Origin of the sequence: Staphylococcus sp. FSL H8-0121 (genome assembly GCF_038008425.1) — a bacterium.
GTDB lineage: Bacteria > Bacillota > Bacilli > Staphylococcales > Staphylococcaceae > Staphylococcus > Staphylococcus pasteuri.
Genome location: NZ_JBBOZB010000002.1, coordinates 748,749 through 864,091 on the forward strand (window position 1 = coordinate 748,749; position 115,343 = coordinate 864,091).

Below are 115,343 nucleotides of genomic sequence, written 5' to 3' on the forward strand. Positions count from 1 at the left end.
GGAGAGTTTGCTTCTTCTCTAAGTCAAAATGATCTCATCAAGTACATCATTAAATACATTAAAATATTTTTCTAATATTAAGCTATTGTTAACACAACATTTTTTGTCCATTGATTTATTGCTAAGTTTTTCCTTTTTGACAGTAAACTAAAACTGTCTAAAGCGTTTTTTCACCCATAAACTCTTTTTACCAACTAAAACTTCTTAAGCATAAAATTTTTAACTCTATTATTAATAATAGAGTTATTTTTGTTTAATAATAATTATACCAATTATAACTTTTTTATATATTAAAAAAGTGTTGCAACTCCTAGAAAACTGCATTATCATCAGTTCATGTTAAAAATTCCTAGGGGGAGAAACATGAACTTATTAAATTTCTTAATACTTTATCCGTTATTTATGTCTGTATTTTGGATAGTAGGAACGATTATTTATATGTTCTTTTCTGAGCTATGGCTTACTCAAAAACCGACTAAAGCCATAGGAGAAGAAGGTATATCATTTTTAGTTCCTTGCTTTAACGAAGAAGAAACAATTAAAGATACAATTGAAAATCTATTGTCATTAGAATTTCCAAACAAACAAATCATTGTCATCAATGATGGAAGTTCAGATAATTCTGCACAGATTATTTATAAGCTTCAAGAAACAATGGATTTCACATTTGTCGATCTTAAAGTCAATCAAGGGAAAGCCAATGCTCTAAACAAAGGTGTTGATTATGCCGAGTATGATTACGTTATGGGCATAGACGCAGACACGCTTATCGATAATTGCGCACCTTACTTTATGATTCAACACTTCCAAGACAATCCTAAATTAGCAGCAGTTACTGGTAATCCAAGAATAAGAAATAAAAAATCTATACTTGGTAAAATCCAAACTATTGAATATGCAAGTATGGTAGGAAGTATCAAACGTGCACAATCTTTAACAGGAAAAATTAATACAATCTCTGGTGTATTTACACTATTTAGAAAATCTGCAGTTATACAGGTTGGAAAATGGGATATCGATATGATTACTGAAGATATTGCCATCTCATGGAAATTCCATCTAGCAGGATTTCAAATTAAATATGAACCTAGAGCACTTTGTAGAATGCTTGTACCCGAAACTGTGGGAGGCCTATGGAAACAACGATTAAGATGGGCACAAGGCGGACAAGAAGTTTTAATTCGTGACTTTAAAGCCGGGTTAAAATCAATGAATCCAGCCATTTATTTACTCGTATTCGAACAAATCTTTTCGCTTATATGGGTTTACTGCGTTGTCTCTATTTTAATCATTCAAATTATAAATGCTAACTTCTTAGACTACTACTTCTTAAATTATAAATTTTCACTCATCATTTTATCGGCCTTATTACTAACATTTATCAATACAGTTCAATTCACAGTTTCACTTATTGCAGATAGTAAATACGAAAAAATTAATATTTTCACTATTTTCTATTTAAGCTGGTATTCAGCTATATATTGGTTGCTTAACGCTTCCGTCGCTATTATTGCCTTTCCAAAAGCACTTACTAGAAAGAAAGGAGAGTTTGCCACATGGACAAGCCCAGACAGAGGAAAAAGCTAAGTACATATTTTTGTTTACATTGTATAAGAGAAGTCATTACTTTTGCATTAAGTATTATATTTTGGGTCTATTTCGCTATAGCCTGCATTCTAATTATTGGCTCACTTTTCAATTTAAGTCATGAATTAGTTTTAATTATAAGAACGTTACTGAACATTGAACAAGACACTATGTTCGAAACTTTCGATTTATTATTAAAATTCATCATTTTTGATGCTATTGTATTCTCATTATTCTTATTAATTAGAAAAAGAATATATAAAAAAGAAGGTATTAATCATGGGAAAGTGTTCTAAACTTATTGCCACCCTATTATTCACGTCATTATTTTTCTTGATGATTTTTTATGACAATACTTCATTCGCTAAAGAAAAGAAAAACCCGTTAAATAGTAAACATCATGAAAACAGCGCTTTAGCATTAAATTACCATCGTGTCCGTGATGGTAATTGGTTTGAAGATACATTATTCACCATTTCAAGTAGTAAAGAAATTAATGATTATAGTGTGACTAAAAAAGAATTTAATAAACAAATTAAGTGGTTGAAAGATCATGATGCACACTTTTTAACAGAAAAGGAATTTCAACATTATAAGAGTAAAGGTAAGTTCCCTGCGCGTAGTGTATGGATCAACTTCGATGATATCGACATGTCCGTTTATGACAGTGCTTATCCGATATTAAAGAAATATAATGTACCAGCAACAGGATTTGTGATTACCGGCCATGTCGGAGAAGATGATTTCCACAATCTTAACCTCATTAACCTAAGTAAATTAAAAGAAATGCAGAAATCAAAGATTTGGACATTCAGTTCTCATACACATAACCTTCACTCATTAACCAAAGACAACAAGTCAATTATTACAAAAAAAAGTGGAAAACAAATTAAAAATGATATAAGTAAAAGTAACCATTATATTAACAAAAACTTTGATAAGACTAATAATTCTTTAGCCTTTCCATATGGAGAACCAAGTAAGAAAAATATAAAAATATTGAAATCTGAAAATATTAAATATGCTTATACATTAGCAGACCGCTCAGTCTATCCAGATGATGATAATTATGCTATTCCACGTGTTTTAGTAAACGAGGATTCCTTTAATAAATTAATTAAAAAATGGGATGGTTTTAAAGATGGCAAGTCAAAATAAAAAGAAAAAAGAACTCATCTACCTTAGAGCATTTCTCTGCGTTATTATTATCGTCACACATATATTAACGCAATATATGCGCGGTATAGATGGTGATGATACAGCGCAACTTAAAGTCATTTATTATGCTCAAAATATATTTATCTTTGGCACACCGTGTTTCATCGTGTTGTCTCAATTACTGACAACGTTAAATTATTCTTCATTAAAATTGAATTATTTAACATCACGTTTTAAATACATCATTATGCCCTATTTATTAGTAGGTTGTTTCTATTGTTATAGTGAATCCAGAAAATTAGGAGATCCTTTCTGGCATCAATTCTACCAAAATGTCGTATTAGGATATTGGTATGGTTATTTTATTATCGTTATAGTTCAGTACTTCATATTAAGCTATATCATCTATAAAATATCACCTAAAATATTCAATAGTAAAATTCTATTAATAGGATCATTCATTGTTCAATTTGTATTTTTGCGTTTACTACATACAAATCATGCATTCGAAACACAATTACATCACATATATCCATTAAGTGATAATACATTTATTTTAGGATGGATCTTTTTCTTCTTCCTAGGTGGTTATATCGGCTATAACTACAATAGAATTATGAAGTTTGTTTATGAATTTCCGTTTATTATACTAACTTTATCTGTAGTGTCTTATTTAATTTTTGTGTTTGCATTTGGTAAACATGATTATTGGAATGTAACAAGTTATACTGAAACATTAATGCTATATCATACATTTATGTTTTTACTATTACTTAGTATATTTATTCATTTCAATACGCTTATGTATGGCGTCACGAATTTAGTTAATTCATTTTCATTTTTCATATATCTATTACACCCGATCATTTTAGAATATCTATATGAATATACGTCTATTTTCATCAATACAAGTATTATCTTTATAGTAATATCATTAGTGTGTACTTTAGGTATGTGTGTGGGTGTCGGTATTATTCTCCGAGAGTTTGCTCTATGTCGTTTCGTAATTGGTAAACAACCATATAAACTGAATGTGAATTTAAAAGACTAAAACTTTATACGAATTTATTGCCATTTGTGGTCTGTAAACAACTTACAGATTACAAATGGTTTTTTTAGTTAGTTTATAGTTGGCTTGGAATTGATGTGTTCAATGACTTTAAGAAATTGTAAATAGAAATTTATATTAGCTTCATAATTCTTATTTATGATTAAGACATCTCGTGATTGAATTTGATTAACTTTAAATTTGATCACGTTACAGTTTAAAAATTTAGTTAATAGAGGTGCTAAAATCATGACAAATAGAACGCATGCTTATAGTATTCGCAAACTAAGTATTGGTGCATCTTCAATTATGGTCGCAACGATGCTCTTAATAGGTGGCGGTAGTGTTGCACATGCAGATGAAACTAAAAACGAAAATAATAACGCACAAACGACTGCTACAACTCAATCAGATCAGCATTCAGCTCAAACTGAACAAACACAAAATGAGAACTCAAATAATCAAAATAGCAAAGCTTCATCTATAGCGAATGAAAATGCGCAAACAACTGAAACTAAAGAAGAACATTTAAATTCACAACAAGAAAATAATAATAGTGATGTTTCACGTGAAAATACAAATACTAAAACACCTAATAATAATGAAGAAAAGACTGCAAAAGAATCAGATGATCAGCAGCAAAAATCAACAAAACAAAATCAAGAATCGACTACTCAAGAAGACTCCCTTCAACCTAAAGACAACCAACAAACTAATGATTCATATGTAGATAATAAACAATCTGACAAACCAAACTCAGAAAAACAACAACCTCATGAGCAATCTAGAACAGACCAACAATCTAACACTAAAGTGGAGAAATCGGATCAAACACCATCATTAGAAAAAGACCAAACTTCTAACGAGCATCAACTATCAGCAACTCAAACTAATGACAGCAAAGATAAACAAGAGGTCCCTAAGACATCCCTGCAAGAAGACTCTGATAAAGATGTGTCGTCAGAGGCTCAGTCACAACAATCATCAAAACAACATATTACAGCTAAAGATGCTTCTGCAGCAGAAGAAAAAACTAATGAAGTGAATAATCAGTCACAAACTAAAAACACTCAATCTCAAAATGATATTAAATTGAGTCAGTTAGATAATAGTAATCAAACGCACAGCAGCCCAACAAATGATAAAGATGATGAATCAAAAGACGGTATTAATACACTTACAAAAAACGCCGTAGCAATACATAACAATAAATCTAAGGATAAAGCTGTACAACCAGCTAAAGACCAAACCAATAAAGTTGCGCCTCAAATTCAATATAAAAATCATGACCCTATTATTCTTGTACATGGCTTTAATGGTTACACTGCCGATAATGGTCCCGGCCTTGATAACAGCAATTATTGGGGTGGCGATCGTCTTAAAATCACTCAAGAAGCGCGTGCTAAAGGTTATAACGTCAGTGAAGCTAGTGTCAGTGCATTAGGCAGCAATTATGATAGAGCTGTTGAACTATACTATTACATTAAAGGTGGCACTGTAGATTACGGCGCTGCACATGCTGCAAAATACGGTCACGAACGTTATGGTAAAACTTATGCAGGTGCTTATAAAGATTGGAAACCTGGACAGAAAATTCACTTAGTTGGTCATAGTATGGGCGGACAAACCGTTAGACTATTAGAAGATATGCTTCGTAATGGAGATCCTGAGGAGGTTGAATACCAGAAGCAACATGGTGGCGATATTTCACCGTTATATAAAGGTGGACAAGATAATATGATTTCTTCAATTACAACGCTTGCAACACCTCATAACGGGACACATGCTTCAGATAAATTAGGCAACGAAGCCATCATTAGACAGGTACTATATGACTATGCCAAAACTCAAGGTGGTAAACATTCCCGCTCTGACCTTGGTTTAAGACAATGGGGATTAAAACAACAGCCTAACGAATCTTATACTGAATACGTGAAACGCGTTAAAAACAGCAAACTTTGGACAACTCAAGACAATGGCTTATATGATTTAACCACTCAAGGTGCACAAGAACTTAATAATAAGACATCTTTAAACCCTAATATTGTATACAAAACATATTCAGGTGAATCTACCGAACCAGATAAAAATGGTATTTATAAACGCGATCGTCATATGAACATTAAGTATCTAACAACAGCAAATGTTATTGGTAAACTAGATGATAAAGCTTGGCGAGAGAATGATGGACTGGTATCAACCATTTCTGCCAAACATCCATTCAACCAAAAATATGTGGATGCTTCAGATCAACCTCAAAAAGGCGTATGGCAAGTGACACCTGTTAAACATAATTGGGATCACGGTGACTTTGTCGGTACACAAAAAAATGAAAAAGATATCTCAGTAGAAGAACTTCAAGGATTTTGGGATAACATTTTAGCGGATACCGTCAAAAGCGAGAAAGTTACAGATAAGTAGGATATGTAAACAGGTCTTCCAATTTTCTTTTTAGGAAGACCTGTTTCTTTAACGTTTACAAGTTTAGTAGATTACTTCAATATCATGTTCATAATTTTATTTAATACTACCTATACCTTTTAATTCTTCAGAATAAGGCATTGTTAATTCATTACAACTTATTACTTTTCCATCTTCATTAAATTTAAATTCTGCATACACTTCTATTTTCCCACGATTCCCATTCTTTTTTGTAACGTAAACATTATAACGTAAGAATACAGTATTCTGATTTTCGTCAATTAACATTGTTTCAAATTGTTTAATTGTTAGCTTTGAAACTACTTCTTTTAGTTTCCTAAGATGTTCAGTAAACTCATTAATATCAGAAGTTACGTGGTCAGTAGTTTGAACATACAAAGGTGAAAAATAAGTATTTATCTTATCAATATTCAAATCAATCAAAATATCATTATATAGTGCTTGTATCATTGTTGATAAATAATCTCTATCCATCACTAAACACAACCTTTATTAATGTTTATTATTTATGTTCTATCTATAAATTTAGACTATCATTAAAAACGAAACTATACAAATGTTAAATTATATTTAAAACAATCTATTAACTTAGTATAATATAATCATAAAACTTAGTGAGCCTATTTGTCATATGTTATCACATACACCTATGAATATTTGTAAGTAAAGTGGGGTGATAAGTATGACAATATTCCTTCAAATTGATTTTTCAATCATTGTAAGCATAATAGGAACGTTCTATGTCATTATAGTAATAAAGACAAAAAAATAGCCCCCGTATTGGAAGTACGGGAGCACCTATTACATAGGCTGTAAGTAAATAACATATACCGAGTTATCCAGCTCAACGAATATGTTTACTAAGTTTTACACCTAGTTGTTGATTCGCCATCAGTGACTAGGTGTTTTTTATACTTTTATAATACTATATTATAGGATTATAGACAATATTTTTAAAATTAATATATCTTAATGTAGCTAATATCTATAGCACGTTTCAATTACTTTCTTTGATGTCATTATATAATTCTACAAATTTCTTCCCATCTGCACGTGACACGTAATCAAAGATCCAATTTTCGCCTTCTTTTTCAGTAATAACAATTCTAAATGGATTCAAAGATAAACCAAATTTCACACTTTTAATCTCATCAAAATGAAAGACATTTTTAATTTCAGAACCTTTTAAAAACCCATCCGCTTCAAAGTAAATGGCATCTTCTAATAAACAAAGTGTTCCTGGGATACCTTGAGGTTGAATATTTTTCATTAAACCATGAACCGTATAAACTGGATGATCTATATTAATTTCCATATTATATCTCCCCTAATGTTTGTCATTAATATGGTGAGTCTTTACTTTAAACAGATATGAAGATAAACCCATTTGCATTTTTATTATTCTTAATATGAGTATACCTAAAGCATGTGACTCACTCAAATTTTAATATGATATTTTAGGAATAAAAAAAGCTCCCGTATGATCTATACGAGAGCGTTGATTGAATATTAATATCATTATTATTGTCTTATTATTTTGATCTGAAAACAAACACTTCTGAATCGTATAATTTCAAGACTTTTGTAAATAAATAGTTGAAGAATATCGCAGCTACCAATGGGACAATAATATATGTAATAGCAACTATTACCAGTCCACTAGCCATACCTCCGTCTAATAATCCTAATGATTTAATAGGTCCTACTAAACCAATTAAACCAAAACCTGCAGAATTTGGTGCACCTTTAATATTAAACAAACCGCCTATAAGTCCTGATACTGCGGCTGAACACACAATTGGTAAGAATATAATCGGATGTCGTATTGTATTAGGCATCATTAATTTAACTGCACCAAGAAGTACTGTAATAGGAACACCTACTTTGTTTACACGCCATGCTCCAACAGCTAACACAATCGCACAAGTACCAGCGCCAATTGCAGCAGAGCCAGCAGCTAATCCTGATATACCAATTGCGACACCTATTCCTATGGACGATATTGGTGATACTATAAGAATTGAAAAGATCATTGCAATCAATATCGTCATAATAATAGGTTGTGTATTCGTTAAACTATTAACAAAATTACCTATGCCAACCGTAATTAGTTTAGTATAAGGTAACAGTAACAAACCAATTAAACCAGCGACACCTGCCCCAACAATAGGTAACACAATCATATTAAAATTTTCTACTCGATCTTTAATCAATAATATAATACCTACTGCAATAGCAGCTGTAATCATTGTGTTGATTAAATCACCTATACCAGTAATAACCCATTTATTATCTGTAATCGTAGTTGCTCCTGAACCCACAAAGGCTGCTGCACCCACTACAGCGGTTTGTAATTGTCCTAATCCAAATTGTATCGCAATAATGACGCCTGTAAGTATTGGAGTCGTATATTGAATACCTTGAACCACAATAGCTATCTTAGCGAAAATTTCATTATACTGACTTAAATATTTACATAATTCTCCTAAAATTGCATTGGGAATCATTCCTACTATAATTGCTATCGCTAATCCATTTAATACATTAAATAAAAATGTTTTGGGTGTAATTATCTGTTTCTCGCCCATATTTCAAATACCTCATGTAACTTTCATAATTTTTCTTAAATTTAAAATATTCTAAATAATATTCTTTAAAAAAACACTCTCGAGGAGAGAACCGGACAAAAGCGCTTAGGATATCGTTAATTCGTTTCCCAGAGCATAAATACTTTATGTCTCAGCCTCTTATACGAAAGTGTTTTCAAGTTATGATTATGATACCATTATTTTCCATAATAGCATAGTTATTTTATAAGTTTTTAAGCAGTTTTGTGATAGCGGTTTCAATTATAGCGAACATGATAGGTACGTTCTATGTCTCTATAATAATAAAGACAAAAAATAGCTCTCGTACTGGAATACGAGAGCACTTGCTACCATGTTAGTGACTAAAACAATACTAAGAGTAAAATTGGAAATATAATCACTATATTAACGAGATTAATAAAAACACTGATTAAAAAAGATTCCAATTTGTATATAAAATAAACCAAGATTGAAATAGTAAGCAATACGTTACTCGCAATTAGAAAATATAAACAAATATCTAAACCAAATTGACTTAATCGATTAAAATTAATAACAATCAATATAACTAGAACTAAATAGTTAATGATATTCAGCAAGTTTAATGTTAGTTTCATGTATTTGCTCCTAAATTAATAATCATAATTAATACAACCCCACTTTAACATAAATAAAATCGCTGACATGTTAAAATGCCAACGATTCTGATAATGCTATTTCTATATTTAAAAATAACTTTCAATATAATTATCGTAATAAGTATGACGCAATTTCGCGCTCATCTTTTCCATTATTATTATTATTTTGCAGTTCAAAGTTTGTGATTTTTTCTTGTGAATTAGTAATCACAATCATAACGGTAGTTGCTTTGCCAAGTTCTTTAATTTTTTCAATATCCATATTAGCAAGCATATTACCTGCTTTTACTTGGTCATTCTCTTTCACTTTAATATCAAACACAGGTTCTTTAATTTCTACTGTATCAATTCCCATGTGTATTAATACTTCTACACCATTTTTATCTTCAATTCCAATGGCATGTTTAGAATCAGAAATAAAGACAACTTTACCATCTAATGGACTATAAATTTCTCCATTTTGTGGTTCAATAGCATATCCTTCACCCATTAGTTTTTGTGAAAATACTGGATCATCTACATCTCTGAGTGGTACGATTTCACCTTTAGCAGCTTGACCTAAAAATTGTTGTTTACCAGCAACATTATTTTCCATAGTTGCTTCTTCTTTAACAGATTCAGTACTAACATTTGCTGTTGCTACATCTTCACCTTTTGGAATTCCAAACATTTTAGTCAAAACAAATCCTAAAATAAAGATTAATATACCAACAATGACATAAGTTAATAACTGACTAAAATCATAAATATACATTAATGGTGATAAAATAACTGCTAAACCATAAGAATTAGCTTTAATATGAAGTAGTGCTAAAATGCCACCACCGAGTGAAGAACAAATAAGCATAATACCTAAAGCTTTAATTCCTGAACGTAAAACAACACCAAATAATGCCGGTTCACTAACACCTAGTAATTGAGTTATAGTCGCACTTACACCTGCAGTTTTAAATGCTGGTTTTTTACTGCTCAATGCTAAAGCTAACGTTACCCCTGCATTGGAGAAACCATACATTGCAGCTAATGTAATAAGAGGATTGTAGCCTGTTGAAGCCAATAATGACGTTTCTACAATGATAAACATATGATGTAAACCAGTCATAACAGCTAGCGGATAGATAAATCCAATTAAAAATCCTCCAATACCAAACGGTAATCCTATAAATGATTTTACTACTGTGATACCAAAGCTTTCGAAACCATGTACAATTGGTCCCATAATAAAGAATGAGAATATCATTACTATTAATATGACAAAGAAAGGTGTAAATATAAGGTCTAATGCATTAGGCATAACCTTTCGTAATCTTTTTTCTAATTTTGCCCCAACAATACCAGCAAATAATGCTGTTAAAATACTACCTTGATAACCAATAATCGGTATAATACCTGCTACCATAATGGGTTTAGCATCGCCACCCGCAACTTCATAAGCATTCGGTAAAGCTGGAGATACTAACATTAATCCAATTAGAAAACCAATAATCGGTGTTCCACCAAATGTTCTAAACGCACTCCACGCAATAAATGCTGGTAAGAATCCGAATGCTGTGTCAGTCAACACAGATATGAGTGTTTGAATATACTCTGGAATCATATCTGGTTTCAATCCAAATAATCCCAACACACTTTCATTAAACAGAACACCTTTTAATCCAAGGAATAAACCTGTCGCTCCTAATATTGGAATAATAGGTATAAAGACATCAGCTATTAAACGAATTGCCTTTTGAATAACCCCTTGCTTTTTCTTTTCCATCTCTTTTTTGGATTCTTCTTTAAAATCATACTGCTCTTCGATAGCTTCAAAAACATTATTAACAATACCAGTACCTAAAATAATTTGATATTGTCCACCTGTATAAAATACCCCTTTAACTAAATCAATTGCTTCAATTTTATCATCATCTATAGCAGTTCGATCACTAACTGATAAACGCAATCTAGTTACACAGTGTGTCATGCTTTCTATATTGTCTTCCCCAACAATTTGAACAATCTCTTTTGCAACTTTTTGGTAATCATTTTTAGCCATAACTAACACCCCTTATTTAACTTTGATTAATAAACATTCGTAAGGTCTTAAATTCACTGAATCTTGATTAATCTGTGGATTTTCATAATTGTTTAGCGTCACGTCTTGTACTTCATTATCTATTTCCTGGGTTATCAACTCATCAGAAAGATTCACTATAATTTGGAATGTATTGTTATTGTCACGTCTCAAATAACTAATGACGTTTTCATTTGTATTCCAAAGCGGTTTAATATCTCCATAAATCAGTGTTTCAGAGTACTCAGAATGATTACGTAATTGAATCATTTGTTGATAAAAGTTAAATAGTGAATCATTTTTATCCTTTTGTTTTTCAACATTAATCTCTTGGTGATTTTCATTAAGTTCAATCCAAGGTGACACATCTGAAAAGCCAGCATTACTCTCTGAACTCCAATGCATTGGCGTTCTAGTATTATCTCTACTACGCAAATTGACAAATTCAAGCGCTTGATCTGCTGAAAATCCTTCTTGAATTGCCCGATGATAATTATCGATACTTGAGATATCATTAAATTGATCAATAGATGTTCTATTAAAGTTTGTCATACCTATTTCTTGTCCTTGATAAATAAAAGGTGTCCCTCTTAAGAAGAAATACATTAGCGCCAAAGCACTTCCACCAATATAGTTTTGGTATGATTTATTTTTAATTAATTTAGATATGGCTCTAGGTTGATCATGATTTTCTATAAAATTAGCTCCCCAGCCTACCTTTTGAATAGCTTCTTGGCTTTCAAATAATAATTCTTTAAACTCAGAGACTTTCCAATTAGTTCGTTTGAACCAATCACTACCAGATTCAACATCAATATCCGCATATTTAAAGTCAAATATCATGGAAAAATATCCTTCTTCTCCAATAAAGTCATCTAATTCATCATATTTAACTCCAGGTGCTTCACCTACAGTCACACATTGATATTTATCAAATGTCTTTTCTCTCAGTTCTCTTAAAAATATTTCAATACCTGGACGATTGCGTGTTTTATACTTACATGTCACTAAACCGTCCTGACCATCTGAAGGTAAACTTGCAAAATCTTGATCTTTTTTCAAGAAAGTAATTGAATCAATTCTAAATCCTGCTAAACCTTTTTCGAGCCAAGTATTAATCATTTGATAAATTTCATTTCGTAATTCTGGATTTTCAAAGTTTAAATCTGGTTGCTTCTTATCAAATATATGCATATAGTATTGATCTTCATTAGGTACTTTTTCCCAAACACTTCCACCAAAAATAGAACGCCAATTATTAGGAGGTTGTCCATTTACGCCTTCTTTGAAAATATAATAATCTCTATATTTACTTTCAGGATTTTTGTATGCTTCTTGAAACCATGGATGTTCATCTGAAGTGTGATTAATGACAAGATCTAGCATGATTTTGATATTATATTGATTTGCTTCTGAGAAAAGTTGATCTAAATCTGCCATATCTCCAAATTCAGAGTTGATATCTAAGTAGTCTGAAATATCATATCCATTATCTATCATTGGTGATTTATAGATAGGACAAATCCAAATCATTGTGATACCTAAATCAGCTAAATAAGGTAGTTTACTAATAATCCCTTGTATGTCCCCAATTCCATCGTCATTTGTATCTTTAAAACTTCTAGGATATATCTGATAAATAACTTCTTTCTTCCACCATTGTTGTTCCATAATTAGCCTCCAATTTATTATATGGTATCGATACCATATTTTTGATAATTAAAAGAGCTTATTGATTAAAGCTCTTTTTATGTACTTTCACGTTCAACAATACTAAGTTGAATACTGTCATTTTCCTGAATACTAGTTTTATCTTCTAACATAGAAATTAAATTCCTTACCAACCGTTCACCTATGATATCGATTGGTTGATTAACAGTTGTTAATGCTACTTTCAGCATATTTGAAAAAGGTTGGTTATCGTAACCTATAATTGCAATATTCTTTGGAACATTAACATTATGTGCCGTAAAATATTGAATTAATCCAGCTGCAACTTCATCACTACCTGTAAATATAGCCTGAGGTAGCTGTTTTTGATTCAATAACTCTTCTGCAATATTTATACCATCTTGTATAGTATGAATATTTTCAAAAACATAGCGTTCTTGAATAGGCAGTTGATAAGTTTCCATCGCTGCTTTGAAGCCTTTATTACGAGCTGAACCATGTCGAGATTTTGTGAATTTGCCACCTGTGCAGTAAGCAATCTCTTTGTATCCTTTATTAATTAAAAATTCAATAGCGTCGTATGTAGCTTGTTGATGTTTAATACGAATCATACCTATTTTTGAAGAATTCAATGACTCATCGCCTACTAACACGATGGGACCATAATCAGTATACGTTTCAATCGTTTTAATATCGTTTTCGATAGAACACATGATAACGCCATCAATTTGCTTTTGTTTCAACATATTCATTAATCGTAATTCTTCTTCCTTATCGTCATGCGATTGTAAGATTAATGTATGATATGACGTATCACGCAGTTGTTTCTCTATTGCTTCAATTAAATACGCAAAATAAGGATTAGTAATGCGCGAAACAATTACACCAATAGTAAATGATTTATTCGATCTTAATTGTGTAGCAGCCGAATTAGGAATATAGTCTAACTCTCGCATAGCTTGTTGAATTTTCTCTTTTTTATCTGCCGAAATATAAGGATGATCATTTAAATACCTAGATACTGTTGTAACTGAAACATTGGCCTTCTTGGCAACTTCTTTAATATTGGTCATACAAAGCTCCTAATATGAAATCGATTTCACATATAGAGTAAAACTTTTTAAACAAGTAGTCAATATGTTTTATTGTTTATTTGAATTATTGACAATTATTCGTTACAGTTTAATTGAGAATTATTTTCAATTAAAAGGAGTGGATATGATGGAAACAGTTTATTTAGCTGGCGGTTGTTTATATGGTGTGGAAGCTTATATTAGAACACTTCCTGGTGTTATCGATACAACAAGTGGTAGAGCGAATGGAATTACCGATACTTTAGACGGCGAGTATGATGGTTATGTTGAAGCTGTTAAGACAGAATTCGATCCTAAACAAGTATCTGTAACTGACTTAATGGGATATCTTTTTGAAATTATTGATCCATATAGTCTTCATCAACAAGGCCAAGACATTGGTTTGAAATATAGAACAGGCTTATATAGCGAAGATCCAAAACATTTAAAAGAAGCACAAGCGTTTATTGATGCCATTGAAGACCATCATCTTATAGCGACCGAAGTCTTACCGCTAACGAATTACGTTAAAAGTGCTGATATGCATCAAAACAGACTAGAACGCTACCCAGACGACTACTGTCACCTACCAAAATCATTGGTATATAAATATAAAAAATAGTGGTTGATTAGATTGGGTGAGTTCAAAAATCGTGGTTGAGGAGTTTAGAAAATCTTAATTAGATATTAAAAATGGTTGGCTATGCAGAGTCGCAAAACCAACCATTTTGTTTGAGTTTATTGTATTTTCCATCATTTTTGAAAAGAAAGAAGAGAAAACATATTTATCTCACACTTATGTTTGTAGATTTAATAACTGTTCTTATTGTTAGTGCTTTAACTGATATGCCTTACAGTATTGAAAAATATTTCGGCATATTATTTACAATATTACTTACGCTTTATTGCTTAGTACCTAGTGACAAAAAAGATAATAATAATCATTGAAATCTAGGGGTTCATCAAATTTCAGTATCTTATAATTTCTAAATAAAAAAGAGGGAGCTGTGCTTTCACACAAACTTCCCTCTAAAGTAAACTCTGTATTTTAATCTAATCGATGGTAAATTTTCTTAAACAATACAATGAAATGGTCAAAATAAATATACTTGCGACTAATAAAATAGTCTCAGTAGCATCACTATGTTCTACAATAATGATTCTCACAATTGCAGTGATACCAATATAAATAAAGTATTGTAATGAAAAATGATAATTATGTTTGAAATATTGAATAATCAATAAGATAAACTCAATATACATAAATGACACTAATAAATCTTCGATAACTTGACTATATTTCAAATCTTTATCTTGTAAAAATAGATTGTTAAAGAAACCAAAACATTCGGTAAATAAAAATATAACTAAAGTTATAGCTATGATAGCGATACAAATATTAACTGCTAATAACAATAAATTTGAAAATCGCTCACTTATCTTATCTGGTGTGAATTTTTTCATCTGTTCTCCTTAATGTTGTTAATTCTGTTTATAAATAAATACAAATTTTATAATTCATTATATACAATATTCATTGTTTTTAACAATCGAAATGATCTTCTATAATTTGATTTAATTGCTGTTTAATCTTAGAGAACTCACAATTTAGGTCTAACGATTTAACGCTAATTTGATTTCCACTCATTTGAAATTCATTACTAGGTGATTTTTTCTCATCAGTTTTAGCATACAGAAGCATGCCTGACACATTTACGCTTACTTTCTTCTCTTGTAAATTAATATCCTGGTTTTTTACATAAGTGAATATCTGATAAAGATTTGCTGAATGGATTTTATAGGTATCATAATAATTTTGTAATGATTTAGTATAATACTTAGCATCAATGATTAAGCAATTTTTATGATCAGATATCATAATGTCACTTTTCATTGTAGGTAACATTGCTGTTTTATTGTCATCCAAATTCCACGGAATATGTGCAGCAGTTATAGTTAATTGAGGGAAGCTCTTTTTAAAATATTCGAATAAAAATTTCTCATATAGACGTGACATGCGCTGTTCATCTATAAAGTCCATCATCTGTTTGTTTCCATCATTATTCGATTGTAAATATCCATCAACAATCAAGCTACATATAGAAATTAACATTTTATATGTCTTATTATTACGTGTAAAACGCATATTCCAATTTATACTACCCAATTCTAATCGATCGACATCATCAAAATGTACTAATAAATCTTTTAATTTCTTTTTTCTGTCTTTAGATATATCTTCTTTTAGTAAAAGTAACATAGTTGATTTAATTATTTGATTTAAATAATTATTTATTGAATATTCATCGTAAGAACAACTGAGTTTTTTATTCATGACATCAAGATTTCTAATAGATTTTGAAATATCAATTTTCCCTTTAACCATTGTTAATGATACTTGTTTATCAACGTATTCATAATGTAAACCACGTTTAATTCGGTCCGATACACCCTTAATTAAAATAGCTGTATATAATTCGGTAGCGTTATCAAAATCCTCCAACATAACTTTTCTATAGCCATTTTCATTTAAAACAGTAAAAGCATAAGATAGCATATAATAAATATTTCTAATTTCTATCATTTTATTGAATCCCTTAATTTTTCTGACCATAAATCTACTTTAGATGGTTCATCAAACCAATATTCATTAATTAGTGGTATGATTTCAAATTCTACAATATTCGATAATATAAGTTCAGTGACATAACTTAAATTACTAAAGTAACTATGGCCAATAATAAATCCTGCACCAAGAGAATCATCGTTCACAATATCAATATTTAGATTTTGAACACATTGTATTAAAGAATCAAATTGGTCACTGGATAGACTATCTTGATATAATTTAAATCCTGCGTTATCAAATGCTTCAGTCATATCAAAGAATGCAAAACGTCTGCGTAGTGCATAATCAAGTATAGCTAAACTTCGATCCGCAGTATTCATCATTCCAATAATATAAAGATTCGGTGGAACTGAAAAATTCTCGTCTGCATATAATAATTCTAGCTCAGAACCTCGTTTATCATTTTCAATTAGCATAAATAATTCGCCGAATATTTTACTTAAATTGCCTCTATTAATTTCATCAATAATGAAGAAATAGTCATTCTCACTATCTTCCTCAGCTTGTTTACAAAAATTGTAGAATGTTCCATTACGCAATTCAAATCCATTTTCAGTCGGTCTGAATCCCATAATAAAATCTTCATATGAATAACTTTGATGGAATTGTATCATTTTAACTCTATTTTTATCTTTTACTCCCATCATAGAGTATGCTAAACGTTTAGCTGCAAATGTTTTACCCACACCTGGAGGTCCTTGAAGTATAACGTTTTTCTTCATTTCCATTAATTGAACTAATTTATAATACTCTTCTTTATCCATATAAACTTCACTCAAGAAATCAGTAGCTTCATAAATGGGATAACTTTCTTTCATTGGTTCAATTTCATCGATGATATCTTGTTTAACTAACATATTTAATTTTTTTATCAAGTCGTTATAGGATGTGATATTTTCTAATATTTTATTAGTTGTTTCAATATCGACCTTCCACTCACCTTTAGTTTGCCAATCAATATAACGTATATTTAAAAATTGTGCTTTGGTTGAATATTTAACATCCGACTTGACAGTTCCTCGTCCAAGTATTATATTCTGTTCGTTTTTAACATATATAATATCATTTTCTTTCATTTCATTACTGAATTGATAAATTGTATTTATAGCATTGGTATAATTCCTATCATCGCCATAAATATTTTGAAGTTTTTTATTTATATCTTCTCTACTCGGATACTTACTTAAATCTTCCAATTCATCAAATCCTATTGATACATAACCATTGTCATAAAACGATTGCCAATCCATTTGTTTTGAATCTATAGATAACATCCAGTAACTAGTTGATACAACATCTTTATCCGCATCAGATGTTTCTACCACTCCACTACTAGTTCTTCTCTTTAATTCGTTTATTTCTTCTGAATATCTCCAAACTTCAAAACTTAAATCAACTATTTGATTTAACTCTGTTTTAGGACTAGATAAATATTGTTTTATAGTATCAACGAATTTTAAATAATCATTACCGGTTAGATAATGAGATACGTTTGGCAACTCATTGATTAGTTCTTCGGGCATTTTCCCCGACTTAAAAATATACCAAACAGTTCGTTTATCAAGGTTCAAATAATTTTCTGGAGAAATCCAAAATAATGCACTTGTTAACTTACTATTTCCAATTCCTCTTTTAATAATGATAAGGTCGAAGTAATGAATAAATTGATTTTTATTATATTCACTTTTCTCATTTGAATACGCTAATGCAGCTTCGAATAAATCCCATAATTCATCTATATCTTTATCATTACGTATACCTATAAAATCATAAAAAGTTGCATTCATATTATTAACAGTTGGCACACTCTCAAATTCAAAAGGTATCTCAGCTTTAATTCCTACAACCTCTGCAAGTCCCTTAGCAATTTTTATTTTATTAGAAGTCTTTAAAGAGCTTTTATTTAATAATGCAAGGACAGTAAATGGATCAATGTCTATTAACTGATTATCTTTTTCTAATGTAGGTAATTTAATATTAGCTAATTCATAAACATCTTTAACATTTTGTATTAATTGCTCTCTATTATTACGATAACTTAATAACTTGTTAGCAAGTTCTTTATAAAAGTCAATCCACGTTTTATCAATAGATTGAACAGATGCCTCATTATTTTCGTCTATTTTATTTTCATACGTCACAAGACACACCCCTATATATAATCATTTTGTTCAATATATATTTTACATGCATTAATTATATATTATAAAACTTAATTGTAGTAAGTCTGTTTCTTATGAATTGAATAGAACTTTTTATTGAATTAGGTATTTTTTATCCATTTTTAACATTCAATTCTTTATATATAATTTCATAAAATGGTTTGAGGTGGATTCTATTTAAGTCTCCTATAACATAAAACTCTTTTTTAGCTCTTGTGACAGCCACATTAAGTAAATTAGGTTTTTCACATGACCAATTAACAGCTCCATCTTGAGTATTGTCTGTACCGACAATAAAATACACTTTCTGTGCTTCTTTACCTTGGAATGTATGAACAGTTCCTATTGATTTATCTACCCAATCATTAATTTTACTTTTTTCTATATTTAAATTTTTAGGTAGTTCTTTTTTAGCTAACGCTTTTACTCGTTGTTGAACAGCTGAAAATGGTGATATCACAAATGAACTTGGTTCATTCTTATTGTTGCTTTGCGCCTCTTTCCAGTCATTAACTAGTAATTCAACAACCTTATTACCATGCTCTTTTACATATTGTTTATTAATAGATTTCCCAGTAACATGATGCCATCCTGCTTTACCTGGCTTTTTCATATATTCAGGTAGTACCATTTTGTTATTATAGGCAATCTGGTTTGCAATTGTGAACATTGGATTTAAACAACGTCTATGTACCCATAGCGGAATACCAATCCACGTTTTTTGTTGCTCTTCAGAAGGATCATCTTTCCAAAATCCATATTGATTAGCATAATCAGCTACGGACTGAACTGAAGCTTCTTTAGATAATAAACGTTCTGGAATGTTATAACTTTTTCTAATGTTATCAATCAGGTGGCTTTCTAATGTTACAACTGGTTCTATTTGGATGGGGTCTCCAACAGCAACAACATTTTTAGAACGATATAATGCCCCTACAGCTGATTGCGGAACCGCTTGACCTGCCTCATCTATGAACAAATAATCAATGAAATCTTTTGGAATTCCTTGATACATAGACTTAAAACTTGCGAATGTTGTGCTAACAATTGGAAATATTAAATGCATTACATTCCAAGCGTTATATACTACTTCAGGCTTTGCATCTATTAATTTACGTCGATTTTTAAAGTTGTTTAAAGATGCAAATATAGTTTTAGAATTAGCAATTAACAATAATTTATGTAGTATCATTGCTCTAAGGAAAAGCATAGCGCGTCTATACTGTAATTCATCACTAGTCCATAAGTTAGACATCTGTCGTTTAGCATAATTTTCTTCTCCATCATTCCAAAAATCTCTTGATGGCATCGTAATACTATTCTGGGAGCAGAACTCATTATATCTTTGAACTGATTCATTATAATCTTTTTGTTGTTTATAAACTTTTAATAATTGATTATTTAATAATTCTTTTTCTTTAGACTTGTTAACAACATCATTTTCTTTGGTTTGTTTATCTTTTTCTAATTTATATTTTTGATCTAAAATTTCTTTCTTTTCTTCAATATATTTTTGAGATTGTTCATCCGTTTCAGAACTAAATATTGATTTTAATTTACTCATGAAACCATTTTGTCTAGTTACTTTCAAATATTCATCAATAATATCTTTCTGTTTATTTTTATCATTTATTTGTTTATTTAACTGATTAATATCATCTTTATACTTATCTAATTTTGTTTCTATCTCATCTAATTTATCACTTAATCTTTGTTTTTCCTCTTTTAAATGTTTTTCATTAGCTAAAGATTTTTCATATTTCTTGTATACCTCATATGCTTCAATAGATCTCTCTTTTAAATTTTGAACATTCTCTAATTCATCTAAAAATGCTTTCTTTTGAGCTTTCCATTCATTCTTGATATCTTCATTACTCAATTTTTTATTTTCATTTTGAAGTAATTTAGCTAGTCCTACATTATCTTGATCATTTTTTAACAAGTGGTTCAATACTTCATTGATGTTTTTACTTTTTCCAAATACACCTGAAAATAATCCCCACGCACTTTCACTAATCAAATCATGAGCTATACTAGCAAAATCACGTAGTTCTTCTGTTAATTTTGCATAATCTGTTTCATACTCCGGAAATGCACATTCATTTGGGTTTCTAATTATTTCATCAATTTTAGGTAAGTCTTTAGAAATATTTTCAACAGCTCCGTTATTACTTGAAGCAACAACCATTTTAAATCGAGCAATCGAATCTTTAAGTAAATATAATGGTTTCTCATCGGTTTCATGTATTTTAGTTGGTTTAAATGCTTGTTTAGGGTGGCTTAATTGAGCTAATTCTTTACCACGTTCAACCACAAAATGCGCAAAAATATCTTTTAGTAATGTTGTCTTTCCAGTTCCAGGCGGACCATTAACTGAATTAATTTGTTCATTGCAACTTGTTATTTGATTAACTGCAACTTGTTGCATGAGTGAAAGCCTATGTTCAGTTTGAGAAGGCCAACGTCCATCAGGTAGATTTGATGGATGTAGTAATTTCTCAATTTCTTCTTTATTTTCATCAATTTCTATCCTTTGTTGATTATCTATGCCTTCTATATATTTAGTTAATGTTTGATTAGGGGACTTTCTAGCCATTTCTATGTCTGTAATAAAGAAACTGTTAAATTCTGGCTTAGGTAATTCATTCTTTCCTACAAATTCAATTGCTACATAATGAGGAAATAAACCTTTGCTATCACTAGGTAAAACTGAAAAATACTTATCGTATACCTTATCTATTTGATTAAGTTTTTGTTCATTAATAGGTTCATCGGCTAAAATTTCATTTAACTTCTGTTTAAATTTTTCTGCTGAATCCTCAAATTTTTCTTCAATATCAGCATTTTTATCTTTTTCAATTTCCTTTAAAGCGCTCATAATCATTGGAATATGTATACTATCCAACATAACATAGCCTTTCTCATCAGTATTAAATGTATAGCCATAACAATGTGTTGAGTTAGGATTAAAAATTTCAGAATGACTATTAAAAATATCTTGAATCTTTAAATTAATTTCGTTATAACGAAAACAATTTCTATAGAACTTAAAGATTCGATTCCCTTCTTTTCTCTTTTCATCTGATATTACAAAACGCTCTTCATTCCAAATATCAAAGTACTCATTAAAAGCTTGTAATTGAGTTTGTTTATTTCCATTTTTAAAATGTTCTTCAGATAATGTATCTTCTGTCTTATAATCTACCTCTCCAGGACTTAAAGATTCGATTAATAGCCATGCAGATAATGTATCATTAACTAATTGTCCCATCATATCCCACCTTAAATAATCATTATATACTTAGCATTATTTTAACAAATAAATAAAATATATTAATGTTTTTTCAAAAAATAGTTGTGTGTTCTACTCTAAAAATGTATAACCAACTCAAAAATTCACATTTATAATCGTTTTAATTTAAAAAAATCTCTTTGTATATAAAAGTTCAAGACCAATATATTACAAAGAGAGTATTTCCAATTCTACAATTCATTATATTTAGAATTATTATCTTTACTTTTTTCTAATGGGTACTTTTCAGCATTTTTCACTAGTTTCTTGCGAATAATATCATTAATATCAAAATCTAAGTTATCCGCTAACATATAACTATAAATTAAAACATCAGCTAGTTCTTCTGCTAATCTTTCTAGCTTATTTTCTACTACTTCTTCAGATGACTTCCACTGGAATAATTCGAGTAATTCAGCAGCCTCTAAGCTAATAGATAATGATAAATCTTTTTCATTATGGAATTGTCTCCAATTACGAGCATCTCTAAATTGGTTGATTTCTTTTAATATTTCTTTAGTTTCATCCATTATTTTCACCCTTTGCGGCTTTTTTAAGTGCTTCCCTTAATTGATCATCTACTGCATAAATATATAATCCATTAACACCACGAGTTAATAAGACATTTAATTCATTTTTTAAAAGCATATCTGAGAAGTACTGTTTTGACCCATCTTCTAAAGTTCTTCTTCGAGTTGCCTTTTTATTAGCACTACTGCTTTCATCAAAGATGATTTTACCATCTCGATATTTAACAGAAGGTCCTATCACAACCCCGGCATAGTTTAAATCTAATCCTTGAATAGTATATGTAGATCCTATTTCATCAATTGTTTGTTCTCGTTCAACCCATGGTAATTTAGATTGGTTTCTTTTAGTTTTTAATTGATAATTCCATGGCATAGACCAGTTTCCAATTTTAACGCGCCAAAAATCCTCATCTTCAGGAGGCTTGTCCTTATACTTCCAGTCGAATGTAGCAAGCATTCTTGAAATACCACTATTTGTGTGTTGTGCTTTATTTCTAATAGCATTTTCCAAATCAACTGGCGTATCAAAAATTTTAATTTCATACCCTTTTTTATCTTTAGGTATAGTGTTAATTGTTTGATTATCTACTAAATTTCTAATCCATTTAACTGTGGAATCATCACTATTAATACGCATTTGATTTTTTAAAGTTACAAGATTATTTTTACTTTTTGTAACATCAAAATATTCGTTTAGTTTGTCTGCTTCCCAAATTTGTTCAGTCGTTAATACTTGTTTCAAGTCAAAAACGATTACTACAACTTTAGCTCTTGCTAATAAATCATCTAGATGATTTTTACCTTGATAACTTTGTTTACCTTGAGTTAAAAGTAAATGTGCCTCGTCTACAATAACAACATCTACCTTTTCATCTGGTGAATGCGTATTAATAAAACTCGTTGGCTTACCAACTATTTTATTGTTTTTGTTAGATATACCTAATTTAGATGCTATTTGCTTATATATTGAAACATGCTCATTTTGATTTACTAGAAGATGGATATCTAGATTTTTATCTAAATCCAAATGATATTTTCCTAATTCATATAGTAGTGTACTCATTAAAACAGTTTTTCCAGATCCCGCTTCACCTTCAACAATGATCAATTGTCCATCTTCGTCTAAAAGTATTGATTCTTTAATTTTAGTTAAGATTTCTTCTTTCGCATTAATTTGTTCTTGAGTTAATTTATGGAAAGGAGACGCTTTGAATATAGCTGAATCCTTAATAATACTTTCGATAGGAAATAGAGATTTATTTTCTTTATTTAAAGATTTCCAAATCTCGGAGAAAATTTCGTCTAGCATGTCAGACGTATAATACTCATTCTGTTGATTTGTTCTACTATTATGAACCCTAGTAATATTATCAACGCTTAATAAATACTGCATTAATCTATTTTCAATATCGAGTGTTAACGATTTATTAAATAACTCATGACCAATCACATACATTGATGATTGATTTGATTCAGAAAATTCTTCCCAAAAAGTTTTTACCTTTGTATCAGCATTAAGATGTTGTCTGGTTCTATTTCTAATATCTGCCGTTTCTCCCACATAGACTTCAAAATTGTTTTCACGCTTTTTATCATTAATTATGTATACAGTTGGATACCTTAATAAATATCTTCCATCTGCTGAAGAATTCCATTTTTGTACTGAACTATCCAAATTCTCCAATGAATATTTAATATTTTCTATTTTTAACAAGTTTCCCATCATATCACCTATTGAATTATCATCTATTAATCTCTATTTTATCAATTTTGTGATACTTTTATATAGTTTTTTGATATTTATTACCTTTAATGTTTTAAACTATTATTTACTAAACTTTGACCTTATTTCAAACTCCATTATTTTCCTCCCAAAAATTCATCCATTTAACCACAAAAAGCAGGTGACTTATATCATTAGCCACCTGCTTTGTTATTACTATTCTTTTTTTAGCTCATTCTTACTCAGATTCGTTTAACACAATAACTTTGCCGAAGCTATTTGTGCTTTCTAAATAGTCGTGTGCTTTATTGACTTCATCGAGTTTGAATATTTTTTCTGGTTTAACAATAATATTATTGGTTTCTATATAATCAAAGAGTTCTTTTATCTTTACTTCATCAACATTTTCTGAAACAAAGCTTGTTAGGTAACTATTTTTCTTAATATCAAAGATAGGATCAAATTCTTCTAAGTACCACTTACCTCCAAGTATTCCTGTATCACAAAGGATTCCGCCCTCTTTAAGATGTTTAAAACTATCTTTAATGGTAACTGTACCAACCAATTCTAACACTTTATCATATTCAGAACTTGTATCTAGTTCATTTTCTTTATCTTCGATTACTTCATCAAATCCTACTTCTATAAGCAATGACTTCTTACTCATATCCCGTGTGCTACCACTTACTGTAACATCTTTATATTTAGCTTTAATTAGATTAAGAAAAGCTACGCCTACACCACTAGTTGCACCTCTTACTAGCACTTTATCATTATGTTCAATTTTTAAATTTTTCATTGAACCGAATGCCGTATAGTATGTTTCAGGAATAGTAGCTAGCTTCTCCCAAGATAAATTAGTATCTATAGGATAAATTTGTTCATTAGGTAATAGTGCATATTGCGCATAACTACCATCAAAGTCACGTCCCATTTCCCCCATTATAGAAACGACTGTTTGATTTTTAGGTAGTCTCTTAGGATCTGTTGATTCTTCAATCACCCCTACACATTCAATTCCTAATATTCTCGGGAATTGTACAGAAGGTGAAAAGCCTTGTCTCGTGAAAATTTCTGAACGATTAATACCAAATCCCTTTATTTTCACTAGAGACCAGCCTTCTTTGACGACAGGTGTTTCAACATCTTGATATTTTAATTGTTCTGAATCACCAGGATTATATATGACAACTGCTTTCATGTGCTTTCTCCTCCTTTATTTTTGTTGGAAGAACTTCATTTCTTTTTTCCCATTCTATACTAAATTGATACCTTTGTTTAAAGATTAGTCTCTTATGTACTGAATTTCATAAGTTGCAGTTTGATTTAACTTTCACTTTAAATAACTAAAACATTTTAAACCACTACCTTTTTCAAAAACAAAAACATAGCGTTGCTACTTAATATAAATTATACAAATAATAAAAAGCATAAATTAATTCAATAATATAGTAGATATAATTATTAAAGTTTGGTAATCTTAAGTTCACTAACCACTGTTTTAAATATTAATATGCCAATTTATATAATTGAAACAATACACAGGTATTTTCAAATAAGAAAAAGAGGAAAATTAAATATGAAAAAAATCATTCAAATATTAACGATTATTGCACTCATTTTGATGATAGGAATAGCAGCAATATTCGGCTATAGTAGCGTTAAAAATTTAACTGCAAGCAACAATCAAAAAGCTACAGAAACAGCTAAAAAAGAGAGTGAAGATAAAGATTCAAAATCAAATGGTACTAATACAGATAATAATAGCCAACAAAATTATTCCAACAATACGAATCAAAGTAATACACAAAATAGCTCACAAAATAATTCAACCGAACAAGCACAGAAGACAAATGAAGAAGATCCTAATAATCTTCTTCGATTTGATAAAGATGGGGACGGACTCATCGAAGAAAGTGAATTAACACCTGAAGCTCGTAAATTAGCAGAGGAAGGGAAATTCCAGCCTGTTTCCGATAGAATGGCCCAAGAATGGACTAAAGATAAAAATAATGAAGATAATTCAAACAGCTCTAATCCTAAAACGATTAATGGTAGACCTGCTGGAGATGCTGGTAATGAAGTGAATATGTCAGCTAAAAACGCAAATGTTGATAGTGAAAATACTGAAGATGAAGATGACAGTGAAAATTAATTAAAACGGAGAATATAAAGAATGAAAAATGTAATTATTGCTTTATCAATATTGTTTGTATTAGTCGCATTAGGTTCAGGAATATTGTTTGGTTACAGTCAACTTAAGAACAGCGTGTTAGCTTCAAGTGAGAATAAACAAACACAAGATAGTAAAAACAATGATAGCAAAGATAGCAACAATAATACTATCAATTCGCAAAATAACCAAGAATCAAAACAACAAAATAGCAGTAATTCTGAAACTAATAATCAAAATACTGAAACTGTTCAAAATACAAGTCAACAACCAGTAACAAAAGAAACATTTCCTTCTACAAATAAATCAACATCTCCTAAAACATCATCGCAGTCTTCTCAAGATACTTTTGATAACGATGCTGAATATGCAAAGCAAAAAATAATGTATGAAAAAGCAGCTAGAGGAGAGATTCCAGAACCAGGTGCTACTGTTTCTGAAGATAACCCTTAATTAATGTGAGATAATCCTGATAGTAAATTAACCTATTGAATCCTCTTGGATATCATACAAAAATAAGCCCCGCACCACTTTCATTCAGTGAGTACGAGGCTTGTTTTTATATCATTTATTTTCAATATACCTATTTATATCTGAAACAAGTCTAATAGTTTCGTTAAGAATTGATCTTTGGTTAGTTGTTGATTATGTTTTACAAAGTAATAGAAGTCTGATGAAAATGAATTAAGCATTAAATTAAGTCTGAAATCTAAGTCGTCTGTGTACATGTCTTCTTCGAATTGTTCACTTAATAAATTTTTAAGTCGCTCAAAAAATGGAATATTAATAATCGAATTAAAGTGCTCGCTGGATTTTTCTATGAAATTTAATGTTGTGAAGTTAGCTTCTTTTAAATCTAAATACTTTGATAAGATTGTATAGATTTTATCTCGCACGGACCAATGTTCATTTTTCGATAAAATGTCTTCAATTTCTATAAACATTTGATCGACCTTTTTATCCATAATGGCCTGACATAACAATGATTTACTTTCAAAATGACGATATAATGTACCAACGCCAACACCTGATAGTTTAGCGAGATCTGACATTTTTTTAGTGCTTATATCTTCTCCCTGTTCAAGTAAGTCTTCCATTGTTGTTAGGATCATCTGTTGGTTATATTCGGCATCGCTTCGTTTTTTTCGCTGATTTCTTTCCATAATAACCCTTCTTTTAAAGTTATTTTTAACTTTCTAATCTATCAATTTTAACATCCAAATTAAATTCTTCTTTTAAAAATTGTCTATAATTCTCAGATGTTACGTCATATTTTTCTTTCTTTTGTTGTTTAGTTAAAGTTAAATTATCTTGTGACATTGTAGCACGTCCGTATGACTTAGGCATTGTGACTAATAAACGTTTCACAAAGGTAGAATTAGGATTCGTTTGGTTATATTCAATATTGTAATCAAAGTCATGAATATGGCGAGGTGTTAATTCCGCTTCATATTGTGTATCCCAGTCATCATCTTTCCATTTTTGTATATAAAATAAGTTATCGTTGACGTAAATCGCACGAAAATCTCCGTTAATATCATGAATAATTGTACTATTTTCTTCTTGAGTAATTGGCATTACACTTAATGGCAAATCACCAAATCCCACATCTGAAACATAATCAACGCCATCAATAGGTACTATTAAAGACATATGAGAACCTTTTAAACTTCTGCCACCACCAGGGGTATGAATCGTTGCAGAAACCATATTTACAGTAAATCCTTTATGTTCTAAATACGCTTTAAAGAAATTATTCATCTCATAACAAAAGCCACCACGTTGATGATTAACTACTTTGTTATAAATATCTTCTACTTCTACAGAAATCTTTACTCCATTTTGAACGTCTATATTTTCAAACGGAACAGTTAACATATATTGTTTTAAATAATAATTGAGTGCATCTAAACTAGGCGTATTATATTTTGTATTATCAATATTTAAATATTGTTCTAAACCTTCAAAATTCATTTAAATTACCTCTTTCATTTCTATATGTTCATTTTATTAGATACATAATATCATACCCTCGAATCATTAAATTGACAAACGGAACGCATTCCGTATAAAATAAGTGATAGTAGGTTCCACTTAAAAGCGGGGTGTCAAAATTTGGGAAATGAATATGGTTTTAATATAGATTTGAAGCAACGGAACCGTGTGATAGCTGTCGTAATGATAGGTGCTTTTGTTGGTGTGCTAAATCAAACGTTGATGACGACAATACTTCCAGAAATAATGAAAGATTTTGCGATATCAAGTAGTACAGCACAATGGCTCACAACAATTTTTATGCTTGTCAATGGGATTATGATTCCTATCACAGCTTTTTTAATTGAACGTTTTACATTACGTTCTTTATTTTTTAGTGCAACGTGTTTTTTAATTATTGGTTCATTTATATGTATGTTGGGAATTAATTTTCCAATGTTATTAGTAGGACGTAGTATCCAAGCTTTAGGTGCTGGTATGCTGATGCCACTTACACAGACATTACTTTTCATCATGTTCCCACCTGAAAAACGTGGAATGGCCATGGGAATGTTTGGTCTTGTGATAGGTTTTGCACCCGCAATTGGGCCTACTGCAGCTGGTTGGTTCGTCAATATATTCGATTGGCGTTACCTGTTCCTAGTTGTCTTGTTGATAGGTATTGTTGATTTTATATTCGGATATCTATCATTAGAGAATATAACAGAACTAAGTAAGCCAACTTTAGATAAACTATCAGTTATTATGTCGACGATCGGCTTTGGTGGCTTATTATATGGCTTTAGTACAGCCGGAAACTTAGGTTGGTCACATCCTATGGTTTATATCACTATTATTGTTGCGATAATAGTACTAACCGCATTTATTTTCCGACAATTAAAACTAGAATCACCATTATTAGAGTTTAGAGTGTTTAAATATAATGACTTTTCAATCGCGATGGTCTTAATTGTACTCATGTTCATGTTATTTATAGGGAATCTAACCATTTTACCGATTTATATGCAAACGATGATGAAATGGTCACCATTAGAATCAGGACTTATTTTATTGCCTGGCGGGTTGATTATGGGATTGTTATCACCTGTAACTGGTAATTTATATGATAAAATTGGCGGCCGTATATTGAGTATCATTGGGATGTTAACCATTATGATTGGCGCATTATTCATGGCTCAATTTAGTGAAAATACAACACCATTATATGTGATTATTTCATTTTCAATTGTCATGTTAGGTAATGCTATGATTATGACGCCTATGACAACTCAAGCTTTGAATGCTTTACCACGTCAATATATTGCTCATGGTACTGCAATGAATAATACGATTAGACAAGTTTCATCTGCAATAGGTACTGGCATTTTAGTCACATTGATGACTGGACTAGGTAAAACATCATCATTGATTGGTATTCAAGGCCTTATTCATGGTCTAGATATTACATTCTATGTAGTCGCATTGATTGCCTTAATAGGTACTATCATTGCATTTTTTGTTAAAAAACAAGGAAATTAATATTATATTGGGGGATTTTTAAATGTTATTAAGACATGTTATTAACGCATATGTAGGTAGTGAAATTTTTAAAAGCAGTCTACCAAAAGTAAAAAACAGTGATGAAATGGCTCAACAATTCGAACAAGGATTTGGTCTATCACGTAGATCAATGAGATTAGCTGGCGCTTTCGAAATGATTGGATCACTTCTTTTATTTACTTCTATTTTCGGTAAATTAGGTAAGAAATTAGTAGCTGTTGGTACGATTATGATTAACATTGTTATGGGTACAGCAATTTATAACCACTACAAAGCTGGTCATGGCCATAAAGGCGCTCAAGCTGCTTCTAAGTTTTTCTTCTTAAATGTATTAAGTTTACTAGAAGTGTTAAGCTTAACTCGTAATAAATAAGTTATTGGCAAAAATTGGATTATGAACAACAATTTTTAATGGAGGGGAAAGTATGACTGAAACAAAAGCGATTGATACACACGCACATTTATGGAATGAAGATTATTTAGACAAACTTGGTAAATTAGGCAGTCAAGGTACTGAGGTTGCTAAAGGTATTAATCAATCTGCCTCTAAAGAAGATTTAGACAAACGTTTCAAAATGATGGACGATGCAGGCGTAGACTTACAAATTATTTCTGCAACGCCACAATCTCCACAATGGGGTACTAAAGAAGAAGCTCATCAAAGTGCTCAAGAAATCAACGACTTATATGAAGGGTTAGTTCAACAATATCCAGATCGTTTCTTAGCATATGGTGCCGTCTCTCTTCCTTATGTCGATCAAGCTATTGAAGAGGCACAAGCACTACTTAAAAAGGACGAATTTGTGGGCATTGCTATTCCAACTATCGTGAAAGATAAGGTTTCTGTAGCTGACAAACAATTTGAACCTTTCTTTGCAGCAATGAATGAGTTAAATGCTACGATTTATATTCATCCAACAGGTTGCGGTGCTCAAAGTCCGTTAGTCAATGACTATCAATTAGAATGGGTTATTGGCGCACCATTAGAGTCTACATTCATTACCTTACAATTGATTAAAAATGAAATTCCACAGAAATATCCAAATATTAAATTCCATATTTCACATTTAGGTGGCGCATTACCATTCTTCATGACTCGTATTAAAGATAATTATGAAGACTGGAATGCCTTTAATATTGATCCTTATGAAGTGTTAAATCGTCAATTTTGGTACGATACAGCTAACTTCCATGAACCTTCATTGATTAGCTCTATTGAAACATTTGGTAAAGATAAATTTATGATGGGGTCAGACTTCCCTTACTTCCAAGATGAGAAATATACTCGCGGCGTAGACTATATTAAAAATAGTGATATCGACCCTGATACTATTGATGGTATTTTAAGAGGTAATGCCATTGAATTTTATCAAATAGATAATCATTCTTAAGGCATTGCTTGAAGATTTAATCGTAACTATAAGCGTCAATTTTTAATCAATAAAATGATAAAGAAAATCCCTTTTGATTGGTCGTCCATAATTTTATGAGACTACTTTCAAAAGGGATTTTTATTTTACTTTAGTGCTTGATTGGGGGATGATGAATGTAACTTTTTATGGAGAATTTTGTTTGCTTTGAAAATGGAATTTTTTTATTTACTGCTGAAAAAATTTGTTACCTCGTCAATTATCAGGTGATTAATATCTTTGTTCCATGGATATGATTTAGTGAGTATATATGAACCTAACTTTTCTACAGAAAATGGTGTCTCAATTACTTTAAGTAGTCCCGATTCAATCTCTTTTTTTACAGTACGATAAGGTAAAAATGAAAAACCTATATTATCTAATAACAACGATTTGATAACACCTATACTCCATAATTCAGTTATTTTTATAATATCTAGTTGCTGACTTTGTATGATTTGTTCAAACATATTTCGATATACAGACCCTTTTTCATTAATTACAAAATGATTGTATTGTCGGTGCTGTAACAATTCATCAAAGTGATCTGGTGCTTCTTGATGTGCCACGACAACAATGTCTTCCTCACAAATTAAAGTAGAATTCAATTTATGATGATTTACACCATCATTCAATACAAAGGCAATATCTACTTCGTCCTCAAGTAACTTCTCTTGATTCATACTGCAACTATTATTTTGAAGATTAATATCTATATTGGGATAATCGTGAATCATGTTTTTAATGACTTCACTCAATCCTGTAATCATTAATGATTCTGGTGCAGCTATTCTGACTTTTCGAACGGTGTTATTATGTGATGATATTTGTTTGATTTGTTGTTCTGCATCATAAATTTGATTAATCATCGGTAAGATTTCTTTAAGAAACGGTGTAGGACGTAGTTGTTTATGCCGATAATCAAATAGCTTTTGATTCAAGGTTTTCTCTAGAAGTTGTACTTGCTGAGTCACATTTGATTGTGTGTAATTAAGCCTGCGGGCAGTCTTGGTATAACTACCTGTTTCGATTAATGTTTTAATTATTTTTACTTGTCGCAATTCCATCGTCAATTCACCCTTATATATTAGTAGAATTAATTTCAATATTATTATCATTAATTTCACTTATATTAATATCCTTACTATAATAACATAGAAAGGTAGGCGAACAGCGTGTTATCGTTTTTAATCTATGTCTTTGTTACTTCTATTACACCAGGTCCAAGTAATTTATTTATGATGAATGCTACAAGAATATATGGTTTACGTGGTGGTAAGTCTTTCATAACAGGTATTCTTACAGGATTTGCCTTTTTAGGGTTAGCTTCTTATATTGTCATCCTTTTATTTAGTAAATGGATTGTTTATATTGAAACACCTCTTAAATATTTAGGATTTGCTTACTTGATTTATCTATCCTTTAAAATATTAACTTCAACTAAAAGTAAAGCACCTTCTAAAGCCTATCAAAGCTTTAAAAGCGGTTTTGTACTTCAAGTCCTTAATATGAAATCACTATTATTTTTTATCACTTTAATGGGCGCATTTATTATCCCTTCAGTTACTGGTTCAATGTGGATTCTAATTTATTTGATTATTAGCGTCTTGATTGGTTGGGCTTGTCTTTTAGTTTGGGCATTTGCGGGTAGTATGCTTAATGAATGGCTAAATCAACATCAAACTGCCTTTAATATTGTTATGTCTTTATTACTTTTATATTCAGCTATTTCTATATTTATTTAGAAAAAAATGATAGCTTTGGTTAATTAAATACATCTCTTCAACAATTTGAACAATCTATTCATAAATATATAAATTTTGATAATAACATAAGATGTAAAGCAAAATTAAAAGGCTTATATCCTTAAAATTACAGGAAATAAACCTTTGAAATCGAATATTAAGTTATTAAGTACAACTTTGGGGATACAGTAAATCATATCGCTAACTAGAGGATCTTATTTATCATTACACAATCTCAAATCGCTTTATTTACTTGACTAAGTCCCTTCTTCTTTATGTCTTAGCGTAACCACTTTTACTATTAGTATTACCGTAGCTGTCATTGCTAATAGTATATAAGATATTCCCCCTAAATCTTTTAATAGTCTGCTTCCATTTACATAATTCACGCCGCCTTCATCCATGAATATCTTGGTACTACGATCAATGACAAGTAGTAATCCATACATAAACGTTATGGACGTCACTATGCACTACATGACGATTTGAAGGACAAACACTGGCTCATCAATAGTTTTCTTTCTCTTGTAAAAAGGTAAAAATACCAAAGCATAAGGAAGTAAAAGTAGTATAAAAACTAAGCCAAATGACAATAATATATACCAAAAAAATGGACCAGAAAATAAATAATATATTGCTATTTGTGATACTCCAATGGTTATAAGTACCACAAATACAAACACTAATACTTTTTGTAGCTTACCATTTAACTTATTATCCATTTTATAGTATCTATCTAATTGCTTTGACTTTTTTAAAATTAAGTGACTTGTGCCAAAAACAATTAAACAAAACAAACCTATTATTAAGAAAAATAATATAAAGAAGATAACGAAGACACCCACCTTATTTTTTAGCCAACATCAGTCTTACTGTGACTAACTATATTTTAAGGTCCTTGTTTAACAGTATTGCGCTTATCTAAAGTGGTATATGTAATGCAAGCTTGTATATATAAAGCTAACCATAATTCATCAGGGTATTTACCATCATTGTTATTCACATTAATTTGGTTTTGTTCCCCACGCTTTTTCGTCTTTTTACTCTTTTTATAATCTAGCCCTGTTCGTTCAGCGGATAAAATAACATTGTTATGTTCATCTTTAATGACAGTAGAATGGAATCGATCAGGATTTTCAAAATGATATCTTTCCTTGTCTTTATTGACAAAACTATACGGAAATAGACGTTTGAAGCCGCCTTCTTTAAACATTTTATCTTTTTTAAATGTGCCTATTTCATTACCATCTAACAGTACTCTATACAAAGCATAATTAGTTATCCCCTCAATACGTTCAATAATCACTGAATGATCATCAGATCTGACTTGTGTCCCATGCAATGGTTTTATACCAAACATACTTCTCATCTTTTGACTATTATCTTTGTAATATGGAATATGACATAAATTCTTTTTACCATAAATAGGGATATATTGATTATCTAAAATCATACCTGGTGATTGATAAAAATATTTTCCGTCACCATATCCACTATGATCAATCGTTTTCAATTTATCTTCGCTATAAGTCTTTTGAGATTTCTTTCTAATTAAATTAATAATTAAAAAAACTAAACCTAAAACAATGATTAATCCAATTAATGATGATCCGTTCATACTATGCTCCTTAAATTTTGACTTTAAAAATAATCACTTAAATTATACGTCTATTTAAATAATATTATAAACACAAAAATATAGAAACTTTAATATTTATTTAATTTTAATCAATATTAAAAGATTGTGAGGATCACTAATATAATTATTGTAAGCATGAAGTTTTAGAATTTGCGTAAAAAAATAGATTAAACAACTAAGTGTTGATTAATCTTTTTATTTTGAGGCATTGGTTATCGTTTTGTTTCACCTCGAAGTTTATTAAATTTTAGTTCACAAAAAAAGTAGATACTGTGCGCAAAACACATAGTACCTACTTTTATTTTTTAAATTATGCGTTATATTTTCCAATCATGACTTTTTCGATATATTTGCCATTATAATTAAAGCTAATTTGTTGTCCATTCACATTATAGATAAGACCGTTGTGTGTTTTATCTTCTTTTAATTTATATCCAGCATATGCTTTTTTAACATCAGATACTTTTAATGATTTATTAGTAACGGAGAATGAAGCAGAAACTGGTTTTTTATTAATGTATTCGAACTGTTGATCATATTTCTTTTTATATGTTAGTGAACTACCACTTTTAAATGTTTGTGCTTTTGCGTCTACTTTAATATTGTTCATTGTTACATTATTATGTTTCAATGCATTAATAAACGTCTTTTCAGTCACAAATTTTGCGTTGTAACCTGCATTCCCATTGTAAGTGTAATGAGGTGTAGTTGCTGCATGTGTTACTGGAGTTGCTACACCAGCAACACTAACCGTTGCACCTGTTAAAACAATACCTGCTGAAAGAATCAATTTACCCATTTTATTCATAATTTTTCCACATCCCTATTGAAATTAGTTATTGCTCTTTTATATTACGAAATTATTACAAATATTACAATAAGTTTTCACAATATTTTTTATATTTATTTTTTGTTGTTTCATCACTTTACATATTTTTGTTAAGAACAAAAAATTAAGCTTTTTTAGTTGGTGGAAAGGCGTGAATAATGAGCCTTAGAATATGATTAAATATTCAGAGAGTAACATTGAAGGTTTTATTTATAAGATGAAAAAATCAAGCTAAGATACATCTACACTAATATACCTTAACTTGATTTGTATAACAGAATTTAATCTTCATAATTCTCAAGCAATGTATTTAATGTTTCTATGACGCCGTCTCTATCGTTATTAATAGAAATTAAATTAGCCTTATCTTTTAGTTCTGGGTAGGCATTATCCATTGCGACTTTGTATCGTGCATTTTCAAATAAAGGAATATCGTTTAGACCATCCCCAAATACAATTGTTTCATCACTGCTAATATTTAATAGATGTTGTAAAAAGCGAATGGTTTTCCCTTTATCAACATCTTGATGTGTGATGTCTATCCAATGCTTTTCTGAAGCAACTATATATAAATCATCTTGATATTTTTCTAAACCTTTAACATGTTCAAAACACTGTCCTTGAGTATCGAAAATAGTAATTTTCAAAATATCTTTATCAATTGTATTTAAATCCTTTAAAAATGTTACTTTCTCATATGAACCTAAAACCGCTTCTCGTTCTTTCTGAGAAATGCTTTCTTCTACATAAGCCATACCTTCTGTACAAACAATAATAACTAGTTGATCATCAATATGTTTAATCGTTTTAATTAACTCTAGGCCAAGTTGATTACTAAAGGTCTGAGCATATATATTCATGTCATTGATTTTAATTCGAGAAGCACTATCCCCGATAATAAATAAATCCTTAGTTAAGTCTCCAACTATCGCATCCACACGCTCATTTTGTTTGCCGGTACAAAAAGCGAAACGAATCCCTTTATCTTTCAGTTGAAGTGATAAGTTTTGAAACTTTTTACGATTGAAACTACCTTCCGAATTCAAAAACGTCCCATCCATATCTGTAACTACTAGTTTAAACATGGCTATCCCTCTTTTTTTTATTAAAAATAATATACTAGGTTCAGTTTTATAAATGATATAATTTCTAAACTAAAGGCTGAATTGAAAAATCACTATAAGTATAAGTAACTGATTTGTGTTCACTTTGCTAAAAAAGTAACATTAAGAATTGTGGATAAAATAGAGCATCTGTCATTTTGCTGTGATGGATGCTTTAATTTGTGACTAACAATGTGACTACTAACTTGAAACATATGTATTATTTGAAACGAAACTATTACATGCCTATCTATATATCTATAAAGATTATTTTAATGTAAACAGTGTGTTTTCAAATATTTTAATTAAAGCTTTTTCATTCCAAATTGATTTTTTCATTGCATCTATATAATTTTCTCGATCTAATAAATCAGTACGCCATTCATATCCTTTTAGCTTAGCTATTTCTCTAACTATTAACCTTATTGTTCTTCCGTTACCTTCACGAAAAGGATGTATCATATTCAACTCTATTTTATAATAAGCAAGTTTCTCTGCTGCAACCTTTATATCGGACCACTCATCTTCTAATTTAAATTCTTCGATGAGTTTATTTAAATTTGTATTAATATACTGTGGTTCACAAAACCGCGTATTTTCTTTCATAAGGCTTACATCTCTAATCTCACCAGCAAAACTGTATATTCTTTCGAATAGTTTTTTATGTAATAACTTGATTGAACTTACAGATAATGGAAACAAAAAGTCGTATCCCTCTTCTTGCATTAAACCTTCAACAATATAAAAAGCAACTTTCTCAAGTTGCTCTAATTCATCTATTGTTTGGGCACCTAGCAAGTTCGAATTTATAAGATATTCGTCCTGAAAAGTTGCTTTATATTTCATTTATTTAAAAGCGATTTTACGAATCACTTCATTCGTAATTTCCTTTTTATTATTAATAACATCAAGAATTTGTTTTTGTTGTTCCTTAGTTACATCCATGCCTTCAAGTGAAAGATTTTTAGCGATTTGTTTGTTAACTTTTGAATCAATTGTAATCATATTATCGCCTCCTGATGGTAATATTATACCATAGTCTCTTTTAACTTATCGATACTCAATATTTGTAATAAGTCTAATGTTTTCTTATAAGATTAGTAACTTTTAGCTTCACTTATGATACGCCTCTGTGTCTCTCTTAGCGATACGGTGGAGGTAATTTTTTATTGAGTTTCTGTTGAACGATATCCAATACTCTTTAGATACACACATGCCTAGTCATAAACAATCAAATGAGCATTGAAGGTACTGATTTCGTTTGGGTATTACCAATTACAAATCGAGAAGTAAGATTCCCAACTGACATTGAAGTCAAAACTAAAAAAGGGATAGTTACAGGTGTCATAGATACTATTCAAATACGCTCACTAAATCTCAATGTTCATTATCATAACTATAGAGATGAATTACAAGACAACTTAAAACATAATGTACTACAAGCGGTACAGACGTATTTAAAACCTACTTTATAAATAAAAGTAATTTAGATTTGGCTATAATATAATGCACCCCAAAAGTTAGATTTTTGTCCGACTTTTGGGGTGCTTATTATTATAATTTTTTGTTTGATTTAATTATTTCATTTAGTTTTATAGTCTATTTCCACTTCTTTAGCCACTACAATTCAGCATTAGATATGTTGTTTTTTCTAGCTAGATACTTCTTCACTCCATATAAATTTAAGGCAACAGCACCAACGATAACAACAGGTAAAATAACTTTTTTCATATTCACAGCTCCATTTTTCTTGTTTTTCTCAGTTTCTAACTTCAATTTAAAAATGTTCATTACACTTTTATGCACTTTCGCTTGGGTATACTTGTAGACCCACCAAGGTAATGTTGGTCTATATTCTTGTAAGGCAATAATACATTCATCACTATTAGGCAACCTTCTAAACTCTAATCTCGCATTACCACCATCTACATCTAAAGCAAAATCCCCACCAACAATTCGATATAAAATTCTCTCATTATCAGAAGCTTTAAAGTCTTTTCTTAATAATAATAATTTCTTATTTAAGCATGGGACAGTAATCGTAAAGTTATCTTCGTCAAAATCACTATTAACGACATTTAATGTAATTTTATTTAAGAAATTAGCGTACACTTCTGCTAATTGAATCATATTCATATCTTGAGGTAAGTCTACCCTCGATATTGCTCTAACGTCTTTAATATCAGTCTTACGTGATGACTTCGATTTCTTTGGTGTATGCGTTTCTTCTTCTAAAGCAATACGCACACTTTCTTTATAGTCCGTCTTACCTATAGAAATTCCTTCCACAATATGGTCATTTTCTCGAACCATATCATGAATTAAGCTATCCATTAACGGATAGACCATCTCTTTTGGTACGCCAGAAATAAGTTTAACCCAATACTTACTTAACCAAATAGGAATAATAGGTAAATCCATAGTAGGTAAACGTTTATCTAGTACCTCTGCTGTTTGGTTGAAAAGATCTTTATAAGTCATGTGACTAGGACCACCAATATCTATTGATTCATTCTCATTTGGCGTACGCTCTACAATTTTATATAAGCCATCAATGACATCATCTATTGCAACTGGCAATGTTGTATTGTAAGCCCACTTTGGCAACAACAAACCCGGTAATCTTTCTACTAATTTTTTTAAAATAGGATAAGAACTTCCTTTAGAACCTATAATTAATCCAGCTCTTAACGTACTTACTGGTACACCATATGATCCTAAAATTTGTTCACATTCTAAACGACTTCTCAAATGTGGGGATAATTCATTTGTATCTGGTATCAAACCGCTCATAAATACAATATGTTGAACTTTGTTATAACTTGCAGCTTTAGCGAAATTATCAGCTAACAATGCATCCATGTCTTCAAAGCTTGCCTGTGTCAATTTGGCTGAAGGCATCATAGAATGAACAAGATAGATAGCGATATCAATGTCTTTCATTACCTCAGTTATTTCATTTAAATCGAATAAATCAGCTGCCTTCCATGTAACATTACGTTCATCCGATTTATTCTCTATATTTCTAGAAATAGCTATAATTTCATAGTTTTCTTTTAATTTATTCATTAAATGACTACCGATATATCCCGAAGCGCCCGTTAATAGAATTTTTTTCATATATTTAGCCTCCAAATAGAAAAAGATGAGCAGGCAAACATTACCTCAGCTCATCTTTAGATTAACAAGCTCACTTGCTTATTATCATAATGGACAAGAACTTCATGTCTCTTACTTAACGTTGTACCCTTCTTAAAACTTTTTAAGCTTTTATGAAGTGATTATGAGTTTGGCATAAACAATTTTTGCTTTATTTCTTTCTCGCATCCTAATTAAGTACAGCTTAATAATTTGTTTTAATATTGTGTATAGTCAAAAAAATTATTGTTAAATATGTAATAAATTAAATAAAGTTATTGCTATTTTGAAAGAATAGGTTAATATGAGTTAATGGCAAACTATTTAAGGGGCTACAAATGAATAAAAATAGAAGTAAGCGAACAAAACCAATTGTGAAAATAACATTAGGAGTTATAACAGCATCACTAAGTTTAGGATCAATAAACATCATAACTCAGCAAACAACTGCCCATGCATCCACAGTACAAGATGAGAGTAATACAAATTCAAAAATATCAAATCCAAAAATTATTAAAAACTCTAGAACAAGTGATTCTAATATCACAACACCGATTAAACATGTGACGACAACAGTAAAGTCACCTACAACAGTAAAAACAACAGCTAAAATTGCAAATGTAAAACAGTCTTCAACGACAGTGAAACCAGAAAAGGTTAAAGCACCGACTTCTTTGAAACCAAAAGCTATTCAAACATCTACAAGTCAAACTCAAAAGCCGATGTCTACTAAAGCACCTATAAATTCATCTACTAATATCAAAAATAGCACAATAGGAACTAAACGCGACCAACAAGCTATTTCTAAAGTAGAAGTATCAAATAAAACATCGAATACGTCAAAAATACAAATAAATCAAGCTAAAAAAGCAGTATCGAAACCCCGTGTATCATCGATAAAAACCAAAACACCAATTAAAAAAATAGCAAAAACAACAACTAAGAAAAAAGCAACAGCTATAGCAACAATACCTAAAGTAAATATAATCAAATCAACTAAAAGCAATCATAAAGATTACTATAAATCTATGACCCAGTTAGAAAAATCGACTAAAGAAGGTGTTGAATGGAAGAAAGAGACATCTAATAAAGGTAGTAAAGTACTTATTGTAGCCCCGCATGGTGGAAACATAGAACAAGGTACTTCGGAGTTAACAAAGTTATTAGCACAACAAGGTGGATATGATTATTTCTCGTTTGAAGGAATAAGAAACTCAAATAATACGCAATTACATGTAACGTCTACACATTATGATGATCCAACGTTGCATCAAATGGTCAAAGGACGAACAGCAAACATTTCTATCCATGGCGCAAAAGGCGACGACCAAATTGTATTCTTAGGAGGAGTTAAATCTAAACTAAGAGATGCTATTCAATCACAATTGAGAAGTAGAGGTTTTACCGTTAAAGTGCCTCCAGAATATCTAGGTGGTTTAAATAATCAAAATTTTATTAATAAAAATCAAAATAGTACAGGTGTTCAATTGGAATTAACTACTGCACTGAGAAAAGCTTTATTTAAAAATCAAAATATGAGTACAACTTCACGTAAAAATAAAAATAATTGGTCACCAAAGATGTATCAATTTGTTGATGCATTGCACACAGCTATTAAACAAACATCAATTAAGTAACATATTTACAAGCAAGTTGTTTCATATAGAACATATGCATACTATATATTGAATTTAATTTACGTTTTTTAATTAAAGTAATCCCTAGAGTAAGGGCGTCGCTAGACCTTTGTTTATTTAATTCATAGATATTGTTGAAATAAACTCACACCTAATATCTAATAGCTTAATTAATAACTAAATCTATATTATATAAGGTTCTATCTTACATTAACTTGTTTAATGTAAGATAGAACCTTATAATTTTTATTACAAAATACTAAAAAACCATCATTTATGATATGCTTCGCCACGCATAATTTTAAATGCTCTATACACCTGTTCAATCAACACAACGCGCATCATTTGGTGTGGGAAGGTCATTTTGCTGAATGAGAGTGCATAGTTACTGCGTTGTAATACGTCCTGATGTAGTCCGTTTGATCCACCTATCACAAAGACAAAGTCGCTTTGGCCCTGTGTCATGCGTTGATTAAGTTCTTTAGCTAGACCTTCTGATGACAACATCTTACCTTCAATTTCTAATGTAATAACCGTTGCTTGTGGTTTGATCTTAGCTAATAAACGTTGTCCTTCTTTTTCTTTTACTTGTTCAATTTCTTTGTCACTCATATTTTCAGGTGCTTTTTCATCTGGCACTTCTATTATTTCAATTTTAGTGTATGCACCTAATCGTTTTTCATATTCTGCAATTGCTTGTTTCCAGTATTTCTCTTTTAGTTTTCCAACTGAAAGAATTGTGATTTTCATATTATCCTCCACTTATACTTATTAGAGTTATCCACAAGTTATCAACTTGTTCACAGTATTCCCTCTTATTGTACCAGTTTATATCCCCAATTTTTATAAAATATTAGTATTTACTCACAATTTCTGTGGAATAACTTGTTATTTTGTGGATAAGTATGTGTACAATGTGGGTATTTCTGTGTGTATTGTACACAACTCTGGATAACTATGAACAATTCAGTGGATAACTTCACGATAGTCTTAATCTATTTTATCCACTTATCCCTTATAAACATCGCTTTTAAGACCTTCTTCAATGACTTTTCCACAGAAAAAGACATAAAAAAAGAGCAAGACATTCCCGTCTCGCTCTGTCTAAAATAACTATAATGTATATATTGGTGTCGCTTGTGCTTTATCTGTATCACACAATAAGACTTCTTTTTCAGTATCAATATCATGTTGATTTAACACTTGTCCAACACTCATACGTGCTAAGTCCTTCATATTATTATCTTGAGATAAATGAGATAGGTAAATACGTTTCGTATTACCTGTAATCACATCTGTCATCGCTAAACCAGCATCTTCATTAGATACGTGTCCCATATCTCCTAAAATACGTTGTTTTGTCTTCCATGGATAACGACACATGCGTAACATATCCACATCATGGTTACTTTCAAAGATGAAGGCATCACTACCTTGAATCATGCCTTTCATTCTGTCTGAAACATAACCTGTATCTGTTAAAATCGTAAACTTCTTATGATCATTATGGAAAATGTAAAATTGAGGATCAATCGCATCGTGTGACACGTTAAATGACTCTATATCAAATCCTGCAATTGATTGTGTTTCATAAGGGTTGAATATGAACTTTTGATCCATTGGAATGCGACTATCTTTCTTTTCTATTGCTTTCCATGTATTTTCATTCGCATAAATAGGTAAGTTATATTTACGTGCTAACACGCCTAGACCTTTAATATGGTCAATGTGTTCATGTGTAACTAAAATACCATTTAAATCTTTGATGTTGCGGTCGATTTGGCCAAAAAGTTCTTCCATCTTCTTACCTGTTAGACCAACATCAACAAGAATACTTCCTTTTTCATTTTCTACATATGTGGCATTGCCCGTACTACCACTTGCTAATACACTCATGCGTATCAAGCGGCTCATCCTTTCTAATATAGCACTCATCCCTCTTAGTGACGTAAGAGTGCCTTCCGTATCATTTTTGTATTTTTCTTTATTAATTGATTAACTTTTTGATTTCAGTTATGTACTGAAACCACCCGTTCTTAAAATAGCTTATATTATACTATACCAATTATGACATTAATCTGCCAATACTCCGTTTATTAAACTACCGGTATATTGATAAATTAAGTTTTTCCCTTGAATGATTTAATTAACGAGATAATTGTTCAACATACAAATGAGAACATAAAAACTGCCTACAAAGTACAAACCTTTGTAGACAGTTAAACTTATATATTAATACGAAGTATTTATGGCGAAACTCCCGAGGGAACAGTACTAGTTGAAGACCTTAGAAATACTCACAGATTTATCTGTGCAGTATTTCTGGCTGAAACTGTACCCTGGGAAAGGGAGCCCCTACAATACGAAGTATTACTTTTAAAGGTTCGCCTGAGCTAAAGCTCTAAACGCTTTTCTACAGACCTGGCAGTAGCTGACTGATCATTAACTTCGTCTTTGACTAGTTACTAATCTAGTCATCCTTGCCGGGGCAAGACTAACAATAGCAAATCTGTGATTGACGGCTTTCGAAAAGCAGAGTTCTCGGCAGAAGTTCTCACGGCTCGACAAAATTTGAGAAACAATTTTGCTCTCCGTTTCGATTCTGCTCAAACTCTAAGCGCTTTTCTACAGACCTTTTACTACTTATCTATAACTTTAGGGTTGGTACTTGTGGCTTCGACGTAGTATGTCTTAGTTTTGTCTTTGCCGTTATGTTTAACTTTGATTTCCCAGTTAGGTTGTAATAACTGAACGTTAGTTTCTTTAACAACTGAATAGTAGCCTAATCGTGCGTCAACTACTTCATCATGGCGTTTAAGATAGCGATTGAAGTATAGGGCTTCTATTGCTTTTCTCGGGCCTATTACTTGGCTTTTACTACTATTTGAACCTTTAGCTGCTTGAATATCATTCATCATTGTTTGTTTATAACTAGATGCTTTATGATCATTAATATTGAACTTCAATAGTGCTTTACTATTGTTCATTATAGGGTAGCCATTGTAAGTTTGTTCAAAAGTCATTGAATCAGAATTCATCTTACTCAACTGATAATTTTTACCACCAAATATATTGTCTTTCATATAATTCTTAATCTCTTTTAAATTACTATCACTTACATTGACTGTACTATTTATCTCGCCATTAAGCACCTTACCTGAATCGGATGTACTCAAGCTTGAATGTTTTTTAGCATAACTTGAAAAGTTTTTAGACTGAGCAGTAATTTGTTGCATTTCAGTATTTTTAACATCTTTATTTAAGACGTCAGTGGGGACTTTAATCTCTTCTTGTTGGAAGTTAACATGATTATCACTTACCGCTTCATTAATCTGTGATTTATTAACTTTATCTATATATATAGCAACTAAGAAGATGTTGACAAGAATAAATACGAAAATGAATAGTGTCTTTGTCAGTTTCCAGTTCATTTATTCTAGCCCCCCATCTTTAAATGCATACCATTTGCCGTCATATTCGACATACCATTGAGGCGTAAATTCGCTATTACGTTGTACTTCAATATCATCATTTTTAGGTCGGTCATCCATATTGTAACCAACCGCTATATTGGATACGCGTTCAAAATCAATACTATTATTGTTAGCAAGTGCTGAGCGTACTGATTCTGCACTTTGTAATGACTTTTTATCGCCACTATTCAATATGACATCAGTTCGTAATAATGAGCGTTTGTAATCAAATACGCCTTTATCGCCCCATGTCACTTGAATTTCATTTAATTTTTGAGTGTTGAACGTAGGGTAACCATTTAAGAATCGTTGATAAGTTAATTCACCACTCATATTATCAGTGCTAAACAATCTATAATCTTCGTCTAAGAAACCACCGTGTCCATTGATAAATTCGAATGTACCACCAATTGTTTCTTCCATATTGGTAGAGCTTTTCTCATCTTCGGACAAGTTTCTATAATGGTATTTCTCACTCTTATCGTTATAGTTAGCAACACCTGTATTATTATTGTACGTCGTCAAGCCACTTTGAGAACTACGGACGATAGTTGAATCGTTAAATAATACAGAATTCATTTTTTCTACATTAATCGTATTAAATACCATACGATAACATTTGAGGTCTTTAGGTTTATCTGGTGCAAAAATATGTGTTGCTTTATCAATTGTGTCTTTATTGGTGATGATTTCTATATACTTTTGCATTTCTGAGCTAAGATTTTTTAATGATTGATTCACATCTTTACCTTTAACAGATGTTTTCATCTTCACAACTTGATGTCTATCTTTACTAATCGCATATAATATCACATGACCTTCTTGATCTTGGTCAATAAGTAGTCGATTAAAGTTAAAATGATTTGGTGTCTTAGCATCTATGTTTAATACTTGGCTTAAATAAGTTGATAACGGTAAATCATATGTGAAATCAAGAACGATAAAGTTATCGCTTAATTCAGGAATAATTAAGTTATGATTTCGTTTTAAATGCTGTACTGAATCAACATTTTTATCTTTTAATGGGCTTAAGATTTGAGATACTGCATGACCTGTTGCTGGCATACCTTTTGTTTTATCGCCATTAGATTGAACGATTTGAAATGGTGTGATGGTTTTATCCATTTTCGCACTCATTGGTTTTCCAATAGGTTTAGAATTATCTTTCTTATTATCTGATGACGTACTATCTGCATTTGATAGATCAGGTGAGAAGTTCCATACCATATAAGTTAAAACGATACTCATTAATACAAGTAGTATCAGGATAATCGTTTTGATGTATTCTTTACTATTCATCCCAATCACCATCTTCAATAATTTCACATGGTAGGGTAATGAAGATAGATGTACCTTGTCCTTCGACACTATTTGCCCAAATACGGCCATTGTGTGCCTCAACAATCTCTTTAGAAATTGCTAAACCAAGACCTGTACCACCCATTTTACGTGTACGTGCTTTGTCGACACGGTAGAATCTATCAAAGATTTTATCTACTTTATTAATAGGAATACCGATACCATTATCTTTGATACGAATCGTCATTCTATTGTAAAGTGCATTTTGTTTCACGTGGAACTCAACGCGTTTATCACCACGAGAATATTTCATTGCATTCGTAATAACGTTATCAAATACTTGTGTCATCTTATCTGGATCTATTTCAGCAAAAATAGTTTGCTGTGGAATTTCGCGTACGAATGTTGTATCTTTAGCAGACATTTCATGTCGATTAATAATCTTATTAATAAACATGTTAAAGTCGACAATTTCTTTCGTAATTTGATCGGATTCATTATCCATTTTAGATAATTGAAGTAAGTCATTAACGAGTCGAATCATACGTTCAGTTTCTTCACGTGTAACGGATAAGAATTGTGGTGCTAAATCATCGTCTTTCCAAGCACCTTCTTCTAGTGCTTCGATATAACTATTCATAGATGTTAATGGTGTACGTAGTTCGTGTGACACGTTAGCAACGAACTCACGACGTTCACGTTCTACTTGTTGTTGTTCTGTTACATCATGAAGTACAGCAATATAACCTGTTACAAAGCCTGTTTCTTGCACAATTGTACTGAAGTTAACACGTGCAATGATGCCTTCTTCTTCATTAATGTCTAATAAGAAGCTGTCGTTATTTTCATTAATTTCTTCTAGTGAGAATTCTTCTTCTAAGTTTAAAACACTTAACATATAGTAGCCGATAAGGTCTTCTTTAGCCATACCTAGCATTTTAAGTGCCATATCATTGGCGATACGTACACGACCACGTCTATCTGTTGCTAAGATACCGTCACTCATATGTGTGATAACAGAGTCTAGACGGCGTTTCTCACTTTCCGTATTCGCTTGTGCTTCTTGAACTCGTTTGGATAAATTATTGAATGCGAGCGCAAGTTCACCGATTTCGTCATTACCATAAATTTTAACACGTTGGGTATAGTTACCTTTAGACATCTCAACTGTCTGGTTACGCATATCGGTAATCGGTTTGGTTATCGTTCGCGCAATAAAGAAACCGAGTATGACGGTAATAAATAACGAAATAGCGGTACCTACAATAAAGATTTGATTAATATTATTCAGTTGATTGTATACGTCATTAATTTTCGATTCTATGTAAATATTGCCTATCGTTTGTTTATCAGCTTTAACAGGTATGTTATATACCCAAACCCTTTCTTTACCATTACCATAGTCTTTCAATACCATATGGTTATTACTTTGACCTAGTGATAATGCTTTTTGAACAGAGCTATCGTTTGCCTTTTGATTGATAAGATCGCGGTTAGACTGCTTCGTTGTCGCCATAATAATTTGATCTTTATCTATAAAACGAATTTCACCAATTTCTTGACGGTTGGCATACTCGCTCAAAAGATTTTGAATATCTTTCTGAGCGTTAACCGAACCTTTTTCGTTATAAACTTTCTCAATGCTTACATCTAATTGTTTCGCATATTGCGTAATATTCTTTTTAAAGTTATCTAATAATTCCTTTTCCAAACTATTAGTAAAATACAAACCAATAATTTGCATACCAATAATAATCAGTAAGACATATACAATGACTAGTTTCGTGTGAAGGGATTGGAGTTGTTTAAGCCACTTCATTCGACTGAACCTCTAATCATGTTGTTGGAGGAAGTATCCAACGCCTCTACGTGTCACAATATATTCAGGGTGTGATGGATCATCTTCAATTTTTTCACGTAAACGACGAATCGTTACGTCCACTGTACGTACATCTCCAAAATAATCATAGCCCCACACAGTTTGTAATAAATGTTCACGTGTCATTACTTGACCCATATGTTTAGAAAGGTAATGGAACAACTCAAATTCACGGTGTGTTAACTCGATGTCATCACCACGTTTTTTAATAGAATATGCGGCAGGATAAATGACGATATCTTTAATTGAAATTTCGTTTGTTGTATCATTCACTTCTTGTGCTGGTTGAGAATAATGACGACGTAAGTTTGCTTTTACACGAGCGATTAATTCACGTGTACTAAATGGTTTCGTCACATAGTCATCCGCACCTAATTCTAATCCTAAAACTTTATCAATTTCAGAATCTTTTGCAGTTAACATAATGATTGGCATTTCGTATTTCTTACGTACTTCACGACAAACTTCCATGCCATCTCTACCAGGTAACATGATGTCTAATAGAACGATGTCTGGTTCTTCATCATAAATTAAATCTACTGCGTCGTTACCATCGTACGCGCAAAATACATCGTATCCTTCTTTTTTAAGATTAAATTCTAAAATATCAGCAATTGGTTTTTCATCGTCGACTACCACAACTTTTCTAGCCATATATATAAACCTCATTTCTCAAAGTATAATTCTACCGTTCAACTTAGCTTCATTCGTAACGTTTGAGACCTTTCTCACGACTCAAACTATTGTGCATTGATAGCACAGTAACTACTATATAATTTACCATTTATGAACGGTTAATTCTATTTTTGTATAAAAAATTATAGAATAATATTATATATAAGTTTACCACCAAAATTGTATATCACAAAATAAGTTGAACACTTTCAGTAACCTTTAAAAACTAAATGATATCTATTTCATTATTTTGTAATATAAAAATTAAGTATAAAAGTGATTAATTCAATGTTTTACATTTCTTTAGTTGCAGTGAAAGGATAAATGTTAAGTTTCGATTGCCTATTGTCATAGAGTTGTAAAATGAGTGGATTGTAGCATGATGTGGTGGGAGATTGATTCATTTATCTATAATGAAGAATGATGTGCGGTGTTATAGAGTAGAGCGACGAATAAGTTGATGAACGACTTTGCTAATCAGTAAAAATAAACATAAAAAAATGCCTACCCTCTTGGGTAGGCAATACGGTCTCGACGGGAATCGAACCCGCGATCTCCTGCGTGACAGGCAGGCGTGTTAACCGCTACACTACGAGACCTAAAAAATGGTGACTCCTACGGGACTCGAACCCGTGTTACCGCCGTGAAAGGGCGGTGTCTTAACCGCTTGACCAAGGAGCCGTTCTTAAGCACAAGATAGATTATAGCATAGCCGTTATTTACATGACAAGCTATTTTTTTACATAAATATAACATTATTTTTGAAATGTTAATAAAGGAGAAATATTGCTATAAAAGTGACGATAGACTTATGATTATTTGAAAATGACTTACTTGAATTGAATATGTGTATATACAATGGCATTGAATTGAAATGATTTAATCATGCTCCCTCATTACCACAAATTTTAATTGTTTATTTAAACAGGAAAAAACCGATTCGCTTTTATGGACGAATCGGTTTTTTTCAAAATATTAGAGTATAAAATTTATTGTTGTCTAACTTTTACCATAATTTTTCTAATAGGTTTGTTTGTTCACGGTCTGGACCAACTGAGAAGATTGAAATGTGCACGCCACATAATTCAGAAATACGTTCTAAATATTTACGTGCATTTTCAGGTAATTCTTCTAAACTGCGACAACCCGTAATATCTTCTGTCCAACCTGGTAACTCTTCGAAGATTGGTTTACAACGTTGTAATTGATCTAGGTTTGCAGGATATTCAGTAATTTTTTCACCGTCTAATTCATAAGCAGTACAAATTTTAACTGTATCTAAACCTGTTAAAACATCAATTGAGTTAATAGATAAGTCTGTGATACCACTCACACGACGTGAATGACGTAATACTACTGAGTCGAACCAACCTACACGACGAGGACGTCCTGTTGTTGTACCATATTCACGACCAACTTCTCTAATATGATGTCCATCTTCATCAAATAATTCAGTAGGGAATGGGCCATCACCAACACGTGATGTATATGCTTTACAAACACCAATTACTTTAGACACGTAAGTTGGGCCTACACCTGTACCTACAGTTACGTTACCTGCTACTGGGTTACTTGAAGTTACGAATGGGTATGTACCATGGTCGATATCTAACATAACACCTTGTGCACCTTCGAATAATACTTTCTCATCCGCAACAAATGCATCATCTAATATTTTAGGTGTATCTGTAACGAATTCTTTTAAACGTTGACCTGCAGCATAATATTCTTCAAACATATCTTCAAAGCTAGGGCATGTTTCGTTAAACATACCTTTGAAATATGCTGATTTATATGCAATATTTTCTTTTAGACGTCTTTCGAAAGTTTCTTTTTCCATTAGGTCTCCCATACGGATACCAATTCGTTGTGCTTTATCTACGTATGCTGGGCCGATACCTTTTTTCGTTGTACCGATTTTATTATCACCACGAAGACGCTCTTCAAATTCGTCTTGTGCGATATGATAAGGTAAAATCACTTGCGCGCGGTTTGAAATACGTAAGTTATCTGTTGAGATACCACGTTCATTTAAACCATCTAATTCTTTAAGTAATGCAACTGGATCTACAACCACACCATTACCGATTACTGCTAATTTATCTTTATAAAAGATACCTGATGGTACTAAATGTAATTTATATGTTTCTCCACCAAATTGAATGGTATGTCCTGCGTTATTACCACCTGAAAAACGTGCAATAACATCTGCTTGCTCTGCTAAGAAATCAGTAATTTTACCTTTACCTTCGTCTCCCCATTGTGTCCCAACTACTACGATTGATGACATATGAGCACCTCCAAATTTTTCTCATTTAACCATGAAGTATTTTACCAATATAAATACCATATTGCAAATAAAAATCGAACATTAATTTTGGGCAATATGATTTACCTTTTAAGAAAATATATAATCTTCAAAAGTCTGATAAACCCTTTAAATAAAGTATTTTAGCCTAATTAACTAAAAATCAATATACAAACTTATTCATAATATCAAGCTAAAAGACAAAATAAAAACCGTACAATAAAACTAAAATTAATTTTATCGTACGGAAATTTATTTGTAATATTTTTTACCCCATTTCTGCATGAGCATAATCAATATCAGTAAATTTATTATATTGTTTCATGAAGTGTAGTTTAACGGTACCGGTTGGGCCGTTACGTTGTTTAGCGATGATGATTTCAATTTCACCATTATCATCATTAGTTTGTGGTTCAAAGCTTGAATCATCGTCATCATCCTCATCTTCACCACGATTATAATAATCATCACGGTATAAGAAAGCGACGATATCAGCATCTTGCTCGATAGAACCTGATTCACGAATATCACTCATCATTGGTCGTTTATCTTGTCGTTGTTCCACACCACGTGATAACTGACTCAATGCGATAACTGGACATTCTAATTCACGGGCAATAGCTTTAAGCGTACGTGAGATTTCAGATACTTCTTGTTGACGATTGTCTGAGAATCTTGAACCACTACCTTGTATTAATTGAAGATAGTCAATCACAATCATATCTAAACCGTGTTCTTGTTTAAGTCGACGGCATTTAGAACGTATATCATTGATTCGAATACCTGGCGTGTCATCGATAAATATTTTAGTACGGGATAACTTACCGACTGCAATAGTAAATCTGTTCCAGTCTTCTTCCGTCATAGTACCAGTTCTCAAACGGTTAGAGTCGACATTACCTGAACTACAAATCATACGTGTGGCTAATTGGTCTGCACCCATCTCTAGTGAGAAGATTCCAACAGTATATAAATCTTCATGTGTCGCTACCTTTTGTGCAATATTAAGCGCAAAGGCAGTCTTACCTACAGATGGACGTGCCGCTAATATAATCAAATCATTTCGGTTAAATCCTGCTGTCATTTGGTCTAAATCACGGTATCCTGTTGGTATACCTGGTGTTTGACCACTATTTTGATCGAGTTCTTCCGCAGTTTCATACACTTTACCTAATACGTCTCTAATATCTTGAAAGCCATCACTCTCACGTGTGGATGACAATTCTAAAATACGTCGTTCCGCATCACTTAAAATAGTATCTAATTCTAATTCATCATTATATCCATCATTAGCAATACTATCTGCAGTTTGAATTAACTTACGTTTAAGCGCGTGTTTGAATACGATATCCGTATAATACTGAACGTTTCTTGTAGTAGGTACGTTTGTAGATAATTCTGCAAGATATTGCGGACCACCCGCTTCACTTAAACTTCCTTCAGTTGTAAGTTGATCCATCAACGTCACAACATCAATTTCTTTGTTATCTTCATTTAAGTGCATCATCGCACGGAAAATGTGTTGATGGGCGCCTCTATAAAATGACTCAGGAAGTAACACTTCCTGAGTTGTATTAATCAATTCTGGATCAATAATAATGGCACCTAAGACAGATTGTTCGGCTTCGTTGCTATGTGGCATTTGATTTTGCTCGTACATATTATCCATTATTGATCACACCTCTATTTCAATCCATCTTATTGTTCTACTGTATGCACACGAATTGTACCTTCAACTTCTTTATCTAATTTAACAGGTACATTTGTATAACCTAATGTGTGGATACCTTGTGGTAAATCCATTTTACGTTTATCAAGTTTAATATCATGTTGATCTTTAAGTGCTTGCGCAATTTGTTTCGTACTTACTGAACCAAATAATTTGCCGCCTTCACCAGTTTTAGCAGATACTTCAACTTCGATATTTGCTAATTTTTCTTTTAATGCTTTAGCATCTTCAATCTCTTGTTGTCTATCTGCTTCAGCACGTTTATTTTGTTGTTCTAATTGTTTTAAGTTACCAGGAGTCGCTTCTACAGCGTAATTATTTTTTAATAAGAAATTATTTGCATAACCTACTGGTACATCTTTAACTTCGCCTTTTTTACCTTTACCTTTAACATCTTGTGTAAAAATTACTTTCATGCGTTTTCACTCCTACTCATTTGTTCTGTTATAGCTTGTTGTAATTGTGCGATAGCCTCTTCAACTGAGACACCTTTTAATTGAGTCGCTGCGTTAGTTAAGTGTCCACCGCCACCTAAGGCTTCCATAGTTAACTGAACGTTAACAGCACCTAATGAACGGGCAGATATACCAACTAAATTATCTTCACGTTTCGCGACTACATAAGAAGCTTCTATACCTTCTAAACTTAACAACTCATCGGCTGCTTGTGCAACTGTAACAGGATGATAAATCTTATCGTCAGATCCATGGGCAATTGCAACGCCATTATCTTGTACTTCTACTGTTCTAATTAATTCAGAACGATTAATGTACGTATCAACATCATCTTTTAAGAAGTGTTGCGTTAAGATTGTATCTGCACCATGAGCACGTAAATAGCTTGCCGCATCAAACGTTCTTGAACCTGTACGTAATGTAAAGTTACGTGTATCTACAATAATACCAGCATACATTACTGTTGATTCAAGTCTTGTTAAGCGTTGTTCTGTTGGTTGATATTCTAATAACTCTGTTACAAGTTCTGCTGTTGAACTTGCGTAAGGTTCCATATATACCAATAAAGGATTAGAAATAAAGCTTTCGCCTCGTCTATGGTGATCAATGACTACTTTACGGTTAGCTTTGTTTAATACATTTTCATCTAAGACCATTTCAGGTTTATGTGTATCAACGACAACGACTGTTGTTTTCGAAGTCATCATGTCCCATGCATCATCTGACGTAATGAAACGTTCTTTAAGTTCTGGTTTCTTATCAATTTCATCCATAACACGACGCAATGTTGGGTCGATATCTGATTCATTTAACACAACATAAGCTTCTAAATTATTCATTAATGCAAATCTAGATACACCGATTGCTGCGCCTATAGCGTCTAAGTCTGGTCGTTTATGTCCCATAACGATAACTTTATCGCCTTCAGTTAAGATATCTTTTAATGCATGTGAAATAACTCGTGCTCTTACACGTGTACGTTTTTCCATTGGGTCAGTCTTACCACCATAGAAACGCACGTTACCATTCATATTTTTAATAGCAACTTGGTCACCACCACGGCCTAATGCTAAGTCTAAGCCTGATTGTGATAATTCACCAAGGTCAATAAGATTTTCAGTACCTTCACCAACACCTATACTTAATGTAAGTTGCGCGCGGTAGCCGACACTTTTTTCACGTAATTGACTTAGAATATTGAAATTTGAGTTTTCAATTTCCGCTAAAATCTTTTGGTTTAAATATGCTACGAATTGATCTGAATTATAACGTTTAAAGAAGATACCATATTCTGAAGTCCATCTGCTGATTACTCGTGTAACCATAGAGTTAATTTCAGAACGTTGTGTATCGTTCATATTTTGTGTGATTTCATCGTAGTTATCTAAGAATAATGTCATGATAATTGGTTTAGAATCTTCATATAACTGATTAGTTTGTACCTCTTCTGTAATATTAAAGAAGTATAAACAATGTTCATTATCAGAATAACGTACTCTGAAATGATAATTTTCGTGTTCAATTTCAATTTCTTGAACTTTCTCTAATTGCTTTAAAATATTGGGAAATACTTCATTAACCGATTCTGAAATCACGTTTGTTGTTAGATGTTCAGACATAAATTGGTTAACCCATTCAATATGGTCATTTTCATCTAATACAATCATCCCGATTGGCAAGTGTTTAATTGCCTTATTACTACTCGTTGTAATATGGCCACTTAAATCATCCACGTAATTGTCCATTTTCATAAAAGCTTGTCTCAACAAGAATCCACTAGCAATCAACATCACTAGTAGTACTCCTGCTGCTATACCTGCGATAATTTGGTTAAATATAAACCAAACGACGACTAAAGCAATGGCTGTTAATGCCATTACAATAAAAGGTATGAGCAAAGCTTTTTTAGTGGATTGACGGTTCATTTTTCCACCTCTCATCACTTTTTATTATTATTGTTATTCATTAGTTGTTTTAAATTAATACATAAATCAATGACACCAATTAATCCTACAATGTGTGTCATAGGTGTTAATAATGTTCCTAAAATCATTAATATAACTGTTACTACATTCGGTAATCGTTTCGCTTTCCCGAAGAAATGAATGACGCTCATCCCTTGAATGTACATCACTAATGATAACACAACTTCAAAGTTCAAAACGATACTCTGGAAAGTATTTGGTTGAGTCGCAAACATCACGCAAATTAAATCAATAATATAGATTGTTAATAGCGTACGATTCATTTGCCAAGCAAACAATGGCTTGAATATAGGCGTCGCTACTTTGAATTTACGTAGGATTGGAAATGTTATAATCAGATTAATTAAAACGATAAGGAAAACGATAATAATGAGATAACTTGGGAGTTGGACCGTCATTTTGCGGATGCTTTCTTCAAGCATCTGTCTATAATCAGCATTTGCTCCACTTGTTAATAAAACGTTATGTACGGTTTCTTTAACAGGGTTAACTAATGCGGTTGCTCTTGGTATTTTTTCAAATACTTGTAATAACATGAATCCTATCAATGTCATTAAGCTTAGAGATACCGTTGTTACATATAAAATTCTTTCTTTTGTTGCTCTTTCCTTAAGTAATTGTCCAATGATTAAACTTGTTAAAATCACTAGAACCATGATACTTAAGACGAATGTATTACCTAATAAGGTTGTAATTATAACTGTTACTAAAGCACTAATTCCAAATGATTGAATAGATTTATTCCATAACACGACACCTGGGATTGTTGCAAATAAACATAAAATTAAGCCGAGAATAGGTAATACATGTGTTACTAAAGCTACTATCGCTAATACTAAAGTCCCTATAATAGTTGCTTTAGGTTGTATTTTTGAAAACACACACGCCACTCCCATACTTTTTTTGACTATAACTACTATTTTAACCTCTTTGAAAAAAATAAACAATAAAGTACTATAGTCATTTATGAAGGGTGATTTCTCGCATGCTTCCTATTAAAAATATTTATTCTAATTACTACTTCAAGTTAGTTAACTAACGTCTTATTTGTTTTAAATTTAAAAAGTAATATAGATTAGGTGCCCAAGTTTCAAAGTTTAGTAAAAAGCCATCATGTCCAACATTATCTGGTACGAAAATGTGACGATGATATTTAAATCGTTGCCCCGCAGCTAACACTTGATCGTCAGGGTATAATAAATCATCAATAAATCCCATTGTTAAGACTTTAGTATCTAGTGATTTGAACACTTCATCAACATCATCTCTACCTCTATCAATATTATGACTATCTAAGACATCTAGCAGTGTTAAATAGCATGATAAATCAAATGATTCTTTGAATTTATCTCCTTGATGTTGTTGGTAATTGACAACTTCTTCTGGAGTGAATCGCTGATCATAACTTTTCGAAGAACGATAAGTTAAGAATCCTAATTGACGAGCAATACTTAAACCTTCCTTGCCTCCGATATGAATGGCTTGTCTTGCAATTTCATTAAATGCTCGACTATATGATGACGTTTTTTCAGTAGCGGCTAGTATGACCGCTTTATTCACAGGAAAACGTTGATTATAAAGAAATTCTAACGCTTGCATACCACCTAAGCTTCCACCAATCAATATATCAATTTTATTAAATCCTAATGCTGCTATCCCTTTTTCAAGGGCACGAACTATATCTCTTAATGTTAAATGATTAGGAAAGTGCTTATCGTTAAATTTTGAACTTGAACCAAACGGACTGCCAATGACGTTAAATGTTAAAAATTGATAATCATTAATTGGCATATATCCACCATCAATAATTTCACGCCACCAACCTGGATTGTCATTAGTACCATATGTTAAATGATTACCAGTTAGCGCATGACAGATTAGTGCTAATGGTTGTCCAGGATAACCTACATGTTCATATCTTAGTTTCAAATCTTGTATTGTTTCTCCTGACTCAGTCGTGAATTCGCCTAAATGTAATGTATCAACAATATAATTCGACATATATCAATCCATCCTCCTTTAAATAAAAAAGCTTCTTACTCTTTGAAAAGTAAGAAGCGGTTCAGTACTTATCATTCGAGTAATCGTTGGTTTTAGCACCGTACTCTTAATATTTGTAGCCGGTTGCTGAAGCGTCTACGGGCCAAGTCCCTCAACTTCTCTGAATAAGGTTTTATGATTAAGTTTTTAAGAAAAACGATAATTATCAAAATATTCTAATTACTTAAAGTTTAACTAACTCGAATTTGAAATTCAATATGATACGAAGAAAATGTTAAATAAAATATCTTAAAATCGCTATAAAGACAATACCACCTAAAATAGTCCAAGTTAGACTTCTCGTTAAAATTGCTAAAAGTACTGTAGGTATAAGAGCAATAATGAATGGAATATTTAAAGTGTATCCTACACTACCCTCATGTTGTTGAATGATGCCGTCTAAAACGAGTGCTGTAAAAAGTGTAATAGGAATAAATGAAAGCCATCGTATCACAACATCTGGCAAACTAACTCGTGAAATCATCATAAATGGAATAATTCTAACCAATAGTGTAACTACACCACATAATATGATTACAACTAACATATGCGTATCTGTCATCATCTATCCATCACCACCCCAAGTGCAGAAGCGACCACTGCTGAAATAATAATCGCTACATATGATGGCATAACAAAGCTTAACGCTAGCATCATCACAATAACGAATAAAATTAAAACAAGATAAATATTAATTTTAGATTTCTTAACCGATTCAAATTGAGCGATACCTAAGAAGACGAACATAGCAGTAATAGCAAAGTCTAATCCTAACATTTCTGGGTTTGAAATATATTTTCCAAAGAGCGCCCCAACCACACATGAAAATGTCCAAAATAAATATGCAGTAATATTTAATCCATGTAACCATCGATCATTAATTGATTCTCCCTTTAAATACGGCGTGATGGCAACACCAAATGTTTCATCGGTTACGAGTGACCCTAAACCAACTCTATTCCATAAACTATAAGATTTATAATTGGGCGCTAAAGTCATACTCAATAGAAACATGCGTGAATTCACAATAAATGTTGTTAATACTATCGCAGTTATAGGTGTACCTGCAATTACTAAAGCACAAATAATAAATTGAGCAGCACCTGCATAAATAATTAAACAAAGTAAAATAATTTCTAACAAACTAAACTTTTGAGATGCGGCAACAATTCCAAACGAAATACCTACGCCTGCATATCCAAATAAAGTTGGAATACATTCTTTCACGCCTTGTCTAAATGTGAGATGTGTCATATATGTATGTGTCGCCCCCTTTTTCATTCTATTTATAAGATCGTAAATAATAAATTCAAGTCTAATATACAATTCACAAAACGGCAATATTTTTAGACTACTGTATGTGTGACGTTAGACAAACTTCCGTTTAAAACCGTTGTCATTACAACGTTTAATATATGACAGAATTTTCAATAAATATTTAGACTTACCCGCATATAATTACAGATATTTTTTTAAATTTAATGCTCCCCTACCCTGCTTCATATATAAAATGGCATAAAAAAATACGTGGCAATGATGGCTCTTCATTACCACGCATGTTTACTATTTATTCGCAAACAATCTTATTATTTAGTTGGCTTTTGAATGTGAGTTTTACCACCCATGAATGGTACTAAGGCTTCAGGGATTGTTACAGTACCATCTTCATTTTGGTAGTTCTCAACGATTGCTGCGAATGTACGACCTACAGCTAAACCACTACCATTTAACGTATGCGCTAATTCAGGTTTAGCTGCATTATCACGTTTGAAACGGATATTTGCACGACGTGCTTGGAAATCAGTACAGTTTGAGCAAGAACTAATTTCTTTGTAATCATTGTAGCTTGGTAACCATACTTCTAAGTCATATGTTTTACTAGCACTGAATCCGATATCTCCAGTACAAAGAATCACACGACGGTATGGTAAACCTAATTCTTCTAAGATAGCTTCAGCGTTTGATGTCATTTCTTCTAAAGCATCCCAAGAATCTTCAGGTTTTTCGAAACGTACCATTTCAACTTTATCGAATTGGTGTAAACGAATTAAACCTCTTGTATCTCTACCAGCTGAACCCGCTTCACTACGGAAACATGCAGATTGTCCAGTGAATTTTTCAGGTAATACACCTGGTTGAATAATTTCATCACGGTAGAAGTTAGTTAAAGGTACTTCAGCAGTTGGGATTGTGTATAATCCTTCTTTTTCTACTTTAAATAAGTCTTCTTCGAATTTAGGTAATTGTCCTGTACCAAACATAGTATCAGAGTTAACTAATTGAGGAACCATCATTTCAGTGTAACCATGTTGAGTTGTATGTTTAGTAATCATATAGTTCATTAAAGCACGTTCTAATTGTGCGCCATCTCTTGTTAAGTATACGAAACGTGCACCAGAGATTTTAGCAGCACGATCAAAATCAGCCATTTTAAGATCTTCTACGATATCCCAGTGAGCTTTAGCTTCAAAATCAAATTCACGTGGTGTACCCCATTTTTTAACTTCAATATTTTCTTCATCTGAATCACCTTGAGGTACATCATCATTGATAAGGTTAGGAATACGGACAAGAATGTCAGTCATTTTATTATCAATTTCATTTAATTGTGTATCATATTCTTTAATATCATCACCTAATTGACGCATTTCAGCAATAACGTCATCAGCGTTTTCTTTATTACGTTTCTTCTGAGCAATTTCTTCACTTACTTTATTACGTTGTGCTTTCATTTCTTCTGTCTTGCTAATTAAAGTACGACGTTTTTCGTCTAATTCTAATACTTCATCGACTACTTTAGGGTCGTCTCCTCTTAATTCAATTTTGCTCTTAACTCTATCTGGCTCAGTTCTAAAAAGTTTAATATCTAACATGAAACCTTCATCCTTTCCCATTTCCTATAATTTATATTTAGCGTGACAACAATGTATAAAAGCATACAAAAAGACCACGCCCCAACAAGGGACGTGGTCTACGCGTTGCCACCCTATTTAACAAACAAAGAAAATATCTAACAAAGATATTACTTTATCTGCACTTAACTAAAATAACGGTTATTCACCGGTTGTTCACTATATGTAGGTAGATTCACATTAAAGTGGATTACTTGTTCTCACTAACCACAAGCTCTCTGAAATCCATCATTAATACTACTTGGCCTACGAACAATATTTTATTAACTTACTCACAATATAGCAAAGTTTTTTGTAATTTTCAAGTTATTTTAAAATTCAATAATTTTATTTAACTGATCTTAATGATATGCACTATCTTTTAGATACTGGGATACAGCTTCTATATCTTTATGGAATTGTCTGTCTTGTTTAATAGATGGCACAATATTTCTAAATTCGTCATATTTAGCACGTGTTTTTGGTGATAATCCTTCTATACCTTTAAGTTCGACAGCTTGTAAGGCAATAATACATTCAATTGCAATAACTCTTCTCGCATTTTCAATCATTTGATAACCGTGTCTTGAGGCGATAGTTCCCATTGAAACATGGTCTTCTTGGTTAGCTGAAGAAGGGATAGAATCTACACTCGCTGGATGAGCTAATGTTTTATTTTCAGAAACTAAACTTGCTGCTGCATATTGCATAATCATCGCACCACTTTGTAATCCAGGCTCTGGACTTAAAAATGCTGGTAAATCTCCATTAAGTTGTGGATTAACTAAACGTTCAACACGTCGCTCAGAAACGTTTGCTAGTTCGCTCACACCTAGTTTTAAATGATCTAAAGCAAATGCAATCGGTTGGCCATGGAAATTACCTCCAGAAATAACTGTAGTTTCACCATCTTCTTTAAATATAAGAGGATTATCATTAGCGGCATTCATTTCAAACTCTAACTTTTCTTTTACATAATTAAACACTTGATAGCTAGCGCCATGAATTTGTGGAATGCAACGTAAAGAGTATGCATCTTGAACGCGAATTTCAGCTTGTCTTGTCGTTAATTGAGAATCTGATAACCAGTCACGCATACGTGCAGCTACATCAACCTGTTCTTGACTATTTCTAACGGTATGCACTCTATGGTCATATGCATCAATGATACCGTTTAATGCTTGGTGAGTTAATGAAGCAACCCATTCTGCTTGGTATCCTAAATCTTCCGCTTCTATATAGTTGATAACGCCTTGAGCTGTCATAGCTTGTGTACCATTGATTAAGGCTAATCCTTCTTTTGCTTGTAAATGTAATGGTGTTCTTCCTAATTCATTTAAGACATATCGACTGTCTACTTCTTCATTTTTATAATATACAAGACCTTCACCGATAAGCGCTAATGCTAAATGGGATAAAGGCGCTAAGTCACCAGAAGCACCTAATGAACCTTGTTGTGGAATCACAGGTATAATACGTTCATTGATAAAATATTGTAATTGATCAACTAATTCTAATGTTACACCGGAATGTCCTTTTAATAATGTATTTAAACGTAAAATCATCATAACGAGCGATACTTCTTCAGAGAAGGGTTCACCCATACCACATGCATGTGAACGTATTAAATTGACTTGTAAATCATTATATTGCGTAGAATCAATACGCACATCACTAAATAGACCGAAACCAGTTGTAATACCATAAATCGTTTCATTATTATTAATAATTCCTTCTACTACACTTCTACTTTTTTTAACTCTTTCTAATGCTTCTTCTGTAATTTCAATTTTTAAATCTTGGTGTAATAATTGTTTGATATCTTCAATCGTTAAAGCATCTCCATTTAAAAATAAAGTCATAGAAACAGCTCCCTTTTTGTAGAATTAAAACTTCTATTAGTAAAAAGTATACGTTTTCATTTTTACATAAACAATACCTTTTATAATTTTTGTATTACATTACCAATTTAATTATTTAATACGCTAAAATATTTTAATTTTGATGTATGAAGTAGACTGTTATATTTCTTAAATACCTATTGACGAAAGTCTATTACAGGTATAGTATTTTCTATTGTATTTGAAATGAGTAAGCCTTTTTCATAAGTAAATGTATTAGGCTACAACTATATATTAATTAAAAATTTGAACCCGGTAAGTACTGTTAAATCAAATAGATAATACCGGTAAAAGGAGGTTTAGGTAGATGGAAACTTTAGATACGGTTAATATCCCCAAAAGAAAAGAAGATACTCATAAAGGCGATTACGGTAAAATTCTATTAATTGGTGGCTCTGCCAATTTAGGCGGTGCAATTATGTTAGCGGCACGTGCATGTGTATTTAGTGGTAGTGGATTAATCACTGTTGCGACGCATCCAACAAACCATGCAGCATTACATTCTAGATGTCCAGAAGCCATGGTAATTGATATTAATGACACTAAGATGCTTACTAAAATGATAGAAATGACTGATAGTATCTTAATTGGTCCAGGACTTGGCGTAGACTTTAAAGGGAATAATGCGATTACTTTCCTACTACAAAATATTCAACCTCATCAGAATTTAATCGTCGATGGTGATGCAATTACTATCTTTAGTAAACTTAAACCTCAATTACCATCATGTCGTGTTATCTTCACGCCTCATCAAAAGGAATGGGAACGATTAAGTGGTATTCCAATTGATGAACAAACATATGAACGTAACCGTGAAGCGGTAAATCAATTAGGAGCTACAGTGGTACTTAAAAAACATGGTACTGAGATATTCTTTAGAAATGAAGATTATAAATTAGCTATCGGTAGTCCAGCAATGGCTACTGGTGGTATGGGTGATACACTAGCTGGTATGATTACTAGTTTTGTAGGACAATTTGATAGTATTAAAGAAGCGGTAATGAGTGCCACATATACACATAGTTATATTGGCGAAAAGTTATCAGAAAAGATGTATGTGGTACCACCATCTCGTTTAATTAATGAAATCCCATTTGCTATGAAGCAATTAGAAGAATAGGATATAAGATATTTCTTAAAGTCCTATTTCAATCATATATAACACAAAATAAGACTTCCCTTATTATAGGGAAGTCTTATTTTTAGTCTATATTTTAATTTTATTCTTCTTCATTATCTTCGTCTGAATCATTTTCAATGTCTTCATTGACACGATCCATAAAGTCTTGTCTTACATCGATACGTTCATCGTTATCTGAATTATCTTGTTCTTCGTCAGTAACTTCTGTTTGAATAGCTTGACCAGGTGCGCCACCTTCAATGACTTCTTCATTGCTAGGTCCAGTTTGATCATTTTGAGTACTTTCTTCGTTCTCATCTTCTACATCTGCTTCGTCTTCTTGTTTTACTTTAGCAACTGTAGAAACGAATTGTTCGTTACCTAAACGCATAAGTCTAACACCCTGTGCAGAACGTCCATTTTGAGAAATATCATGTACATCAAGACGAATGATCACACCTGCGTTTGTTACAACCATTAAGTCTTCTTCACCTGTTACTGTAGTAATACATACGATATTACCATTACGTTCTGTAATCGTTGCAGTTTTAATACCTTTACCACCACGATTAGATAATCGGTATTCACTAACTGGTGTACGTTTACCGTAACCATTTTCAGTAACAACTAACACTTCGTCTTCGCTATTAGCATGAGCAACATCTAAGCCAACAACTTCATCACCTTCACGTAAGGTAATACCTTTCACACCTGCTGCTGTACGACCAAGTGGACGTAACGCTTTTTCAGAGAAGCGAATTAATGATGCATGTGCTGTACCGATAAGGATATCTTCTTCACCATCTGTCAGTCTAACCGCTATTAACTCATCATCTTCTTTAAAGTTAATCGCGATTTTACCGTTTTTGTTAATACGAGAGAAATTACTTAATGATGAACGTTTAACGATACCTTTACGTGTAGCAAACACTAAGTAGTTATCTTCTCTTTCTAAGTCTTTAACAGCTATCATTGTACTAATACTTTCATCATTTTCAAGTTCAATGGCATTCACAATTGGAATACCTTTAGATTGACGAGAAAGTTCTGGTACTTCATAGCCTTTAAGTTTGTATACGCGTCCTTTATTTGTAAAGAATAAGACGTTATCGTGTGTACTTAACGTAACCAATTGACTCACGAAGTCTTCTTCTAAAGTATTCATACCTTGTACACCACGACCGCCACGGTTTTGTGCACGATATGTAGATACAGGGAGACGTTTAATATAGTTATTATGACTTAGAGTAATAACAATTTGTTCTTCTGGGATTAAGTCTTCATCTTCAATGTCATCTAAGCCACCAAGTTGAATTTCTGTACGACGTTCGTCACCGTAACGTTCTTTAACCTCTGTTAGTTCGTCACGAACTAATTGTAATAACACTTCTTCGTCCGCTAGAATAGCTTCTAATTCATCGATGTATGCTAATAAATCGTTATATTCTGATTCAATTTTGTCTCTTTCTAAACCAGTCAGACGTCTTAAACGCATGTCTAAAATGGCTTGTGCTTGTCGCTCAGACAATTTAAATCGTTCTTGTAAGCTTTCCATTGCGACTTTATCTGTTTCAGACTCACGAATTGTCGTAATAATTTCATCGATATGATCTAGCGCTATACGTAAACCTTCTAAAATATGCGCACGATCTTTTGCTTTTCTTAAGTTATATTCAGTACGTCTACGTACGACTGTTTTTTGATGTTCTAAGTAGTGTACTAATGCTTCTTTAAGATTGATTAGTTTAGGTCTGCCATTAACTAGGGCAATCATATTCACACCAAATGATGTTTGTAATGGTGTTTGTTTATATAAGTTATTTAATATAACGCTAGCATTTGCATCCTTACGAATATCAATAACAACTCTTACACCTGTACGTAAACTTGTTTCATCACGTAAATCAGTAATACCATCGATTTTCTTATCACGAACAAGTTCAGCAATTTTCTCTATCATACGTGCCTTGTTTACTTGGAAAGGTATTTCTGTAACTACGATACGTTGACGACCGCCACCGCGTTCTTCGATTTCAGCACGTGAACGCATTTGTATAGAACCTCTACCTGTTTCATAAGCACGTCTAATACCACTTTTACCTAAGATAAGACCTGCAGTAGGAAAATCAGGACCTTGGATATCTTCCATTAATTCGCTAATAGAGATGTCTGGATTCTTACTTAAACTTAAGACACCATCAATGACTTCAGTTAAATTATGTGGTGGTATATTTGTTGCCATACCAACCGCGATACCTGCAGCACCGTTTACTAATAAGTTAGGGAAACGAGCAGGTAAGACTGACGGCTCTCTTTCATTACCATCATAGTTATCAATAAAATCAATTGTATCTTTATTGATGTCACGTAAAAGTTCTAAAGTGATTTTAGTCATACGTGCTTCGGTATAACGCATGGCAGCAGCTCCATCACCATCCATAGAACCAAAGTTACCTTGTCCATCAACTAATGGATAACGATAACTGAATTCTTGTGCCATTCTTACCATTGCTTCATAAATTGATGAGTCACCATGGGGGTGATATTTACCCATTACGTCCCCAACAATACGTGCTGATTTTTTATAAGATTTGTCTGGTGTCATACCTTGTTCATTTAATCCGTATAAAATACGACGATGAACTGGTTTCAATCCGTCTCTGACGTCTGGCAATGCACGAGAAACGATAACACTCATTGCATAGTCTAAAAATGATTCGCGCATTTCATTGGTTATATTTCGTTCATTAATTCTTGATTGAGGTAATTCAGCCATCAAGAGATCCTCCTTCAAAAGTTCAGTTCATTTCTACTTAGAAATCTAGGTTGGCATAGACTGCGTTATCTTCGATAAATTGTCTACGATTTTCAACAACATCTCCCATTAACATTTCAAATGTTTGGTCGGCATCAATCGCATCTTCTAAAGATACTTGAAGCATTGCTCGATGTTCTGGATTCATTGTTGTTTCCCATAATTGATCAGCGTTCATTTCACCAAGACCTTTGTAACGTGCAATTGACCATTTAGGTGTTGGATTCAATTCTTCTTTTAATTTATCTAATTCTCTCTCGTTAAAGACGTAATATTTTTGTTTACCTTGTGTTAATTTAAACAATGGCGGTTGTGCAATGTATACATAGCCCGCTTCTATAAGTGGTCTCATAAAACGATAGAAGAATGTTAATAATAATGTTCTAATATGCGCACCGTCTACATCGGCATCTGTCATAATAATGATTTTATGATAACGTGCTTTTGAAATATCAAATTCTCCGCCAATACCTGTACCAAATGCAGTAATCATAGAACGGATTTCATTGTTATTTAAAATACGATCTAAACGTGCTTTTTCAACGTTAAGAATTTTACCTCTTAATGGCAAGATTGCTTGTGTACTTGAGTCACGTCCTGATTTTGTAGACCCACCGGCAGAGTCACCTTCGACAATAAATATTTCACTTTCTTCTGGGTTTTTACTTGAACAATCAGCAAGTTTACCAGGTAAACTTGAAATTTCTAAAGCTGATTTACGACGTGTGACTTCACGTGCTTTTTTAGCTGCTACACGTGCACGAGATGCCATAATACCTTTTTCAACTATAATTCTAGCCACATTAGGATTTTCATATAAGAAACGTTCAAAGTATTCAGCAAATAATTTATCTACTACTTGACGTACTTCTGAGTTACCTAATTTCGTTTTAGTTTGACCTTCGAATTGAGGATCACCATGTTTGATAGAAACAATAGCTGTTAAACCTTCACGTGTATCCTCACCTGAAAGTCTATCTTTATCTTCTTTGATAATTTTACTACTCATACCATAACTGTTTAGTACACGTGTTAATGCTCGTTTGAAACCATCTTCATGTGTACCACCTTCATACGTATGAATGTTATTAGCATATGTTAATAGGTTAGTTGCGTAGCCTTTATTATATTGCATCGCAATTTCTACTTCGATATCGTCTTTAGATTGATGAATATAAATTGGCTCGCCGTGAATCGGTTCTTTATTTTCATTTAACATTTCTACGTAAGACTTAATACCACCTTCATAGTGATATGAGTCTTGTCTTATTTCATCTTCATCACGTTCGTCAGTTAAAGTGATTTGAATTCCTTTGTTTAAGAAAGCTAATTCACGAATACGTTGTTGTAATGTTTCATAGTTGTAAACAGTTGTCTCAGTAAAGATACTACTATCTGCTTTAAAGCGAATGACTGTACCTGTCTTATCAGTGCTACCAACTTCTTTTAAATCAAATTGTGGTACACCTTTTTTATAAGCTTGGTGGTAAACTGTTTCGTTACGATGTACATATACTTCTAAGTCTTCTGATAAGGCGTTTACTACAGATGACCCAACACCATGTAAACCACCTGAGACTTTATATCCACCGCCACCGAATTTACCTCCGGCGTGAAGTACAGTTAAGATAACTTCAACTGCTGGGCGTCCCATTTTCTCTTGAATATCAACTGGAATCCCACGTCCATTGTCAGTAACTTTAATCCAATTATCTTTTTCAATTGTTACGTTAATTTCATCAGCATAACCTGCTAATGCTTCGTCAATACTATTATCAACAATTTCCCATACTAAGTGGTGCAATCCTCTTTCTGAAGTTGAACCGATATACATACCAGGTCGTTTACGAACCGCTTCCAGTCCTTCTAGTACTTGGATCTGGCCAGCACCATAATTATCATTGTTGTTTACATCTGACAATGTATTCACCATCACTTTCTGTTACTTTATAATTTCACCTTGATTAATACGGTATAACTTAGCGTTATTCATGATTTCATGATCAATACCGTCTACGGATGTCGTAGTTACAAATGTCTGTACTTTATGTTGAATTGTGCTTAATAAATGTGTTTGTCGAGAATCATCTAGCTCACTTAACACATCATCTAATAATAAAATTGGATATTCTCCAACTTCTATATTCATTAATTCAATTTCTGCTAGCTTAATAGACAATGCAGTTGTTCTCTGCTGTCCTTGTGACCCATATGTTTGTGCATCCATGCCATTAACATTAAAACCTAAGTCATCACGATGAGGTCCAAACAGACTTACACCGCGGTCTTTTTCTCTTTGAAAATTGTCATTAAGTAATGCCAACACTTCTTCAAGCATTTCTGATTCCGATCGGTCGTGGTTGCTTATTTTCAAACTTGGTAAATATTTGAGCGCTAATTGCTCACGCTCGTTTGTAATACCTGCATGTATGGGTTGAGCTAATTGTTCTAATTCTTTAATAAAATGTTCTCGACGTAATGTTACCTTCAACGCATACTCTGCAAATTGCTCATTTAAGACTTCTAGCATAGTTGTGTCAGTCTTATTTCCAATTTGTAATTGTTTAAGGTAATTATTCTTTTGTTTTAAAATACGTTGATATTGAGAAAGATCGTTTAGATAGACAGCTGAAATTTGTCCCAACTCCATGTCTATAAAACGACGACGTACTAGAGGTGCTCCTTTAACGATGTTTAAATCTTCTGGCGCAAAAAGCACCACATTTAGATGTCCGATATATTGTGTTAGTCGGCTTTGCTCTAAGTGGTTAACTTTAACTTGCTTACCTCTTTTAGTAATAAACATCGTTAGTGGCATTGTGCCATGTCTATAATTTAGCTCACCTTCTATTTTAGCATACTCAGAATCAAAACGTATGAGTTCCTTATCATTTGAAGTTCTATGGCTTTTTGCCAAAGCTAAAGTGTAAATTGATTCAAGGAGATTCGTCTTTCCTTGTGCATTCTCGCCAATGAGAATATTCACTTCAGGATGACAATCGATTGTAACTTCTTCATAGTTACGATAGTTTTCCAATTGGAGTGTATTTAGTTTCATTGTTCACCTTGGTGAATGATTAAAAAGGCACCTGTATCTTCAGGTAATTCAAGTATATCGATACGGTCATGATGTTCTAATTTTTTGCCACGTCTTACTTCACGTTGCCCATTGATTAAAACTTCGAAATCTTGTAAGAACCATTTCGCTTGTCCACCTGATTCAATAATACCTTCTGTTTTCAGAAATTGACCTAAAGTAATGTCACCTTCTACAACAACTTCTTGAATCAAATTCATCACTCCATTTCTTTTTATGTCATTAATATATTATACCTGTTTTGCGCTTAAATTTCATGTAAAACAAAGAAAGTAAACGTTTACTTAATGTGATAATTTTCTATTTTTATTTTTAAAGCACATTTTAATACGATTTTCGAGAGTTACATTATCTTTTTTTAATTTTAAAGGCAATATTTGCTTCGTTTTTTCTGAAACGATAAATTCCTCCTAAAAATTTTTTCTTAAGCTTATACAGAGGCTCACACACTTTAAAACTCAAATAAAATAAAAAAGCTGAGACAAATATTTGTGTCTCAGCTTTTTTACTTTTGATCTATAACATATTTTAGTAAGTACGAATCGGTAATATAAGTTGTGTTACTGAATCGTCATCTTTCGGTTTTAAGATAAATGGTTTCATCGTACCGAAGAATTCAACTTCAACTTCGTCATTATCAATGGCTTTTAAGGCATCCATCATATATTTTGAGTTGAAAGAAATTTTAAGATTTCCACCTTCAACATCAGTTGCTGTCACTTCTTCTTTAACAGTACCGATTTCTGGAGATGTTGAAGACAATTCAACTAATTCGTTTCCAGTACTTAACTTGATAACATTATTGCCGCCTTCTCTGGCTAATAATGAGGCACGATCAATTGCGTGATAGAACTCACCGTTGTTAATACCTAACTTAATTTCATAGTTTTCAGGGAACAAACGAGTTGTATCAGGATAATGACCTTCAAGTAAACGAGAAATAAAATTGACATGTCCTACTCTGAATAACACTTGGTTAGACGCAAAGAAAATATCAATATCTTCGTCAGTGTCACTCATAATTTTATTTAATTCAGATAATGCTTTACCTGGAATGATGACATTTTTGTTTTCAGATGTATCTTCTAATTTTAACTTTCTTACTGCCAAGCGGTGTGAGTCAGTTGCTGTGCATATTAATTCATTATCTTGTATAAGCCAGTTTACACCAGTTAATACTGGGCGTGTTTCTGAGGTGGACACTGCAAAATTCGTTTGTGCAATGATATTTTTTAATACTTTTACAGATAATTGAATTGCATCGTCTCTAGATACTTCAGGTAATAATGGATATTGATCTGGATCTAAACCACTTAAGTTAAATTCAGAATGACCTGATGTAATTAGCGTTTGGAATTGTTCATTAGTAGATAATTTAACGTCTTTTCCTGGTAACTTTTTGATAATATCAACGAAGAAACGACCAGGAAGTACGACTGAACCAGTTTCTGATATATCTACAATATCTTCACCATCTACTTGTTTAGGGATTGAGATTTCAATTGAGATTTCAGAATCTGAACCAGTTAAGATGACTTCATTATCTTTAGCATCGATTTTAATACCTGTAAGTATAGGTAATGTAGTTCTTGGTGAAATAGCTTTTAGTGTATCGTTTAATTGATTAATAAAATAATCTCTTTTAATAGTGAATTCCATCATTAAAATTTAAACTCCTTCCAGTCGTTTATATATAATTATATAGGTTTTAAATTCATAGTAATAGTAGTAGGGCTTGTGAATTAGTGGATAAGTGACATTAAGTCTGACGTGCCAAAGTTATACACATGTGGATAAAGTGTGTATACTGTGTACACCTTTTCAACATTGTCCACAATCCACAAGTTGATTATCTCTATTAGCTTTATAAAAGAAAAAGTAAGCGAAATAAAATATCCGATGTAATTATTCCCTTTTAGAGTTAAATTCAATCTTAAATTATAGCTGTATTATAACAGTTTAATATTTAAAATTATTTCCCAACTATTGATTTCTAATTTCTTTCTCTAAATTCTCTACTTCTTGTTTGAATGTTGGATCTGCTTTAATATCATTTACAATTTTTTCGTGAGCGTGAATCACAGTAGTATGATCACGACCGCCAAACTCTTCCCCAATCTTAGGTAGTGAGAAATCTGTTAGTTCTCTTGAAAGATACATCGCGATTTGTCTTGGATAGGCAATGGATTTAGTACGTTTTTTAGCACTAAAGTCTTCAATACGTACATTGTAGTATTGACCTACCACTTTCTGAATATCTTGAATTGTAATCTTTTTAGATTTAGGTGCTTGAATAATATCTTTTAAAGCTTCAGCAGCTAATTCAGTTGTTATTGGTTTACCTTGAAGTTGTGAATAAGCCAACAAACGTGTTAGCGCACCCTCGAGTTCACGAATATTGGATTGAATTTGATTAGCAATATAATTTAGAGATTCCATTGGTATATCTAAATTTTCTTCTTCTATCTTTTTCTGTAAAATAGCCATTCGTGTTTCGTAGTCTGGTGGTGTGATATCCACAATTAAACCCCACTCGAAACGTGAACGAAGTCTATCTGATAGTTTAGAGATTTCTTTAGGTGGACGATCGCTTGAAATAACTATTTGTTTACTATTATTATGTAGCTCATTAAATGTATGGAAAAATTCCTCTTGGGTTTGTTCCTTATTTTGGATGAACTGAATATCGTCGATTAATAAAACGTCGATATTACGGTATTTCTCTCTAAATGCATCACCTTGATTATCACGAATAGATTTAATAAATTCATTCGTAAATTTCTCACTAGATGTATAAATCACATTAGCATTAGGATTATTACTTAAAACATGATGCCCAATCGCATGCATAAGATGGGTCTTTCCTAATCCAACTCCACCATAAATAAATAAAGGATTGTATGCTTCTGCTGGTGCTTCAGCTACGGCTAAACTTGCTGCGTGTGGGAAGCGGTTGCCTGGACCAATAACAAATGTATCAAACGTATTATGTGTATTAAATTGTTCGATACCACCTGGGTTTTCAACATTATGTGAAGTTGTTTGTTCTTTAGTAGAAGTTGGTTCAGGTTGTTTTTGATCTGGGTTCATATATTTAGACAATTCTTCTTCAGTTATAAAATGTGGTTTAACCTCATAACCAATGACGTCATATATGATGCTTTGCATAATCTCACTATATTTTTGATTTAGCCAACTCGCATTAAATGATTCACTTACTAATACGATGGCTTCGTCATTTTGGAGTGAATAGAGTTGCGTATCTTTTACGAAGGTATCAAAGCTTATTTTTGAAATTCGTTCTTTGGCAAGATCTAATACTTTTTCCCAAATTTCTTTTTCAGACATAAATAACTCCATCTTTCTCAAAAATTTTTAGTTATACACAAAAATAACACCCGTGGATAAAAATAATCACAGCATGTTAATAATTATCCACAAGTTAATCACAGATAGTGGATAACTTAATTCATACTATGATTTGTTCACAGACTTTTTGTATATAAATCTAATAAATAAATCCTTATAAAATCAATGATTAAACGACTTATCCACACAATTATACTTTTTCAGTAAGATAGATGTCAAATGACTGTGAATATGTTCGTAAAAGATGTGTAAACTTGTGCATAGTATGGTAATTATCCACACAGAAAACACGAACCACTATTGATAAGTGGATAACTCAATGTCATACTCATTATTAATGAAAATAAGGGACTATAACAGTTTGGGAAATAATTTATAAAGCTGTATGAAAAATGAATATGAATAAGAGGCTATGTTTTTAAGGAAATAAAAAATCACTAATTACGGTTAAGATTAAATCGTAATAGCGTATTAAAATGAGCTTGCTTTATAAGTAGTAATTTGTTATATTGTAGTAGTTGCTTGAAATATGACTAGATAATAAGTATATTAAACCAAGAATTTCTTATAGCAGTCAGTCAATAAGAGGTATCTCTTATATATAAGTTTTGTTGCTATTACATTAATAGTTACACACTTTAACAATTTATCTATCTATGAAATTTATCAGGAAGTTTAATCCTGGAGATGTTAGATAACTTAATAAAGATGGAGGTGTTTTGCATGGTAAAACGTACTTATCAACCAAATAAACGTAAACATAGTAAAGTTCATGGTTTCAGAAAACGCATGAGCACTAAAAATGGCCGTAAAGTCTTAGCGCGTCGTCGTCGTAAAGGCCGTAAAGTATTATCTGCATAAGATCACTGACTCATCAGTGGTCTTTTTTTTCGTTTAGAATAAGAAAAGCTAACTAACTTTAGACAAATGATACAACTAGACTTCAATTGAAATCAGCGTTTTCCCGATAAATGCTGGTTTATTTTTAGTTAAAAAATGAAATGAGTTATAATAATGCAGTAAGAGAATTTAATAAGCGAGTGATGTTTGGTGGAAAAAGCGTACCGTATAAAAAAGAACTCAGATTTTCAAAAGATATATAAAAAAGGAAAGTCTGTTGCAAATAGACAATTTGTTGTATATACCTATGACAATAGTGAACAAGAACATTTTCGCTTAGGCATTAGTGTTTCAAAAAAGGTAGGAAATGCTGTCACAAGAAATAGAATTAAGAGAGCGATAAGAGAAAATTTTAAAGTTCATAAACAAGATATGATCTCGAAAGATATTATAGTTATTGCAAGACATCCTGCAAAAAATATGTCGACATTAGAAATACAAGGAAGCTTAGAACATGTTCTCAAAATAGCTAAAGTATTTAATAAGAAGATTAAGTAGGGTAGGGGAAAGAAAAAAGGGACGGACTTTTAGACATACATCAGTCTAACCTCAGACAACCCTAAGTCTAACCTGTCTATTTAAAAACAAGATAATAGCTTTTTAAAAAGAAACAATTTACAATATAATATTGAAAATTTACTTGAATAAGGAGGCCAGCCTAACAATGGATTTTGATACAATAACTAGTATTTCAACGCCAATGGGTGAAGGTGCAATTGGTATTGTGAGACTCTCAGGTCCACAAGCAATTGAAATTGGCGATAAGTTATATAAAGGTAAGAAAAAATTAGCAGAAGTAGATTCACATACAATTAATTACGGTCATATTATTGATCCGGATACTAATGAAACAGTTGAAGAAGTTATGATTTCAGTTTTAAGGGCACCTAAAACTTTTACTAGAGAAGATATCATCGAAATCAATTGTCATGGCGGTATATTAACAATTAATCGTATTTTAGAATTAACAATGACACATGGTGCACGTATTGCTGAACCAGGTGAATATACAAAACGAGCTTTCTTAAATGGAAGAATTGACTTATCTCAAGCAGAAGCAGTAATGGATTTTATTCGTTCTAAAACAGATCGTGCTTCTAAAGTGGCGATGAATCAAATTGAAGGTCGTTTAAGTGATTTAATTAAACGTCAACGTCAATCAATATTAGAGATACTCGCCCAAGTAGAAGTGAATATTGATTATCCTGAGTATGACGATGTAGAAGATGCAACCACAGAGTTTTTATTACAACAATCTAAACGTATAAAACAAGAAATTAATCAATTACTAGAAACAGGCGCTCAAGGTAAAATTATGAGAGAAGGACTCTCAACTGTTATTGTAGGTCGACCAAACGTAGGTAAGTCTTCCATGTTAAATAACCTTATTCAAGACAATAAAGCGATTGTGACTGAAGTAGCTGGTACCACACGTGACGTACTTGAAGAATATGTTAACGTCAGAGGAGTACCATTAAGATTAGTAGATACAGCAGGTATTCGAGATACTGAAGATATCGTTGAAAAAATAGGTGTTGAACGATCCCGTAAAGCACTTAGTCAGGCAGATTTAATCTTATTTGTATTAAATAATAATGAAGCATTAACAGAAGATGACCAAACATTATATGATGTTGTTAAAAATGAAGACGTCATTGTTATTATCAATAAAACAGATTTAGAAACGAATTTAGATATAAATGAAGTAAAAGAAATGATTGGTGACACACCATTAATTCAAACGTCTATGTTAAAACAAGAAGGTATTGACGAATTAGAGATACAAATCAGAGATCTATTCTTTGGTGGAGATGTTCAAAACCAAGATATGACGTACGTATCAAATTCACGACATATTTCATTACTTAAACAAGCAAGACAGTCTATTCAAGATGCGATTGATGCGGCAGAATCTGGTATTCCAATGGATATGGTACAAATCGATTTAACCCGCACTTGGGAAATACTAGGTGAAATCATTGGTGAGTCAGCAAGTGACGAACTTATCGATCAATTATTTAGTCAATTTTGCTTAGGAAAATAAAGATTCACAGGACTAAAGGTAGTCAAAAATAAAATCAAAATGTGAGATGTATATAGATTTACGATCAATAAGGAGGTTAAACAATTGGTTCAAGAATATGATGTAATTGTAATTGGTGCAGGCCATGCAGGTATTGAAGCAGGTTTAGCATCAGCAAGACGTGGCGCTAAAACATTAATGTTAACAATCAATTTAGATAATATCGCTTTTATGCCATGTAACCCATCTGTTGGCGGCCCAGCTAAAGGAATAGTTGTACGTGAAATAGATGCATTAGGTGGACAAATGGCAAAAGCAATAGATAAAACGCATATCCAAATGCGTATGCTGAATACTGGTAAAGGACCTGCTGTAAGAGCATTACGTGCCCAAGCAGATAAAGTACTATACCAACAAGAAATGAAAAATGTCCTTGAAGACGAAGAAAATTTAGATATCATGCAAGGTATGGTAGATGAATTAATTATTGAAGATGAAGAAGTTAAGGGTGTACGTACAAATATTGGTACTGAATACCGTTCTAAAGCTGTTGTTGTAACAACAGGTACATTCTTACGCGGTGAAATCATTCTTGGTAATATGAAATATTCAAGTGGTCCTAATCACCAATTACCATCTGTGACATTAGCAGATAACCTAAGAGGATTAGGTTTCGAAGTTGTACGATTTAAAACAGGTACACCACCACGTGTAAATTCTAAAACAATTGATTATTCAAAAACTGAAATCCAACCAGGTGATGAAGTTGGACGTGCATTCAGTTATGAAACAACTGAATACATTTTAGATCAATTACCATGTTGGTTAACTTATACAAATGATAAAACGCATCAAGTTATTGATGATAACTTACATTTATCAGCAATGTACTCAGGTATGATTAAAGGGACTGGACCAAGATATTGTCCTTCAATTGAAGATAAATTTGTGCGTTTCAATGACAAACCACGTCATCAACTATTCTTAGAGCCAGAAGGACGTAATACTAATGAAGTTTATGTACAAGGACTTTCAACAAGTCTACCTGAACATGTTCAAAGACAAATGTTAGAAACAATCCCAGGCCTAGAAAAAGCAGACATGATGCGTGCAGGTTATGCTATTGAGTATGATGCAATTGTTCCAACTCAATTATGGCCAACACTTGAAACTAAAAAAATTAAAAACCTTTATACTGCAGGTCAAATCAACGGTACTTCTGGTTATGAAGAAGCGGCTGGACAAGGTATTATGGCAGGAATTAATGCTGCTGCGAAAGTATTAGGTAAAGAGGAAGTTATCTTAAGTCGTTCTGACGCTTATATCGGCGTTTTAATTGATGACTTAGTAACTAAAGGAACTAACGAACCATATCGTTTATTAACATCACGTGCAGAATATCGTTTATTGCTACGTCATGATAATGCTGATTTACGCTTAACTGATTTAGGTTATGAATTAGGTATGATTTCTGACGAACGTTATGAAAAATTCAACCATAAACGTCAACAAATTAAAGATGAAATTCAAAGATTAACTGAAATTCGTATTAAACCAAATGAACATACTCAATCTATAATTGAAGCAAATAATGGTTCTAAACTTAAAGATGGTATTTTAGCAATTGATTTATTACGCAGACCAGAAATGACTTACAATACTATTCTAGAAATTTTAGAAGAAGACCATCAATTACCTTCAGATGTTGAAGAACAAGTTGAAATTCAAACTAAATATGAAGGTTACATCAATAAATCATTACAACAAGTTGAAAAAGTAAAACGCATGGAGAAAAAGAAAATACCTGAAGACTTAGATTATAGTAAAGTGGATAGCTTAGCTTCTGAAGCAAGAGAAAAATTAGCTGAAGTTAAACCATTAAACATTGCACAAGCATCAAGAATTTCAGGTGTAAATCCAGCAGATATTTCAATTTTACTTGTGTATTTAGAACAAGGTAAACTTCAAAGGGTGAATCAATAATGAGTATAGAATGGCTATCTGAGAAATTAAAAGAACACGACATCGAATTATCTAACACTCAAAAAGAACAATTTCAGACATATTATCAGTTACTTGTTGAATGGAACGAAAAAATGAATTTAACAAGTATTACCGATGAACATGGTGTTTATTTAAAACATTTTTATGATTCCATTACACCTAGTTTTTATTACGACTTTAATGGACCATTAACTTTATGTGATGTGGGTGCAGGTGCAGGTTTCCCTAGTATTCCATTGAAAATTATTTTTCCTGAATTAAAAGTTACTATTGTTGATTCATTAAATAAACGTATTCAATTTTTAAACCACTTAGCAGATGCTTTAGGACTACAGGATGTAAGTTTTGTTCACGATCGCGCAGAAACATTTGGTAAAGGAGACTACAGGGAGTCTTACGATATCGTTACTGCTCGTGCTGTAGCCCGTTTAACAGTACTAAGTGAATTATGCTTACCATTAGTTAAAAAAGGCGGACAATTTATAGCTTTAAAATCATCTAAAGGCGAAGAAGAGTTAGATGAAGCCAAGTTTGCGATTAATGTGTTAGGTGGTAACGTGAAAGAGACGTTTAACTTTGAATTACCAGAAGATGCAGGAGAAAGACAAATGATTGTCATTGATAAACGACGACAAACATCTAAGAAATACCCGAGAAAACCCGGTACACCCAATAAATCCCCTTTACTTGAAAAGTAAGATGTGATGATATAGAAATAAATGAGAGGGAGCGAATGGATTATGAAGAAACCTTTTTCAAAATTATTTGGTTTAAAAAACAAAGATGACATCATGGGTTCTATTGAAGAAGACCGAAATAATAATGTTGAGTCCATTCATATTGAACGTATCGTACCTAATCGTTATCAACCACGACAAGTATTTGAACCAAGTAAAATCAATGAACTTGCTGAATCTATTAAAGAACATGGATTATTACAGCCAATTGTAGTAAGACCAATCGAAGAAGATATGTTTGAAATCATTGCTGGTGAACGTAGATTTAGAGCAATGCAGTCGTTAAATATGTCTCAAGCAGATGTGATTATTCGCGATATGGATGATGAGGAAACTGCAGTTGTTGCACTTATTGAAAATATTCAACGCGAAAATTTATCCGTCGTTGAAGAAGCGGAAGCCTATAAAAAACTACTTGAACTTGGTGATGTGACACAAAGTGAATTGGCTAAAAGTCTAGGTAAGAGTCAAAGTTTTATTGCCAATAAGTTACGTTTACTTAAATTAGCACCTAATGTTATTACACGATTAAGAGAAGGTAAAATAACAGAACGCCATGCTCGAGCTGTCCTTGTACTATCACATGAAGATCAAGAAGAATTGATTGAACAAGTCATAGCACAGAAATTAAATGTGAAACAAACAGAAGATAAAGTTCGCCAAAAAACTGGTCCTGAAAAGGTTAAAGCACAATCATTCCAATTTTCACAAGATGTGACACAAGCGCGAGATGAAGTAGGTAAAAGTATCGAAGCTATACAACAATCAGGTTTATATGTTGAACAAAAAGATAGAGATCATGATGATTATTATGAAATTAAAATAAGAATATATAAGAAATAGCGATAACTCCTTTTGTCTGTAACTGACGGAAGGAGTTTTTTATGTTGATACTAATTAGAAAAGACCTAATGGACGGCTGTATCAAACGTTAATAATTAGAAAATTAGGTATATTTATTTTAATCTTTACAAGATAGTAGGACAGTTTTAAACTAAAAGTAAACGAAACGTTTCGTTTAATAATTAGCAAAGAAGGATTATTGTGTTCGGAATATCTATTTCAAGTGCGATACTTCATTTTGTCATTGGTGGGTTTGCAGTAGCATTAGCTTCTATTATTGCTGACAAAGTTGGTGGTAAATTAGGAGGTATAATAGCAACAATGCCTGCAGTCTACTTAGCAGCAGTAATAGCATTAGCTATAGATCATCGTGGAGATTCGCTCGTTAAAATGTCTATGCATTTAAGCACAGGTGCAATTGTCGGTATTATCTCTTGCATTTTAACTGTATTTTTCACCTCAATTTTTATAAAAAAGAAAAACTATAAGAGTGGTACAGTATTTGCCGTATTATGTTGGTTTATTATTTCTGTAGCTATTTTTGTAGTCAGACATTTATAAAAAGGGAGGTACATTTTTGATGAAATTAACAATAATTAAGTTTTTAGTTGGAGGCTTAGCAGTATTAGTCAGCTACATCGTATCAGTAGTACTTCCTTGGAAAGAATTTGGAGGTATTTTTGCTACGTTTCCTGCAGTCTTTTTAGTGTCTATGTTTATATCTGGTATGCAATATGGAAATAAAGTAGCTATGCATGTCAGTAGAGGTGCGATCTTCGGAATGACTGGTGTTTTATTCAGTATATTAGCTACATGGGGCATGCTAAAGGTAACAAATATTTGGTTGCTTAGCATTATTGTTGGATTTATAGTATGGTTTGTTAGTGCATTTATAATATTTGAAATCGTGGAAGTCATTGCACGAAAAAGAAGGGAAAAATATGGCTGGAAGACCGAAAGACCCAACAGTAAATAAAAAAATTTATCAAGAAATTAATCGTTTATTAGAAACAACACATTTTAAAGATATGACCATTGATCAGATTGCTGAAAATACAAGTGTATCAAAGGCAACAATTTATCGTCGATGGAGAGACAAAGAATCAATGATTGTTGATATGTTTGTCGACCAATCACGTATTATTGAGCCAGAATTCGATACTGTATTTGATAATTTATATGACTTTTTAATAAAAATAATGAACATCTATAAGACACCTTTAGGTAGTGCAGTGATAGAAATTCTAATTAGTAATCAGCAAACTGAAGCAAAAGATAAGTTTATGAAAGAATACTTTGAACGTAATAGAAGTATTTTAAAGTCAATTATTAGTAAGGATATTGATGAAGCGGACCAAGATTTATTTATAGATATTATTTTTTCACCTATTTATTTTAATATTTTAATTAAACCGCAATCATTAACTAAAGAGTATATAGAAAATATGTTGAACATTGCTTTAAAAGCTTATGATATATAATTTTACGACGTCCTTGATAGAGGGCGTTTTTAATTTGTCTAGAATAAGGGGATAGTCTAAAGGAAGTCTTATGAAAGCTATTTTAAAGAGATAGATTATCGCAATTCGATTAACTATACTCATACATAAATATATCCTGAGACACTTTCCTATGTCCCAGGATAATTAATTTTATTGCATGTTAGCTAAGCCTTTCATAGATTCTGTAAACGCAGCTCCTCCTAGCGTAAAGCCAACCATCACGATTAAGGCAATGACTGCCCAAATAATAGATGCTTTTTTAGAAAGTTTACTTGTACCGTAATAAACTGTAAAAATAACATAGGCAGCTAATAAATTCGATAAACTAAAGGCGGCTAAATAATTATTACCCTTGTCGAATATATTCAGGCTATCTAATTGAGTTTCTGGAATTGTAAGACCAAATAATGCTTGTATCGCATAAACAATAATTGAAAATGAAGTTGTAATGATTAAGTAAGAGATAGATGCAGAAATAATATGTATTGCTTGTGCATCAGATTTCATAATTTTAGAGATAACTAAGAAAATAACAAATGTGATTAATAATCCTAGGATAAGACCACCAATTGATTGTCCAATAGTAACTGCTAAATTGAATTGGTTTTGTTTATCAATTTCAGATTGGCTCATTCCCATATCTTTGAGCATTTTGGTGTTGTCAGTTATATGTGCAGTTAAAAGTCCTAAAATAATAGATAACACAATAAGTACAATTAATTTCACTATCCATTTAGGATTTTGACGGATTTTTCTAAAGTGATCAACAAAAGGTAAGTTAGAACTTGTCGCTTCTTCAGTCTGTGCTGCATTAGATTGTTCCATTTATGTATCTCTCCTTTTTTAATATTTATTAACAGAATAACATTGTTAACTAATATTTAAAATATCAATTTTTATTTTGAATAAGTATAATAAATAGACTAAGTAAAAATAATATTAAAAACATTTCATTAATCTCAAACTTAAAAATAACTTAAATATCCTTAAATTCAATATATATAATAATTAAAGTGTGTTATCATGCAAAATATAATACATTTTAAGGAGCATAGGATATGAATAAGAAACTATTATGGAGTATTATTGGCGTGGCAATTATCTTACTTCTTATCATTGCCGCATTTATCGCAAAGCAATCAACAAGCTCTGACGATAAAGATAGTAAGGGATACGATACATATACAGTTAAAAAAGAAACACCGATTAGTTTGGAAGGTAAAGCATCTCCCAAATCAGTCAAAACATATAACAACAATAGCCAAATAGGCACATTCCAAAGTCCTGCCGTAGACGATGGTCAAAAGGTTAAACAAGGCGACCGTCTCTTAAGCTACGACACGAATAATAGTAAACGCCAACAACTCGCAAATAAAGTTGATCAAGCACAACAACAAGTGAACGATGATTATCAAAAGGTCAATCAAAGTCCAAACAATAATCAACTACAGTCTAAATTGACGCAAGATCAAAGTTCACTCAATGAAGCACAACAACAATTATCACAACATGATAAACAAATGAATGACAGTATTTATGCATCATTTGACGGTAAGGTAAATATTAAAAATGGTGAAGATGCTGGTGATGGTCAACCCGTTCTACAATTGATTTCAGACAATCCACAAATTAAATCAACGGTTACTGAATTTGATGTCGATAAAATCAAAGAGGGTGACGAGGTTGACGTAACCGTGAATAGTAACGGTAAAAAAGGCAAAGGTAAAATCCTTAAAGTAGATGAACTACCAACTAGCTATGATGATAGCGCGAGTGGTGAATCAAGTGGAGCTCAGGCAAGTGCTGGAGGTCAAGGCGAAGATAGTGAAGAAGGCGCAAGTGCAGCCCAAGCTTCTAATCCAACAGTTAACAATCCTTCGGGCGGTAAAGAAGGAGACACGTCTAAATATAATGTTATTATTGGTGATTTAGACATCCCTGTACGTGCTGGATTCTCTATAGATGCTAAAATTCCTTTAAAAACTAAGAAATTACCTAATAATGTGTTAACAAAAGATAATGATGTGTTTGTAGTAGATAAACATAATAAAGTTCATAAACGTGATATTAAAATTGATCGTAGTAATGGCCAAATTATTGTGAAAAAAGGACTTAAAGCAGGTGACAAAGTCATCAAAAATCCTAAAGGTAATCTAAATGATGGAGAAAAAGTTGAGGTGTCATCATGATTGAATTGAAAAAAATGAATCGACACTTCAAAAATGGTGACGAAACGAATCATATCTTAAAAGATATTGATATCCATATTGATGAAGGCGAATTTATTGCTATTATGGGACCATCCGGTTCAGGTAAGAGTACCCTCATCAATATCCTTGGATTTATTGATCGTGGTTATGAAGGTGAATATCTTTTTAATGGTGAAAATTATAAAAAAAGTTCAGATAATAAACTCGCAACCATTCGTAATCACACAGTAGGATTTGTCTTCCAAAACTTTAAGCTTATTCAAAATAATACAATTCTTGAAAATGTCAGCATCCCACTCATATACAACGGTATGGGTAGTAAAGAACGTAAAGACAAAGTATTGAAGGGATTAGAAGATGTTGGCCTTCACAACAAGGAAGACTTACTTCCCAATAAATTGTCTGGTGGTCAACAACAACGTGTAGCTATCGCAAGAGCGATTATTAATGAACCTAAGTTTGTCATTGCTGATGAACCTACAGGAGCTCTTGATTCAAAAACATCAAAAGATATCATGGATTTATTCGTAACGTTAAATAAAGAAAAAGGTACAACCATGATTATGGTAACCCATGATCGTGAGGTCGCTAACAAAGCGGATCGTATCATTCACATTTTGGATGGTCGTGTGAAAGAGGAAGAGGTGTTGGCGCATGAGTAACTTTTCTAATATTTTGTCTGTCGCCTTTCGCTCTATTTTAAAAAATAAGCGCCGTAATATCTTCACAATGATAGGGATTATTATCGGGATTGCTGCTGTTATTACGATCATGGCACTAGGTAATGGTTTTAAAAAGACAACCAATGAACAATTTGATGATGCAGGTGCAGGTAAAAACCAAGCCATGATTACTTATATGACAGAAGATATGAGTGCACCTAAAGACAACCCGTTTAAACAAGAAGATCTCAGTGTTGTAGAACAAGTTAAAGGTGTTAAAAGCGCGAAAGTAAAGGAAAGTAAAGATAGTACTTATGCCGCTAAAATTACAAATACTCATGGAAGCGGCGATGTTGATTTGAAAAAGGCGAGCCATGTATCAGATATCGATCATGGGCATGGTTTTACTAATGATGATAATGACACACAAGAAAAGGTTGTTGTTATAGATAATAAAGTCGCTAAAAAGGTCTTTCATAATGCAGATAGTGCGGTAGGAAAATCAATTTATATTAATGGGGAAGGCTTTAAAGTAGTTGGTGTTGGTGATGCAAGCGGTCAAGATGCAAGTGGCATGCCTCTCGAGACAGTTGTTCAAATGCCAACAAAGACGGCTGACCATTACATGAGTAACCTATCTCAAGGAACGCCACAAATACAAGTGAAGGTTAATGATGGTGAAGATAAAAAAGAAATTGGTAAAAAAGTTGAAAAAGAACTGAATAAAAAAGGAACTGGCGTTTCAAATGGCCAGTATAGTTTTAATGATAACGAAGAAATGATGAAAAGCATTGGTAAAGTCTTAGATACCATCACATACTTTGTGGCAGCAGTCGCAGGTATTTCACTATTTATTGCAGGTATTGGTGTCATGAATGTGATGTATATTTCTGTTACGGAACGTACCGAAGAAATTGCGATACGTCGTGCCTTTGGTGCTAAAGGTCGAGACATTGAAATACAATTCTTAGTTGAAAGTGTTGTACTTTGTCTACTCGGTGGTATTATCGGCTTAATTCTAGGTATTATCATTGCCACAGTGGTCGATATAGCAACACCAGATATGGTTAAAAGTTCAGTTAGTATAAGTTCAGTCATCTTGGCTGTAGGCGTATCAACGCTTATTGGTGTTGTCTTCGGTTGGATACCAGCCCGCGCAGCCTCTAAAAAAGAATTAATAGATATTATTAAATAATAATATTTCAATATTAACTAAATATATATGAAAAGTTCGTCACAATTATTATTTGTGGCGAACTTTTTCTACTCCAATTATTACAATATAAATAATATTTTCTGAGATACAGTATTTATTTTTATAACTAAAAATTAGCAAGTTGGTATGTGATGTATTATATTAAATCAACATTTTATCTATATTAACTAAATCGCTGTAATGCCACCATCTATAACAAATTCAGAACCTGTAGAGTAAGAAGCTTCATCGGATGCTAAAAAGCAAACCATGTTTGACACTTCTTCAACTTCAGCTATACGTCGCATTGGTATTTGTTTAGCAAATTCATCGACGGCTTCTTTAACATCTTTTTGTTGAATCATAGGTGTATTAATAACACTTGGGTGAACAGAATTTACGCGAATATTATACGGCGACAATTCATGTGCTGCAGCTTTAGTCATACCTCTTACTGCAAATTTTGTATCAGTATAACCAATGGCACCTCCAACTAATCCATCAATAGAAGAGATATTGATAATGGCACCACTTTGTTGTTCTTTCATTACCTTAGCTACTGATTTGATACCTAAAAAGACAGAGACTTGGTTAATATTAACAATCTTCATATAATCGTCTAGTGTTAAAGACTCTAAAGGCTTGTTATAAGTCATACCTGCATTATTAACTAGAACATCAATTTTCTTCCACTTTGCTAAAACAGTTTCAATTACATTTTGCCAATCATCCTCACTAGTTACGTCATGCTTGATAAAAAGAGCATTAGAGCCTAAAGTTTTGGCTAATTCATTTCCTTTTTCCTCATTGATATCAGTGATAACGACTTTAGCACCATGTTCTATAGCTTTTTTAGCGTGCATTTCTCCCATACCTTGAGCGCCACCAGTAATAATCATTACCTTATTATTTAGCTTTTGCATATTGTTATTCCTCCTTAAAAATCTGACATCCCTTTATATGAAATAATTATAAAACTTATTATAAATAAAGTGTAATACTTACTAAAAATTATGATGATTTTTGTTGTGTGAATCTTTATTGTTTAAAATTTCACCTGCTATAAGTACAATGCTTTTAACTGTTTATATAATGGGAAATAATATATTGTATATAATTATAGTAACAACATGTAATTTAGACGGAATAACGAGGGGGTAGACTAAAATGAGTAAGGATAAAGCACTTGTATTAGGCGGCGGTGGTATTACAGGAATTGCTTGGGAAGCTGGCGTACTAGCAGGGTTAATAGATTCAGGTATAAAAATGAATCAAGTAGATAAGATATTAGGTAGTTCTGCAGGTTCATTTGTTGGAGCGATTTTAGCAAATAATCAAAACATGCAAGCATATTATCAAGATTTAGCAACACATCATAGTGAATCCGATAATGCTCAACTTGATCCAGCGATATATGGCTTGTGGACTAAAGCATTTATTAAAGGTAGGGATAATGAACAATTAATCGGTCAGTATCTAGGAGATATTATTAATAGTCACCCATCAAATGTTTCACCAGAGACTCGAAGTGATTCAATACAACAAAGATTAGGTAATGCTAAATGGACGGATCAACTTGAAATTACTGCGATAAATGCAAGGACAGGCAAGTTGTCGACTTTTAATGAGAATAGCGGCGTGAGCTTAAAAGAAGCAGTGACTGCTAGCGGTGCTGTGCCAGGTCTTTGGCCACACATTAATTTATTGGGAGAATCTTGGATTGATGGTGGTATGGTTTCATCAACAAATGCGATGTTAGTGTCAGACTATCAAGATATTATTATTCTGGCTCCTCTTAGTCAAAAACTAGGTCAAGTGCCTTCAGTGTATGAAGAAGCGGAGAAATTAAAAGAACAAAGTAACGTTACCTTAATTGTACCTGACGAAAACAGTAAAGGTAGTATAGGTCAAAATATTTATTCATCAAAAAATATTAAAGAAATTGGTGATGCTGGATATGAACAAGGGAAGACACTAGCGACATCTTTAACTGAAAATATTGAGAATTAGAAATAAAATATGAAATTGTAACAAAAAAACCTCATTAATGATTGTATTGAGGGAATTTTTTCTTTAACAATGAAAGTATCATTGTCAGCTATTATATTAAGAGGTGTGTCTAGTTAATAAAGCAATATTGTAGTAATGTAAATTTAAAGAGATAAGTCATGAAAAAGGAGACTTAATATGACACAAAAAGTATTAATTACAGGTGCGAATAAAGGATTAGGATTTGAAACGGGGAGACAATTAGGAAACAAAGGTTGGACTATTTTATTAGGTGCTAGAGATGAAATAAGAGGTACTGAAGCGGTAAAGACGTTACAACAAAAAGGTATTAATGCGGAATGGATCAAAATTGATTTCAATGATTTAACAACCATTCACGAAGCGGCAAAATATGTTGAAAATAACCATGCTGATTTAAATGTACTCATTAATAATGCAGGCATTTCAGGAAATATGGAAGCATCTCCATTAGATGTTGATATTGAAGAATTAAAAACAGTGACAGAGGTCAATGTTTATGGAAACTTTGAAATGGTTAAATCGTTCACGCCAATCCTAGCACGCAATAAAGGGAGAATACTCAATTTAACCATTCCTACTAAACCAAGTAATTTTTTCCATCCATTTAGTTATATGACAACGAAAACGGCACTCAATTCAATGATTAAATTATTTGCGAAGTATTTTAAGAAACATAAGATTTCTGTTGAAATATTTGGAGTCATGCCTGGTGGTATTACAACAGATTTAAATAATAACCAAAAAGGCTTTTTAATGCGTACAGTAAATGAAGGTGCACAATCAATTGTTAATGTAATAATGGATAAGCGTAATCATAACGGGAAAATTTTGATTCGATTGAGACCATTTAAAGTATTTAAAAAATAGAAATGAAGAGTTATAAGTACCGTTATTAAGAGCGTAAAATATAGAATAAAATTATAAGATTTATTTTATCTATTATTGTATAATATTTAAAGTAAGCAAGTTGAATGGTGGCGGCTAATCTCAAAAAAATGGGGTGATGCCTATGATTTTGGTTTTTACTCCTAGAGAGGAGTAGCATGACTGATTATGAAATGCTGATGGTCGTTTTAACGATTATTGGCTTAATATTAATTAGTAGTAAGCAAAATTAATAGACCATCTCAACTTTAGCAATTAGATGGTCTAAATAGACAATTTCAAAAGCTACCGTCTTTTTAACGGGCTTACATAGGCGCAAGTGTTGGTAGCACTTGTGCTTTTTATTTGTTGCTCTCTATTAAATAGAGAAACAATTTACACCCTTATTATATAATCCATTCCTATATATGTAAATATTTATATTATTTTTGAGAGTGATGTATCTAGAATACAGAACCAAGGAATGTGTAATTTGAAACGTTGTAACTTTTGTGTAATAATGTAATCGAAATGTAATCGCTTGCATTTGTATTGCATTTCAAAAAACAAAGAGGAGAGATTGAATATGAAAAAGACTACAAAAGCAGTTGTTGGATCAATGTTAGCAGTAGGAACAGTATTCGGAATCGGCGCCTCAGTAGAAACACCACAAAGTAACGAAGCACATGCAGCAACACAACCTTATTATAATTATCAAGGGTACACATCCTCACAAAGTAATTTTATTTTAGACAAGAACTTTATTAATGCACTTAAAAATGACAATTTAACAATCAATGGTTATAAAATCACCGAAAATAGTAAAAATAGTGACAAAACAATTAAAAAATATGATCAACAATTTTATTTAGCTAGTAAACATAAAGCAGATGGAGTATGGTTTGATCTAAAAGATGGCGTTGTATCTAAATCAAAATTGCTTAAAGTATATGGTAATCCTGATACAAAACCTGCTAGCTCTGCTCAAGGAAATGAATACAATTATAATATTGGTGGAAAGAGTGTTAAATTCTTAGAGAACAATGGTTATATCACTAAAGTAGGTATTCATAATGGTGAATCTTAAATAAATCAATTCATTAAATGATATAGTTTCTTAAATAAATAAGACAGATATTGGACTAAAAAGTTCAATATCTGTTTTTATGTATATAATAATTTGTTATGTTAAAAATATATATCATTTAAAGAATTCTAGACTTAATTCATAAAAATTAGGAGGATTATAATGAAAATTATTGTTGTTGGAGCTACAGGGACAATAGGTAAAAGTGTATCAAAGAAACTTAAAGATAATCATCATGAAGTCATTGAAGTAGGAAGTCAGTCTGGTGATTATCAATTAGATATTACTTCTCCAGAAGAAATTGAAAAAATGTATAAAGATATTGATAATGTAGATGCAGTTGTTAGTGCGACAGGTGGCGCAACTTTCAAAGCGCTTTCTGATATGACTTTAGAAGATAATAATGTAGCAATTCAAAGCAAATTATTAGGTCAAATTAATCTTGTATTAATTGGACAACATTATTTAAATGAAAATGGCAGTTTCACTTTAACATCTGGTATTATGATGGATGATCCTATACGTTTAGGTTCTTCTGCAGCGATGGCTAATGGCGGTGTCGCAGGCTTTGTTACCTCTGCAGCAGTTGAATTGAAACGTGGACTAAGAATTAATAATGTAAGCCCTAATGTAGTGGAAGAAGCTCTAGATAAATATGGAGAATTTTTCAAAGGATTTACAGCTGTTCCTGTAGAAAAAGTGGCTAATGCTTTTATTAAAAGTGTTGAAGGTGCTCAAACAGGTCAAACATATAGAACTTATTAATAGAAATGTAATTGGCTATGAAATTTTAAATACTAAGTAGTTATAAATTATTTTCCATTAAAATTGAGGATATGTTAAAATCTTTGTGAAAAATAAATAATATATAAGTTATTAAATAAAACTTGGGATATTTTGTTAATATCTCAAGTTGTTTTTATGAAAGATTAATATATATTTTAAAGAAAGGCATTTTATAAAATGATTGCACCATTATATATTATTAAAGAGCATATCAGTAATATATATCTAATAAAGAGATTGGCTGAGTTTCAGATTAAGGTTTCGAATAAAAATAACTATTTAGGTACACTTTGGGAAGTGCTTAATCCTACTATTCAAATAATGGTATATTGGTTTGTTTTTGGTTTAGGTTTTAGAAGTAATCGTTTAGTAGAAGGCATACCATTTATATTTTGGCTTATAGTTGGAATTAGTATGTGGTTTTTTATCAACCAAGGCATATTAGAAGGAACAAAAGCCATCACAGGAAAGTATAACCAAGTAGCTAAGATGAACTTTCCATTATCTATTGTACCTAGTTATTTAGTTGTGAGTAGGTTTTATTCACATTTACTACTATTGATTATAGTCATGCTTATTTGTTTTGTAGGTGGATATCATCCTACTATATATACGTTGCAATTATTATTGTTCATTCCTTATACGTTAATTTTTACTATGGGAGTGGCATTATTGACATCTACTTTAGGAATCATAATTAGAGATACTCAAATGATGATTCAAGCATTAATGAGAATTGTCTTTTTTATATCTTCAATTCTATATTTGCCGACAAATAAGGTTGTATTAGGTGTTATAAAATTAAATCCAATCTACTTTATTGCCGAAGGATATCGATCTTCCATTCTCTATCACGATTGGTTTCTAATGTCTCATTGGAAACTTGCTGTTTATAATTTAATAGTATTACTTATTATTTTTATAATAGGGTCTTATTTACATATGAAATATAGAGAAAAATTTGTAGATTATCTATAAAGTATAAAAGCGTGAACCAACATTAAAATGGTTCACGCTTTTTAGGAATACAGTTTATTTTGAAAGGTCTTTTAAATTATATTTACTTAGATCTATTTCTCCAACATATTCTTGGTCCATAGGTGTACTATTTTCATACATTGTAACTTTGCCACTGGCTTTATTAACACCAATGATATGTAATCCACCAACACCATCTGTATTGAAATAAGGAATTTCGTAATAATACCCTTTATCTTTAATGTCACCAGTTGTTTTTAAGCGATTAGTATCGAAATTAAATTTTTTAGCAGCCATATTATAAGCATCTTTAATTAACTGTTTTTTGTCATTTTGTTGTGCTTTTTGAGTTGTTGGTGCTTTATCTTGAGATTGCGTTGTTGCTGCATGTGCAGGTGCAAAAGTTACAACCGATCCTGTTAATGCTAAGATTGATAAGCTTGTGAATACCTTACGTTTCATGATAATCCATCTCCTCAATGTTTATTATTTCGTTCTGTAATAAAAATGTAACATAAATGAAATATAAAAATCTAGTATTTTCATAAAATAAAATTAAATTTTAACATTTTATTTATAACTACTTTACAAAATACGGTAAAAATTTTAAATTTAATATTCATATATTTTTTAAGTTTTAGATTTTTCTAGAAAACATAATATAATTCTAATCTCCATAAAATCCATTTGATATGACTTCTAACTCAAAAAAATGTGAAAATAATGATTAGACTTGAGATAAGCGGGTATATAATATGAATTATTAATATTTTAATAATTTGCATCTGTAAAAAACTTAATTTGTTTAATTATCAAAAGTAAGAACAAATTGTTTTTACGCTTAAATTAAGTTGTTATATACATTTTATAAAAATGGTGTTATACTACAAGTAGTTTGTTAGGTAAAAAATCTTGTTTTTTTTAAGTCTATGTACGCCCGTTCAGCGGACATAGGCTTTTTTTATTATATATAGAAGTTATAAATACAATCACAGCTAAATTGATTCAAAAAAAAAGCTACTCGCTTATTAAATAGCAAGTAGCATAAATATATGACAACTAATGAATGATGACGTAGGACAAACCTGTTAACGTAAGTGTCAGAATAATTGTTAAAACAAGTATTGTTATGATTTTTTCTTTAAAAGATACAGGTTTTAAACCTATGAAAACTGTTAAAGTAAAGAAAAATAAACTTGCGATAAGATAAAATATAAACAATATAAAGATAAAACTATCAGGATGATTTAAAAACTCTTGATATTGATTCATAAGGAAACTCCTTAATATGTATTAATAATCCCAATATAACAAACATGTAAAGTGGTAGCTAATGTTTATATATTTAAATATTCCAAGCTATAAAATATGATCAAATCAAAAAACATGTGCGCTCAATGAATAATGAGCACACACTTTTTTTTATATTATAAATCCTTTTTTTCATCTCTGCGTTTTAAGAAGTAAGCGCCACCTAATAATCCGACTGGAATACCTGCAATCGGCGTGATAGCACTACTTAATACTATGATTATAAGTGTGAGCATCACCACATTAAATAAGTTCACTTTTAAATTTTTTAAATCCTCATATGATTGTTTGATTAAGTCTTTGAATTTCATTATAAATCTCTCCTTTAATTTATATCGTTTTTTTAATAATGCGATTTGAATGTATGAAAGCAATGAGTGCAAATGCGAAATAGACGAGTGAGTATACGACCATTACGACAATAATAGGTGTGTAAGAGACGTTACCCATCAATTTCATAAATGCAATTGCTGCAAAAAGTGCGTGTAATAAAGCAATGATAAGTGGTAAACCGAAATTAAAGATAATTTTCAATCCGAGTCCTTTCAACATATCCATTTGAGTGAAACCAATTCGTTTTAAAATACGGAAGTTATCAATCTCATCTTCGGTTTCGTCCATTTGTTTAATATAAATGATACAACCGGCAGCGATAAGGAATGATAAACCTAGGAATGATGTGACAAAGATTAATATGCCATTGGTTGAATCTAAGAGTTTTTTAACTTCATCGCGTGGTTGAATTTCAGGATTGATCTGTTTAGCAATAGTTGCTGCTTTCTTCATATCAGTATGATCTTTGATATTGATGCCATACATATTTTGCATGATGTCGTTTGTCTTCAATTTATTAAATTCGGCCCTGCTAATTTCAATGACCGGCATATTAGTCGTCAAATCAAGGGGAAGCATTGTTTCTTTATCCTCTTTAGTTACTTTAAAAGTTTGTTGCTGTTTACCTTTAACGGTGACTGTCTTATTTATATTAATTTGCATCATACCTGGTGTATTTTTAGTATTTGTAATAATTGCATTGGTGCCTTTAAGTTGATCATTAGGTACTAAAACGTTTTTGGCAGACATACTTTTACTATCATCTTTTAACGTCATCACCTTATCTTCTATTGTTTCGGCTGAAATAGACTCATACGTTTTAGTGCTATATCCGATATGATTTTTATCTAATTGCTGTTTGAATTGTTGTGCTTGTTTTTTGGATGAAAAATCAAAATCTTGTGGTGACATTGTTTGGAAAGTATTATTACTATTTTCCTGAGTTATTGTCGCAAAGCAAAGGACAGTTACCGTGATCGCTGAAATCAATGCAATAACAGTAAGCGACATCGCATTTTTCTTCATTCTATGCATGATTGAAGCTGTGAACACGACATCCGTAATAGATACATGACCATTTTTGAAATGCTTCAATGATTTAAAAATGAGTGATACAGAACTTCTGAAAAATAAATAGGCGCCAACGACTGTTAAAAATAAAATGATAAACGGTGAAGTCATAGTAAATGTTAATTTTTTAAATGTACCAAACATTTCAGTCGCTATATAGTAACCGAACGCTATCATGACAATGCCTAATATACCGCTTAATACTTCTAAAAATGTAATTTTAACTTTTGTAGTTTCAGTCTGACGGCGGTCTTTCATCAATGCCAATATACTGCGTTTTTTCAAAAATAAATAACTTTGAAATAAAATAAGTATAAAAGCAGTGATTAATAAAAATAATGTTAATGCTAAAGCCATAGGTTCAAAATTAATAGATAGCTTTACTGTTAAATGCATTAACTTAGATGCAACATATAGTAAAAATTGAGAACCAAATATACCTAAAACGATGCCCAATAATCCAGTTATTACAAAAATAGCGATTTGTTCAACACAAAGCATTCTTAAAATATTATTTCTAGTGAGACCTATCAACTGAAATAAGGCAAATTCTTGAGTACGTCTTTTAATAAATAGGTGGTTGGCATACATTAAGAAAATCACAATCATAATAAATAAAAATATTGAGCCGACTGATGCACCTTTTCGAATAATAGCTAAAGACTGATCGTTATTAATACTGTCAGTGAACTGTAATGTCGTAAAACTAAAATATAATATGATACTCAATAACAATGAAAATAAATACATACCATAATGTTTTATATTCATTTTTAAATTTTTGAGTGTAATTTGATTAAATGACATTCGCTACACCACCCAAAGAAGATTGCAGTTGAATAATGTTTTGATAAAAATCTTGTTTAGAATCTTCTTCTTGGTTTATTTCAGAATGAATATGTCCGTCTTTTAACATAATGACACGTTTGGCAAAGCTCGCTGCGACTGGATCATGTGTGACCATAATAATTGTTGATTGGAATGTACGATTCATTTCTTCAAGACGGTTGAGTAAATCTTTCGCACTTTTCGAATCTAATGCACCAGTTGGTTCGTCGGCAAAAATAATCTTCGGTTTATGCACAAATGCTCTGGCAGCGGCTGTTCGTTGTTGTTGACCTCCTGATATTTCACTTGGGTATTTATTTCCCAGGTCATGAATACCTAATGCTTCAGTGACTTCTTGATAAGATTGTTCCATTTCTTTTTTGTCGTAATGCTGAACTGATAAAGGTAGCATAATGTTTTCTTTAACCGTGAGAGTTGGTAATACACTGTAATCTTGGAAAATAAATCCTAATGACTTTTTACGATATTGTGCAAGTTGTTTATTCTTTAATTGACTAATATTGTGACCGTCAACAATGACTGAGCCGCTTGAAATTGTATCAATCGAACTTAGAACATTGAGCAATGTTGTTTTACCAGACCCTGAAGGCCCCATTATTGCTACAAATTCTCCCTTTTCAACTGAAAAATTAATATCATTCAATGCTTGATATTGCTTTTTCTTACCATAAATTTTTGATAAATGATCGACTTGTAAAATTGACATGTTATCACTCCTTATTGCTTATATCTTAATTTTAGGAGTAATAAGATATTCCAGCCTTTATCTAAACTTACAAAATACGCTACCAAACTTACAGCATTGAAAGGTTAGATATAAGAGGGAGGGATAGTGAAATTTTATAGAGGATTAACTAATAATAAAAAATAAAAGTTTAGTTTTTGTAAATATAATTGAAATAAATAATTAAGTTATGTAATGATAGAATTAATTGATTTTACATGTGAAAATTTAATTTAAAAGGAGTATTTGTAAATGAAAAAGATTTTATTATTATTAAGTGTGTTATTGCTAAGTCTAACATTAGCAGCATGTGGAGGTAATGGAGAGCAAAAGGAACCTTCTAAGGAAAGTCAAAAATCTAATAAATATGAATACGAATATTATGAAGTTTTAAATGATGGTGATGAAGATACACCAAATGTTGAAATTAAATATAAAGACAAAAAAGGGAAATCTCATTTAGAAAAGACAAGCTTAGACCATGTCTACGAACATATATTAAGTGATGGTAACAAGAAACCATATATCGTTAAAGACGGTAAGAAGATTCATGTATATCGTCCACCATATATGATGTACGGTGATGATGAAACAGAAGGTAAAGCAGTTTCTAAAGATGAAGTGTCTAAATAATTAGGGGTGAAATCATGAAGCGATTAATTTATAAACTTAGTTTAACTACAATTGCGTTCGTAACTGCTATAGTATTTGGATTTTCTACCCAATTAGATGCAGCAACATCATCTGGAGGTTCGAGTTCAAGTAGCTCGAGTAGTTCGTCTTCAAGTAGTTCATCATCAGCATCTTCAAGAGGAGCTTCATCTACGTCATCTAGCTCATCTATGAGTAGGTCTAGTGCCTCTAATGCGTCACGAGCTGCACAACAATCAAGTCAACGTGCATCACAACAAGCAACTAAATCTAGTCATTCTAAATCAATGCAAGGCAAACATTATAAAAATAATTCAAGTACTAAATCATTGGTAAGCCCAAGACGGCCATATAGTTCAAGTGCACCATATCAATCACAGTTTATGTCGACATCATATTATAACAACTGGCTATTTTTATATTGTTTTTCATCTGCATCTCATACTAACCAAGAAAAGAAAAATAATATTCAATATCAAATGAACATGTTGAAGCATCAAATGAAAGATGGAGAAAAATTATATACCGTCACAGTTGATACTAAACAAGGTAAACGTATTGTTGTTTTACCTAAAAAACAGTACGATAAAGTGCAAAAAGGACAGCACATTAAAATAAAAAATGGTGTTGTAGAATAGTGATTAATAAATGGGAGGAGAGCTTATATGGGAAAAGAATTAGTTGAGTGGATTATTGCCTTAGCGACAGGTATTATCATAGCTATCATTCTAACTGTATTTATCGGTACTTCATATACGGTATCGGGAGAATCAATGCACCCTACATTTGAAGATAGAGATAAAGTCATAGTGAGTAAAATTTCGAAAACATTGAATCATATTGATTCAGGGGATGTTATTATTTTTCACGCTACTGCTAAAAAAGATTATATTAAACGGTTAATTGGTAAACCTGGAGATACTGTTAAATATAAAAAAGATCAACTGTATATAAATGATAAAAAAATAAAAGAGCCTTATTTGAAAGAAAATAAAAAGAATAAAGTAGGCAAGTATTTAACAGAAGATTTTAATTCTAAAACGCTTAAAGGTGCTCAAGGTCATGCCAAGATTCCTAAAGGTAAATATCTAGTGTTAGGTGATAATAGACAAAACAGTATAGATAGTAGATATGACGTTGGGCTAATTGATAAAAAGCAAATCGTAGGAAAAGTGATGTTTAGATATTGGCCTATTAGTAAATGGGAAGGTGGATTTAATCCAGGTACTTTTCCAAATTAAATGTTAACGATCTCCATAGTTGATTCATTTTTATGTAAACAATGAATTGATTATGGAGATTTTTTATAGGCGTGGATAATTGGTACGGTTGTGGATAGATTTTGATAGGCATTCTTTGGAATACTGTTATATCAAGGCTTTGAGATATGATTTGAGTTATCCACAGCATATGTTAAAATGTTGATAATTAACAGAATTGTGTGACAATAATGTAAATGGGGTGTAAAGCATGTTTGGATTTAAGGTAAACGATGAAGTGACTTTAAAAATATTAGAAACAAGAGAAGCGGATGCACTTTTTAAACTTATAGATCAATCACGAGCGTATTTAGCAGAATGGTTACCTTTTGTAGAATATACAAATCAAGTTGAAGACAGTCAGAAATTTATATGTTTATTGAACAATTTTCATTTTTGGTTCTCCAATTAGAAAGAGTAGTCATACAAACTTTACAAAATATATTATCATTACCGCTCATTTTACTCTCTTTAATTATTAATAGTATATCTTACTACTTCTTTTTAAAATTTTTCTTAACGATATTTCAAATATACTATTTCTTACGTCTATAGCATCTTAGAAGAGCTTTTTGATTTTAATTAATCCTTAATTATTTACTTTATTTTTTGCAACTCGGTGAATCATGTCTTCTAATTCCTCTTTTGTTTTGAACTCCTCTAAACGTGACAAAATAGCATCAAATATAACTATAGCTTTAATTGCGTGTATGTTACTTAAGTGATCAAATATAGCACCATGTGCTATAGAATGGCGATTGTTTTCGTTATTTTTGTTACTTACCACTCTATCGATGTAAAAATTTCTAGTGATTTTATCACTAAATCCAATTACACAAAACATTGCTTCAATTATAATTTTTAATTTTAAAGTATCATATTTAAAGTTTTGATTTAGATGTTTTTCATTAAATCTGAACTTACCTATTTTATCTAATTCAAGTTTATCTGATATAATTCCTTCTATTTGAGTAGTAACTGTTGTTACCACTAAGCCGTATAGATTATATTGATATCCACTAATAACTTGTTCAAATAAATTAGTTCTTTTATGTAAAAAAACCGAATTGTTCCAATGATTTTGTATTTTATTTAGTAGGTAATCATCAAAATAATTAGAAAAATATTTATTTATTTCTTCTGTACTCACATTATTTTTATACTTATCAACTAAAGACTCAATAAATTCAAGATCCATTGAGTAATGTATGGGTAATTCGTAATATTTAAATGTTTCTATAGCTTCTTCATCTAATTGTTTGATAACTTCAGTTGTATTTTGCCATACTTTGTTAATAACTTGAGATGTTCTTTGTAAGGCATCTAATGGTAAATGCTCCAGTATATACATATTATTTTGTAATAAATTTTGTGCTTTTTGAGCTGCTTTGATAGCATCTTCGTATCTTCTTAAATTGTGACTTGCTTTTTGAATAATATCATTAGGATACATTTTCCACCTCTTGAATTATTAAGTATATGTATTCATAATTATTTTAGCTTATTTTTAATTCTTAATAAAATTTTTGAGGTAAAGCAAATGGCAAAAAATCTTGAATCATTTCAGTCAATAACACCATTGCAAGAATTGGAAAATATTTATCAAACTAAAATAGTAAATACAGTTCAAGCCGAAGAGTGGAATCAAGAATATGAAGCGATGGAATTTGAATTGTTTCAATATCGTATTAAAAGTAGATTGGGCAAAAAGACACCAAAGAAAAAGGGTTATTTTGTAACTCTGTGGGAGAAAGATAAAAATCATCAAAATATACCTATACATTTTGATAAAATGAGTGACTATTTAATTATTCACATTTTTGATCAGGAACTTAACGGCATGTTTGTTTTTGATAAGAAGACGCTTTTAACCAAAGGTATCTTAAGCGACATAAAGCATAATGGTAAGATGGCATTTCGTGTGTATCCAACTTGGGATACAGATTTAAATACTACGGCCTTTAAAACACAACAGTGGCAGAAATCCCTCTTTATAGATTTAAGCCAAACTTCATTAAAACAACAAAAGCCCAAACTAGATTCGTTACTAAATCATGAAATAAATTAATTAGACTTTTTAATTTCTATAAATTCAATCTCCAAAAATAAAAGTAGTTGTTTCATGGATTTCATTAAGGTGTTGTGACATATCATTTATGTACAAATTGGACAAAGGATTTTATCTTGGAGCATCTTTTAATTTCAATTTACATATAAATACGGAGCATTTTGGCGAGACTCTTGAGGGAACAGGACAAGCTGAAGACCTAGAAATCCTCACAGATTTATCTTTGTAGTATTTCTGGCTGAAGCTGTCCCCTAAGAAGGGACCCAACACAAAGAAACTGGTTTATCCAGTTTCTACAAGCAAAGCAGGTTGGGCATAGGGAGCCAATAATACGAAGTATTATAAATAAAGAAGCCAGTAAATGAATTTATAAAACTCATTTACTGGCTATTTTTCTAGGGTTTATTCTTATACTGTTTTTTGTTCTATAACAAGCATATTAAGCAGAAATACCACTAACTTCTATAATTTAGCTTGCCATTTATTTGTCCAAACTAGGTCGTTTGGTACGCCTTTAAAGTCTGATTCTCCCATGATTTTATCTACCACTGTTTCTAAACTGATTTGATTTGAATGATAAGCATTGATATATGCTTTAACCATTGTTGCGTCATGTAAATGAGTTGTGAAGTTAAGTGAAGTGAATACTGTTGGTACTTCATGTACATACCAAGGAATTTCATTACTCATAGCAGTTGACCAACGGATACGGTAGTTGTTTTCAGCTGCGTAACCTACAATATTGGCAAATACTAAAGCAGCATCAACTTCATCACGATATTCTAAAGTTTTACCTTTAATACGTGTTGAACCATCGTTTACTGTTACATTAAAGCCTCGTTTTTCTAAGATATCTACTAAATTATCTGTAAGTGAGTCATCAGATTTGTACAATCCATTTTTTTCACCTTCAATAACATAAAGACGAATGTTTTTATGTGTTTCAGGTCGAATAGGTAATTGGTTAAGTGTATTTTTCACTAGTGTAATACCTAAATCAGCTGCTTCTTTTTGCATTTCAATATGTTTATCACAACCAACAACTTCTAATGCTTTTTCATCTTTTTCTAAAGTGTTATTAGCTTGTTTTTCATGTAGATTAATTTTTGCTTTTAATCCAAGAATACGTCTTACAGCATCATTTAAACGTTCGTCAGTAATAACGCCGTTTTTATAACCATTAAGCATGAAATTAAAATCTTCTTCAATATCGTTAAAGAATAAGAACATGTCACAACCAGCAGCAATGGCTTGAGGTACATAATCTTCACGTTTCATTGCAGCTGTCATACCTAACATATGACTCGCATCAGTTACAACAAGTCCGTTAAAGTTTAAATCGTCTTTCAATAAATCTGTAATTAGTTCTTTAGATAATGTTGCTGGTAAAATGTCTTCATCATTTAAAGCTGGGTTTAATTTTTTAGAGTAGTGAGGTAGTGCGATATGACCAGACATAATCATTTCAACGCCATTATCAATGTGATTAGCATATACTTTACGGAAACTTTGATCCCATTCGTCTGGAGTCATTTCATTTACGCCTAAAACAAGGTGTTGATCTCGTTCTTCTGTGCCATCACCTGGGAAATGTTTGATACATGTAATCATATCTTTTGTTTGGTTAAAGCCTTCGATAAAGGCATTTGTATATTTAATTACAGTGTCAGCATTTGTTCCGTATGCGCGAGTATTAACGATAGTGTTTCTCCAATTTTCAAGAATATCAACACAAGGGTCAAAGTTGATATTTACACCTAATGCACTAGATTCTTGCCCAGAAACATATCCTGCATTATATGCAACTTTAGTATCTTGAGCTGCTTCACATTGAGCTGCAGAAGCAATGTAAGTACCGTCTTTACAAGCGCCATTGCCACCTGAATCACAATTTGCAGCGATGAGTAACGGAATTTTACTGTTATGTTGTAAATCGTTAAGTAAGTGTTGTACTTGTTGTCCATTGCCACCTTGGAATCTTGCGCCTCCAATATGATATTTATCAAGAATATCTTTATTTGTTAATTCATTATCATTAAAGTTTGCATCGTCTTCTAAAAAGAATAAATTGAAAAATAATTGACCAATTTTTTCTTCATCTGTGAGTTCTGATAGTGTATTTTCTACCCATTGAATTTGTTGATCGTTAAGATTATAAGGTTTAGATTTTAGATCTACTTTTACCATAAATAAGCCACTCCTTAGTCAAAATTATTATAAAATTGTTGAATTACATGGTCTTGAATAGTATTATCAAACTGATTATTAGTAAATAAATCGATATAAGTATGATCTAGGTCATACCAAGATTGTGCTTCATGTCCCGCTAATATTGGATAAAAATGAACATGATTGTCTTGAGCTGCTTGTAAATCTCCTCTGGCATCTCCTAATACTAAAATATGGCCAGATTTGTAAAATGGTTTTAGTTGGTTAATACAATGCTTTTTAGTGCCTGCTTCTTGCGCAAATATACTTGAAAGAAATGGTGTAAGTTCATGCTCTGTCCATTCAGTTTCTACTGCTTTTAAATTGGCAGATGATACAATAACAATATCTGCATCTTTATGTGCATGTTTCAAAGCAGAATGTACATTATCAAATGGACCTATACTAGGTAATTTCACGATTAATTCATTTACTCGATTAGACCAATCTAAAGCTAAGCGTAGTCCTTTCTTTTCTGGATACGCTTTCATATCTTGTTCTAATTGAGGATTAGAAAATGTTGAAGTGTTGTCTACCCATTCTTTAATGTCTTGATAGCCGTCAACTGTACGACCTTGCTCATGTAATTCTGTGAGCATTTTTTCCAGACCTTGAAATCGATTAATACCTCGTGTGATTTCATATAGGTTAAATTGGTTCCAACGTTCTAGTACTTCGTCTTTTATATCGTCCAAGTTCCAAATATCAAGTAGAGCTGGACCAAAAGCACGTTCATGTTTAATTGTCATTGTATCCATACCGCAACCATCAGAATCTACACAAATGAGATAGTCATGTTGAGGTTGAAAATGTTCTAGTGAATAATTCAAATTTTTCAATCCTTTCCATTCTTTTTATAGTCTTAAGTGAAGGTGATTATTATGTTGAATCAACAAATTTTTGATGTTTTAAAAGTACATGCGTTTGAATTATTAATGGTTGATATAAATCATTATGATTTATTAGATTTAAAAAATGTTAGCAACCACTTAAAGTCTCCTTTTACCAATACTAAAAGTAAAAAATACAAATTAGAGTTAAAGAAACTTTTGGAAGATATGAAAAGTGATTGTATTTATCATTATGTGAACCAATTTGATGTTAATTTTTTATTATTTAAGTATAGAAAGTATAATCGAGTTGTCATTCTTGGTCCGTTTTTACATCAGAGACCTAATGAAAAAAGGTGCCATGAGATGTTACAACAAGTACAAATTAAATATTCTAAATTATCAATATTAAAACAATACCTTTTGCAAATACCAGTATGTCAATATAGCCAAGCGTTAAAGATGGCTCATTTAACAGTACGATATTTGAAAAATAGAAATGTACATTATAAAGTTGAAAAAATAGATTTTAGTTTTCATCGTAATCCTGAATCACATGCACATGATAAAGAGCAATATGAAGATACATTTAACAGAATCAAAACAGCTTATGACATTGAGAATAAGATGCTTACAGCTATTCAAAACGGCAATGTCGATGAAGCATTAAATTTATATTCTGTGATGGTAGTTTCGGTTTCCGGTATTAGACGTGTCAAAGATGATTTATTAAATCATAAATACAAAGCCTATCTGCTTAATACGCTATGTCGTAAAAGTATAGAAAAAGCAGAAGTGAATTTACTCATCATCAATGAACTGTCAGCATATTATGCTGCTAAAATTGATGATGCTCAGGATGTCGAAACATTAGGTGTGCTTACGAAACAAATGATTTATGATTATGCGCGTGCGGCATTAAATGTAAGATCTTTAAATTATAGTTCTAATATCAACACCGTTATTCAGCATATAAAAATTAACTTAGACCACCCGATACATCTAGAAGAATTGGCTGATTTAGTTGGGTTGGCGCCGTCATATCTTTCAAGATTATTTAAGAAAGAAACGGGACAGTCTATGTCTCAATATATTATGAAGGTACGTGTTGAGAAGGGGCGAGAATTATTAATTAATACGCCTATGACAATTGAAGAAATAGCAAACTATGTAGGTTTTAAACAACAAGGCTATTTTTCAAAATGTTTTAAAGAGCAGTATCAACTTGCGCCCTTAGAATATAAAAAATCTCACAATGACGAAAACGATGAAAAAGTTACATAACGTAAATGTTTATGTTTTTCTTTAACTTTTACATTACATGTTAAAACTATCATTCATTTTTATTTTTCACTAGCTAAAGCCAAGGAAAAATTTAAAAATAGTTGATTTTTCTGAAAATGATGTCAAAATTTTATAAAAGACTTAAAAAAATTACAAAAAATCATATAAAAACATGCTTTTTAAAGATAAATGAGTGCTACGAAATATGTCGCTCACTGAATTCACACTGAAAATGAGCATATTTTAAAAACCCTTTGATACCAACTCTTTTTAAAGATTGGATGAGAGGGTTTTTATTTTTTGTTAATTCCTAGTAACTTACACTGAATTGACGTTTTCTCATTTGGAAATATAGTGAAGTTGGGTTGGCGAAGAAAAAAACTTTTTAAATAGCAAGGAGCTGAGTAAATGAAAAAAGCAGAGATATTAAATCGTTTACATGAAAATTACCTTGTAGCTGTTGTAAGAGGTAAAAGTAAAGATGATGCGATCGCAGCTGTAAATCAAATGATAGAAGGCGGTATTTACAATATCGAAATTACCTTCACAACACCACAAGCTGAAGAAGTTATTCAATATTTAAATCAACATCAAACACATGACGATGTAGTGATTGGTGCAGGTACAGTTTTAGATAGTACTACCGCTCGATTAGCTATTTTAAATGGAGCAGAATATGTAGTTAGTCCACACTTTGATCCTGAAATTGCTAAAATGTGTAACCGTTATTCAATACCATATTTACCAGGTTGTGGATCAGTCACAGAAATTGTTCAAGCAATGGAAACAGGTGTTGATTTAGTGAAATTATTCCCTGGAGATTTATTAGGAGCTAATTTTATTAAAAATATACATGGACCTATTCCACATATTGAATTAATGCCATCTGGTGGCGTGTCATTAGATAACATGGAAGACTGGTATCAAAAAGGTGCGTATGCAGTTGGAATTGGTAGTGCATTAATGAAAGGTTCCAAAGACGGTAACGATTCAGTTATCAAAGAAAACACACAAAAATTTGTCGAAAAATTCAAAAAAATAAGAGGGTGATGAGATGTCATTCATCACATTTGGCGAAATTTTAATGCGATTAAGCACACCGAATCATCAAACCTTCAATCAAGCTCAATCATTTGATACGTACTACGGTGGCGCAGAAATGAACGTCGCCATTGGATTATCAGGATTAGGCATTGATACTGCGATGATTAGCGCTGTACCTAACAATGATTTAGGAAACCAAATCATTCAAAATTTAAAACGGTATAACGTTGATACAAAGCATGTTAGCCAAGCAGAAGGAAGGTTAGGACTCTATTTTACTGAAAGTGGATATGCACAACGCGCACATCGACTTATCTATGATCGTCAAATGAGTACATTTAGTCAATTTTATCATCGTGATGATGATATCGAAGTAATACTAAAGGGACATGATTGGTTCCACATAACAGGTATTACAGCTGGTTTGAATAACGAGCTATTACAATTTTTGAAAAAAGCTGTAAAAGTAGCCAAAAAGCTAGGTCTATTTGTAAGTTGCGATTTGAATTTTAGAGCTGCTTTATGGGATTTTGAAACAGCTAGAAAAGAAATGTCAGACATATTATATGATGTGGATTTAGTCTTCGGTTATGAACCAATTGCTTTGCCAGACAATGAAGGACATGACCAAAAAGATGGATTAGATAGAATGGCTGACATTGAGGAAATACAACCATATTTAGAACAAATTCACGATAAATACAATATTAAATATATTGCGTTTGTACAGAGAAAAATTTTTAGCCATAAAAGAAACCGCTTACAAGGATTTCTATCTACACAGAATCAGATAGTAAAAACTGATCCTATAGATGTCGATATATTGGATAGATTAGGAACTGGGAATGCATTTAGCGTAGGTGTCATTTATGGGATTATGCAGAAATGGAATTTAGCAAAAATTGTTGAATTTGGAATTTATAACATGAGCTATAAACACAATATATTTGGTGATTTTAGTTATGCAAGTCTAGAAAATATTTACGCGTCTATTCAAAGTAACCGAGACATTAATAGATAGAAAGAAGGCACGATTATGGGAGACACAGTTGAAAAAAGAGAAAGTAGAAAAGTTAAAAAACTTAATCATATTGCAGAACCTGCTTTAGGATTTAAAGAAAAGTTATCATACGGTTTTGGTGACTTAGGTAACGGTATGATGTTTGACATGGGACAAATTTATTTAATGATGTTCTTTACAGATATTTTAGGTATTTCAGCATTTTATGGTGGTCTTGTATTTTTGGTAGCAAAGATATTTGATGCATTTGTTGATACTGGTGTAGGTACTATCGTCGACTCACGACGTAATATTGGTCCCAAAGGTAAATTCAAACCATTTATTTTATATGGAACTGTACCATTAGCAATTGTAACGGTCTTATCATTTACTGCACCCGATTTTAGTTATACAGGAAAAGTAGTGTGGGCATTTGCTACATACTTACTATTCAATGCCGCATATTCAGTTGTTAACATTCCTTACGGTTCATTATCTGCTGCTATGACAATGAACTCAGATGATAGAACACAATTGTCTGTATTTAGAAACTTAGGTTCACAAAGTGCATTATTTATAGCAGGAATTGTCGTTATACCATTAGTATCAAAATTTGATAACCATGCTATAGGTTATCCAGTAGTTGTTGCTGGATTAGCAGTATTCGGTGTTATATTCCATTTGATTTGCTATAAAGGTGTTAAAGAACGTCACGTTGTTGAACGTCCTAAAGAAAAAGGTCTTAATAAAAAAGCATTCTTTAACTTAGTGAAAAACGAAGCATTTGCAGTATTAGCAATCTTTACATTATTAACAATCATGTCAATGTTCTTAATTCAATCTTGTCAGCTTTACTACTTTAAATATGTATTAGATGAACCTAATTTAGTAGGTTTAGTAAGTACATTGAACTTTGTTGTATTATTACCTGCATTATATGCAACAACACTTATTAGTAAAAAAATGGGTAAAAAAGCAACAGCACTTATCGGTATTGGTGGTTTTGTAGTATTCGAATCTATAAATTTCCTATTATTTAGTGAAAACCACATCATGTTCTTAGTAATGAATACTATTGCACAATTCTTCTTAGTTATTCCAAACACTGTTATTTGGGCATTCATTGCTGACGTTGTGGAATACGGACAATGGAAATTTGGATTACGTTCTGAAGGTATTACGTATTCTAGTTACAGTTTCACAAGAAAAGTATCACAAGCACTTGCAGGATTTGTACCTGGTTTAGCTTTAACATTAATAGGATACAAACCAAATGTAGAACAATCAGCTGGTACAATTCAAGGTCTTAAAATATTATTCTTCGCAGTACCGGCAGTGGCTTGTTTACTTGCATTAATTATCTTCTTCATATGGTATCCATTAACAGATAAACGACATAAACAAATTGTTAAAGAACTTGCATTAAGAGAAGAAATATAAGGAGTGAAATGAGCATGGCTTTTATTAACGAAGACTTTATGCTAGAAAATGAAACAGCTAAACACTTGTATCATGATTTCGCGAAAGAAATGCCGATTTACGACTATCATTGTCACCTAGATCCAAAACAAATTAGTGATAATGTTAAATGCGATAATATTGCTGACTTATGGTTAAGTGGTGACCATTATAAATGGCGTGCAATGCGTGCACAAGGTATTGAAGAAAGATACATTACTGGAGACGCTGAACCACTTGAGAAATTTAAAAAGTGGGCTGAAGCATTAGAAAATTCAATTGGTAATCCACTATATCACTGGTCACAATTAGAATTAAAAATGTACTTTGAAATTGAAGACTTATTAACAAGTGACAATGCTGAAGAGATTTATCACCGAGCAAATGATTATTTAAAAGAACATAACGTGACGACACAATCATTAATCACTAATTCAAATGTTAATTTGATTTGTACAACTGATAACCCAACAGATGACTTAAAATATCATGATGAAATTAAAGAACAAAACGATTTTAAAACTGTAGTCTTACCAGCGTTTAGACCTGATGATGTGTTCAAAGTTGGTGACAAAGCATTTACTGATTTAATACAAAAATTAGAAGGCTTAACACATAAAATAGATAATCCATCTCAATTTGTAGATGCGTTAAACCAACGTATTCAATACTTCCATGACAAAGGCAGACGTCTTGCTGACCATGGTTTAGAAGAAATACATTTTGAAAGTTATACAACACAAGATATTGAAGCAATCTTCAATAAGGCTATAAATAATGAAGACGTTTCAAAATGTGAAGCATTCCAATTCCAAACATTTATTTTGAACGAATTAAGTAAAGCCTATCATGAACATGGTTGGGTAATGCAAATTCACTTTGGCGCTATCCGAAATAACAATACTAAAATGTTTGAACAAGTGGGTAGAGATGCTGGATTTGATTCTATCCGAGATCAAGACAACTTAGCGTATCATTTAAACGCAACGTTAGACATGATGGAACAAGGTAATCATTTACCAAAAACGATTTTATATAATTTAAACCCAATTTATAACGATATTGTAGGTTCTACGATTGCAAACTTCCAAACTGAACCTGGCATTCAAAGTAAAGTTCAACACGGTGCTGGTTGGTGGTTTAATGATACAAAACGAGGTATGTTACGCCAAATGTCATCATTAGCAGACCAAGGATTGTTAATGCATTTCGTAGGTATGCTAACTGATTCAAGAAGCTTTATTTCATACTCAAGACATGATTACTTTAGACGAATTTTATCTACATTTATTGGTGATTTAGTAGAAAAAGGTGAAATTCCAAATGATGATCAATTGTTACAACGAATGATTGAGAACATCTGTTATAACAATGCATATCATTATTTCAAACTTATTTAGGAGGACAATACTATGAAAATGTCATTTAGATGGTATGGGAAAGATGATCCCATTAGCTTAGAATATATTAAACAAATACCAGGGATGAAAGGTATTGTAACTGCGATATACGATGTGCCAGTTGGAGAAGTATGGCCATTAGATAAAATCAAAGCATTAAAACAAGAAGTAGAAGATGCAGGTATGGAAATATCTGTAATTGAAAGTGTCCCAGTACATGAAGATATTAAATTAGGTAAACCGACAAGAGATAAATATATTGAAAATTATTGCCAAACTTTACGTAATTTAGGACAAGTTGGTATTAACACAGTATGTTATAACTTTATGCCAGTATTTGACTGGACAAGATCTCAACTAGATTATCGCTTAGACGATGGATCTACATGCTTAATTTATGATGAGAAAGATGTTGAAAAAATGAATCCACTAAGTGGTGAATTATCATTACCTGGTTGGGATTCAAGTTATACAAAAGAAGACTTAAATCAATTATTTGAAGATTATAAACAAGTGGATGAAGAAAAATTATGGGAAAACTTAAATTACTTTATTCAAAAAGTCATTCCGGTTGCTGAAGAGGAAGACGTTCTAATGGCGATACATCCGGACGATCCACCTTGGAATATCTTTGGCTTACCACGTATCATCACTAACAAAGAAAACTTAGAACGATTCATTAACTTATATGATTCTAGAAGTAATGGATTAACAATGTGTTCTGGTTCTTTAGGTGCAGATAGAAAAAATGACTTTGTAGATATGTTACGTTATTTCGGCCAAAAAGACCGTGTTCATTTTGTACATGCACGTAATGTTAAATTAATTGGTGACAAATCATTCCAAGAATCTGGTCATTTATCTGAAGATGGATCTATTGATATGTATGAAGTCGTTCAAGCAATGTATGATTTCGGATATGAAGGACCAATTAGACCTGACCATGGACGTATGATATGGGGCGAAACAGGTAAACCAGGTTATGGATTGTATGACCGTGCCTTAGGTGCAACATATTTAAATGGGTTATATGAAGCAGTTAGTAAAACTAACAAATAAACTAAAGGAGAAATCAATTTATGAAATTACCTTTCAATATAGATTTAACTAACAAAGTAGTAGTAATTACAGGCGGAACAGGCGTACTTGGAAGTGCGATGTCAACAGCATTAGCACAAAGTGGCGCTAAAGTCGCTATGGTTGGAATTGCAGATGATAATAATGGTTTAGTTGATCAAATCAAAGCATTAGGTGGAGAATCTAAAGTATTTTTAGGAGACGTCACTAAAAAAGCGGACATGGAAAGAGTAAAACAAGAAGTTAATGAAGCTTTCGGTAGCGTTGATATTTTAATCAATGGCGCTGGCGGAAATTCTCCAAAAGGTACAACTGATGATGAACGTTTTGAAGGCCAACTTGATCAAGAAGGTAAGACATTCTTCGACTTAGATGAAAAGAGCGTAGGATTTGTGATGGATCTTAACTTCTTAGGTACATTTATTCCTTCACAAGTATTCGCAACTGATATGTTAGATAAAGAAGAAGCATCAATTATCAACATTTCATCTATGAACGCATTTACACCATTAACTAAAATTCCTGGTTATAGTGGTGCTAAAGCAGCAATTAGTAACTTTACACAATGGTTAAGTGTTTACTTCTCTAAAACTAATATTCGCGTCAATGCGATTGCACCAGGATTTTTATTAACAAAACAAAATGAAGCATTATTATTAAATGAAGACGGAAGTTACACTGATCGCTCTAGAAAAATCATCAATGCGACACCTATGGAGCGCTTTGGTAAACCAGAAGAACTTATTGGTGCATTATTATTCCTAGTAAGCGAAGAAGCATCTAGCTTTATAAATGGTGTAGTATTACCGATTGATGGAGGATTTAACGCATATTCTGGTGTTTAATGAATAGGAGGAGCTTAAGTTGTTATATCCAATATTTACAGAAACAAGACAACTACTTGATTTATGTGGAACATGGAAATTTAAATTAATTCAGCATCAAGAGAAAATTGATGTAAGCCAACCTTTAGATACAGATGAGGTAATGGCTGTTCCCGGTTCATTTAATGATCAAGGTGTGATTCAAACTATTAGAACTCACGTAGGTGATGTATGTTATGAACGCGACATCATTATTCCTAAACATCTAAAAGGTGAACGCATTGTATTAAGATTCGGCTCTGTGACACATCATGCTAAAGTTTATATCGATGGTCAAGAAGTCGTGACACATTCAGGTGGATTCTTACCATTTGAAGCGGATATTTCTGATATCGCTACTGTTGGTGCACACCGTTTAACAGTTGTTGTGAACAATGTTCTGACACACAGTACATTACCTGTAGGAAACTATAGTGAACGTACAGATAAAGACGGCAATGTGACACCTGTCAATGTACCTAACTTTGACTTCTTTAACTACTCAGGTATTCATCGCCCAGTGAAAATTTATTCAACACCTCAAACTTATATTGAGGACATTGTTATTAATCCTGAAGTAAAAAGTGAATCACAAAGTATTGTGAATTACAAAGTGAGCACACAACAACACGGTGATCAAATCGACAAAGTTAAAGTAACTGTTTTAGATGAAGAAGGAACAGTAGTCGCTGAACATGAGGGTACTGAAGGTCAGATTACTATTGAAAATCCACGTCTATGGGAACCATTGAATGCTTATTTATACAATATGAAAGTAGAATTATTAAATGGTACTGAGTGCGTGGATGTTTATACTGAACGTTTTGGTATTCGTTCAGTTGAAGTGAAAAACGGTCAATTCTTAATTAATAATAAGCCATTTTACTTTAAAGGATTCGGTAAACACGAAGATACTTTTTATAATGGACGTGGCTTAAATGAATCAGCTAATGTGATGGATATTAACTTGATGAAATGGATTGGCGCAAACTCATTTAGAACATCACACTATCCTTATTCAGAGGAAATGATGCGTCTAGCTGATGAACAAGGTATTGTTGTGATTGATGAAACAACTGGTGTTGGTATTCATCTTAACTTCGCAGTCGAACTTATTGGTGATGCCGAACAACAAGATACGTGGAAAGATATTCAAACACATCAAGCGCACAAAGAAGTGATTGAAGGATTAATTGAAAGAGATAAAAATCACGCATGTGTAGTAATGTGGTCTATTGCGAATGAACCAGCTTCTAATGAAAAAGGTGCGAAAGAATACTTTGAACCATTTATTAACCTAGCAAGAGAAAAAGATCCACAAAATAGACCAGTGACAATTGTTACAATTCTAATGGCGCAACCAGATGTTTGTGAAGTACAAGATTTAGTTGATGTACTTTGTCTCAATAGATATTACGGTTGGTATACACAATCAGGTGATTTAGAAAGTGCTAAAGAAGCATTGGATAAAGAATTATCTGAATGGTCTAAGCGTCAACCTAATAAACCAATTATGTTTACAGAGTATGGCGCTGATACAGTTGCAGGTATGCATGCGATTGATGATCAAATGTTTACAGAAGAATATCAATTAAGATACTATAAAGCCAATCATGAAGTGATGGATCAATATCCTCAATTTATTGGTGAACAAACATGGAACTTTGCTGATTTTGAAACATCAAATGGTATTATCCGTGTTCAAGGTAATAAAAAAGGTATCTTCACTCGTGATCGTAAGCCAAAAGCTATCGCACATTACTTTAAAGAGCGTTGGCATAATATTCCAGATTTCGGTTATAAATCATAATCGAACTTAAACCCAAACCTTAACGAAGAGGTATAATGTAAGCTAAAAAATATAAAATATAAACAGACCAACATATAAAACCAACTAAAGCCCCCAACTTTAGTTGGTTTATTTTTTATGTACTGTTTTAAATCGACTCTCCTCCCAGGGCACAGTTTCAGCCGGAAATACTACACAGATAAACCCGTGAATATTTCTAGGGTCTACAACTAGTACGGTTCCTTCGGGAGTCTCGCTATAAATATGTCGTATTAGTCTATAGATTTATTTTTAAATACTGAATACTATTTTAATCATTTTAAAGAACTATATGAATTTTCTAGTGTTTCATTTTTAATTATTGTTTTAATTTAAAATAATGATGCTTGTTAATAGGCTCTTTCTGGTAAATGTGAATAAGATTTTGGTAAAATGTCAACAATGAGTAAATAAAAATTTAGTCACTAACTTTTCATGTTAACTCAATTGATGAGTGATTTATCCATGATGTTATGGGTGAGGAAACGTTGATTTATTCATTAATGATGAAAACATGACATACCTATATATAAATGAGAAGGAGATGAATATGTCTTATGTCTAGAATCGTTTTAGCTGAAGCATATCGTACACCAATTGGCGTTTTTGGAGGTGCATTTAAAGACCTACCTGCCTACGAATTAGGAGCAACTTTAATACAACACATTTTAAAAACAACAAATATCGATCCTAAAGAAATTAATGAAGTTATCTTAGGCAATGTTTTACAAGCTGGTCAAGGACAAAACCCTGCACGAATTGCGGCGATGAAAGGTGGCTTACCAGAAACAGTACCATCATTTACAGTTAATAAAGTATGTGGATCAGGTTTGAAATCTATTCAACTTGCGTATCAATCTATTCTAGCTGGCGATAATGAAGTCGTACTCGCAGGCGGTATGGAAAGCATGTCACAATCCCCAATGCTAATGAAAAATGCGCGCTTTGGATTTAAAATGGGGGACCAAAAATTAGTCGATAGTATGGTAGCAGATGGTCTAACGGACGTCTTTAATGACTATCATATGGGTATTACAGCTGAAAACTTAGTCGACAAATATAACATTAGTCGTGAAGCTCAAGATGAATTTGCAGCTCAATCCCAACAAAAAGCAGAAGCAGCACAAAATAGTGGCGCTTTTGACGCAGAGATTGTGCCAGTTGAAGTACCACAACGTAAAGGTGAACCTCTAGTAGTATCTCAAGATGAAGGCGTTCGCAAAGGAACAACAGCGGATAAATTAAGTCATTTAAGACCAGTCTTTAAAAAGGATGGCTCAGTGACTGCAGGTAACGCTTCAGGCATTAATGACGGTGCATCTGTGATGTTAGTGATGACTGAAGATAAAGCTAAAGAATTAAACATCAAACCTATCGCAGTGTTAGATGGTTTCGGTACAAGTGGTGTTGATCCTTCTATTATGGGCATTGGACCAGTTGAAGCGGTAAACAAAGTATTACAACGTACAAATAAATCAATAGATGACATTGATGTATTTGAGTTAAACGAGGCATTTGCATCACAAGCCTTAGCTGTAAATCAAGAACTTCAATTACCTGAAAACAAAGTTAATACAAAAGGTGGCGCAATTGCATTAGGTCATCCTATCGGCGCATCAGGTGCACGTATTTTAGTAACACTTTTACATCAATTAAACGAGGACAAACAAACAGGACTTGCTTCATTATGTATTGGTGGCGGACAAGGTATCGCAACAGTCGTGTCACGTTATCAAGATTAAATAGAGATATCAATTATGGTTTATTAAGGAAATAGGGGGAGAAGATATTTATATGTCCTCTCTCTAAATAGTATTAATAAATTAGAAACACTTTCGTTGAATTTATAATAAAATAAATTTAAACGGAGGTGTTTTTATTATGACCGTAGTTTCTTATTCATATGCTAGAAAAAATTTTAGAAGTCTGATAAATAAAGTGAATACTGATTTAGATTTTGTGACTATTACTACTAATGAACATAATGCTGTATTGATTTCCGAAAATAATTATAATGCCATCATGGAAACATTGTACTTACAACAATCACCGGCCAACGCTAAACATTTAGCTAAATCTATAGCTGATTTAGAACGTGGAAATACTACAGAAATAGATATGGATTCAAATGAATAATAAAAAAGGGAGTATCTATGATTTGAGATACTCCCTTAATTAGTTGTTATTGGTTTTTAGACACACGTCTGAACGTTAATAATGAACCTACAGCTAATAAAATAGCTGCTACTGTTGTAACGAATGTTGTATTAGATTGTCCTGTTTCTGGTAATGCTTTCGCTTGAGATTGTTCTGGAGTATTGCTTTGAGTTGCATCATTACTATTTGTAGCTTGTGTTTGTTGATCGTTTTGTTGAGTATTTACTGTATTGTCAGTCGCTTTTTCTGATTGATTATTGTTTTGAGTAGCTACATTATTGTCAGTCGCTTGTTGTTGGTCATTACTTTTTGAATTATCAAAATCATATTTACCTAATTTATAAAATTCAGCATCAGAATCATCGTTTGATGCTAAAAGACCTGAACCATTTTCTACAGTTCCGTCTTTATATACTCTGATAGCACCACCGCCAACATTAGAAGCATTATGATAATTTAAAAGATAATAGTCTCCTTTATCTTGCGTTTTGTCGAACTTAACTCTGTCAGGATTGCCACCATTATTTTGCCAAACTGATGTAGCAATAGATTGAACGTTATTACCATTTAATTGGTATTCAGATGCATTTGCATCATGTGTATTAACTCCTGTAAATAATAAAGTTCCTGCTAATGTTGTTGCACCTAATATGGTTAATTTTTTCATTTAAAAACACTCCTCTTTATTTTTGTGATTTTTATTTATATTTCACAGTGATGATTAATCGTAAAATATAAATTTAGATAAATAGTTCGTCATGGTTTTTAACCTCCCAATACAGGTTTTTTAAAATGAAATAAGATAATGATTTATAAAATGAAAGACACCATAAATACAGTGATTAATGGTGCCTATACATAGAAGTTTATAAATTGTCGAATGAATGATCTTCTTTGTCTTTCTCTTGTTTGCCAGAATCGGTATCGTTATAATCAATGACTTTAGTTACGTCATCTTTGTCATCTTTAGTGACTTTAGTATTTTTTGGTACTTCAACTAATGTTAATTCTGAAATATATTGATCAATTTTAGGTTGATTGTCATTATCAACATCACTCGTTAATTTCGCAAATCCGGCAAATGTTTTACCTTTATATTCAAATGGCTCGATTTCGTAGTCTGACGATTGAGGGAAGTTACTTTTTAAGCCATCTTCATCAATTTTGTTATGGTTAGATAGCCAATCTGTTTTTTCTTCACTAATGTCACCACTCATATCCATTTCTCTTTGATAATCGGCTAATTGCACGTCTTCTTTGAGAGCGTCA

Annotated in this window: 103 protein-coding genes, 2 tRNA genes, 3 pseudogenes, 1 riboswitch and 1 other annotated feature (2 of these 110 cut by a window edge); of the genes and pseudogenes, 49 read left to right on the forward strand and 59 right to left on the reverse strand. The window is 31.9% G+C overall.

Annotated elements, in window-relative coordinates; all coding sequences use genetic code 11:
- From LFT63_RS08995 to lip, 6 genes are all read left to right on the forward strand, one after another.
- A protein-coding gene (locus tag LFT63_RS08995; protein ID WP_029056684.1) for a family 20 glycosylhydrolase crosses the window boundary here: on the forward strand, nucleotides 1-75 show its 3' end. Its footprint begins 954 nt before the window's first position; 75 of the gene's 1,029 nt are visible here — the last part of the coding sequence; its start codon lies beyond the left edge, outside the window; the stop codon is at nucleotides 73-75.
- Nucleotides 76-363: 288 nt separating this feature from the next.
- Nucleotides 364-1,587 (forward strand): poly-beta-1,6 N-acetyl-D-glucosamine synthase IcaA, encoded by a 1,224-nt coding sequence (gene icaA / locus LFT63_RS09000; RefSeq protein ID WP_017637812.1) that lies wholly within the window; start codon nucleotides 364-366, stop codon nucleotides 1,585-1,587.
- Nucleotides 1,557-1,883 (forward strand): intracellular adhesion protein IcaD, encoded by a 327-nt coding sequence (gene icaD / locus LFT63_RS09005; RefSeq protein WP_029056683.1) that lies wholly within the window; start codon nucleotides 1,557-1,559, stop codon nucleotides 1,881-1,883. Before icaA ends, icaD begins: the two co-directional genes overlap by 31 nt.
- Nucleotides 1,867-2,745 carry an intercellular adhesin biosynthesis polysaccharide N-deacetylase gene (gene icaB, locus LFT63_RS09010; protein WP_029056682.1) on the forward strand — a complete coding sequence of 293 codons (879 nt, stop codon included), beginning with the start codon at nucleotides 1,867-1,869 and terminating at the stop codon, nucleotides 2,743-2,745. Before icaD ends, icaB begins: the two co-directional genes overlap by 17 nt.
- Nucleotides 2,729-3,796: a polysaccharide intercellular adhesin biosynthesis/export protein IcaC gene (gene icaC / locus LFT63_RS09015; RefSeq protein WP_029056681.1), complete on the forward strand. Its 1,068-nt coding sequence runs from the start codon at nucleotides 2,729-2,731 to the stop codon at nucleotides 3,794-3,796. Before icaB ends, icaC begins: the two co-directional genes overlap by 17 nt.
- A 246-nt stretch (nucleotides 3,797-4,042) precedes the next feature.
- On the forward strand, nucleotides 4,043-6,214 hold the full coding sequence (lip, locus tag LFT63_RS09020) for a YSIRK-targeted triacylglycerol lipase (protein ID WP_029056680.1): 2,172 nt from the start codon (nucleotides 4,043-4,045) through the stop codon (nucleotides 6,212-6,214).
- Nucleotides 6,215-6,310: 96 nt separating this feature from the next.
- On the opposite strand, the gene LFT63_RS09025 is transcribed toward lip, so the two are convergent.
- The 6 genes from LFT63_RS09025 to LFT63_RS09050 all read right to left on the reverse strand — a co-directional run bounded on the left by LFT63_RS09025 (nucleotide 6,311) and on the right by LFT63_RS09050 (nucleotide 14,258).
- Nucleotides 6,311-6,709 (reverse strand): hypothetical protein, encoded by a 399-nt coding sequence (locus tag LFT63_RS09025; protein WP_029056679.1) that lies wholly within the window; start codon nucleotides 6,707-6,709, stop codon nucleotides 6,311-6,313.
- 523 nt (nucleotides 6,710-7,232) lie between these two features.
- A complete protein-coding gene (locus tag LFT63_RS09030) occupies nucleotides 7,233-7,550 on the reverse strand; it encodes a hypothetical protein (protein ID WP_029056678.1) in 318 nt (105 codons plus the stop codon).
- A 217-nt stretch (nucleotides 7,551-7,767) separates the two neighbouring features.
- A complete protein-coding gene (locus LFT63_RS09035) occupies nucleotides 7,768-8,823 on the reverse strand; it encodes a PTS transporter subunit IIC (protein ID WP_029056677.1) in 1,056 nt (351 codons plus the stop codon).
- 747 nt (nucleotides 8,824-9,570) lie between these two features.
- A complete protein-coding gene (locus tag LFT63_RS09040) occupies nucleotides 9,571-11,496 on the reverse strand; it encodes a PTS beta-glucoside transporter subunit IIBCA (RefSeq protein WP_218047352.1) in 1,926 nt (641 codons plus the stop codon).
- A 12-nt stretch (nucleotides 11,497-11,508) separates the two neighbouring features.
- Nucleotides 11,509-13,185 (reverse strand): glycoside hydrolase family 13 protein, encoded by a 1,677-nt coding sequence (locus LFT63_RS09045; RefSeq protein WP_326002717.1) that lies wholly within the window; start codon nucleotides 13,183-13,185, stop codon nucleotides 11,509-11,511.
- A 77-nt stretch (nucleotides 13,186-13,262) separates the two neighbouring features.
- Entirely contained in the window at nucleotides 13,263-14,258 is a 996-nt protein-coding gene (locus tag LFT63_RS09050; protein WP_029056675.1) for a LacI family DNA-binding transcriptional regulator, read from the reverse strand.
- A 148-nt stretch (nucleotides 14,259-14,406) separates the two neighbouring features.
- On the opposite strand from LFT63_RS09050, the gene LFT63_RS09055 reads away from it, so the two are divergent.
- Nucleotides 14,407-14,880: a peptide-methionine (S)-S-oxide reductase gene (locus LFT63_RS09055; RefSeq protein ID WP_029056674.1), complete on the forward strand. Its 474-nt coding sequence runs from the start codon at nucleotides 14,407-14,409 to the stop codon at nucleotides 14,878-14,880.
- Nucleotides 14,881-15,311: 431 nt separating this feature from the next.
- On the opposite strand, the gene LFT63_RS09060 is transcribed toward LFT63_RS09055, so the two are convergent.
- The 7 genes from LFT63_RS09060 to LFT63_RS09090 form a co-directional block, all read right to left on the reverse strand.
- On the reverse strand, nucleotides 15,312-15,722 hold the full coding sequence (locus LFT63_RS09060) for a phosphate-starvation-inducible protein PsiE (protein WP_029056672.1): 411 nt from the start codon (nucleotides 15,720-15,722) through the stop codon (nucleotides 15,312-15,314).
- A 79-nt stretch (nucleotides 15,723-15,801) separates the two neighbouring features.
- Nucleotides 15,802-16,842 carry a 5-methylcytosine-specific restriction endonuclease system specificity protein McrC gene (mcrC, locus tag LFT63_RS09065; RefSeq protein ID WP_029056671.1) on the reverse strand — a complete coding sequence of 347 codons (1,041 nt, stop codon included), beginning with the start codon at nucleotides 16,840-16,842 and terminating at the stop codon, nucleotides 15,802-15,804.
- Nucleotides 16,839-19,028: an AAA family ATPase gene (locus LFT63_RS09070; RefSeq protein ID WP_340768830.1), complete on the reverse strand. Its 2,190-nt coding sequence runs from the start codon at nucleotides 19,026-19,028 to the stop codon at nucleotides 16,839-16,841. The genes mcrC and LFT63_RS09070 overlap by 4 nt, the downstream gene beginning before the upstream one ends.
- Nucleotides 19,029-19,161: 133 nt before the next feature.
- Nucleotides 19,162-22,320, reverse strand: a complete 3,159-nt coding sequence (locus LFT63_RS09075) for a DEAD/DEAH box helicase (protein ID WP_232159882.1) — start codon at nucleotides 22,318-22,320, stop codon at nucleotides 19,162-19,164.
- Nucleotides 22,321-22,532: 212 nt separating this feature from the next.
- Nucleotides 22,533-22,871, reverse strand: coding sequence for a nucleotide pyrophosphohydrolase (locus LFT63_RS09080; protein ID WP_029056669.1), 339 nt, complete (start codon nucleotides 22,869-22,871; stop codon nucleotides 22,533-22,535).
- A complete protein-coding gene (locus LFT63_RS09085; RefSeq protein ID WP_029056668.1) occupies nucleotides 22,864-24,594 on the reverse strand; it encodes a DUF2075 domain-containing protein in 1,731 nt (576 codons plus the stop codon). Before LFT63_RS09085 ends, LFT63_RS09080 begins: the two co-directional genes overlap by 8 nt.
- A 238-nt stretch (nucleotides 24,595-24,832) precedes the next feature.
- Nucleotides 24,833-25,795 (reverse strand): zinc-binding dehydrogenase, encoded by a 963-nt coding sequence (locus LFT63_RS09090; RefSeq protein WP_029056667.1) that lies wholly within the window; start codon nucleotides 25,793-25,795, stop codon nucleotides 24,833-24,835.
- 378 nt (nucleotides 25,796-26,173) lie between these two features.
- Here LFT63_RS09090 and LFT63_RS09095 point away from each other — a divergent pair, with 378 nt between their 5' ends.
- Both LFT63_RS09095 and LFT63_RS09100 read left to right on the forward strand, forming a co-directional pair.
- The gene (locus LFT63_RS09095) at nucleotides 26,174-26,749 is read left to right on the forward strand and encodes a hypothetical protein (RefSeq protein ID WP_051522847.1); all 576 of its coding nucleotides are present in this window, start codon (nucleotides 26,174-26,176) and stop codon (nucleotides 26,747-26,749) included.
- Nucleotides 26,750-26,770: 21 nt separating this feature from the next.
- Complete coding sequence (locus LFT63_RS09100; RefSeq protein ID WP_283940236.1) at nucleotides 26,771-27,220, forward strand: hypothetical protein; 450 nt, start codon at nucleotides 26,771-26,773, stop codon at nucleotides 27,218-27,220.
- Nucleotides 27,221-27,354: 134 nt separating this feature from the next.
- On the opposite strand, the gene LFT63_RS09105 is transcribed toward LFT63_RS09100, so the two are convergent.
- On the reverse strand, nucleotides 27,355-27,930 hold the full coding sequence (locus tag LFT63_RS09105; RefSeq protein WP_029056665.1) for a TetR/AcrR family transcriptional regulator: 576 nt from the start codon (nucleotides 27,928-27,930) through the stop codon (nucleotides 27,355-27,357).
- Between the two features lie 25 nt (nucleotides 27,931-27,955).
- A complete protein-coding gene (locus LFT63_RS09110; RefSeq protein WP_029056664.1) occupies nucleotides 27,956-28,741 on the reverse strand; it encodes an arylamine N-acetyltransferase in 786 nt (261 codons plus the stop codon).
- Nucleotides 28,742-28,882: 141 nt separating this feature from the next.
- Between LFT63_RS09110 and LFT63_RS09115 the strand changes: the two genes are divergently transcribed.
- From LFT63_RS09115 to LFT63_RS09125, 3 genes are read left to right on the forward strand one after another with little or no spacing between them, the layout of a single operon-like run.
- On the forward strand, nucleotides 28,883-30,280 hold the full coding sequence (locus LFT63_RS09115; protein ID WP_029056663.1) for an MDR family MFS transporter: 1,398 nt from the start codon (nucleotides 28,883-28,885) through the stop codon (nucleotides 30,278-30,280).
- Nucleotides 30,281-30,302: 22 nt separating this feature from the next.
- Nucleotides 30,303-30,674 (forward strand): DoxX family protein, encoded by a 372-nt coding sequence (locus LFT63_RS09120; protein WP_029056662.1) that lies wholly within the window; start codon nucleotides 30,303-30,305, stop codon nucleotides 30,672-30,674.
- A 52-nt stretch (nucleotides 30,675-30,726) separates the two neighbouring features.
- Complete coding sequence (locus tag LFT63_RS09125; protein ID WP_029056661.1) at nucleotides 30,727-31,692, forward strand: amidohydrolase family protein; 966 nt, start codon at nucleotides 30,727-30,729, stop codon at nucleotides 31,690-31,692.
- A gap of 203 nt (nucleotides 31,693-31,895) precedes the next feature.
- Here the strand turns inward: LFT63_RS09125 and LFT63_RS09130 are convergent, their stop codons facing one another.
- The gene (locus LFT63_RS09130; protein WP_029056660.1) at nucleotides 31,896-32,777 is read right to left on the reverse strand and encodes a LysR family transcriptional regulator; all 882 of its coding nucleotides are present in this window, start codon (nucleotides 32,775-32,777) and stop codon (nucleotides 31,896-31,898) included.
- Nucleotides 32,778-32,885: 108 nt separating this feature from the next.
- Here LFT63_RS09130 and LFT63_RS09135 point away from each other — a divergent pair, with 108 nt between their 5' ends.
- Together LFT63_RS09135 and LFT63_RS12650 are read left to right on the forward strand one after the other, a co-directional pair.
- On the forward strand, nucleotides 32,886-33,455 hold the full coding sequence (locus LFT63_RS09135; protein WP_029056659.1) for a LysE family translocator: 570 nt from the start codon (nucleotides 32,886-32,888) through the stop codon (nucleotides 33,453-33,455).
- Nucleotides 33,456-33,499: 44 nt separating this feature from the next.
- A pseudogene (locus LFT63_RS12650) lies at nucleotides 33,500-33,580 on the forward strand (hypothetical protein); the annotation flags it as partial.
- A gap of 132 nt (nucleotides 33,581-33,712) precedes the next feature.
- Here the strand turns inward: LFT63_RS12650 and LFT63_RS09140 are convergent.
- From LFT63_RS09140 to LFT63_RS09165, 6 genes are all read right to left on the reverse strand, one after another.
- Nucleotides 33,713-33,922, reverse strand: coding sequence for a hypothetical protein (locus tag LFT63_RS09140; RefSeq protein WP_141768797.1), 210 nt, complete (start codon nucleotides 33,920-33,922; stop codon nucleotides 33,713-33,715).
- 422 nt (nucleotides 33,923-34,344) lie between these two features.
- Nucleotides 34,345-35,073, reverse strand: coding sequence for a hypothetical protein (locus LFT63_RS09145; RefSeq protein ID WP_340768846.1), 729 nt, complete (start codon nucleotides 35,071-35,073; stop codon nucleotides 34,345-34,347).
- Between the two features lie 331 nt (nucleotides 35,074-35,404).
- A complete protein-coding gene (gene isaB, locus LFT63_RS09150; protein WP_051522846.1) occupies nucleotides 35,405-35,902 on the reverse strand; it encodes an immunodominant staphylococcal antigen IsaB family protein in 498 nt (165 codons plus the stop codon).
- 302 nt (nucleotides 35,903-36,204) lie between these two features.
- The gene (locus LFT63_RS09155; protein WP_029056655.1) at nucleotides 36,205-37,008 is read right to left on the reverse strand and encodes a Cof-type HAD-IIB family hydrolase; all 804 of its coding nucleotides are present in this window, start codon (nucleotides 37,006-37,008) and stop codon (nucleotides 36,205-36,207) included.
- A gap of 285 nt (nucleotides 37,009-37,293) precedes the next feature.
- A complete protein-coding gene (locus LFT63_RS09160) occupies nucleotides 37,294-37,872 on the reverse strand; it encodes a Fic/DOC family protein (RefSeq protein WP_051522845.1) in 579 nt (192 codons plus the stop codon).
- Nucleotides 37,873-38,031, reverse strand: a complete 159-nt coding sequence (locus tag LFT63_RS09165; RefSeq protein ID WP_017638051.1) for a hypothetical protein — start codon at nucleotides 38,029-38,031, stop codon at nucleotides 37,873-37,875.
- A gap of 200 nt (nucleotides 38,032-38,231) precedes the next feature.
- Between LFT63_RS09165 and LFT63_RS09170 the strand changes: the two are divergent.
- A pseudogene (locus LFT63_RS09170) lies at nucleotides 38,232-38,501 on the forward strand (type II toxin-antitoxin system PemK/MazF family toxin); the annotation flags it as partial.
- Nucleotides 38,502-38,646: 145 nt separating this feature from the next.
- Here LFT63_RS09170 and LFT63_RS09175 read toward each other — a convergent pair.
- Complete coding sequence (locus LFT63_RS09175) at nucleotides 38,647-40,146, reverse strand: NAD-dependent epimerase/dehydratase family protein (RefSeq protein ID WP_340768848.1); 1,500 nt, start codon at nucleotides 40,144-40,146, stop codon at nucleotides 38,647-38,649.
- Between the two features lie 356 nt (nucleotides 40,147-40,502).
- Here LFT63_RS09175 and LFT63_RS09180 point away from each other — a divergent pair, with 356 nt between their 5' ends.
- Nucleotides 40,503-41,801, forward strand: a complete 1,299-nt coding sequence (locus tag LFT63_RS09180) for a poly-gamma-glutamate hydrolase family protein (RefSeq protein WP_340768850.1) — start codon at nucleotides 40,503-40,505, stop codon at nucleotides 41,799-41,801.
- A gap of 270 nt (nucleotides 41,802-42,071) precedes the next feature.
- Here LFT63_RS09180 and rlmH read toward each other — a convergent pair whose 3' ends face one another.
- From rlmH to hutH, 18 genes are all read right to left on the reverse strand, one after another.
- A complete protein-coding gene (gene rlmH / locus LFT63_RS09185) occupies nucleotides 42,072-42,551 on the reverse strand; it encodes a 23S rRNA (pseudouridine(1915)-N(3))-methyltransferase RlmH (protein WP_002466394.1) in 480 nt (159 codons plus the stop codon).
- A gap of 363 nt (nucleotides 42,552-42,914) precedes the next feature.
- Entirely contained in the window at nucleotides 42,915-43,715 is an 801-nt protein-coding gene (locus LFT63_RS09190) for an MBL fold metallo-hydrolase (RefSeq protein ID WP_026083453.1), read from the reverse strand.
- Between the two features lie 725 nt (nucleotides 43,716-44,440).
- Nucleotides 44,441-45,232 carry a two-component system regulatory protein YycI gene (locus tag LFT63_RS09195; RefSeq protein WP_340768852.1) on the reverse strand — a complete coding sequence of 264 codons (792 nt, stop codon included), beginning with the start codon at nucleotides 45,230-45,232 and terminating at the stop codon, nucleotides 44,441-44,443.
- Nucleotides 45,233-46,573, reverse strand: coding sequence for a two-component system activity regulator YycH (gene yycH, locus LFT63_RS09200; protein WP_029056651.1), 1,341 nt, complete (start codon nucleotides 46,571-46,573; stop codon nucleotides 45,233-45,235).
- Nucleotides 46,566-48,392: a cell wall metabolism sensor histidine kinase WalK gene (gene walK, locus LFT63_RS09205; protein WP_017636741.1), complete on the reverse strand. Its 1,827-nt coding sequence runs from the start codon at nucleotides 48,390-48,392 to the stop codon at nucleotides 46,566-46,568. The genes yycH and walK overlap by 8 nt, the downstream gene beginning before the upstream one ends.
- A gap of 12 nt (nucleotides 48,393-48,404) precedes the next feature.
- On the reverse strand, nucleotides 48,405-49,106 hold the full coding sequence (gene yycF, locus LFT63_RS09210) for a response regulator YycF (RefSeq protein WP_340768856.1): 702 nt from the start codon (nucleotides 49,104-49,106) through the stop codon (nucleotides 48,405-48,407).
- A 547-nt stretch (nucleotides 49,107-49,653) separates the two neighbouring features.
- Nucleotides 49,654-49,726 (reverse strand) — tRNA-Asp (locus tag LFT63_RS09215).
- 7 nt (nucleotides 49,727-49,733) lie between these two features.
- Nucleotides 49,734-49,808 (reverse strand) — tRNA-Glu (locus tag LFT63_RS09220).
- Between the two features lie 325 nt (nucleotides 49,809-50,133).
- A complete protein-coding gene (locus tag LFT63_RS09225; protein WP_017636739.1) occupies nucleotides 50,134-51,417 on the reverse strand; it encodes an adenylosuccinate synthase in 1,284 nt (427 codons plus the stop codon).
- A 286-nt stretch (nucleotides 51,418-51,703) separates the two neighbouring features.
- Entirely contained in the window at nucleotides 51,704-53,104 is a 1,401-nt protein-coding gene (gene dnaB, locus LFT63_RS09230; RefSeq protein WP_017636738.1) for a replicative DNA helicase, read from the reverse strand.
- Between the two features lie 29 nt (nucleotides 53,105-53,133).
- A complete protein-coding gene (gene rplI / locus LFT63_RS09235) occupies nucleotides 53,134-53,580 on the reverse strand; it encodes a 50S ribosomal protein L9 (RefSeq protein WP_017636737.1) in 447 nt (148 codons plus the stop codon).
- Nucleotides 53,577-55,544 (reverse strand): DHH family phosphoesterase, encoded by a 1,968-nt coding sequence (locus tag LFT63_RS09240; RefSeq protein ID WP_108017019.1) that lies wholly within the window; start codon nucleotides 55,542-55,544, stop codon nucleotides 53,577-53,579. The genes rplI and LFT63_RS09240 overlap by 4 nt, the downstream gene beginning before the upstream one ends.
- A gap of 14 nt (nucleotides 55,545-55,558) precedes the next feature.
- On the reverse strand, nucleotides 55,559-56,500 hold the full coding sequence (locus LFT63_RS09245; RefSeq protein WP_026083452.1) for a YybS family protein: 942 nt from the start codon (nucleotides 56,498-56,500) through the stop codon (nucleotides 55,559-55,561).
- A 139-nt stretch (nucleotides 56,501-56,639) separates the two neighbouring features.
- The gene (gene metX, locus LFT63_RS09250) at nucleotides 56,640-57,605 is read right to left on the reverse strand and encodes a homoserine O-acetyltransferase MetX (protein WP_029056648.1); all 966 of its coding nucleotides are present in this window, start codon (nucleotides 57,603-57,605) and stop codon (nucleotides 56,640-56,642) included.
- Nucleotides 57,606-57,670: 65 nt separating this feature from the next.
- Nucleotides 57,671-57,776, reverse strand: a riboswitch (SAM riboswitch).
- 103 nt (nucleotides 57,777-57,879) lie between these two features.
- Nucleotides 57,880-58,209, reverse strand: a complete 330-nt coding sequence (locus LFT63_RS09255) for an AzlD domain-containing protein (protein ID WP_029056647.1) — start codon at nucleotides 58,207-58,209, stop codon at nucleotides 57,880-57,882.
- A complete protein-coding gene (locus tag LFT63_RS09260) occupies nucleotides 58,206-58,898 on the reverse strand; it encodes an AzlC family ABC transporter permease (protein WP_029056646.1) in 693 nt (230 codons plus the stop codon). Before LFT63_RS09260 ends, LFT63_RS09255 begins: the two co-directional genes overlap by 4 nt.
- Before the next feature lie 332 nt (nucleotides 58,899-59,230).
- Entirely contained in the window at nucleotides 59,231-60,517 is a 1,287-nt protein-coding gene (gene serS / locus LFT63_RS09265; RefSeq protein ID WP_017636731.1) for a serine--tRNA ligase, read from the reverse strand.
- An 84-nt stretch (nucleotides 60,518-60,601) separates the two neighbouring features.
- Nucleotides 60,602-60,819: a binding site (T-box leader), on the reverse strand.
- Between the two features lie 78 nt (nucleotides 60,820-60,897).
- Nucleotides 60,898-62,397, reverse strand: coding sequence for a histidine ammonia-lyase (gene hutH / locus LFT63_RS09270; protein ID WP_340768863.1), 1,500 nt, complete (start codon nucleotides 62,395-62,397; stop codon nucleotides 60,898-60,900).
- Nucleotides 62,398-62,743: 346 nt separating this feature from the next.
- Between hutH and LFT63_RS09275 the strand changes: the two genes are divergently transcribed.
- A complete protein-coding gene (locus LFT63_RS09275) occupies nucleotides 62,744-63,556 on the forward strand; it encodes an NAD(P)H-hydrate dehydratase (RefSeq protein ID WP_017636729.1) in 813 nt (270 codons plus the stop codon).
- A gap of 100 nt (nucleotides 63,557-63,656) precedes the next feature.
- Here LFT63_RS09275 and gyrA read toward each other — a convergent pair whose 3' ends face one another.
- From gyrA to dnaA, 6 genes are all read right to left on the reverse strand, one after another.
- The gene (gyrA, locus tag LFT63_RS09280) at nucleotides 63,657-66,332 is read right to left on the reverse strand and encodes a DNA gyrase subunit A (protein ID WP_029056644.1); all 2,676 of its coding nucleotides are present in this window, start codon (nucleotides 66,330-66,332) and stop codon (nucleotides 63,657-63,659) included.
- A gap of 37 nt (nucleotides 66,333-66,369) precedes the next feature.
- Nucleotides 66,370-68,304 carry a DNA topoisomerase (ATP-hydrolyzing) subunit B gene (gyrB, locus tag LFT63_RS09285; RefSeq protein ID WP_026083451.1) on the reverse strand — a complete coding sequence of 645 codons (1,935 nt, stop codon included), beginning with the start codon at nucleotides 68,302-68,304 and terminating at the stop codon, nucleotides 66,370-66,372.
- Between the two features lie 9 nt (nucleotides 68,305-68,313).
- Nucleotides 68,314-69,429: a DNA replication/repair protein RecF gene (gene recF / locus LFT63_RS09290; protein WP_340768866.1), complete on the reverse strand. Its 1,116-nt coding sequence runs from the start codon at nucleotides 69,427-69,429 to the stop codon at nucleotides 68,314-68,316.
- Nucleotides 69,426-69,671, reverse strand: a complete 246-nt coding sequence (gene yaaA, locus LFT63_RS09295) for a S4 domain-containing protein YaaA (protein WP_176745273.1) — start codon at nucleotides 69,669-69,671, stop codon at nucleotides 69,426-69,428. The genes recF and yaaA overlap by 4 nt, the downstream gene beginning before the upstream one ends.
- A 325-nt stretch (nucleotides 69,672-69,996) precedes the next feature.
- Nucleotides 69,997-71,130, reverse strand: coding sequence for a DNA polymerase III subunit beta (gene dnaN / locus LFT63_RS09300; RefSeq protein WP_017636724.1), 1,134 nt, complete (start codon nucleotides 71,128-71,130; stop codon nucleotides 69,997-69,999).
- A 321-nt stretch (nucleotides 71,131-71,451) separates the two neighbouring features.
- On the reverse strand, nucleotides 71,452-72,816 hold the full coding sequence (dnaA, locus tag LFT63_RS09305; RefSeq protein WP_017636723.1) for a chromosomal replication initiator protein DnaA: 1,365 nt from the start codon (nucleotides 72,814-72,816) through the stop codon (nucleotides 71,452-71,454).
- 744 nt (nucleotides 72,817-73,560) lie between these two features.
- Between dnaA and rpmH the strand changes: the two genes are divergently transcribed.
- The 9 genes from rpmH to LFT63_RS09350 all read left to right on the forward strand — a co-directional run bounded on the left by rpmH (nucleotide 73,561) and on the right by LFT63_RS09350 (nucleotide 80,825).
- Nucleotides 73,561-73,698 (forward strand): 50S ribosomal protein L34, encoded by a 138-nt coding sequence (gene rpmH / locus LFT63_RS09310; RefSeq protein WP_000240855.1) that lies wholly within the window; start codon nucleotides 73,561-73,563, stop codon nucleotides 73,696-73,698.
- 189 nt (nucleotides 73,699-73,887) lie between these two features.
- A complete protein-coding gene (gene rnpA, locus LFT63_RS09315) occupies nucleotides 73,888-74,235 on the forward strand; it encodes a ribonuclease P protein component (protein ID WP_029056641.1) in 348 nt (115 codons plus the stop codon).
- A 166-nt stretch (nucleotides 74,236-74,401) separates the two neighbouring features.
- A complete protein-coding gene (gene mnmE, locus LFT63_RS09320) occupies nucleotides 74,402-75,781 on the forward strand; it encodes a tRNA uridine-5-carboxymethylaminomethyl(34) synthesis GTPase MnmE (protein WP_029056640.1) in 1,380 nt (459 codons plus the stop codon).
- Between the two features lie 84 nt (nucleotides 75,782-75,865).
- Nucleotides 75,866-77,743, forward strand: coding sequence for a tRNA uridine-5-carboxymethylaminomethyl(34) synthesis enzyme MnmG (mnmG, locus tag LFT63_RS09325; protein ID WP_029056639.1), 1,878 nt, complete (start codon nucleotides 75,866-75,868; stop codon nucleotides 77,741-77,743).
- The gene (gene rsmG / locus LFT63_RS09330; protein ID WP_017636719.1) at nucleotides 77,743-78,462 is read left to right on the forward strand and encodes a 16S rRNA (guanine(527)-N(7))-methyltransferase RsmG; all 720 of its coding nucleotides are present in this window, start codon (nucleotides 77,743-77,745) and stop codon (nucleotides 78,460-78,462) included. Before mnmG ends, rsmG begins: the two co-directional genes overlap by 1 nt.
- Before the next feature lie 42 nt (nucleotides 78,463-78,504).
- Complete coding sequence (noc, locus tag LFT63_RS09335; protein WP_017636718.1) at nucleotides 78,505-79,344, forward strand: nucleoid occlusion protein; 840 nt, start codon at nucleotides 78,505-78,507, stop codon at nucleotides 79,342-79,344.
- Nucleotides 79,345-79,545: 201 nt separating this feature from the next.
- On the forward strand, nucleotides 79,546-79,905 hold the full coding sequence (locus LFT63_RS09340; protein WP_029056638.1) for a DUF3147 family protein: 360 nt from the start codon (nucleotides 79,546-79,548) through the stop codon (nucleotides 79,903-79,905).
- Between the two features lie 19 nt (nucleotides 79,906-79,924).
- Entirely contained in the window at nucleotides 79,925-80,320 is a 396-nt protein-coding gene (locus LFT63_RS09345; RefSeq protein ID WP_029056637.1) for a DUF3147 family protein, read from the forward strand.
- Complete coding sequence (locus LFT63_RS09350) at nucleotides 80,286-80,825, forward strand: TetR/AcrR family transcriptional regulator (RefSeq protein WP_029056636.1); 540 nt, start codon at nucleotides 80,286-80,288, stop codon at nucleotides 80,823-80,825. The genes LFT63_RS09345 and LFT63_RS09350 overlap by 35 nt, the downstream gene beginning before the upstream one ends.
- 171 nt (nucleotides 80,826-80,996) lie before the next feature.
- Here LFT63_RS09350 and LFT63_RS09355 read toward each other — a convergent pair whose 3' ends face one another.
- Nucleotides 80,997-81,671, reverse strand: a complete 675-nt coding sequence (locus LFT63_RS09355; RefSeq protein WP_154828095.1) for a YIP1 family protein — start codon at nucleotides 81,669-81,671, stop codon at nucleotides 80,997-80,999.
- Between the two features lie 233 nt (nucleotides 81,672-81,904).
- On the opposite strand from LFT63_RS09355, the gene LFT63_RS09360 reads away from it, so the two are divergent.
- Genes LFT63_RS09360 through LFT63_RS09370 form a run of 3 tightly spaced genes read left to right on the forward strand, consistent with a single transcriptional unit; the run spans nucleotide 81,905 to nucleotide 84,913 of the window.
- Nucleotides 81,905-83,035 carry an efflux RND transporter periplasmic adaptor subunit gene (locus tag LFT63_RS09360; protein ID WP_029056634.1) on the forward strand — a complete coding sequence of 377 codons (1,131 nt, stop codon included), beginning with the start codon at nucleotides 81,905-81,907 and terminating at the stop codon, nucleotides 83,033-83,035.
- Nucleotides 83,032-83,718: an ABC transporter ATP-binding protein gene (locus LFT63_RS09365; protein WP_340768874.1), complete on the forward strand. Its 687-nt coding sequence runs from the start codon at nucleotides 83,032-83,034 to the stop codon at nucleotides 83,716-83,718. Before LFT63_RS09360 ends, LFT63_RS09365 begins: the two co-directional genes overlap by 4 nt.
- Nucleotides 83,711-84,913 carry an ABC transporter permease gene (locus tag LFT63_RS09370; protein ID WP_340768876.1) on the forward strand — a complete coding sequence of 401 codons (1,203 nt, stop codon included), beginning with the start codon at nucleotides 83,711-83,713 and terminating at the stop codon, nucleotides 84,911-84,913. The genes LFT63_RS09365 and LFT63_RS09370 overlap by 8 nt, the downstream gene beginning before the upstream one ends.
- A 188-nt stretch (nucleotides 84,914-85,101) precedes the next feature.
- Here the strand turns inward: LFT63_RS09370 and LFT63_RS09375 are convergent, their stop codons facing one another.
- On the reverse strand, nucleotides 85,102-85,836 hold the full coding sequence (locus tag LFT63_RS09375) for a glucose 1-dehydrogenase (RefSeq protein WP_340768878.1): 735 nt from the start codon (nucleotides 85,834-85,836) through the stop codon (nucleotides 85,102-85,104).
- A 244-nt stretch (nucleotides 85,837-86,080) separates the two neighbouring features.
- Between LFT63_RS09375 and LFT63_RS09380 the strand changes: the two genes are divergently transcribed.
- The 5 genes from LFT63_RS09380 to LFT63_RS09400 all read left to right on the forward strand — a co-directional run bounded on the left by LFT63_RS09380 (nucleotide 86,081) and on the right by LFT63_RS09400 (nucleotide 90,659).
- Nucleotides 86,081-86,923: a patatin-like phospholipase family protein gene (locus LFT63_RS09380; RefSeq protein ID WP_029056631.1), complete on the forward strand. Its 843-nt coding sequence runs from the start codon at nucleotides 86,081-86,083 to the stop codon at nucleotides 86,921-86,923.
- A gap of 177 nt (nucleotides 86,924-87,100) precedes the next feature.
- The gene (locus tag LFT63_RS09385; RefSeq protein ID WP_029056630.1) at nucleotides 87,101-87,811 is read left to right on the forward strand and encodes an SDR family NAD(P)-dependent oxidoreductase; all 711 of its coding nucleotides are present in this window, start codon (nucleotides 87,101-87,103) and stop codon (nucleotides 87,809-87,811) included.
- Between the two features lie 583 nt (nucleotides 87,812-88,394).
- Nucleotides 88,395-88,895, forward strand: a complete 501-nt coding sequence (gene isaB / locus LFT63_RS09390) for an immunodominant staphylococcal antigen IsaB family protein (RefSeq protein WP_029056629.1) — start codon at nucleotides 88,395-88,397, stop codon at nucleotides 88,893-88,895.
- Nucleotides 88,896-89,057: 162 nt separating this feature from the next.
- Entirely contained in the window at nucleotides 89,058-89,660 is a 603-nt protein-coding gene (locus tag LFT63_RS09395; RefSeq protein WP_029056628.1) for a short chain dehydrogenase, read from the forward strand.
- Nucleotides 89,661-89,858: 198 nt separating this feature from the next.
- Nucleotides 89,859-90,659: an ABC transporter permease gene (locus tag LFT63_RS09400; protein ID WP_340768884.1), complete on the forward strand. Its 801-nt coding sequence runs from the start codon at nucleotides 89,859-89,861 to the stop codon at nucleotides 90,657-90,659.
- 54 nt (nucleotides 90,660-90,713) lie between these two features.
- Here the strand turns inward: LFT63_RS09400 and LFT63_RS09405 are convergent, their stop codons facing one another.
- The 5 genes from LFT63_RS09405 to LFT63_RS09425 all read right to left on the reverse strand — a co-directional run bounded on the left by LFT63_RS09405 (nucleotide 90,714) and on the right by LFT63_RS09425 (nucleotide 94,929).
- A complete protein-coding gene (locus tag LFT63_RS09405; protein ID WP_029056626.1) occupies nucleotides 90,714-91,121 on the reverse strand; it encodes a hypothetical protein in 408 nt (135 codons plus the stop codon).
- A 597-nt stretch (nucleotides 91,122-91,718) separates the two neighbouring features.
- Nucleotides 91,719-91,931: a hypothetical protein gene (locus LFT63_RS09410; RefSeq protein WP_017636704.1), complete on the reverse strand. Its 213-nt coding sequence runs from the start codon at nucleotides 91,929-91,931 to the stop codon at nucleotides 91,719-91,721.
- A gap of 155 nt (nucleotides 91,932-92,086) precedes the next feature.
- Nucleotides 92,087-92,281 carry a VraH family peptide resistance protein gene (locus tag LFT63_RS09415; RefSeq protein ID WP_017636703.1) on the reverse strand — a complete coding sequence of 65 codons (195 nt, stop codon included), beginning with the start codon at nucleotides 92,279-92,281 and terminating at the stop codon, nucleotides 92,087-92,089.
- A gap of 19 nt (nucleotides 92,282-92,300) precedes the next feature.
- Nucleotides 92,301-94,181, reverse strand: a complete 1,881-nt coding sequence (locus LFT63_RS09420) for an FtsX-like permease family protein (protein ID WP_029056625.1) — start codon at nucleotides 94,179-94,181, stop codon at nucleotides 92,301-92,303.
- On the reverse strand, nucleotides 94,171-94,929 hold the full coding sequence (locus tag LFT63_RS09425) for an ABC transporter ATP-binding protein (RefSeq protein WP_029056624.1): 759 nt from the start codon (nucleotides 94,927-94,929) through the stop codon (nucleotides 94,171-94,173). The genes LFT63_RS09420 and LFT63_RS09425 overlap by 11 nt, the downstream gene beginning before the upstream one ends.
- A gap of 270 nt (nucleotides 94,930-95,199) precedes the next feature.
- On the opposite strand from LFT63_RS09425, the gene LFT63_RS09430 reads away from it, so the two are divergent.
- From LFT63_RS09430 to LFT63_RS09445, 4 genes and pseudogenes are all read left to right on the forward strand, one after another.
- Nucleotides 95,200-95,580 (forward strand): hypothetical protein, encoded by a 381-nt coding sequence (locus LFT63_RS09430; protein WP_029056623.1) that lies wholly within the window; start codon nucleotides 95,200-95,202, stop codon nucleotides 95,578-95,580.
- Between the two features lie 14 nt (nucleotides 95,581-95,594).
- Nucleotides 95,595-96,236: a hypothetical protein gene (locus tag LFT63_RS09435; RefSeq protein WP_029056622.1), complete on the forward strand. Its 642-nt coding sequence runs from the start codon at nucleotides 95,595-95,597 to the stop codon at nucleotides 96,234-96,236.
- Nucleotides 96,237-96,263: 27 nt separating this feature from the next.
- On the forward strand, nucleotides 96,264-96,839 hold the full coding sequence (gene lepB / locus LFT63_RS09440; RefSeq protein WP_340768890.1) for a signal peptidase I: 576 nt from the start codon (nucleotides 96,264-96,266) through the stop codon (nucleotides 96,837-96,839).
- 229 nt (nucleotides 96,840-97,068) lie between these two features.
- A pseudogene (locus LFT63_RS09445) lies at nucleotides 97,069-97,230 on the forward strand (GNAT family N-acetyltransferase); the annotation flags it as partial.
- Between the two features lie 216 nt (nucleotides 97,231-97,446).
- Here the strand turns inward: LFT63_RS09445 and LFT63_RS09450 are convergent.
- On the reverse strand, nucleotides 97,447-98,310 hold the full coding sequence (locus LFT63_RS09450) for a hypothetical protein (protein ID WP_340768891.1): 864 nt from the start codon (nucleotides 98,308-98,310) through the stop codon (nucleotides 97,447-97,449).
- A gap of 87 nt (nucleotides 98,311-98,397) precedes the next feature.
- Here LFT63_RS09450 and LFT63_RS09455 point away from each other — a divergent pair, with 87 nt between their 5' ends.
- A complete protein-coding gene (locus tag LFT63_RS09455) occupies nucleotides 98,398-98,925 on the forward strand; it encodes a MepB family protein (protein WP_340768893.1) in 528 nt (175 codons plus the stop codon).
- Nucleotides 98,926-99,387: 462 nt separating this feature from the next.
- On the opposite strand, the gene LFT63_RS09460 is transcribed toward LFT63_RS09455, so the two are convergent.
- Nucleotides 99,388-101,112, reverse strand: coding sequence for a glycoside hydrolase family 3 protein (locus LFT63_RS09460; protein ID WP_029056618.1), 1,725 nt, complete (start codon nucleotides 101,110-101,112; stop codon nucleotides 99,388-99,390).
- Nucleotides 101,113-101,126: 14 nt separating this feature from the next.
- Nucleotides 101,127-101,963, reverse strand: coding sequence for a hypothetical protein (locus LFT63_RS09465; protein ID WP_029056617.1), 837 nt, complete (start codon nucleotides 101,961-101,963; stop codon nucleotides 101,127-101,129).
- Between the two features lie 51 nt (nucleotides 101,964-102,014).
- On the opposite strand from LFT63_RS09465, the gene LFT63_RS09470 reads away from it, so the two are divergent.
- From LFT63_RS09470 to LFT63_RS09515, 10 genes are all read left to right on the forward strand, one after another.
- The gene (locus LFT63_RS09470) at nucleotides 102,015-103,247 is read left to right on the forward strand and encodes a helix-turn-helix domain-containing protein (RefSeq protein WP_029056616.1); all 1,233 of its coding nucleotides are present in this window, start codon (nucleotides 102,015-102,017) and stop codon (nucleotides 103,245-103,247) included.
- A gap of 408 nt (nucleotides 103,248-103,655) precedes the next feature.
- Nucleotides 103,656-104,297: a bifunctional 2-keto-4-hydroxyglutarate aldolase/2-keto-3-deoxy-6-phosphogluconate aldolase gene (locus tag LFT63_RS09475; protein WP_029056615.1), complete on the forward strand. Its 642-nt coding sequence runs from the start codon at nucleotides 103,656-103,658 to the stop codon at nucleotides 104,295-104,297.
- Between the two features lie 4 nt (nucleotides 104,298-104,301).
- Entirely contained in the window at nucleotides 104,302-105,312 is a 1,011-nt protein-coding gene (locus tag LFT63_RS09480; protein WP_340768897.1) for a sugar kinase, read from the forward strand.
- Between the two features lie 15 nt (nucleotides 105,313-105,327).
- Entirely contained in the window at nucleotides 105,328-106,731 is a 1,404-nt protein-coding gene (locus LFT63_RS09485; RefSeq protein WP_029056613.1) for a glycoside-pentoside-hexuronide (GPH):cation symporter, read from the forward strand.
- 14 nt (nucleotides 106,732-106,745) lie between these two features.
- Nucleotides 106,746-108,149, forward strand: coding sequence for a glucuronate isomerase (gene uxaC / locus LFT63_RS09490; RefSeq protein WP_340768901.1), 1,404 nt, complete (start codon nucleotides 106,746-106,748; stop codon nucleotides 108,147-108,149).
- 12 nt (nucleotides 108,150-108,161) lie between these two features.
- On the forward strand, nucleotides 108,162-109,208 hold the full coding sequence (gene uxuA / locus LFT63_RS09495) for a mannonate dehydratase (protein ID WP_046467332.1): 1,047 nt from the start codon (nucleotides 108,162-108,164) through the stop codon (nucleotides 109,206-109,208).
- A 20-nt stretch (nucleotides 109,209-109,228) separates the two neighbouring features.
- Nucleotides 109,229-110,071, forward strand: a complete 843-nt coding sequence (locus tag LFT63_RS09500; RefSeq protein ID WP_029056610.1) for an SDR family oxidoreductase — start codon at nucleotides 109,229-109,231, stop codon at nucleotides 110,069-110,071.
- Nucleotides 110,072-110,090: 19 nt separating this feature from the next.
- A complete protein-coding gene (gene uidA, locus LFT63_RS09505; RefSeq protein ID WP_046467333.1) occupies nucleotides 110,091-111,899 on the forward strand; it encodes a beta-glucuronidase in 1,809 nt (602 codons plus the stop codon).
- Nucleotides 111,900-112,474: 575 nt separating this feature from the next.
- Nucleotides 112,475-113,659: an acetyl-CoA C-acetyltransferase gene (locus LFT63_RS09510; protein WP_029056608.1), complete on the forward strand. Its 1,185-nt coding sequence runs from the start codon at nucleotides 112,475-112,477 to the stop codon at nucleotides 113,657-113,659.
- A gap of 139 nt (nucleotides 113,660-113,798) precedes the next feature.
- Nucleotides 113,799-114,053: a type II toxin-antitoxin system Phd/YefM family antitoxin gene (locus tag LFT63_RS09515; protein ID WP_029056607.1), complete on the forward strand. Its 255-nt coding sequence runs from the start codon at nucleotides 113,799-113,801 to the stop codon at nucleotides 114,051-114,053.
- 46 nt (nucleotides 114,054-114,099) lie between these two features.
- Here LFT63_RS09515 and LFT63_RS09520 read toward each other — a convergent pair whose 3' ends face one another.
- Together LFT63_RS09520 and LFT63_RS09525 are read right to left on the reverse strand one after the other, a co-directional pair.
- Complete coding sequence (locus tag LFT63_RS09520) at nucleotides 114,100-114,741, reverse strand: LPXTG cell wall anchor domain-containing protein (RefSeq protein ID WP_029056606.1); 642 nt, start codon at nucleotides 114,739-114,741, stop codon at nucleotides 114,100-114,102.
- 199 nt (nucleotides 114,742-114,940) lie between these two features.
- On the reverse strand, nucleotides 114,941-115,343 hold the final stretch of the coding sequence (locus tag LFT63_RS09525) for a membrane lipoprotein lipid attachment site-containing protein (protein WP_117239372.1). It continues 518 nt past the right edge of the window; only the last 403 of its 921 coding nucleotides appear in the window; its start codon lies beyond the right edge, outside the window — the gene reads right to left on this strand; it ends in the stop codon at nucleotides 114,941-114,943.

Excerpts from the sequence above, each read along its gene's own strand:
- icaA (WP_017637812.1), top strand. The coding sequence starts at position 364 with ATGAACTTATTAAATTTCTTAATACTTTATCCGTTATTTATGTCTGTA.
- icaD (WP_029056683.1), top strand. The coding sequence starts at position 1,557 with ATGGACAAGCCCAGACAGAGGAAAAAGCTAAGTACATATTTTTGTTTA.
- icaB (WP_029056682.1), top strand. The coding sequence starts at position 1,867 with ATGGGAAAGTGTTCTAAACTTATTGCCACCCTATTATTCACGTCATTA.
- icaC (WP_029056681.1), top strand. The coding sequence starts at position 2,729 with ATGGCAAGTCAAAATAAAAAGAAAAAAGAACTCATCTACCTTAGAGCA.
- lip (WP_029056680.1), top strand. The coding sequence starts at position 4,043 with ATGACAAATAGAACGCATGCTTATAGTATTCGCAAACTAAGTATTGGT.
- LFT63_RS09025 (WP_029056679.1), bottom strand. The coding sequence starts at position 6,709 with ATGGATAGAGATTATTTATCAACAATGATACAAGCACTATATAATGAT.
- LFT63_RS09030 (WP_029056678.1), bottom strand. The coding sequence starts at position 7,550 with ATGGAAATTAATATAGATCATCCAGTTTATACGGTTCATGGTTTAATG.
- LFT63_RS09035 (WP_029056677.1), bottom strand. The coding sequence starts at position 8,823 with ATGGGCGAGAAACAGATAATTACACCCAAAACATTTTTATTTAATGTA.
- LFT63_RS09040 (WP_218047352.1), bottom strand. The coding sequence starts at position 11,496 with ATGGCTAAAAATGATTACCAAAAAGTTGCAAAAGAGATTGTTCAAATT.
- LFT63_RS09045 (WP_326002717.1), bottom strand. The coding sequence starts at position 13,185 with ATGGAACAACAATGGTGGAAGAAAGAAGTTATTTATCAGATATATCCT.
- LFT63_RS09050 (WP_029056675.1), bottom strand. The coding sequence starts at position 14,258 with ATGACCAATATTAAAGAAGTTGCCAAGAAGGCCAATGTTTCAGTTACA.
- LFT63_RS09055 (WP_029056674.1), top strand. The coding sequence starts at position 14,407 with ATGGAAACAGTTTATTTAGCTGGCGGTTGTTTATATGGTGTGGAAGCT.
- LFT63_RS09060 (WP_029056672.1), bottom strand. The coding sequence starts at position 15,722 with ATGAAAAAATTCACACCAGATAAGATAAGTGAGCGATTTTCAAATTTA.
- mcrC (WP_029056671.1), bottom strand. The coding sequence starts at position 16,842 with ATGATAGAAATTAGAAATATTTATTATATGCTATCTTATGCTTTTACT.
- LFT63_RS09075 (WP_232159882.1), bottom strand. The coding sequence starts at position 22,320 with ATGGGACAATTAGTTAATGATACATTATCTGCATGGCTATTAATCGAA.
- LFT63_RS09080 (WP_029056669.1), bottom strand. The coding sequence starts at position 22,871 with ATGGATGAAACTAAAGAAATATTAAAAGAAATCAACCAATTTAGAGAT.
- LFT63_RS09085 (WP_029056668.1), bottom strand. The coding sequence starts at position 24,594 with ATGGGAAACTTGTTAAAAATAGAAAATATTAAATATTCATTGGAGAAT.
- LFT63_RS09090 (WP_029056667.1), bottom strand. The coding sequence starts at position 25,795 with ATGAAAGCAGTTGTCATATATAATCCTGGTGATTCAGAACAATTAAAA.
- LFT63_RS09095 (WP_051522847.1), top strand. The coding sequence starts at position 26,174 with ATGAAAAAAATCATTCAAATATTAACGATTATTGCACTCATTTTGATG.
- LFT63_RS09100 (WP_283940236.1), top strand. The coding sequence starts at position 26,771 with ATGAAAAATGTAATTATTGCTTTATCAATATTGTTTGTATTAGTCGCA.
- LFT63_RS09105 (WP_029056665.1), bottom strand. The coding sequence starts at position 27,930 with ATGGAAAGAAATCAGCGAAAAAAACGAAGCGATGCCGAATATAACCAA.
- LFT63_RS09110 (WP_029056664.1), bottom strand. The coding sequence starts at position 28,741 with ATGAATTTTGAAGGTTTAGAACAATATTTAAATATTGATAATACAAAA.
- LFT63_RS09120 (WP_029056662.1), top strand. The coding sequence starts at position 30,303 with ATGTTATTAAGACATGTTATTAACGCATATGTAGGTAGTGAAATTTTT.
- LFT63_RS09125 (WP_029056661.1), top strand. The coding sequence starts at position 30,727 with ATGACTGAAACAAAAGCGATTGATACACACGCACATTTATGGAATGAA.
- LFT63_RS09130 (WP_029056660.1), bottom strand. The coding sequence starts at position 32,777 with ATGGAATTGCGACAAGTAAAAATAATTAAAACATTAATCGAAACAGGT.
- LFT63_RS09145 (WP_340768846.1), bottom strand. The coding sequence starts at position 35,073 with ATGAACGGATCATCATTAATTGGATTAATCATTGTTTTAGGTTTAGTT.
- isaB (WP_051522846.1), bottom strand. The coding sequence starts at position 35,902 with ATGAATAAAATGGGTAAATTGATTCTTTCAGCAGGTATTGTTTTAACA.
- LFT63_RS09155 (WP_029056655.1), bottom strand. The coding sequence starts at position 37,008 with ATGTTTAAACTAGTAGTTACAGATATGGATGGGACGTTTTTGAATTCG.
- LFT63_RS09160 (WP_051522845.1), bottom strand. The coding sequence starts at position 37,872 with ATGAAATATAAAGCAACTTTTCAGGACGAATATCTTATAAATTCGAAC.
- LFT63_RS09165 (WP_017638051.1), bottom strand. The coding sequence starts at position 38,031 with ATGATTACAATTGATTCAAAAGTTAACAAACAAATCGCTAAAAATCTT.
- LFT63_RS09175 (WP_340768848.1), bottom strand. The coding sequence starts at position 40,146 with ATGAAAAAAATTCTATTAACGGGCGCTTCGGGATATATCGGTAGTCAT.
- LFT63_RS09180 (WP_340768850.1), top strand. The coding sequence starts at position 40,503 with ATGAATAAAAATAGAAGTAAGCGAACAAAACCAATTGTGAAAATAACA.
- rlmH (WP_002466394.1), bottom strand. The coding sequence starts at position 42,551 with ATGAAAATCACAATTCTTTCAGTTGGAAAACTAAAAGAGAAATACTGG.
- LFT63_RS09190 (WP_026083453.1), bottom strand. The coding sequence starts at position 43,715 with ATGAGCCGCTTGATACGCATGAGTGTATTAGCAAGTGGTAGTACGGGC.
- LFT63_RS09195 (WP_340768852.1), bottom strand. The coding sequence starts at position 45,232 with ATGAACTGGAAACTGACAAAGACACTATTCATTTTCGTATTTATTCTT.
- yycH (WP_029056651.1), bottom strand. The coding sequence starts at position 46,573 with ATGAATAGTAAAGAATACATCAAAACGATTATCCTGATACTACTTGTA.
- walK (WP_017636741.1), bottom strand. The coding sequence starts at position 48,392 with ATGAAGTGGCTTAAACAACTCCAATCCCTTCACACGAAACTAGTCATT.
- yycF (WP_340768856.1), bottom strand. The coding sequence starts at position 49,106 with ATGGCTAGAAAAGTTGTGGTAGTCGACGATGAAAAACCAATTGCTGAT.
- LFT63_RS09225 (WP_017636739.1), bottom strand. The coding sequence starts at position 51,417 with ATGTCATCAATCGTAGTAGTTGGGACACAATGGGGAGACGAAGGTAAA.
- dnaB (WP_017636738.1), bottom strand. The coding sequence starts at position 53,104 with ATGGATAATATGTACGAGCAAAATCAAATGCCACATAGCAACGAAGCC.
- rplI (WP_017636737.1), bottom strand. The coding sequence starts at position 53,580 with ATGAAAGTAATTTTTACACAAGATGTTAAAGGTAAAGGTAAAAAAGGC.
- LFT63_RS09240 (WP_108017019.1), bottom strand. The coding sequence starts at position 55,544 with ATGAACCGTCAATCCACTAAAAAAGCTTTGCTCATACCTTTTATTGTA.
- LFT63_RS09245 (WP_026083452.1), bottom strand. The coding sequence starts at position 56,500 with ATGGGAGTGGCGTGTGTGTTTTCAAAAATACAACCTAAAGCAACTATT.
- metX (WP_029056648.1), bottom strand. The coding sequence starts at position 57,605 with ATGTCGAATTATATTGTTGATACATTACATTTAGGCGAATTCACGACT.
- LFT63_RS09255 (WP_029056647.1), bottom strand. The coding sequence starts at position 58,209 with ATGATGACAGATACGCATATGTTAGTTGTAATCATATTATGTGGTGTA.
- LFT63_RS09260 (WP_029056646.1), bottom strand. The coding sequence starts at position 58,898 with ATGACACATCTCACATTTAGACAAGGCGTGAAAGAATGTATTCCAACT.
- serS (WP_017636731.1), bottom strand. The coding sequence starts at position 60,517 with ATGTTAGATATTAAACTTTTTAGAACTGAGCCAGATAGAGTTAAGAGC.
- hutH (WP_340768863.1), bottom strand. The coding sequence starts at position 62,397 with ATGACTTTATTTTTAAATGGAGATGCTTTAACGATTGAAGATATCAAA.
- LFT63_RS09275 (WP_017636729.1), top strand. The coding sequence starts at position 62,744 with ATGGAAACTTTAGATACGGTTAATATCCCCAAAAGAAAAGAAGATACT.
- gyrA (WP_029056644.1), bottom strand. The coding sequence starts at position 66,332 with ATGGCTGAATTACCTCAATCAAGAATTAATGAACGAAATATAACCAAT.
- gyrB (WP_026083451.1), bottom strand. The coding sequence starts at position 68,304 with ATGGTGAATACATTGTCAGATGTAAACAACAATGATAATTATGGTGCT.
- recF (WP_340768866.1), bottom strand. The coding sequence starts at position 69,429 with ATGAAACTAAATACACTCCAATTGGAAAACTATCGTAACTATGAAGAA.
- dnaN (WP_017636724.1), bottom strand. The coding sequence starts at position 71,130 with ATGATGGAATTCACTATTAAAAGAGATTATTTTATTAATCAATTAAAC.
- dnaA (WP_017636723.1), bottom strand. The coding sequence starts at position 72,816 with ATGTCTGAAAAAGAAATTTGGGAAAAAGTATTAGATCTTGCCAAAGAA.
- rpmH (WP_000240855.1), top strand. The coding sequence starts at position 73,561 with ATGGTAAAACGTACTTATCAACCAAATAAACGTAAACATAGTAAAGTT.
- mnmE (WP_029056640.1), top strand. The coding sequence starts at position 74,402 with ATGGATTTTGATACAATAACTAGTATTTCAACGCCAATGGGTGAAGGT.
- rsmG (WP_017636719.1), top strand. The coding sequence starts at position 77,743 with ATGAGTATAGAATGGCTATCTGAGAAATTAAAAGAACACGACATCGAA.
- noc (WP_017636718.1), top strand. The coding sequence starts at position 78,505 with ATGAAGAAACCTTTTTCAAAATTATTTGGTTTAAAAAACAAAGATGAC.
- LFT63_RS09345 (WP_029056637.1), top strand. The coding sequence starts at position 79,925 with ATGAAATTAACAATAATTAAGTTTTTAGTTGGAGGCTTAGCAGTATTA.
- LFT63_RS09350 (WP_029056636.1), top strand. The coding sequence starts at position 80,286 with ATGGCTGGAAGACCGAAAGACCCAACAGTAAATAAAAAAATTTATCAA.
- LFT63_RS09355 (WP_154828095.1), bottom strand. The coding sequence starts at position 81,671 with ATGGAACAATCTAATGCAGCACAGACTGAAGAAGCGACAAGTTCTAAC.
- LFT63_RS09360 (WP_029056634.1), top strand. The coding sequence starts at position 81,905 with ATGAATAAGAAACTATTATGGAGTATTATTGGCGTGGCAATTATCTTA.
- LFT63_RS09365 (WP_340768874.1), top strand. The coding sequence starts at position 83,032 with ATGATTGAATTGAAAAAAATGAATCGACACTTCAAAAATGGTGACGAA.
- LFT63_RS09370 (WP_340768876.1), top strand. The coding sequence starts at position 83,711 with ATGAGTAACTTTTCTAATATTTTGTCTGTCGCCTTTCGCTCTATTTTA.
- LFT63_RS09375 (WP_340768878.1), bottom strand. The coding sequence starts at position 85,836 with ATGCAAAAGCTAAATAATAAGGTAATGATTATTACTGGTGGCGCTCAA.
- LFT63_RS09380 (WP_029056631.1), top strand. The coding sequence starts at position 86,081 with ATGAGTAAGGATAAAGCACTTGTATTAGGCGGCGGTGGTATTACAGGA.
- LFT63_RS09385 (WP_029056630.1), top strand. The coding sequence starts at position 87,101 with ATGACACAAAAAGTATTAATTACAGGTGCGAATAAAGGATTAGGATTT.
- isaB (WP_029056629.1), top strand. The coding sequence starts at position 88,395 with ATGAAAAAGACTACAAAAGCAGTTGTTGGATCAATGTTAGCAGTAGGA.
- LFT63_RS09395 (WP_029056628.1), top strand. The coding sequence starts at position 89,058 with ATGAAAATTATTGTTGTTGGAGCTACAGGGACAATAGGTAAAAGTGTA.
- LFT63_RS09400 (WP_340768884.1), top strand. The coding sequence starts at position 89,859 with ATGATTGCACCATTATATATTATTAAAGAGCATATCAGTAATATATAT.
- LFT63_RS09405 (WP_029056626.1), bottom strand. The coding sequence starts at position 91,121 with ATGAAACGTAAGGTATTCACAAGCTTATCAATCTTAGCATTAACAGGA.
- LFT63_RS09410 (WP_017636704.1), bottom strand. The coding sequence starts at position 91,931 with ATGAATCAATATCAAGAGTTTTTAAATCATCCTGATAGTTTTATCTTT.
- LFT63_RS09415 (WP_017636703.1), bottom strand. The coding sequence starts at position 92,281 with ATGAAATTCAAAGACTTAATCAAACAATCATATGAGGATTTAAAAAAT.
- LFT63_RS09420 (WP_029056625.1), bottom strand. The coding sequence starts at position 94,181 with ATGTCATTTAATCAAATTACACTCAAAAATTTAAAAATGAATATAAAA.
- LFT63_RS09425 (WP_029056624.1), bottom strand. The coding sequence starts at position 94,929 with ATGTCAATTTTACAAGTCGATCATTTATCAAAAATTTATGGTAAGAAA.
- LFT63_RS09430 (WP_029056623.1), top strand. The coding sequence starts at position 95,200 with ATGAAAAAGATTTTATTATTATTAAGTGTGTTATTGCTAAGTCTAACA.
- LFT63_RS09435 (WP_029056622.1), top strand. The coding sequence starts at position 95,595 with ATGAAGCGATTAATTTATAAACTTAGTTTAACTACAATTGCGTTCGTA.
- lepB (WP_340768890.1), top strand. The coding sequence starts at position 96,264 with ATGGGAAAAGAATTAGTTGAGTGGATTATTGCCTTAGCGACAGGTATT.
- LFT63_RS09450 (WP_340768891.1), bottom strand. The coding sequence starts at position 98,310 with ATGTATCCTAATGATATTATTCAAAAAGCAAGTCACAATTTAAGAAGA.
- LFT63_RS09455 (WP_340768893.1), top strand. The coding sequence starts at position 98,398 with ATGGCAAAAAATCTTGAATCATTTCAGTCAATAACACCATTGCAAGAA.
- LFT63_RS09460 (WP_029056618.1), bottom strand. The coding sequence starts at position 101,112 with ATGGTAAAAGTAGATCTAAAATCTAAACCTTATAATCTTAACGATCAA.
- LFT63_RS09470 (WP_029056616.1), top strand. The coding sequence starts at position 102,015 with ATGTTGAATCAACAAATTTTTGATGTTTTAAAAGTACATGCGTTTGAA.
- LFT63_RS09475 (WP_029056615.1), top strand. The coding sequence starts at position 103,656 with ATGAAAAAAGCAGAGATATTAAATCGTTTACATGAAAATTACCTTGTA.
- LFT63_RS09480 (WP_340768897.1), top strand. The coding sequence starts at position 104,302 with ATGTCATTCATCACATTTGGCGAAATTTTAATGCGATTAAGCACACCG.
- LFT63_RS09485 (WP_029056613.1), top strand. The coding sequence starts at position 105,328 with ATGGGAGACACAGTTGAAAAAAGAGAAAGTAGAAAAGTTAAAAAACTT.
- uxaC (WP_340768901.1), top strand. The coding sequence starts at position 106,746 with ATGGCTTTTATTAACGAAGACTTTATGCTAGAAAATGAAACAGCTAAA.
- uxuA (WP_046467332.1), top strand. The coding sequence starts at position 108,162 with ATGAAAATGTCATTTAGATGGTATGGGAAAGATGATCCCATTAGCTTA.
- LFT63_RS09500 (WP_029056610.1), top strand. The coding sequence starts at position 109,229 with ATGAAATTACCTTTCAATATAGATTTAACTAACAAAGTAGTAGTAATT.
- LFT63_RS09510 (WP_029056608.1), top strand. The coding sequence starts at position 112,475 with ATGTCTAGAATCGTTTTAGCTGAAGCATATCGTACACCAATTGGCGTT.
- LFT63_RS09515 (WP_029056607.1), top strand. The coding sequence starts at position 113,799 with ATGACCGTAGTTTCTTATTCATATGCTAGAAAAAATTTTAGAAGTCTG.
- LFT63_RS09520 (WP_029056606.1), bottom strand. The coding sequence starts at position 114,741 with ATGAAAAAATTAACCATATTAGGTGCAACAACATTAGCAGGAACTTTA.